This is a genomic window from Streptomyces sp. CY-1 (assembly GCF_047218265.1).
Classification (GTDB): Bacteria; Actinomycetota; Actinomycetes; order Streptomycetales; family Streptomycetaceae; genus Streptomyces; species Streptomyces niphimycinicus.
In genome coordinates this window covers 4,108,737-4,224,079 of sequence record NZ_CP178393.1, presented here as the reverse complement: position 1 = coordinate 4,224,079, position 115,343 = coordinate 4,108,737, and the positions used below count along the sequence as shown (strand labels likewise).

Here is a 115,343-nt window from a genome sequence, read left to right as displayed (position 1 = left end):
GAGACGACGAGCCGTGGCTGCGCCACGCCACGGGCCTGCTCGCGCAGAGCGCACCGACGGCCCCGTTCGACCTGAGCGCCTGGCCGCCCGCGGGCACGGAGCGCATCGAGACCGACGGCCTGTACGAGGGCCTGGCCGAGGCGGGCTTCGCCTACGGTCCCGCCTTCCAGGGCCTGCGAGCCGCCTGGCGCGGCGACGGCGAGGTGTACGCGGAAGTCGCCCTCCCCGAGGCCACGGAACCGGGCGCCGCCTTCTTCGGCGTACACCCGGCTCTCCTGGACGCCGTCCTGCACACCATCGGCCTCAGCGACCTGACGGAAACCCCGGGCCAGGGCGGATTGCCCTTCTCCTGGACCGGCGTCCGCGTCCACTCGGTGGGCGCGGACAGCGTACGGGTCAGGCTGTCCCCGGCCGGAAACGGCACGGTGTCCCTGCAACTCGCCGACGTGACCGGCGCCCCGGTGGCAGAGGTGGAACGCCTCGCACTGCGCACGGTCTCCCCGGACCAACTGAGCACCGACCGCCCCGGCGGCGCGTCCGACGCCTTGTTCAGGGTGGACTGGACCCCGGTCCCGGCCCAGTCCGAGCCGGAGTCCAGGGCCGGTTGGGCCGCCGTAGGCCCCAACGCCCTGAGCCTCCCCGCCGCATACCCGGACCTGGCGGCGCTGGCGACCGCCATAGACGCGGGCGCGGAGGCCCCGGAGTACATCGTGGTGTCCCTGGCCGCGAACCAAGCCCGTCCGGCGATTGAGAACACGCCCGAAGGGCGTGCCGGGGCACCGGCGGTGCCCCAAGCCGGGGACAGCACCACCCACCCAGCCCGTCCGGGCGCGGCAACCGAAGCCCGTCCGGCGATTGAGGACCGGGGTCCAGGGGCGGAGCCCATGGTTGCGGGAAGGGGCGGGATCGGGGAAAACCCCACCGAAGCCGCACACCAGGCCACCACCCAAGCCCTCACCCTGCTCCAGACCTACCTGACCGACGACCACTTCGCGGACACCCGCCTGGTCATCCTCACCTCCGGCACCGAACTCGCCCACGCCGCAGCCCGCGGCCTGATCCGCTCCGCCCAGTCGGAGAACCCGGGCCGAGTCACCCTCGTGGACCAGGACGGCCACCCGGACTCCCTCGCCGCCCTCCCCGCCGCCCTCGCAGCCGGTGAACAGGAACTCGCGGTGCGCGAGGGCACGGTGAAGGCCCCCCGCCTGGCCCGCGCCACCGTGGCGGCGGAGAACCAAGCCCCCGCGTGGAACCCGGACGGCACGGTGCTGATCACCGGTGCCAGCGGCACACTGGGCATGCTCTTCGCCCGCCACGCGGTGACCGAGCGCGGCGCACGCCACCTCCTCCTGCTCAGCCGCCGAGGCGAGCAGGCCCCCGGCGCGACCGAACTCGCCTCAGAACTCGCGGCGTTGGGCGCGGAAGCCCACTGGGCCGCCTGCGACGCGGCCGACCGCACGGCCCTCGCGGAGGTCATCGAGTCCATTCCTGCCGCCCACCCCCTCACCGCCGTCATCCACACGGCAGGCGTCCTGGACGACGGCGTGATCGGCTCGCTCACCCCCGAGCGCATGGCCACTGTGGCGCGCCCGAAGGTCGACGCCGCGTGGAACCTCCACGAGCTGACCCAGGACGCGGATCTGTCCGCATTCGTCCTGTTCAGCTCAGCCGCAGGCGTCTTCGGCGGTGCGGGCCAGGGCAACTACGCGGCGGCCAACGCCTTCCTGGACGCCCTCGCCCAGCACCGCACCGCACAGGGCCTGCCCGCCACCTCCCTCGCGTGGGGCCTGTGGGCCGAGTCCGGCGGTATGGCCGGGGATCTGGACGAGGCGGAGCTGGACCGGCTGCGGCGCGGTGGCGTCGCCGCCATCACCGCCGACCAGGGCCGGGAGCTGTTCGACCTCGCGGACACCGCCGACGAGGCGCTGCTCGTGCCGATGCCTCTCGACCTGGCCGCCCTCCGGGCGCAGGCGAGCGCCGGAATGCTGCCGCCGCTCTTCCGCGGTCTGGTCCGCGTCCCGCCCCGCCGCGCGGCCCAGGCCGCCGCCGCGGCGCGGTCCGGCGCGCTCGCCCAGCAGCTCGCCGGGGCGTCCGACGCCGAGGCCGAGGCGATCGTCCTCGGCGTGGTCCGTACGCAGGTGGCGGCCGTACTCGGCTACGCCGGGCCCGAAGCGGTCGAGCCGCAGCGCGCGTTCAGCGAGGTCGGCTTCGACTCGCTCACCGCCGTCGAACTGCGCAACCGCCTGACCGCCGTCAGCGGCGTCCGGCTCCCCGCCACGCTGATCTTCGACTACCCGACCCCCGCCGCCCTCGCCGCGTATCTGCGGGCCGAGGCCCAGGGCAGCCAGGAGGACACCGCCGCACCCGTCGCCACCGCCACGGCAGGCGACGACGAGCCGATCGCCATCGTGGCGATGAGCTGCCGTTTCCCCGGCGGGGTGACCTCGCCCGAGGACCTGTGGCGGCTCGTGGTGGATGGCGCGGACGCCATCACCGACATGCCCACCGACCGCGGCTGGGACATCGAGTCGCTCTACGACGACGACCCCGACCAGCAGGGCACCAGCTACGCCCGCAACGGCGGATTCCTGCACGACGCCCACCACTTCGACCCCGTCTTCTTCGGCATCTCGCCACGTGAGGCGCTCGCCATGGACCCGCAGCAGCGGCTGCTGCTGGAGACCACCTGGGAGGCGTTCGAGCGGGCCGGGATCGACCCGGCGGCGGTGCGCGGCAGCCGGACCGGTGTCTACACCGGCGTCATGTACAACGACTACGGCACCCTGCTGCACCGCGCCCCCGACGGCCTCGAGGGCTATATGGGCACGGCCAGCTCCGGCAGTGTCGCCTCGGGCCGGGTGTCGTACACCTTCGGTCTGGAGGGCCCGGCGGTCACCGTCGACACGGCGTGCTCGTCGTCGCTGGTCACCCTGCATATGGCGGTCCAGGCGCTGCGCAGCGGCGAATGCTCGCTCGCGCTCGCGGGCGGTGTGACCGTGATGGCCACCCCCGGCACCTTCGTGGCCTTCAGCAAGCAGCGCGGCCTCGCGACCGACGGCCGCTGCAAGCCCTTCGCCGCCGCCGCGGACGGCACCGGCTGGGGCGAGGGTGTGGGCATGCTGCTGGTCGAGCGGCTGTCGGACGCGCGCAAGAACGGCCACCCGGTGCTGGCGATCGTGCGCGGAAGCGCCATCAACCAGGACGGCGCGTCCAACGGCCTCACGGCGCCCAACGGCCCGTCCCAGCAGCGCGTCATCCGGCAGGCCCTCGCCAACGCCCGGCTGTCCGCCGCCGAGGTGGACGTCGTCGAGGCACACGGCACCGGTACGACGCTGGGCGACCCGATCGAGGCGCAGGCGCTGCTGGCCACCTACGGCCAGGAGCGGACCGAGGACGAGCCGCTCTGGCTCGGCTCGGTGAAGTCCAACTTCGGCCACACCCAGGCCGCGGCCGGTGTCGCGGGCATCATCAAGATGGTCAAGGCCATCGAGCACGGTGTGCTGCCCAGGACCCTGCATGTGGACGAGCCGTCGCCACATGTGGACTGGACGGCGGGCGCGGTGTCGCTGCTCACCGAGCAGCTCGAATGGCCCGAGACCGGCCGTCCGCGCCGGGCCGCCGTGTCCTCGTTCGGCATCAGCGGCACCAATGCGCACACCATCATCGAGCAGGCCCCGGCGGAGCGGCCCACGGCCGCCGACGCCGCGCCCGAGCCCGGTGTGCTGCCGTGGATCCTGTCGGGCAGGAGCGAGGCGGCGCTGGGCGCCCAGGCCGAGCGGCTGCTGGCACACCTCGACACCGACCCGGGCCTGCGCCCGGCCGACATCGGCTACTCCCTGGCCACCACCCGCGCCGTTCACGACCAGCGCGCGGTGCTGGTCGGCACGGACCGCGACGACTTCATCCGCGCCCTGACAGCCCTCGCCCGGGGCGAGGCGGTGGCCGAGCTGGTCCAGGGCACCGGAACGGCGGGCAAGACGGCGTTCGTGTTCCCGGGGCAGGGGTCGCAGTGGGCCGGTATGGCGGTGGGGCTGATGGACGCCTCGCCGGTGTTCGCCGCGCGGATCGAGGAGTGTGCCGCGGCGCTGGCGGAGTTCACCGACTGGTCGTTGGTGGAGGTGCTGCGTGGCGCCGAGGGCGCGCCGTCGCTGGAGCGGGTGGACGTTGTTCAGCCGGTGTTGTTCGCGGTGATGGTGTCCCTGGCCGAGCTGTGGCGTTCGCTGGGCGTCGTCCCGGCGGCCGTGGTCGGGCATTCGCAGGGTGAGATCGCGGCGGCCTGTGTGGCGGGGATTCTGTCGCTTCAGGACGCGGCGCGTGTGGTGGCGCTGCGGAGCCAGGCGATCGGCCGGGTGCTGGCGGGCAAGGGCGGCATGGTGTCGGTGGCGCTGCCGGTGGCGGAGGTCCGGGAGCGGATCGCGGCGTGGGGTGAGGAGCGCATCTCGGTCGCCGCCGTGAACGGGCCCTCCTCGGCGGTGGTTTCGGGTGAGCCCGAGGCGCTGGACGAGCTGTTGGCGTCGTGTGAGGCCGATGAGGTGCGGGCGCGCCGGGTGCCGGTGGACTACGCCTCGCACTCCGCGCAGGTCGAGCTGCTCCGTGACGAGTTGCTGGAGCTGCTGGCGCCCGTACAGCCGAAGAGCGCCGAGGTGCCGTTCCTGTCGACGGTGACGGGGGAGTGGGTCGAGGGTCCGGAGCTGGACGCGGAGTACTGGTTCACCAACCTCCGTCGCACCGTTGAGCTGGAGGGCGCGGTCCGGCGGCTGCTGGACGAGGGCTTCGGTGCCTTCATCGAGTCCAGCGCCCATCCCGTGCTGACGATGGGTGTGCAGGAGACCGCCGAGGACGCGGGCCGTGAGGCTGCCGCGATCGGTTCGCTGCGCCGTGACGAGGGCGGCCTGGACCGCTTCTGGATCTCCGTCGGCGAGGCGTGGACACGTGGCGTCACCGTCGACTGGGAGGCGGTGTACGAGGGGACCGGCGCGGAGCGCGTCGAGCTGCCCACGTACGCCTTCCAGCACGAGCGCTACTGGATCGAGGTCCCGCTCTCGGTGGGCGATGTCGCCTCCGCCGGGCTTGGCGCCGCCGGGCATCCGCTGCTGGGCGCCGCCGTCGAACTGCCCGACTCCGACGGCTTCCTGCTCACCGGGCGGCTCTCCCTCCAGACCCACCCCTGGCTCGCCGACCACGCCGTGTCCGGCACCGCGCTGCTGCCGGGAACGGCCTTCGTGGAACTGGCGATCCGCGCCGGTGACCAGGTCGGCTGCGAGCTGCTGGAGGAGCTGACCCTCGAGGCACCGCTGATCCTGCCCGGCCGGGGCGGGATCCAGCTCCGGCTGACCGTCGGCGCGGCCGACGCGAGCGGCCGCCGGACGCTGGAGGTCTACTCCCGCCCGGAGCCGGACGCGGACCGGGGCGACGCCTCGGACCAGCCCTGGATCCGTCACGCCAGCGGTGTCCTGGCCACGGGTGACGCCACGGACGGCGGCGCGGACCTGTCCGTATGGCCGCCCGCCGAGGCCGTCGCCCTCGATGTGGACGACCTCTACGAGCGGTTCGCGGCGGGCGGCTTCGGCTACGGCCCGGCGTTCCAGGGGCTGAGCGCCGCCTGGCGGCGCGGCGCGGAGGTCTTCGCCGAGCTGCGCCTGGAGCAGCGGCAGCACGCCGACGCCGCGCTGTTCGGACTGCATCCGGCGCTGCTGGACGCCGCGCTGCACGGAGTCGCGCTCGGCGACTTCCTGGGCGGCGAGGCCGACGGGATCCGGCTGCCGTTCTCCTGGACCGGGGTCACCCTCCACGCGGCGGGCGCCACGGCGCTGCGCGTACGGATCGCCCCGGCCGGGCCGGACACGGTGGCCCTCACCGTCGCGGACGAGAACGGCGGCGCGGTCGCGTCGGTGGACTCGTTGGTGCTGCGGCGTATCGCCCCGGAGCAGTTGCGCGCGGCCCAGGTGACCTACCACGACTCGCTGTTCCGGCTGGAGTGGGCCCCGGTGCCGGCGCCCTCGGCGGCCCCCGGAACCCTCCGCTGGGCCCTGATCGGCCAGGACGCGGCGAACAGCACCGGCCAGGACGCGGCGAACAGCACCGGCCAGGACGCCAGGCACGGCACGGACGCCTTCGGGCTCGTCGCCGCGCTGGAGTCGGCAGGTGCCGACTGCGCCGTCTTCGCCGACCTGGCCGAACTCGCGGCCGTGGTGGCCTCGGGCAGCCCCCGGCCGGATGTCGTCCTCCTCCCGCACACCGGCCCCGCCGGGGGCGGCGATGTGGCGGAGGGCGCCCGGCTGGCCACCCACGCCGCGCTGGACAGCGCGCTGTCGTGGCTCACGGAGGAGGGCCTCGCCGGGGCGCGGCTGGCGTTCGTCACCCGGCGCGCGGTCGCCACGTCCCCGGACGCCGAGGTGCACGACCTGGCGCGGTCGGCCGTATGGGGCCTGATCCGCACCGCCCAGACCGAGAACCCGGACCGTTTCCTGCTGCTCGACCTGGACGGTGACGAGACCTCGGCCGAGCTGCTCACGGCGGCCGTGACCGGCGGGGAGCCGCAGCTCGCCGTCCGCGCGGGCGCGCTCCACGCGCCCCGGCTGGCCCGGGTCGCCACCCAGGAGCAGCACGAGAACCAGGTACCGGAAGGGCTCGGGCTCCCGGAGTTCGGCCCGGACGGCACGGTCCTGATCACCGGCGCCACCGGTGTCCTCGGCGGACAGCTCGCCCGCCACCTCGTGGCCGAGCGCGGGGTACGGCATCTGCTGCTGGGCAGCCGCCGCGGACAGCGCGCCCCCGGAATGCCCGAGCTGGTCGAGGAACTGACCGCGCTGGGCGCCCGGGTGAGCGTCGCGGCCTGCGATGTGGCCGACCGCGAGGCGCTGTCGATGCTGCTGGCCGAGGTGGATCCGGAGCATCCGCTCACCGCCGTCGTGCACACCGCGGGTGTGCTGGACGACGGGCTGCTGCCCACACTCACCCCGGACCGGATCGACACGGTCTTCCGGCCGAAGGTGGCCGCGGCGCACAATCTGCACGAGCTGACCCGCGATCTGGACCTCTCCGCGTTCGTGCTGTTCTCGTCCGCCGCCGGTACCTTCGGCGCGCCGGGCCAGGCCAACTACGCGGCGGCCAACACCTTCCTGGACGCGCTGGCCGCGCACCGCCGCTCCGCCGGGCTGCCCGCGCTCTCGCTGGCCTGGGGCCTGTGGGAGCAGCGCAGCGCGATGACCGGCGGCATGGCGGACGCGGATGTGGCCCGTATGGAGCGCTCCGGGATGGCACCGCTGTCCTCGCGGGACGGTCTGGAGCTGTTCGACACGGCGTGCGCGGTCGGCGGTGAGGCGGTGCTCGTACCGCTGCACCTGGACACCGCGCCGCTGCGCGAGCAGGCCGCCGAGGGCGGGCTGCCCGCCGTGTTCCGCGGGCTGGTCCGGGCCGCGGCCCGGCGGCGTACCGTCGCCGCCGGAGCGGCCGACACGGGCGGCCCCTCGCTGGCCCGGCGGCTGGCCGGGCTGGCCGAGGCGGAGCGCGAGAAGGCCGTGCTGGACCTGGTCCGCGGCCAGGCCGCCGCGGTCCTCGGCTTCCCGGACGCGGAGGCGGTGGGGGCCACGCGTGGCTTCCTGGAGCAGGGCTTCGACTCGCTGACCGCCGTGGAGCTGCGCAACCGGCTGAACGCCGCGAGCGGGCTGCGGCTGGCCCCGACGCTGCTGTTCGACCACCCGACGCCCGAGCTGGTCGCCCGGCAGTTGCTGGCGCAGTTGGCCGGTCCGGTGGCCGCCGAGGGCGGTGCGGTCTCGGACGCGGCGCGCACGGAGGCGGCGGGCGCGGAGCCGTCGGCCGTGTTCGGCGCGATGATGCGGGAGGCCGGACAGCTCGGCAAGCAGGAGGAGTTCACCCGGCTGCTGATGGATGTCTCGCGGTTCCGGCCCTCGTTCGCCGGCGCCGCCGAGCTGGACAAGGCGCCCGTGCTGGTGCGGCTGTCGCGCGGGGAGACCGGGCCCGCGCTGGTGTGCTTCTCCTCGATCCTGTCGATCGGCGGTCCGCACCAGTACGCGCGGTTCGCCGCCGGATTCCGCGGCCACCGGGACGTGTGGGCGCTGGGCAACCCCGGCTTCGTCGCCGGGGAGCGGCTCCCGGCCAACCCGGAAGCGGTGATCGAGGCGCAGGCCGAGGCGGTGCTGCGGGAGACCGACGGGGCGCCGTTCGTGCTGCTGGGCCACTCCTCGGGCGGGCTGCTCGCCCATGAGGTGGCCGCGCGGCTGGAGAGCACCGGGGTCTTCCCGGACGCGGTCGTCCTGCTCGACATCTATTCGCACGACCGGGACGCGGCCGTGGCCCTCCAGCCCGGACTGAGCGCAGGGATGGACGAGCGCAGCGCCGGCCAGGTGCCGGTGGACGACACCCGGCTGCTGGCCATGGGCGCCTACTTCCGGCTGTTCGGCCAGTGGCGGCCCAAGGAGGTCAAGACGCCGACGCTGCTGGTCCGGGCCGGGGAGCGGCTCTTCGACTGGTCGCGCGACGGCGACTGGCGGTCGTACTGGCAACTGCCGCACACCGCGCTCGATGTGCCGGGGAACCACTTCACGATGATGGAGGAGCACGCCGGGACGACGGCGCGGGCGGTGGCCGACTGGCTGTCCTGACCTCGATCCACCGGTCGGTTTCGCAGCCGGATGTGGGCAGGGCGTATCCGCATCGAGAAGTGGGGCTCCGGCGCGGCGGCAGGCGGCGACCACGCCGGCGGTGGCCAGGGCCTCGGTGACGAACCGTTCGGCTCGGCGGGAGTCGGTCGGCTTGCCCTGCCGCAACCGGACGGCCGCGATGACCGGCCGGGTGGTCGGGGTGCAGAGTATGGATGCCCTTGAACCGGCCGGCCTGGGCGCCCTGTTCGGCGGTGGGCTCTACGGGCGTGGGTGCCGCTGTCAGACCCCGTCCGTCCGGTGACGCCGACGCCGGCCCGGCGGGCCACCGTGCTCACGGGTGCGTCGATGCCCTGGGCCGCGAAGTCCTCGCGTGCGGCTTTCAGGACGCGTTCGCGGTTGCGGCGGGCGTCGGGGCGCAGGTCCGCGGGAAGCCTGTCGATGGCCGTTCCCAGGAGCGCTGCGGAGGCGGGATCGTCTGTGTTGTGAGAGATCTCGCCAGGCATGTTTCTCACTTGCCGGTCAGGTGGACGGTGCCGTCCATTTACGTGGTTGCGTGAGTTAACCATGTCTATCGGCCTCCAGCCCGAGGAGAATCATGCAAGACCTGTCCCGTCTGTCCGGTACCACGGCGCTGATCACGGGGGCGTCGGGCGGCATAGGAGCCGAGTTCGCCGCCAGGCTCGCCCAGCGCGGTGCGGACCTCGTCCTCGTGGCCCGATCAGGCGACAAACTGCAGGCGCTCGCCTCGTCTCTGCGCTCCGCACACGGAGTGCGCGTGCTGACGGAGAAGCTGGACCTGTCCGGGCCCGGGGCGCCGCGGGCAATGTTCGAGTGGACCGTCGAGCACGGGATAGAGGTCGGTTTCCTCGTCAACAACGCGGGCGGCGGGGTCGGCGGGGCAGCGGCGAAAGCCGATCCGGCGGGCGTCGCAGCGATGGTGAACCTGAACGGGCAAGCCCTGGTGGAAAGCACGATCCGCTTCCTGCCGGGCATGGTCTCACGTGGCCGTGGAACGATCGTGAACGTCACGAGTGCTTCCGCGTTCCTGCCCACGCCGTACCTGGCCGCCTACGCGGGGAGCAAGGCGATGGCGCAGTCATTCACACTGGCGGTCGGTGCCGAGGTCGCCGACGCGGGCGTCCGGGTGCTGGCGGTCTCCCCAGGAGTGACCGTCACAGGGCAGAAGTCCGAGGACATTCTGCCCACAGTGGCGAAAATTGGCGGACTGCGGAAGCCGGAGCAAGTCGTCACCACCGCTTTCCGCGCCCTGGGCTCGCGCAAGGCGTCGGTGGTCGACGGCCGCCGCAACGCGCTGTTCGCCCGCCTGGTCCAGCGCCTGCCGGATCGGGCGGCCCGCGAGCTGGGACGCCGGATGACGACGAGGCTCACCGGCTTTTGAGCGACGCCGGCAGCGGGTGGTCATGTCCGGCTGCTGGACCCACTGCCGACCGGTGGATCGAGGCTTGACCGACGGACGGTGTTCACAACGTGGTCCGGCCCCTTTCGCCATGGTTGGTCTATGGCGAACGGGGCCGGGGCGGCCTGTGGAGCTGTGGCCCCGGTCATCTGCCACAGAACGCGCGGAACGTCCGGAGCCGGGACCGTTCATCCCCGGACCGCGCACGAGATCGGGGGCACGGGGCGGACGGCAGTCTCAGGGCCGCTTGAATCGGTCGGGGTTGTTGTGGTCGCGATGGCGGGGGCACTGGCATGGCGGCCACGCTTGCCCCAGCGAGTAGGCGTCGCCCTTCTGCCCGTCGAGGACGGCCACGATCGCGCGTCGGGTGGTGACGATCCCGTTGTGCGCCATGGTGTAGACGCGCATCGTCATCTTCGGCAGTTCGTCCCGGTCAAGGCCGGTTGCCGGCCATCAGCGGTCCTCCTCTCCCGCTACGGGGGCCAGAAGTTGGCGCAGGCTGCGCAGGCTCCGTTTCACCATGCCGAGGTGGTAGGTCAGTTCTTCGGGTATGGCGCCGGCCAGGTCGAGGGTTTCGGCTCCCGTGAGGGTCTGACTCGAACGAGACGGCAAGTTCGTCCTGCCCGTGTTGACGGCCTACCTCGTCGCCTCGCGCGGCGTGGTCCCCGTCCGTGACAGCAAGGACCCGCACGGCCCGGCGCTCATGTTCGAGCCGACCGCCTGGTCATCGTTCGTCTCTGCCGTCAGGCGCGGGGAGTTCCCCACCACCTGACCCATCCGGCAACCAGCCACCGAAGCGATCGGCCCCCGGACCGGGGGCCGTCGTCATTTCGCTGCGACCTGGTCACGTGACGGGAGCGTCGGTCGGGCGGCAACGCCCGGCTTCTCAGGGAACTCCGGTCCCTCTATGGTGTTTACCGTCGGTGAGCAACCGATGTGCCAACGGGGGTGCAAGATGGATCCGATATCGATGGCGCCGGCCGGCGGCGCCGGTGGCGAGTTCGGGCGGCAGACGTGGGCGAGGCTGAGCGCACTGGTCACGAGCCCGCACCCAGCGCCGGACACGCCCGGCACAGGTGCACCGCCGCCACAGGGCTGAGCGGCATGGCCGAGGCAGATGCCATCGAGCGGGACGGCGCCAGCGGAGCGGCGTCGAACACAATCAATGGTGGTGTGTTCTTCCACGCCGTGATCCAGGGCCGGGACATCACCGTACAGTTGCCGCCGCAGATCACCCCGGCGCTGTCCGCACTCCCTCCAGCGTCAGGCACTTTCACCGGTCGTGAGGAGCAGGTGGAGCGGTTACTCGAGGGCCTCGCTCCCGGCAGGGAGCAGCGGAAAGCACCGCTGATAGCGGCGGTGGCGGGGATGGCCGGAGTTGGCAAGACCGAACTGGTTGTACAGACAGCCACCCGGGCGTTGAAGGAGCCGGGCTGGTTTCCCGGCGGCGTGCTGTTCGTCGACATGTTCGGCTACGACAGCGAACGCCGCCTGCCTCCAGATCACGCCCTGGACGGTCTGTTACGGGCTCTGGGAATGCCCGGCGAGCACATCCCCGACGGTCTACAGGACCGTACACGGCTGTATCGCAGTGTGCTGGCCGCCTTCGCGGAACAGGGACGGCGGATACTGGTCGTCATCGACAACGCCTCCGACGAGGAGCAAGCTCGCCCTCTGCTGCCCACCGATGGCACCAACGCTGCTCTGCTCACCTCCCGTCACACTCTGGACGTCGACGCTCGTCTGCACGACCTCGACGTCCTTGACGTGGGATCCTCCATCGAGTTGCTCAACCAAGCCCTGCACAACGCCCTTGGCCCTGGCGACACCCGTGTGCAGGACGAGCCAGAGCACGCGAAAGCCATCGCCCGGCTCTGTGCCGGCCTGCCGCTGGCCCTGCGTATCGCAACCGCCCTACTGGCTGATGCTCCTAAGCGGCCTCTGGCCTCCCTGGCTCTGGCCCTTGAAGCAGAGCACCGCCGACTGGACCGGCTCCGCCGCGAGGAGCGCGCGGTACGCGCTGCCTTCGATCTCTCTCACCAGCACCTTGGTGGCCAACAGGCCCGCCTGTTCCGGTTGCTGTCGCTCAATCCTGGCGACGACCTTTCTACCGAGACCGCTGCCAACCTTGCCGGCGACGACCTGTACGAGGTGGAGGGACTCCTTCAAGACCTGGCCCGCGCCCACCTGCTCGAACCCGCACACGTCTGGGGCCGCTGGCGGTTTCACGACCTCGTGCGCCTGTATGCCGACGAGAAGGGCCGCCTCCACGCCGACAGCGATGAACGTAACGTGGCCCGGTCCCGTCTCTTTGCCTACTACCAGACCACCGCGGAGGCCGCCAGCTCCCATCTGGATACGGGACGCGGCACCCCCTCGGCCTGTTTTCCGGACCGCGATGGCGCGCTGGCCTGGCTGGATGCCGAACGCCCCAACCTTGTTGCCACCGTCACCGCGGCTCCGCGATTCGGCCTCCAGAAAACCAGCTTCGACCTTGCGGACGCTCTTACCCGGTACCTCCACGACTGCTATGCCTTTGATGACTGGGTGACCGTCACGACGACGGCCCTGGCCATTTGCCGTGAGTTTGGTGATCGCTCCGGTGAAGCAGTGGCGCTGAACCAGCTCGGTCTTGCCTTTGCCGGGCTGCGGCGGTTCGGCGAGGCCATCGACGCCCATGACAAGGCCGCAATCGTCTATCGCGGCCTTGGGGACCGCGACGGTGAAGCGGGGGCGCTGACCAATCTCGGCAGCGCGCTGACCGAGCTGCGGCGGTTCGACGATGCCATCACCGCGCATACCCAGGCGGTCGCCATTTTCCGTGAAACCGGCGACGGTCAGAGGGAAGGGCATGCGCTCAGCAACCTCGGCATCACTCTAAATGAGCTGCGGCGGTTCGACGATGCTCTGAACGCCTACACCCGGGCGGCCACCATTTTCAATAAGACTGGCAACCGCCAGGATGCTGCCCATGCGCTGAACAACGCCGGCGGCGTCTTGACCGAGCTGCGGCAGTTCGAAAGGGCCATCGAATTCCATGCGGCGGCTGCCACCATCCTTCGGACCCACGGTGACCGCCACGGTGAAGCACTGGCGTTCAACAACCTTGGCCGGGCTCTGGTGGGGCTGCGGCGGTTCGACCAGGCCATCAATGCTCACGCCAAGGCCGCCGCGATCTACCGTGAGGTCGGCGATCGCCACCGTGAAGCCATTGCGCTGAACAACCATGGCCTGGCTCTGGTCGAGGTAGGGCGGTTCGGCGAAGCCATCGATGCTCACACCCAGGCCGCCGCTATTTTCCGTGAGACCAGTGACCGCCATGGTGAAAGCCAGGCGCTGAACAATCTCGGTCGGCCTCTGGGTGAGACGGGGCGGTTGAGTGAGGCTATCGACGCTCACACTCAGGCTGCGGCCATCTACCGCGATCTCGGCGACCGCCACCGTGAAGGATTGGCGTTGCACAACCTCGGCGCCACTCTGTCGAAGGCGGGGCGATTCAAGAAAGCCATCGTCGTCCAAACGAAGGCGCTCACCATCTTCCGGAAAACCGGCGATCGCCACCGAGAGGGCCTAGCCTTGCACAACCTCAGCAACGCTCTGTTGGCGAGGGGGCGATTCAAGAAGGCCATCGACGCCCGAACGAAGGCGCTCACCATCTTCCGGGAAACCGGCAACCACCCCTGAGGTGCGGGGGCGACCGCGCGGGCTAATTCACCTCACGTGGCAGATTGATCCTCGCTGCGCCAACGCCCCGTCAACTCGGGGAAGACGGGGCGTTGAGCGGAGTACCGCTGCGCGGCGTGTTACGCCGTCATCAGCGCTTACGGGCGGGGCGCGAGCGCTTGCCCGGACCCACCGTCACCACCTCGAAGTTGGACTTCGTGCGGTCCAGCCGGTGGAAGAGGTTGTCCGGGCCGGTGATGTACATCTTCGACACCCCGGCGCCCTTGAGCGTGTCCACCACCTTCGGCCAGTGGATCGGCAGGTCGAAGGTGTCCAGAAGCATCGTGCGCAGCGCGTCGGCCGTGGTCACGATGGTGCCGTCCTGGTCGGTGACCACGGGCAGCTTGGGGTCGAGGATGTCGTACTTCGGCAGGATCTCCTCGGCGGCCCGGCGCCGCAGCTCCGCGAACGCGGGCGCGTGCACCGCCGGGACCATGGTGTACATGGAGTAGCCGCCGGCCTGGCTGATCGCCTTCTTGAACCCCTCCAGCTCCTTCTCGCGAAGGGAGACCATGAAGAAGCCGTCGTCGAGATAGCCGGAGTAGTCGTACCACTCACCGCGCTCGCCGAGCTCGGTGAGGATCTCCGTCAGCTTCTCCTGCGGAGTGCGGACGAAGGTGTGGGTGACCGCGTCCTGGTGCTCCTCGGCGAAGTACGCGTGCTCACAGCGGGCCAGCTCCGCGGTGAGCCGCACCACCTCGGGGAACGGCAGCGAACTGACGTACGCCGCTGCCGCCTTCTGCCCGAAGCTGGGGCCCACGCACAGGTCGGGGACCAGTCCGTGCTCCTGCTCCGCGCGGTCCGCCGAGGCCATCGAGTTCACCAGGAAGGCGATCTGGGTGGCCTCGGAGTAGTCGTCCTCGGAGTCGCGGAGCCGGTCGAAGACCGAGTACCCCAGCGCCTCGTCGGCCTCGGCGAGCCGCTTGCGGGCGAACGGGTCGAGCGTCAGGAACCTGCCCACCTCGGAGAAGCCGGAGGGCCCCATACCGGGGAACACGATGGCCGTCTTCGTCTGCTCGGATGCCGTCATGATGTGGTGCCTTACTCTCGATCCTGCCGTCGCTCAGTCCTGCGCCCGGCGGTTGAAGCCCCGGATGCCGATGGTCCCGAAGATCAGGATCGCCGCTCCGATCGCGGAGAAGCAGATCCACAGCGGGATCGACTCCGGCACCTTGGGCCCGGGTTCCAGCAGCAGTCCGCGCATCGCCTCGGTGACATAGGTCAGCGGGTTGAAGCTGCACAGGATCTGGAACCAGCGGACGCTCTCCAGGCTCCGCCACGGGAACTGGGTGGCCCCGGTGAACATGATCGGGGTGAGCGTCATGGCGAAGACGATGGAGATATGACGCGCGGGCGCCAGGGTGCCCAGGGTCAGGCCGACGCAGCCGCCGACCAGTCCGCCCAGGCTCAGGATGCCCAGCGTCACCGGCATCTTCTCCAGCGGCCAGGAGACGTCGTCCAGCAGCGCCAGACCGATCGGGATCATGACCAGGGAGCCGATCAGACCGCGCATCGCGCCGAAGACCGCCTTCTCCACCGCCACCAGGGAGACCGGGATGGGGGCGAGCAATCGGTCCTCGATCTCCTTGGTCCAGGAGAAGTCGATGGCCAGCGGCAGCGCGGTGTTCTGGAGGGCGACCAGGAAGCTGTTGAGCGCCACCACACCGGGCAGCAGCACCTGCTGGAAGCCCGGCTGGGTGAAGCCGATCTCGCCGAGCACCTTGCCGAAGACGAACAGCATGAAGAACGGTTCCACGATGACCTGGCCCAGGAACGGGCCCATCTCGCGGCCGGTGACGAAGATGTCGCGCCACAGGATGAAGAAGAACGTCCGCCACCGGTTGGCGCGGCGCCGGTGGCGCCCGGCGCGGCGCTTGGCGTCGGGCAGTTCGAGTTCGAGTTCGGGCTGCGGCTGGGGCTCGGGCTCCACGAGCGGCGAACGGGCGTCCGCCGCCGCGATGATGGCGTTCAGCGCGGCCTTGGCGTCCTGTGCGGCCTGCGTCGCCGACGGGGCCGGTATCGGCTTTATGACGAGCGTCAGGGTGTCCCCGATGTCGCCGCCGCCGTGCGAGGCGCCCATGCCCCTGGCCTCGTGGTGCCGGTGCTCCTGCGGCCGGCCCTGCTGCTGCCGCGGGTCGGGCTGCCGGACCTCCGGCGCCTTGCCCTCGTGCTTGACCGGCGTGTTCGGGCCGGCCTTCTGCACCTCGGCGCCCGGACGCGGGGCCGCCGGCTTGGACCGCACGAGCACGGTCCTGGTGTCCTCGAAGCCGTCGTCCTCGGGGGACTTGGACTCCGCGGTCCGCGGGTCGGTGGTGCCGTTCCCGTCCGGCCTGGCAGCGGGGGTCCTGGGGTCGGCGGGCCGGTACTCACCGCCCCTGATGGCGCCGCCCTGGTGCGCGGGCCCCCCGGCGCCGGCCGCGGGCTTCTCCTCCGCGGCCTTGCCACCCGTGGTCCCGTCCGTCGATGACGTGGGTCGAGAGGAGGAGCTCATCGCATCTCCTTCCCCGTCAGGTCGACAAAGACGTCTTCCAGGCTCGCCTTGCTCACATTCAGGTCCTTGATTTCGCAGCCGGTGTCGGTCAGGGCCTTGATGACCGTGGGCAGAAGTACGGAGGACGACGCGTTGCTGTAGACCTTCATCCGGAAGGTGCCGTCGTCGGCCCCGGCCCCGCCCATGGCTGCGGCCATCTCGTCCGCGGCGCTGAGCACCTCGACCCGCTCGGCGACCCCGAGGCCCTGCACCATGTGGACCACGCCGTTCATCCCGCTGTGCGGCGGGCGCACCGAGACGGTCAGCGCGGTGTTGCTCATCCGGCTGGTCAGTGCCTCGGGGGTGTCCAGGGCGAGCAGCTTGCCGTGGTCGACGATGCCGATCCGGTCACACAGCTTGGAGGCTTCCTCCATGTCGTGGGTGGTGATGACCACCGTGACGCCACGGGTCTTCAGTTCGGCGACCCGGTCGCGTACGAAGATCTGTGACTGCGGGTCGAGGCCGGTGGCCGGCTCGTCCAGGAACAGCACCCGGGGGCGGTGCATCAGCGCCCGCGCGATCATCACGCGCTGTGCCTGACCACCGGAGACCTGGTCCGCCCGGGCCTTGGCGTGGTCGCCGAGGCCGACCCACTCCAGGCTCTCGTCCGCCAGGCGGTTGCGCTCCGAGCGGGGGAGACCGTGGTAGCCGGCGTGGAAGGTCAGATTCTGACGGATCGTCAGTGACCGGTCCAGGTTGTTGCGCTGCGGCACGATGGCGAAGGACTGCCGCGCCACCGCCGGCCTGCGCACCACGTCGACGCCCTGCACGAAGGCACGCCCGCCGGTGGGGGCGACACGGGTGGTCAGGATGCCGATGGTGGTGGTCTTGCCCGCTCCGTTGGGTCCGAGGAAGCCGAAGACCTCACCGTGCCTGACGGTGAAGCTGAGATTGTCGACAGCCGGAACGGGCCGGCCGGGATACTTCTTGATCAAGCCGTCGACAACGACGGCGAAGTCAATGGGGCGTGTTGTGTTCATCGCTGTCGTCGCACCGATTTAATTGGCTTGAGGAGAACATTACTTTCCTCTTGTTTAACACGACGGCTTGACTCCCGACCCCTAACTGCCCGGAGATTAGGGGGTGGTGGCACGGGTGAGGGGGCCTTAGGGGGCGTCTGCTGTGTCCCGCTGTGTCCCGGGCCACGCCGGGATGGCGTGGTACCCGCATATAGCGCGTACCTCGAATAGCGGTTACTAGGGGTTGTGGGCCAGGAGAAGGGCTCATAGCCTCACGGAGTCAGCATCTCGGACGAGCGTGGTCGACGCGCCCCACCATCGCACTCGTACCCGGCCCCTCAGTGCAATCGCGGGGATGTACTCCTTGAGCCAGATCAAGCCCGATGATGTGGGCCTTATTCGGATATTGCAAACGGAAACCCCGAGTAGTTTCCGGCTGATCTGTTTCCCGGAATCCGCCCACTCCACCGCGTACTACCTCTCGCTGTCCGAGCTTCTGCTGCCCACCGTCGAGGTGTTGGCGATCCAGTACCCCCTGTACGTGGGCGTCGACGACGACGAGCGGCTGACCGATTCGGCCGGCCTCGCGGACCGGATCTTCGGTGCGCTGGGGGAGTGGATGGACCGCCCGCTCGCCTTCTTCGGCCACCGGGCCGGCGCCGACCTCGCCTACCGCGTCGCCGAGCGCCTGGAACGGGAGACCGGGACGGCGCTGCTGACCCTGTTCGTATCCGGCCGCACCGCGCACTGGGGCATGTCCCTGGGGCCCCCGGAGCTCGGCTGCCGGATCGTCGCCCTCGCCGGTGAGGGCGACCCCAAGACCCCGCTGCGCGGCGTACGGGCCTGGCGGCGGCGTACGAGCGGACGATTCGACCTCGAGGTGTTTCCCGGCGCCCGCTACTACCTCGACTCGAGCCGGAGAGAGGTCGTCAACCTGGTGCACGACCAGTTGCTCTCGCATGTCCCCGTCGATGCCGAGTGGGAGACCGGCTTCGAAGACCAGGGAGCCTAGGGGGACCCGCCCAGGGCTGCCCGTATCTCCTGAGCGAACTCCTGAGCGAAAAGGAAAAGAGTACGTTCGATGACCGCGAAGATCTACGCGCTCGACTCGGTGCAGACCCTGGCCGACTTCGAGCTGGACGCGCTGCGCGTCGCCGATGTGATCCGCGAGCACGGGGTGACCCACGGCGACCGCGTCATCTTCAAGGCGGGCAACTCCGCCGCCTATGTGAGTGTGCTGTTCGCGCTCATGCACGTGGGAGCCTCCATCGTGCTGATCGACCAGCAGGAGCACCCGGACGAGACCCGGCGGATCGCCCGGCGCACCGGCGCCGCGATCGCCTTCGTGGACGACGACGCCCCGATCCACGCCGATATCCGTACGGTGAACCTCTACGAACTGATCGCCCCGGCCGCCGGGCGCCCGCTCACCACCCGGGAGCTGTCCTTCGACGCCTGGGCAGACCGCCGCGACGGCCTGATCATGTGGACCTCAGGCTCCACCGGCGAGCCCAAGGGCGCCGTCAAGTCCGGCCGTAAATTCCTCACCAACCTGGAGCGCAACGCCGCCCAGGTCGGGCACCGGCCGGACGACGTACTGCTGCCGCTGCTGCCCTTCGCCCACCAGTACGGGCTGTCCATGGTCCTCATCGCCTGGCTCACCCGCTGCTCGCTGGTGATCGCCCCGTACAAGCGCCTGGACCGGGCCGTGCAGATGGCCGGACGGACCGGCGCCACGGTGATCGACGCCACCCCGTCCAGTTACCGCACCATGCTCAACCTGGTCGGTCGCAAGCCGTCGCTGCGGGCGCAGTTGGAAGGCGTCCGGATGTTCTGCTCGGGCGCCGCGCCGCTCGACGGCGCGCTCTCCGAGCGCTATGTGGCCGAGTTCGGCCTGCCGTTGCTGGACAGCTACGGCAGCACCGAGCTGGGCAACATAGCCTTCGCCACCCTGGAGAACCCGGTCTCCTGCGGCCGGGCCATGCAGGGCATCAAGCTGCGCGTCATCGACGAGGACGGCCACCCGGCCGCGCCCGGCCAGGCCGGTGAGATCGAGGTCGACACCCCGGACGCGCTCGAGGGCCATCTCGCCGAGGACGGCACCATCGACGCCGTGCCCACCGGCTGGCAGCCCACCGGCGACCTCGGCTACCTCGACGCCGACGACAACCTCTTCGTCCTCGGGCGGAAGTTCGCGGTGCACCGCTCCGGCTACACGCTCCACCCCGAGCTGATCGAGCGGAAGGCCGCCCTCTCCGAGATCTCCACCCGGATCGTGCCGCTCCCCGACGAGCGCCGGGCCGGCGACACCCAGTTGGTCTTCTTCGTGGAGGACGACGAGCTGCGGGACGCCAAGCACTGGCGGGAGCGGCTGTGCGAGGTGCTGCCGCTCTATGAACAGCCCAACCGGGTCGAGGTGCTGGAGAGCTTCCCGCTCAACCGCAACGGCAAGCCGGACAAGCGCCGGCTCGAGCAGATCGCCCAGGGCTGAGACATGACAGGGGGAGCCGACGGCGCGCGTCGGCTCCCCCTGAGTGCTGGATGTGTACGGCGGTGGCGGTCAGTCGTACGGAAGCTCCAGCGGCGCGAAGTCGTCGAAGAGATCACCGGGGCCCGGGTTGTCCGGATGCGTGGTGCCGCCGAGGTGGTGGAGGACTCCCCACACCGCGTTCAGCGCCGTGGTCACCGCTCCCTCGGCGAACCCCGCAGTCCAGGAGACATCGTCCCCGCACAGGAAGAAGCCCTGCTGCGCCGGATCCATCCCGTCCTGCATGAACTGGGTGAACAGCCGCCGCTGATAGCGGTAGTGGCCGGGCAGATTGTTCTTGAAGGCCCCCATGAAACGGGGCTCGGTCTCCCAGGTGACGGTGAGCGGCCCCGCGATGATGTGTGACCGGATGTCCACATCCGGATAGATCGCGGCCAGCTTGGTCAGCAGCGTCTCCAGCCGCTCCTCGGCCGAGAGTGTGGCGACCTTCAGCGAGTCGTCGTTCCAGGTGTACGACAGGCACATCACCCCGGGCCGGTCGGGCCCGTCGTCGAACAGATAGACCCCGCGCGGCATCCGGTCGGTGAGCGTCATGCTCATCACGTCATGGCCGGTCGCCGGGTCGGCGTCGCGCCAGAACGGCCGGTCGACCAGGACGAACAGCTTGGACGCGCCCATGTAGTGGGTGCGCTCGACCGCCGTCCACAGCGGAGTGGACAGCAGCGACGGATCGCAGTCGACCCGGTTCAGCAGCGTCCACACATGCGGGCTGTAGACCACCGCGGGGAACTCGCGCTCCTCACCGCTCTCGTCCGTCACCCGCACGCCGTCGGCGGTCCGCCGCAGCCGGGTGACCGCGGGGCGGGGCCGGCCGCCGTGCAGCGAGGCCAGCGAAGTGCCCTGCGGCCAGTGGGCGGGGTTTTCCGGCTGGTGCTCCCACAGCCCGTTCGGCACCTGCGAGGAGCCGCCGACTATGCCCACCTGGTTGTCGTCGGCCTCGGTGACCACGACGCGCAGGATCTCCAGCACCGAGTTGGGGAAGTCGGTGTCCCAGCCGCCGGTGCCGAAGCCCACCTGGCCGAAGATCTCCCGGTGGCGGAACGACTGGAAGGTGGACGAGGTGGCGAGGAAGCCATAGAAGGACTGGTCGTCGAACTCCTTGACCAGCGCGTTCCATACGGTCTTCAGCGTGGTGACGTCCCGCCGCTGGATGGCGTCCCGCAGCGTGCCCAGGTCGGCACGCTCCTGGAGCGCCTTGTCCCACGCGTCGGCGACCTCCTGGTAGACCCCCGGAAGCTCGCCGGCGGTGCGCGCCCGGTCCTGACCGCCGTTCAGATCGATCAGCGTGCTCGCGGTGGCCGGCGCCAAAGGATTAGGGAAAGGACGAGTGGACACGCCCAGCAGATCGATGTAATGGAACAGCGATCGGGCGGAGACGGGAAAGCGCATCGCGCCCATCTCCGCCTTGTATTCCGGATTCCCGGGGAAGGGTATGGACCGCATCCGGCCGCCCAGTTGCTCCGCTTCATAAAGAACTGGGGAAAGCCCTAGTCGTAGAAGCTCATAGGCCGCGGTCAGTCCGGACATGCCGCCGCCGATGACGGCGACTTCGGTCCCGTGCATCGCAGCAGGCAGGGAGCCCAAACCGGCCGGATGGGACAGCCACCTGTCATAGGAATAGGGGAAATCCGGCACGAGCATGGTCGTGGCGGACGCGGTAGCGCACGTCATGGCATCAACCTCTTGGGGCCGAGTGGCATCGCGGGGATATCAGGCGGTGTAAGCGACATCGAAATCCAGGCTCGCGGGCAGTTCTCGGCGCTGGCTGATGTTGATCTTCCGGTAGACACGGGTCAAGTGTTGTTCCACCGTGGAGATCGTGATGTAGAGCTTAGCGGCGATCTCCCGGTTGGTGTAGCCGGAAGCTGCTAGTGCTGCGACCCGGCTCTCGGCGTCGGAGAGTTCGGAAAAGGCGGCCGTATCCTCGCCGGTACGGGTCGCTTCCGACAGGGCCGAACGGGCCGGAGTGCGCTGAAGCGAACGGGACAGCTCCTCCGCGCCGCAACTGTCCGCGAGCCGCAGGGCCCGACGGGTCATCAGCCGGCTGGTGTCCAGATCGCCGAGCTGCTTGTGCGCCTCCGCCAGATCCGCCAGCGCCCGCGCCATCTCGTACCAGCCGCCGCTCGCCTGGAGCACCCCCACCGCCTGCTGGAGCAGCGCGATCCGCTCGTTCAGCGGCCGGGTGGCGGCCAGCACCCGCAGTGCGGCGCCCCGGGTGCGGGACGAGGACTCCCCGGCCAGCTCGAGCTGCTCCTCCGCCAGCCGCGCCGCCCGCTCCTGGCCGCCCAGGGTCAGCCAGGTCTCGGCGGCGCCGAGCCGCCAGGTCAGGGTGGCGGGCGAGTCCAGGCCCCAGGCGGCCATCTTCTCGCCGCAGGCGCGGAAGTCGGTGAGGGCCGCGTGCTGCCGGCCGGTGGCCAGTTGGTGCCGGGCCCGGGCGTAGAGGTAGTGCAGTCCGAAGCGGTTCCGGTACATCTCCTCCGGCACCGGGCGGGCGAGCAGTTCGGCCGCCGCTTCGTGATTGCCCATCGCTGTGTGCGCGTTGATCAACATCCCGAGCGGCATGCCGACGGTGACCCCCCAGCCGCGCGCCGGAAGCTCCTCCAGCGCCCGCTCCGCGTACCGGACCGTGTCCCGCAGCCGTCCGACGCGCAGCGCGATCTGGGCCCGCAGCACACAGAAGTAGGCCAGCAGCGCCTTGGCGCCGCGCTCCGAGGTCTCCTCGATCAGCCGGTCGCACCAACTGGTGGCGGTGGCGTGGCGGTCCGCGTACACCAGCGTCTGGAGCGCGGCGTGCACCGTGAGCATCGTCCGGTCGGAGAGCCGGACGGTCTCCAGCACCCGCTCAGCCGCCCGCACGGCGCGCTCGTCGACACCGCGGCTCAGTACGGTCCGCAGCGCCCGGTACGCGGTCAACTGGGGCGACTCCGGGGACTGGCCCGGCGACAGCGGGCCGACGTCCCACGGGCCGTCGCACTCCTCCAGGTCCAGGAAGGGCCGCAGTTCGGGGTGGTCGGGGTAGGTGGCGGACAGCGCGAGCCGGATGGCGCGCAGCGCGGTGTCCAGATCGGTGCCCGGGTGCTCGGCGGCGGCCCGGCTGACCTGCTCCAGCGCGGCGGCCGCCTCGCCCATCCGGCCCAGCCCCAGCAGCCCGATGACGACCGGGATGGTCTGCGGCGCGGGCAGCAGCCCGCTGCCGGCCGGACCGGCCAGCGCCTGGAGCCGCCGCATCTGGGACAGCGGGTTGAACGGCCACATGGCCTGCACCATCGTGGCCTGGAGCTGAAGCGCCTCACGTTCGTCGGTGCTGTACCGGTCGGCCATCTGAAGGCAGCTCATGGCGAGTTCCCTGCGGTCCGCGGCGATGGCGTGCACCGCCGCGTCGCACAGCGCCTGCGAGATCCACTCCTCGACCGGCCCGGACGCCTCGTGGCTGAGCAGATGGCGGGCCACGTCGATGGGGTCGGCGCCCTCCTCGTACAGCAGCCGGGCGGCGCGCAGATGCAGCGGGCCCAGCTCGTGCGGCTCCAGATCGTCCAGCAGCACGGTGCGCACCGCGTCGCTGCGGAACCGTCCGCCGTGCAGGATGCCCACCTCGGTGAGCAGCCCGACGGACTGCCGGACCAGCCGCTCCTCGACCTCGATCAGCCTGCTCAGCAGCGGAACGGACGTGGCGTCACCCAGCAGCGCGACCCCGTGGGCCACCCGGCGGTGGGCCGGGCCGCCGCGGTACACGCAGGACAGCGCCGCCTGCCGGAACAGCTCCCCGGCCACCGGGGCGTCCGTTCCGGGCGCGGGGTCGAGGGGGCCGCGGGTCAGACGGGAGAACCGGTCGTCCAGGAGGCCGCGCAGCAGCAGCAGATTGCCGCCGGTCATCTCGTGGTACGCGGCGGCGTGGCGCCCGGCCTCCGCGGTGCCCAACTCCTGGTTCAGCAGCGTGGATACGCCCGCGACGGTGAGCGGGGCGAGCCGGACATGGCACACCTTCGGCTCGTGCAGCAGCTCGTCCAGGGCGGTGGCGGCGGGGCCGGTCAGCGACCCGCGGCTGACCACGACGGACAGCGCCTCGGAGCGGCAGCGGCGGATGCCGTACGCCAGGCAGCGCAGCGACGGAAGGTCGGCGAACTGGACGTCGTCGATGGCGATCAGCAGCGGGGCGTCCCCGGTCAGCTCGTCGAGCGTGCGGTGGAAGTCCTGGAGCAGCGGGAGTTCGGCCTCGACGGGGCCGTGCGGGTTCCGGAGCGCCTCGAGGCCGGGCCGCGACCGGGAGGGCTGAAGATGGGTCGGCATGCCCTGGTAGAGCTGCTCGAGCACGGCATAGGGGAACTTCTGCTCCGAGGCGGAGGCGACCGCGGGCAGCACCCGGACGCCGCGCCCACCCGCCGTGTCCGCCATGGTGTGCAGCAGTGCGGTCTTTCCCGACGTAACGGCGCCGCTGATCACGGCGAGCCGGCTTCCCTCGCGGGCGCCCTCGAAGAGGAGCCGATTGAGCCGGGCTATCTCCTGATCGCGCTCCACCAACACGTACGAAACACCTTCCCCGATTTAACGTATGCGCGGGGGTCATGAAAGCGAATCACCGTGCATGGCGCACCTGGTAATGCATCGTCCCCCGAGTCGAAAATACCGCGCCGCTGTTGTGCCCCAGATCCCTTCCGTTGCTGACACCCTGTGCGGCGGTATGGCTGCTCTGTGTCATGTCGCGTCTACTTCCGCCCCTCCCGGCCGGGTTGGGCATGCCAGCCCAGGATCAGGGGTATGGGGCGGATGCGCACTCTAGCAGTGCTGTTGGTAGGAAAAGATGACCGTCTCGTCACGGGAGAAACTGTTCGATTATGGTTTCGCCCCCGTAACCGAGTTGTGAAGCCGCATGTTGACTCTCAGATCGCGCTTCGCTGCTGGTGGTTGGTGGGTTGCCGGGGGTAACGCCCCTGTCGGATGTGAAAGTTGCGCAAAAGTGTCGGAAACTAGCGAACCTCGAGTTCGTCCCCACGCATCCCGTTGTGTGTGTTTCCCCTGTTCCATGGTCGTGGCCATCGTCGCCCGGGGCATCCATTAGCATCGCCGCGGCCGCCGAATGGGCCGCGGTGTGTCATGGGCCACTATGGGAACGGCTACTAGGGAAACAACTAGTCGCCCGAGAAAACGGGAGGAAGTGCGCGTGGTCAACCAGAAGTTGACATTTGTCGTCGGCACCGGTCGGTGTGGTTCGACGGCTCTGTCTCAGGTCATCAATATTCATCCGGATGTCCTCAGCATCAATGAATTGTTCGCCAGCATTCCCGATGCGGAGATGCTGGACGAGACTCCGTTGAGCGGCGCGGAGTTCTGGGGATATCTGTCCCGGCCCAATGCGATCACCAACAGCATGATCAAAAATGGCGCCACCCCGCCCGAGTTCCTCTACCACAAGCTGCCCAAGCGGCGGTTCGACGCGGAGACCACCGGAATTCCGGCCATCAGCGTCATGGTGCTGCCCCATCTGACCGACGACCCCGACGCGCTCTTCGACGAGTTGGAGTCCGAGGTCACCTCCTGGCCCACCCGCCGTCCGGCAGACCACTGGACGGCCCTCTTCGCCTTCCTCGGCGGACGGTTCGGCAACCCCAGTGCCGTCGTCGAGCGGACCGGCCTGTCCATCGGCCGCGTGCCGGAGATGCACCGCGCCTTCCCCGAGGCGCGCTTTGTGCACCTCTACCGCGAGGGCCCCGACTGCGCCGTCTCCATGAGCCGCCACTTCAGCTTCCGGATGATCCCGCTGCTGTGGGAGATGGCCATGCACCTCGGCCTGGAGACCCCGCAGCATCTGACGCCGCAGCACGCGGCCCAGCTCCCGCCCGACCTGGCGCCGCTGCTGAGCGACCGGTACGACCCGACGCTGGTGATGGAGCGTCCCATCCCGCTCAGCGCGTTCGGCACCCTGTGGTCCGAGACGATCCTCGACGGTCTGCGGAAGCTGGACGACGTCCCGGCGGAGCAGCGCACCGCGCTGTCCTACGAGGCCCTGCTGGAAGAGCCGGAGAAGGAACTGATCCGGCTCGCCGAGTTCATCGGGGTGGAACCGCACCGCACCTGGCTGGACGCGTCCATCGCCCACCTCGACGGCGGCCGGCCCGGCGCGGCGCGGAAGCTGCCCGAGGCGGAGCTCACCCCGCTGCTCGAGTCCTGTAGCCCGGGCACCCGGGCGCTGGCCGCCCACCAGTAGGGCGTGCGTCGTCACCCGGCGACGGCCGCTCACCCCGAGGCCGGTCGCCGGGTGGCGCCCTGCTGCCTTGTCCTGGGCCCTATGTCATGGCCTGTATGTCGTGAGCTACATGTCATGGGCACGCCATGGTCGGGCGTCCATGGCCCGTCCATAGCCGGTGCCTATCATCGTGGTGTGCAGTTGCATCAGCTCCGTTATTTCGCCACCGTCGCGGAGACCCGGCACTTCACCCGCGCCGCGGAGCTTCTGCATGTCGCCCAGCCCTCGCTGTCCCAGCAGATCCGCGCCCTGGAGCGGGAGCTGGGAGCCGATCTCTTCCACCGGGCGCGCGGCAATATCGCCCTCACCGACGCGGGAGAGGCACTGCTCCCGCTGGCCCGCCAGATCCTCGCCGACGCCGAGACCGCGCACCGCGAGGTCCAGGAGGTCGCCCAGCTTCGGCGCGGCCGGGTGCGGCTGGGGGCCACGCCGAGCCTGTGCGCCAGCTTCGTCCCCGATGTGCTGCGCCGCTTCCATGACGAGTTTCCCGGCATCGAGCTGATCGTGGACGAGGGCGGCTCCCAGGACCTGGTCCGTACGCTCTCGGCAGGCGAGCTGGACCTCGCGCTGATCATCACCCCGCTGCCCGGCCAGGCTCCCGCGCTCGCCGCCACCGAGCTGCTGCGGGAGGAGCTGGTGGTGGCCTCCTCGCCCGCCTCCCCACCCCCCACCCGGCGCCGGCGGATCCTGGTCGAGGATCTGCGGGACCGGCCGATGGTGATGTTCCGGCGCGGCTACGACCTGCGCGAATTCACCACGGCGGTCTGCCGGGCGGCCGGGTTCGAGCCGTCCTTCACGGTCGAGGGCGGCGAGATGGACGCGGTGCTGGGCTTCGTACGGGCCGGGCTCGGCATCGCCGTACTGCCGGGGATGGTGGCGGCCCGGTCCGGGCTGCGGATCACCCCGTTCGCGGGCCACGATATGCAGCGCACCATCGCCGTCGCCCACCGTAAGGACGTCGCGCCGCCCCGGGCCGCGCGGGAGCTGCGCCGGGTGCTGCTCGAGCATCTGCGGACGGCGGCCGCGGGGGCGTTCGGCCTGCCGCCGAACACGACGCGACTGCTGCCGTAGCGGTGCGGGGGCGGGCCGGTGCGAACCGTAAGGCCGCCGCGAGGTGTGCGCTTGGGGCCGGTGCGAACCGTAAGGCCGCCGCGAGGTGGGTGCCACGGGGCGGGACGACCGTAAGGCCGCCGCGAGGGTCGTCGTGCCGTCAGCCCCAGATCGCGTGGGCCAGCGCCACACCCGCGAAGGCGGCGCCCACCCCGGCCACCAGACTCAGCACCACATTCGCCACGGCGAAGAGCCGGGCGCCCTCCTCGGTCAGCCGCAGGGTCTCGTACGAGAACGTCGAGTACGTCGTCAGCGCCCCGCACAGCCCCGTGCCCAGCAGCAGTTGCACCCGCTCGGACGCCGCCCCCTCCGCCGCCGCGCCGGTCAGCAGGCCCAGCACCAGACAGCCCACCACATTGACCAGGAACGTGCCCCAGGGGAACACCGAGTCATGCCGTGCCTGGACCGCGCGGTCGGTCAGATAGCGCAGCGGGGCACCGACCATCCCGCCCGCGATCACCAGCAGCCAGTTCACCGGGCCCGGCCCCGGGGATACACGATCTCGACCGGGTCGACCACCACGAGGCCGTCACCCATGATCTCCTCCAGCTCGGGCAGGAAGGACCGCACCCGTTCCTCCGTATCGATCATCACGATGGCCATGGGCAAGTCCTCGCCGAGCGACAGCAGCCGCGAGGTGTGGATCAGGGACGAGGAGCCGTACCCCTCGACGCCGCGGAACACGCTCGCACCCGCGAGCCCCGCACGATGGGCGCGGTGCACGATCTCGGCGGACAGCGGTCTGCGATGCCAGGTGTCGTTCTCGCCGATGAAGACGGTCAGCCGCAGCGCGGGCTCGCCGGTCACCGGGCCGCCCTCCCGCCGGGCCCGCCGCCGTACACGCCCAGAACGCGCCGGGCCGCCGCCACGGCCGCCCATACGGCCACCATCGCCACCACGAGCGTCCCGGCCAGATACGCGAAGGCGATCGCGAAACGGCCGTCCTGGGCCAGCCGGGTGAAGTCCACGGCATAGGTCGAGAAGGTGGTGAAGCCGCCGAGCACACCGGTGCCGAAGAAGGGCCGTAGCAGCCGGTGGGCCGTCCACATCTCGGTGATCAGCACCAGGAAGACGCCGATGACCGCGCAGCCGACGGCGTTGACCAGCAGCGTCGTCCAGGGGAAGGCGCTGGACGGGGTGGGCCACAGCAGCGACGCCCCGTAGCGTGCCGTCGCCCCGAGCGCGCCGCCCACCGCCACCACGCTCACCACGGGGCCCTGCCCCCGCCAGGGGTGATGCCGGGCGGGCGGGGCCGGGCCGGTATCGGGGTCGATGGGCTCGTTCACCACATCCGACCGTGAGTTGCCCATAGGGATCAGGCTACGTCGTGACGGCGACACCGGCCGACCTGGGAGGGCGGCGAGGGCGTACGGGAGCCCACGGGAGCCGGTCAGTGATTCCGGCGCCACAGGAGCCGGTCAGTGATCCCGGCGCGCCACGAAGTCGCACAGCGCGTGCAGAACCCGCGTCGCCGGGCCGTCCGGCAGTCCGTTCACCGCGGTCCTGGCGCGCAGCAGCCGGGCGTGCATCACGGTCCGCGCCTCTGCCAGCGCCCCGCAGCGGTGCAGCAGCGCGACCGCCCTCGGCAGCCCGGCGCCCTCCGGGCCCGCGGTGGCGGCGGTCAGCAGGGTGCGCAACTCACCTGCCTCCGGCCGCTCGTCGGCCAGCGCCAGCAGCACCGGCAGGCTGGCGACACCGATCGCGAGATCCTTGCCCTGTTCCTTTCCGGAGACCTCGGAGGTGGAGGTGATGTCGAGGATGTCGTCGGATATCTGGAAGGCGATTCCCAGATGTTCTCCGTACTCGGCGAGCGCCTGGACGGCGGGCTCCGGGGCGCCCGTCCGGACCGCCCCCAGTTGCAGCGCCATGGCGATGAGCGAGGCCGACTTCCCCGCCACCACCGTGAAGTAGTGGGAGAGCGGATCGTCGTCGTCCGAGGGGCCGACGAGTTCCCGTATCTGGCCCATGATCAGCCGATTGGTGACCTTGGACTGCAATCGGATGGCTTCCGGGCCGAGTTCCGCGGCGAGCTGGGCGGCCTTCGACAGCAGCCAATTGCCCGCGAGTACGGCGGTGGTGTTGCCCCAGCGGGCGTTGGCGCTGGGCACCCCGCGCCGGGTGCGGGCCTGGTCCATGACGTCGTCGTGGTAGAGCGAGGCGACATGTACCAGCTCGGCCAGGGTGGCGGCTTTCACGGCGGCGGATGGATCGCGCTCGCCGAACTCCGCGCCGACCAGGGCCAGAAGCGGGCGCAGCCGCTTTCCGCCGGGGCCGAAGAGATGTCCGGCGATCTCCGCGACCCAAGGGTCCCGGGCCTCGGTGGCGAGAGCGCGGAGCTGCTCCTCCGAGGCGTCCATCCCGCGTTCCAGCCGGGCCGTGAGCGCGGGGTCGCCGGTGGTGAGCTCCATGGCCATGGAGCCCCTGGACTCGGTTGTGGCGGACGCGACCATGCCGCGGACCGTAGGCGAGGGACATACCGGAACGCTGAATTCCGTCAGGAAGGTGCCATTTCCGTATCCCAGGCTTTTTCCCAGGGCCCTCGGGGAACCCCTCGGCGGGTGCCCACTCCGGCCGGTACCGTCAAACTTGTCGACGCCGAACGCGAGCGAGGAGAACAGCGATGAGCAACCCCTTCGAGAACCCCGACGGCCGCTATCTCGTGCTCGTCAACGAGGAGGGGCAGCACTCCCTGTGGCCGGCCTTCGCCGAGGTCCCCGCCGGTTGGACGGTCGCCCATGGCGAGGACGACCGCCAGGCGTGCCTGGACTACGTCAACGAGCACTGGACCGATATGCGGCCCAAGAGCCTGATCACCGCGATGGACGGCACCTCGGCCTGACCGGACCCGCACTCGGTTGGCAGTTTCCGGCCGTATCTCTTCCCTTTTGACGCCGCATGGCCTGAACGCGTGCCTTACGGTCGCGATGGGCCCCACGGCGTTACGTTGACGGTGTGACGACCGACGCGAACGCCGACCTTCCGGCGACCATGCGGGCCTGGGTGGTCCCCGCCCCGGGCCGGATCGAGCAGGTGGAGCTGCCGGTGCCACGACCGGCGGAGGACGAACTGCTGATCCGGGTCCGGGCCTGCGGGGTGTGCCGCACCGATCTGCATGTCCGCGACGGCGATCTGCCCCCGCACCGCAGCCCCGTCGTCCCCGGCCACGAGGCCGTCGGCGAGGTCGTCGCGGCGGGCTCGCGGGCGCACGGCCCCGGCCCCGGAGTCCGGCTCGGCGTTCCCTGGCTGCGGCGCACCTGCGGCCACTGCCGCTACTGCCTCCGGGGCCAGGAGAACCTGTGCCCGTCCTCGGAGTACACCGGCTGGGACGCGGACGGCGGCTACGCCGAGTACGTCACCGTACCGGCGGCCTACGCCTATGAGCTGCCCTCCGGATACACCGACGAGGAACTCGCCCCGCTGCTGTGCGCCGGCATCATCGGCTACCGCGCCCTGCGCCGCGCCGACCTGCCGCCGCGCGGCCGGCTCGGCATCTACGGCTTCGGCGGCTCCGCCCACCTCACCGCCCAGGTCGCCATCGCCCAGGGCGCCGTCGTCCACGTCCTGACCCGCTCACCCGCCGCCCAGGCCCTCGCCCTGGAACTCGGCGCCGCCTCCGCGAACGACTCCTACGACCGCCCGCCCGAGCCCCTGGACGCCGCCATCCTCTTCGCGCCGGTGGGCCAACTGGTCCCGGTCGCCCTGGAGGCCCTGGACGCCGGCGGCACGCTGAGCATCGCCGGGATCTACCTCTCGGACATCCCGTCCCTCGACTACGACCGCCATCTCTTCCGCGAACGCACCATGCGCAGCGTCACCGCCAACACCCGTGAGGACGGGCGCGAATTCCTCGCCGCTGCCGCCGAGGACCGCATCAGCGCCACGGTCACCCCCTACCCCTTCGACCGGGCGGACGCGGCCCTCGACGACCTCGCCGCCGACCGCGTCAACGGGGTGGCGGTCCTGACGATGCCGCACTAGCGCGAGGGGCCGGGCGCCACACCCCGGGGACCGCTACGACCATGGACCGGTCGTCGCCTGGGACCGCTGCGGCCACGAACAGGTCGTCGCCTGGGACCGCTGCGGCCATGGACCGGCCGTCGCTCACTCCGGCGGCCCTGGTCGGCGGCCGAGCGGGGAGACGCGGCGGTATCCCGCCCGGGCGTTGACGATACGGGCGAGCGCGGTGCCCGCGACGGCCGCCGCCAGGAGGCAGGCGAGCCAGCCGGCGTCGCGGTCGCCCGCCCAGGAGAGCCGTCCCGCGGGCGGAATGGCGAAGCCGTTGAGGAACAGCCAGCACAGCGCCGCCGTACCGGGCGCCGCGACAAAGCGCGCGCACAGCCCCAGCAGGGCGGCCAGCAGCGAGAGCCCGATCAGGGCGAACACCGGGCGGCCGTGGCCGCCGAGGAAGTTCAGGGTCGCCACCAGCACCAGCGCACCGAGGAAGGCCCCGCCCCAGATGACGGGAGTGGCGACCGGATCGGGAACCGGCCTGATGCCTGTACTGAGCCGCCTCCACTCAATCATGGGCCCCATCCTCCTCCGGGCACCATCCTCCTCGCCTGTCGATGGCCACCCCGTCCTTATGCGGTCGGCATCGTCCCATCGCGCCCTCATCCACCGGCCCTCATTACCAATTCTTTGCCATTCGTTAGGGTGTCATGAGACTCGAGCGACGAGAGGGATGATTGTGGGCGCTCCGCGGATGAGCAGTACGCCATTGCCCGGCATCGGGGTTCGCTACGACCTGACGACACGAGAAAACGGGTTGCTGTCGGTTATCGCGCACCGCGACGGAGACCGGACGCTGAGTGCGTACCGGAAGGAGGATCCCGATGAGTGTGCCCTGTCCACCAGGCTGACAGCGGGGGAAGCGGAAGCACTGGTCGGGGTCCTGATGCCAAGCCATCACAGCCCGAATCTGCTGTCCACGACCGAGCTGGGGCTGGTGGCCGAGCGGATCGAGCTGTCGTCCACGTCGTACTGGAACGGGCGGGTGCTGGGCGAGACGCGGATGCGGACCGAGACCGGCGTCTCGATCGTGGCCGTGCTGCGCAGAGCGGAGGCGATCCCCTCTCCGACCCCCGACTTCCGGCTGGCCGGTGGGGACGAACTGATCGTGATCGGTACCCGCGAGGGCGTGCAGTCGGCCGCGGCGATACTCGGGCGGGTGTAAGCCCATGCATTCGTCTGCCGTCTTTCTGATCGAGTTCGGCGCGGTCATCCTGGGCCTCGGGCTGCTGGGGCGGCTGGCCGGACGGTTCCAGTTCTCCCCGATCCCGCTGTATCTGCTGGCCGGACTGGCGTTCGGCGAGGGCGGGCTGCTGCCGATGGGGACGAGCGAGGAGTTCGTCGCGACCGGCGCCGAGATCGGCGTCATCCTGCTGCTGCTGATGCTCGGCCTGGAGTACACCGCCAGCGATCTGGTCAGCAATCTGAAGACCCAGTACCGGGCCGGGCTCGTCGACGCGGTGCTCAACGCGCTGCCCGGCGCCGTCATGGCCCTGCTGCTGGGATGGGGGCCGGTGGCCGCCGTGGTGCTCGCCGGTGTGACCTGGATCTCCTCCTCCGGTGTCATCGCCAAGGTGCTCGGCGATCTGGGCCGGCTCGGCAACCGCGAGACCCCGGTGATTCTGAGCATCCTGGTCCTCGAAGACCTGGCGATGGCCGTCTATCTGCCGATCGTCACCGCCCTGCTGGCCGGTGCGGGCCTGGCGGCGGGCAGCGTCACCCTGGCCATCGCCCTCGGCGTGGCCGGTCTGGTGCTGTTCCTGGCCGTCCGCTACGGCCGGCACATCTCCCGCTTCGTCTCCAGCGACGACCCCGAGAAGCTGCTGCTGGTGGTGCTCGGGCTGACGCTGCTGGTGGCGGGGATCGCCCAGCAGCTCCAGGTGTCGGCGGCCGTCGGCGCGTTCCTGGTGGGCATCGCCCTGTCCGGGGAGGTCGCCGAGGGCACCCATCATCTGCTCAGCCCGCTGCGGGATCTGTTCGCCGCCGTCTTCTTCGTCTTCTTCGGACTGCATACGGATCCGGCCAGCATCCCCCCGGTGCTGCTGCCCGCCATGACGCTGGCCGTCCTCACCGCCAGTACGAAGATCGCCACCGGCTACTGGGCGGCGCGGCGGGCCGGGATCTCCGAACGGGGCCGCTGGCGGGCGGGGGGCACGCTGGTGGCCCGGGGCGAGTTCTCGATCGTCATCGCGGGACTCGCCGTCACGGCCGGTATCGAACCCTCGCTGGGCCCGCTGGCCACGGCGTACGTCCTGATCCTGGTCGTCCTCGGCCCGCTCACCGCCCGCTGGACGGAGCCCGTCGCCCGACGGGTCACGGCCCGGCTGGCGGCGCGCCGCGAGGCCGCTGCGGCGAAGGCGGCCGAGGCCGGAGGCGAGAACGGGGGCGATGGCCTGGCGGAGGAGCCGCGGGAGACGGTGGACGACCCCGATGCCGTGGGGCGCCGTTCATAGGCGCCGTGGATAGCCGTTCGCCGGTGCGTACAGAAAGGGCCGCGGGGAGATCCGTGGCCCTTCCGCGTGTCTCAGCCCTGGTCCGCGCCCTCGTGCCCTGGGTCCCGCAAGTCTCTCAAGCCCCTTGAGCCTTCTAAACCCTCTAAGTCTCCTAACCTCCCTAAGTTCCCTAACGCGTCGCCGAGCCCGGCCGCGACCATGCCGCCGCCCGCGGCCCCGGCCGCCGTACCGGCCGAGATGCCCGAGGCGATCCCCTCGGCGCGGGGCGTGTGCGCGGCGCGGGCCTCGATGAGCGCCCGGATCCAGGAGTCGACCTCAGCGGTCCAGTCGCGACGATCGAGGTGCTCATGGCGCACGGTGTGGCGGCCCGGGGCCGCAGGCCCACCGGGGAGGCGCTTGCCGGGGGAGGACGCGCCGGAGAAGGGCCTGCCGCGCTTGTCGGCCTCCAGGACGACCTCCATGCCGTCGGAGCCGGTGAGAAGAGCTACGGCGATCTCGTTCATGTCGTGGATGTACCGCGGGGCGGGGGTGAGCTCGATCTCCTGGTGGAAGGGGAGCGTCTGCCCGCTGCCGGCGATATGGCCGAGCCGCAGATCGGCGGCGACGAGGCCGAAGCCGAGCCGCCCCAGCGCCCCCAGCACGGCTTCCTGGACCGGCAGCGGGCGCACGATCAGCTCTTCCGGATCGCCGTGGTCCTTCGCGCCCGCCGACGCGAGCTCGACCCGGATGCCCAGGACGACGCCCAGTGGCTGTCCGGACAGCTCGGTGAGCGGGGTTTCCCACGGTATGTGAAAGGTGAACGGAATGTCTCTGTGCTCTCTTGTGTCGAGCCGGAACCCCCCGCTGAGCCGGAGGCGGTCGAAGGCCACGCCGCCCGCGCCCTCCTCGCCGCCGTGCCCCGCGTCGACCCTGGCGATCAGCTCCAGTGCGAGGTGCTCGATATCGCGGGCCCGGCCTCCGCCCCGCAGCCGCACCCGCCCCTGCACCACCCCACCGGGGCGCACCGGCCCCCGGTCCAGGACCGTGTCCACGACGGGTCCGCCGACCCCGAGCGAGCCGAGCACTCGTTTGAACACCATCGCGGCGTCCACTCCTTCACTGTCACTGGATTCGTTCTCTGTTGCGTGGGGGGCATGCGTGGAACGAATGGGATGGTAAAGGGATTCCCATGTACACCTTCTGGGATGGCAAAATCGACCGAGGATGGTGCGGCCCCGGCCGTCGGCGTCCGTGACGTCCCAGCTCAGGCGCCCTTCCGTGGGTCCCTCGCCCGGTCGAACATTTTTCGGGATTCGTTCGGCCGTACCCGACGCCATCCTTCCGGGTGACCCGGATCGGGCGGGGAAAACGGTCCGTTTCCACCAAAGGCCCCTCACGGAGCGCCATCTGATTGGGGCTTCCGGGCGCGGGTAACCGGGGGCGGACCCTGGGCCCACGACGGGCGGGCGCCGTGCGGAGAGCGGAGTATGTCCGCATGGGCGTGTGCCCGAATGCGGGGCGCCTGCTCATCCTCACCCCGGAGGACGGGAGGAACCGATGTCACGTGTGCGACGGGTGAGATCGGCGCTGCTCAGCGCCGCGGCGATCGTCGTGAGCGCGGGGATCAGGCGTTGGCGGCACAGGCCGTCGCGGATGGCCCGGCCGGCCGACGCCCAGAACGGCGGCCGATGGCAGACGGTCACCGTCAACCGGCCGCCCACGGACGTATGGGCCGAGGCGCTGCCGGAGCCGCTGGAGCGCTACGGAGACCGGCTGGAGATCCGGATCCGCCCGGCGCCCGGGAACTGCGGGACCGAGCTGGCCGCCCGGACGAAGGATCAGCCCTCGCGGCTCGCCATCGCCCTGCCGGGCAGGCTGGCCGGTCAGGACCCCCGCCCGGAGGTACGCCGCGCCCTGCGCGAGGCGAAGTCCCAGCTCGAGGCGGGAAGGACGGCACAGCCAAAGCCACAGCCGTAGGCGCATATGGACGGCACGGATAAAACGAACGGCTGCTCAGAGCACGCTGATCGTAGAAGGGCCTCTACGGCGAGTCGGGTCCGAATCGCCGTCCCGCTTCGGGTAATGGTGGGCGAATCAATTCAACGTATTCGTCGGCCGGTGCCGCCGGCCGCCCACATATGCATCCTGCCGAGGAGCGGACACGGACATGGCGACGACAACCAAGCCCGAATTTCAAGCTCCCGCCGAACCCACCAAACTCGGCAGTATCGTGGTCGACTGGCTCACCACCACGGACCATAAGAAAATCGGACACCTGTACTTGGTGACCGCGTTCGGATTCTTTCTCATCGGTGGCCTGCTGGCCATGGTCATGCGGGCCGAACTCGCCCGGCCCGGACTGCAATTGGTCAGTCCCGAGCAGTACAACCAGGCTTTCACCCTGCACGGCACGCTGATGCTGCTGTTCTTCGCCACGCCGGTGTTCGCCGGATTCGCCAACGAGATCATGCCGCTCCAGATCGGCGCCCCGGATGTCGCCTTCCCCCGGCTGAATATGTTCTCGTACTGGCTCTTCGCCTTCGGCGGGCTGATCGTGATCGGCAGTCTGCTCACCCCCGGCGGCGCGGCCGACTTCGGCTGGACGGCCTATACGCCGCTCAGCAGCAAGGCGCGCACACCGGGCGTGGGCGGCGACATGTGGGTGATGGGCCTCGCCCTCTCCGGCTTCGGGACGATCCTGGGCGCCGTCAACTTCGTCACGACCATCGTGTGCATGCGCGCCCCGGGAATGACGATGTTCCGTCTGCCCATCTTCACCTGGAACATCCTCTTCACCTCGATCCTGGTGCTGCTCGCCTTCCCCATCCTGGCGGCCGCCCTGCTGGTGCTGGAGGCGGACCGTAAATTCGGCGCGGTCGTCTTCGAGGGGGCCAACGGCGGGCCGGTGCTCTGGCAGCACCTCTTCTGGTTCTTCGGCCATCCCGAGGTCTACATCATCGCCCTGCCGTTCTTCGGCATCATCACCGAAATCATTCCGGTGTTCTCCCGCAAGGTCGTCTTCGGCTACATCGGCCTGGTGGGCGCCACCATCGCCATCACCGGCCTCTCCGCGACCGTATGGGCCCACCATATGTTCGCCACCGGAGCGGTGCTCCTGCCGTTCTTCTCCTTCATGACGTTCCTCATCGCGGTGCCGACCGGGGTGAAGTTCTTCAACTGGATCGGAACCATGTGGCGTGGCTCCCTCTCCTTCGAGACACCGATGCTGTGGTCCATCGGCTTCCTCGTCACCTTCCTCTTCGGCGGGCTGACCGGGGTGATCCTCGCCTCCCCGCCGATGGATTTCGAGGTCCACGACAGCTATTTCGTCGTCGCCCACTTCCACTACGTGGTCTTCGGCACGGTGGTCTTCGCGATGTTCGCCGGATTCTATTTCTGGTGGCCCAAGTTCACCGGCAGGATGCTCGATGAGCGCCTCGGCAAGATCCACTTCTGGACCCTGTTCGTCGGCTTCCACACGACCTTTCTGGTGCACCACTGGCTGGGCGTCATCGGCATGCCGCGCCGCTATGCCGACTATCTGGCCGCCGACGGCTTCACCACGCTGAACACGATCTCCACCATCGGCTCCTTCCTCCTGGGCCTGTCCACTCTGCCGTTCCTCTACAACGTGTGGAAAACCGCGAAGTACGGAAAGCGGGTCGATCTCGACGACCCCTGGGGATGGGGCCGCTCCCTGGAATGGGCCACCTCATGCCCTCCGCCCCGGCACAACTTCCTCACCCTGCCGAAGATCCGCTCCGAATCCCCCGCCTTCGACCTCCACCACCCCGAGGTCATCCCCCAGGAGGTGATCACGTCGAGCAGGCCGCCCCTCCCCGGGGCGGGCGAAACGGGCGACGACACCGGGGACCGCAAGGACTGACCCCTCTCGGGGTCCGGGCTCGGGAAAGTCACGCACTATCGCATCCATTCGCAAACGCGTACTATCGCGTCTGGCCGCCGATGGTTGCCCAACTTCCCCCGCATTCACCCGAGTTCCCCGAGGAGCACCCCCATGCCCACGCTGCTGGACCCGGTCCTGGACCTGCTGATGCTCCGCGGCACCGTCACCGAGGCCGAACCGATAGCCGCCCGTATGCGCCGGCTGCGCATCGAGGGCGACACCCTCGCCGGCCTCGACGTCCGCCCCGGCCGGCAGGTGCGCGTCCTGGTCGGCTCCGGGCTGACCCGCCGTACGTATTCCGTGTGGCGCTACGACCCGTCCGGCGCCGTCGAGTTGTGCGTACTGGACCACGCCGAAGCGGGGCCGGGGGCGCGCTGGGGCAGGAGCGTCCAGGTCGGCGAGCGGGTGCGTCTGGGCAAACCCGAGGGGTCGTTCACGCTCCGACCCGATGCCGCCCACCACGTCTTCGTCGGGGAGGAGACGGCGAGCGTCCCCTTCGGCGCGATGCTGGCCGCACTGCCGCCCGGGGCCCGGGTCTCCGGCTGCCTGGAGACGGACACGGCGGCGGACCGCCTGCCGCTGCCCCACTCGGACCGCCTCAACTGGCTGACCAGGGGAGACGTTTCACTCCCGGACGCGGTACGACACCTCGCCCCCGAACCGGGCGGTATCGCCTACGTCGCCGGGGAGGCCCGTACCGTGCAGCGGGTGCGCCAGGTGCTCGTCCGGGAGGCGGGCTGGGACCGCCGCGCGGTACTCACCAAGCCGTTCTGGACACCGGGCAAGCGGGGCATGGAGTAGGACGGACGGCTCCCGCGCCGCCCCCTGACCGCCGGGGCGCGCCCGGTGCGGTATGCGAGCCCGGCGGAGCGCTCCGAACAGCGAGAAGACCCTCTTCGCTACGTGCGTAGAGAAGAGGGTCCAGTGCGCCCCCGGCAGGACTCGAACCTGCGGCCAAGCGCTTAGAAGGCGCCTGCTCTATCCACTGAGCTACGGGGGCCGGTGGTGGTCGCGGAACTGCTGAGCCCCCGGTGCCTGCGGGGCCGACGGGGCGGCCGTGGTGCGGGTGGCCGGGCTCGACGGACCGTGACCTTGCCGGGACAAGGATAGGGCTCCTTGCGCCTCGCCCCGGTTGCTTCACCTCCGTGGCACGTTGTGGAGGTTCGGTGAAGCGGTCTGATAATCGCAGGCAGGTCTGAAACTTGCATCGTTTTTCACGCCTCAGGGAACGGGTGTTGTCTACTCGTTATGCCCGCGCCCCTGTCGTCACGTCCGCCTCATGCCCCTTTTAGGGTGATCCGGGTGGGTCTCTTTGACGCGCACGAGTGACCATACGCTTCAAAAAGGCATCAAAAGCGTGCATTCTTCACCACGTGGCGATCTTGGATGTACGGCCCCGGCTGCTCGACGCGCTGACCTCACTGCGTGACCGTGTCGACGCCGCTCGGTTTCCGCTCCCCCTTCCCGGCGCCGACCGCGCTCGCCGCAGCCGAGCCGAGCTGCTCGCTCAACTGGACGACTACCTCGTGCCCCGGTTGCGCGCCCCCGAAGCGCCCCTGCTGGCGGTAATCGGGGGATCGACGGGGGCGGGCAAGTCCACCCTCGTCAATTCGCTGGTCGGCCGACGGGTCACCGAGGCCGGTGTGTTGCGGCCCACGACGCGTACGCCGGTGCTGGTGTGCCATCCCGACGATCACCCCTGGTTCGCGGGACAGCGGGTGCTGCCGCGGCTCACCCGGGTGTGGGTGCCGGCACAGGGGGAGCGGGCGGAGAGCGCGTACGACGAGGAGGGGCGGGCGCAAGAGGGGCCCGCGGCGCTGCGGGTGGAGACCGACCCGGGGCTGGCGCGGGGGCTCGCACTGCTCGACGCGCCCGACATCGACTCGCTGGTCGCGCGGAATCGCGATCTGGCCGCCGAATTGATCTGCGCCGCGGACATCTGGGTGCTCGTCACCACGGCCACCCGCTACGGCGACGCCGTCCCCTGGCATCTGCTGCGGACCGCGAAGGAGTTCGACGTCACCCTCGTCACCGTCCTGGACCGGGTGCCGCACCAGGTGGCCGCCGAGGTCTCCCGGCAGTACGCCGCGCTCCTTACGGCGGCCGGGCTCGGCGATGTCCCGCGCTTCACCATCCCCGAGCTCCCCGAATCCGCGGGCGGCGGCAGCGGGCTGCTGCCGGCCACCGCCGTCGCCGCCCTGCGGTCCTGGCTCATCCAGCACGCACAGGATCCGTACGCCCGTACCGTCGCCGCCGCCCGTACGGCCGCCGGGACGCTCGCCTCGCTGAGCTCCCGGATGCCCGCGCTGGCCGGGGCCGCGGCGGCCCAGCACGCGGCCGCGGTGCGGCTGGTCCAGCGGGTCGAGGGCGCGTACGGGGAGGCGGTGGAGCGGGTGCGGCGCGAGATCGCGCAAGGCGCGGCGCTCGCGGGCGGTGCGCTCACCCACTGGCACGGCCTGCCGCATGACAGCACCCCCGATGAGCTCCTTACCGCTCTCACCGACTCCCTGGCCACCCTGCTGCGCGGCGCGGCCGCCACCGCCGACGAGCGGGTCGCGGAGGCCGGAAGGCAGGACCCGGTCGCGCGGGCCGGGCTCGCTCCATGCGACGCGCCCGGCGCCGCCGAGCGGATCGGCGTGGCCGTACGGCACTGGCGGCGCTGCGCCGAGGAGCTGGCCGAGGAGGAGGCCCGGGCCCGGATCGCCGAATACGGGGGCAACTGTGCGCCCGAGGAGATCGCCGCCCTGCTCGCCGCGTCCCTGTTGGGCGGACGCCGCGCCCGTAAGGCGGGCGAGAAGCTCGCCGAGACCCTGGGCGCGCATGCGGCGCTGCGTCTGGGCGACCGCGGCGGACGGCTGCTCGACAACTGTGTCACGCGCGCCATGCGGGCGGAGCGCGACGGCAGGCTGGCCCCGCTGGACGCCCTGGACATGTCCCCGGAGCACCAGGTCGAGCTGATCGCCGCGCTGTCCGTACTTCAGAAGGAGAGGTGACCGAAGGTGACGGCCACGGAGGGCAACGGCGGCAACGAGGGCGGCGGGGGAGACCGGGCGGCGACGGGCCGCCACACATGGGACGACGGCCTGATCGCCCGGCGCGCGCACCGCTGGACCGGAGGACGGGCCGGGGCCCGTCCGGTCCGCGCGGTGGACGAGGGGAGGCCACAGGAGGCCGCGACGGGCGTTCCCCACGCCACGGTCGGCTACTTCCCGGAGGAGGAGACCGCCCGGCGGTCCTTCGGCGGTCCTCCCTACGCCGTGTACCAGGCGGGCGTGCGCAGCTTCGCGACAGGCACCCTGCGGCCCCGTCTCGAGGCCCTGCGCCAGTTGGTCGGGCTGTCCCGGTCCCGGCTCGAGGGACGCACGCTCGCCGGGGCCGCGCGGGTGCTCGACGAGGCGGACGCGCGGGGACGGCATCCTTACGGGCACACCGTGGTCGCCGTCGCCGGGGCCACCGGAAGCGGTAAGTCGACACTTTTCAACGCTCTCGCCGGAGCCCCCCTCTCCGAGGCCGGGATCCGCCGTCCGACCACCGCCACGCCCCTCGCCTGTGCGTGGACCGACCACGCCGACGGCCTGCTGGACCGGCTCGGCATCCCGGCGGTGGACCGGCGCAACCCGGGCTATCCCTACGACCCCGCGCTGCGCGGTCTCGTCCTCCTCGACCTGCCCGACCACGACTCGGCCGCCCCGGGCCACCGGGAGCGGGTGGACCGGCTGCTGGGTCTCGTCGACGCGGTGGTGTGGGTGGTGGACCCCGAGAAGTACGCGGACGCGGTCCTTCATGAGCGCTATCTGCGGCCGCTCGCAGGTTATGCCGAGGTGACCTTCGTCGTGCTCAACCAGGTGGACCGGCTTCCGGGCGAGGCCGCGGACCAGGTGCTGGACGATCTGCGGCGGCTGCTGGACGAGGACGGGCTCGCCCTCGGGGAGCACGGGGAGCCGGGGGCGGCCGTGCTGGCGCTGTCCGCGCTGACCGGTGAGGGCGTCGGAGAGCTTAGGGAGACGCTCGGGCGGCTCACGGCCGAATGCGGGGCGGCCGAGCGCCGGCTGTCGGCGGACGTGGACGGCACCATGACGCGGCTGCGGCCGCAGTATGTGGCGGACAACGGGCCGGTCGGGCTCACCGAGCGGGCGCGGGCGGAGTTCGAGGACCGGCTGGCCGAGGCGGCGGGGGCGGTCGCGGCCGGACAGGCGGCGGAGCGCGCCTGGCTGAGGGAAGCGGAATGGCGGTGCGGAACGCCGTGGGGGCGGGTGCGGGGGAGGAGGGCCCGCGCCTCGGGGGCCTCCCGGGCCTCGCGAACCCCCGGAGCCGCGGAGCGGATGGAGATTCCGGGCGCGCGGGCGCGCACGGTGGCGGTGGAGGCGGTCACGGCGCGCCCCGCGGTGGAGGAGGCCGTACGGACGCTCGGGGACCAGGCGACGGCCGGGCTGCCCGGCCCCTGGGCGCAGGCCGTGCGGGAGGCGGCGGGGTGGGGCGGCAGAGGGCTGGCGGAGGCGGTCGACGAGGCGGTGGCGGCCGAGGCGGTGGACCGGCAGCCGATCCGGCCGGTGTGGTGGTCGATGGTGGCGGCGGCTCAGGTGACCTTGCTGGTGGTGCAGATGGTGGGGGTGCTGTGGCTGCTGGGAGCCGCCGCAGGGGTGTTCGGGGGGCCGCAGTGGTGGATGCCGGCGCTGCTGGTGGGCGGTGCGGCGGTCGGTCCGGCGCTGGCGTGGGGCTCCCGGGTGGCGGCGCGGGGGCCCGCCCGGCGTCATGGCCGGTCGGTGGAGGGCCGGTTGCGGGAGGCGGCGGCCGAGTGCGGGGCCCGGCGGGTGCTGGAGCCGGTGGAGGCGGAGCTGGCCCGGTACGGGGAGGTACGGGCGCAGTACGTCATCGCGGCGGGCGGCGCGTGACGGTCGGTCACCCGGGCGGGTGACCGAGTTGTCCACAACCGCGGGGTCGTGCACAGGGTCCGGCGGGGTCTGGCGATCCCGGGCAGCATGGTCCACGAACAGCACGGCAGGGCCGGGAATTGATGGGGGAGGCGTGGCCGGTGAATGAGAGCTGGGTGACCGTGGTGGGCAATGCCGCGACGCGGCCGGATTTCTGGGAGACGGCGGCGGGAGTCGCGGTGGCCCGGTTCCGGCTGGCGGTGACGGTGCGCCGGTGGGACCGGGGGCGGGACGCGTGGGCGGACGCGTATACGAGTTTCTATACGGTCTGGACGTGGCGCACGCTCGCCGCGAATGTCGCCGGGTCGGTATCGCTCGGTGAACCGCTCGTTGTCCATGGGACGTTGCGGGTGCGGGAGCGCGAATGGGACCGGGAGCGGGAAAGGGACCGGCCGCTTCAGGGAGAAGGGGGAGTCGCGGCCGTGGGCCCGGGCCCGGCCGTGGATTCCGGTGGCGGGCCGAATCCGCCCAGTCGCTGGGTTACCGCCGAGATCGACGCGGTGGCGGTGGGACATGATCTTACGCGCGGTACATCCGCTTTTCGCCGGGTTTCACAGGCTAAACCGCTTCTAAACACACCGACCAGGACAACTTCCCCGTGAGCGGCCGTGAGTACGGGAGACTTGTCGATAATCCCAGCTCATATGCGATCTGAAGATTGATAACGATTCCGATTCGGATCGGTTGGGTCTAGGTATTGGTGGGGAACGTGCGCCTCTTTTCTCCCTAGGATCCGTGCGTGCCCAACGGGGGTTCCTGAGTTTTGAGTTCGCTGGCGAGGCGCACCAACCGACTGGCGCTCGCCCGGAGGGGAAACCATGATTTCTGTAAAGAGGCGGGGCATTGCCCGCCTTGCGGCCGCCGTTCTGGCGTCCGGTCTGGTCGCGGCGGGCGCGCTGGTCACCGCAGGCACCGCCGCCGCCGATGACGCGCCCCCGAGTCAGGGCGGCGCCACCGCCACGCTGGGCGGTCTCAAGACGTTCGACAAGGCCGTGATCCACGAGAACGGCAAGGACCAGCAGGTCGGCGCCGGTCTCTTCGAGATGTCGGTCGACAACGGCGGCTCCATCCAGACGTACTGCATTGATCTGCATAACCCGACGCAGAGCAAGGCGAAGTACGAGGAGAAGTCCTGGGCCGAGACGTCCCTGGCGAACAACCCCGACGCGGGCAAGATCAACTGGGTTCTTCAGAACTCCTACCCGCAGGTGAACGACCTCGGCGCGCTGGCGAAGACGGCCGGCACCGGTGCCCTCACCGAGAAGACCGCCGCCGCGGGTACGCAGGTCGCCATCTGGCGTTTCTCGGACAACGCGAAGGTCGACGCGATCGACCCGCAGGCCGAGAAGCTGGCCGACTACCTCGAGAAGAGCGCGCAGAACCTCGCGGAGCCCAAGGCGTCGCTGAGCCTGGACCCGCCGGCCGTCTCCGGCAAGGCCGGTGAGCGCCTCGGCCCGGTCAAGGTCCACACCAACGCCGACAGTGTCACCCTGACCCCGGGCACCGAGGCCGGGGGCGGCGGCGTCAAGCTCGTCGACAAGAGCGGCAAGACCATCACCAGCGCCGCCGACGGCGGCGAGGTGTACTTCGACGTCCCGGAGGGCGCGGCGGACGGCTCCGCCACGCTGACCGCCCAGGCCGCCACCAAGGTTCCGGTGGGCCGCGCGTTCGCCAGCGCCACCAAGAGCCAGACGCAGATCCTGGCCGGGTCCAGCGAGAGCACCGTCTCCGCCACCGCCACCGCGAACTGGGCGAAGAAGGGCGCGGTTCCGGCGGTCTCCGCCGAGAAGGACTGCGCCAAGGGCGGCGTGGACATCACGGCCACCAACAAGGGCGACGAGGCGTTCACCTTCGAGCTGCTGGGCCAGAAGTACACCGTCGAGGCGGGTCAGTCGAAGACCGTCACCGCCCCGGTGAAGGAGGACCAGAGCTACAAGTTCAGCATCACCGGTCCGAACGGCTTCGAGAAGACCTTCTCCGGCGTTCTCGACTGCAAGACCGCCAGCAGCGGTGGCGGCAGCGACACCCCCTCCTCGCAGCCGAGCCCCGCGTCGGCCGGTGGCAGCACCGGCGGTGACACCTCCGGTGGCGACCTCGCCGAGACCGGTAGCAGCAGCAACACCCCGATGATCGCGGGCATCGCCGTGGCGCTGGTCGTCGTCGGTGGCGGCGCGGTCTTCTTCGTCCGCAAGAAGAAGGCGCCCGCGGGTGAGTGAAACGCCTGGGCGGCGACGCCAGGGCAGCAGTGATCGCTGAGTGAAACGAAGGTCACCGAGTGTGGTGATCATCGAAAACGCGGTGATGGAGGGCCGGAGCCTCGCGGAGGTTCCGGCCCTTCGCGTCATGGGGGCGGCGGATGCCAGGGTGGTGGGGGCCGCGGATGCCGGACTCACGCCGCACGCCGGACCAAACGGGTTTCCGCCTCGGGCTTGGCGTACGGCAAGATGGCTGTATCTACCCTCATGCGGTGGAGCCGCCACGGATACGGACCCCGCGGCGGAGCCGCACCTCGATACCTACCAGATTGCCGGACGGTTTCTCTTGGCTGAGTTCATCTACACCATGCGCAAGGCGCGCAAAGCGCACGGCGACAAGGTGATCCTCGACGACGTCACGCTGAGCTTTTACCCTGGCGCGAAGATCGGTGTCGTGGGCCCCAACGGCGCCGGTAAGTCGACGGTGCTGAAGATCATGGCGGGCCTGGAGCAGCCGTCCAATGGTGACGCATTCCTCTCTCCCGGCTACAGCGTCGGCATCCTGCTCCAGGAGCCCCCGCTCGACGAGTCCAAGACCGTGCTGGAGAACGTCCAGGACGGCGTGGCGGTGACCAAGGGCAAGCTGGACCGCTTCAACGAGATCGCCGAGCAGATGGCGACCGACTACAGCGACGAGCTGCTCGAGGAGATGGGCAAGCTCCAGGAGGACCTGGACCACGCCAACGCCTGGGACCTGGACGCCCAGCTCGAGCAGGCCATGGACGCCCTCGGCTGCCCGCCCGGCGACTGGCCGGTCACCACCCTCTCCGGTGGTGAGAAGCGCCGGGTCGCGCTCTGCAAGCTGCTGCTGGAGGCTCCCGACCTGCTGCTGCTGGACGAGCCCACCAACCATCTGGACGCCGAGTCCGTCAACTGGCTGGAGCAGCACCTCGCCAAGTACGCGGGCACCGTCGTGGCCATCACCCACGACCGGTACTTCCTGGACAACGTGGCCGAGTGGATCCTGGAGCTCGACCGCGGCCGCGCCATCGGCTACGAGGGCAACTACTCCACCTACCTGGAGAAGAAGCAGGCCCGCCTGAAGGTCGAGGGCCAGAAGGACGCCAAGCGCGCCAAGCGCCTCAAGGAGGAGCTGGACTGGGTCCGCTCCAACGCCAAGGGCCGCCAGGCCAAGTCCCGCGCCCGGCTGACCCGTTACGAGGAGATGGCCGCCGAGGCCGAGAAGACCCGGAAGCTGGACTTCGAGGAGATCCAGATCCCGCCGGGCCCGCGCCTGGGCAGCGTCGTGGTCGAGGTGGAGAACCTCTCCAAGGCGTTCGGCGAGAAGGTCCTCATCGACGACCTCTCCTTCACCCTCCCGCGCAACGGCATCGTCGGTGTCATCGGCCCCAACGGCGCCGGTAAGACCACGCTCTTCAAGATGATCCAGGGCCTGGAGACCGCCGACGCGGGCCGCATCAAGGTCGGCGAGACCGTCAAGATCTCCTACGTCGACCAGAGCCGCGCCAACATCGACCCCAAGAAGACGCTGTGGGCGGTCGTCTCCGACGAGCTCGACTACATCAACGTCGGCCAGGTCGAGATGCCGTCCCGCGCCTATGTCTCCGCGTTCGGCTTCAAGGGCCCGGACCAGCAGAAGCCGGCCGGCATCCTCTCGGGCGGTGAGCGCAACCGCCTCAACCTCGCGCTCACCCTCAAGCAGGGCGGCAATCTGCTGCTCCTCGACGAGCCCACCAACGACCTCGACGTCGAGACCCTCTCCTCGCTGGAGAACGCGCTGCTCGACTTCCCCGGCTGCGCCGTGGTCGTCTCCCACGACCGCTGGTTCCTCGACCGCGTCGCCACGCACATCCTGGCGTACGAGGGCGAGTCCAAGTGGTTCTGGTTCGAGGGCAACTTCGAGTCGTACGAGAAGAACAAGGTCGAGCGGCTCGGCCCGGACGCGGCCCGTCCGCACCGCGCCACCTACAAGAAGCTCACCCGGGGCTGAGTGGATGGCACGCCATATCTACCCCTGTCCCCTGCGCTGGTCCGACATGGACGCGTTCGGCCACGTCAACAACGTGACCTTCCTCCGCTATCTGGAGGAGGCCCGGGTCGACTTCATGTGGCGGCTGGCGCCGGGGAACGGGAGTGACGCGTTCACCGGCGGCGTGGTCGTGGCCCGGCATGAGATCGACTATCTGAAGCCCCTCGTCCACCGGCACAGCCCGGTGACGATCGAGACCTGGGTGACGGAGATCAGGGCCGCGTATCTCACCCTGCGTTACGAGATCAAGGACGAGGACGCGCTGTATGTGCGTGCCGCCACCCGCATCGTGCCCTACGACCTCGACCAGGGCCGTCCGCGGCGGGTCTCCCCGGAAGAGGAGAGGTTCCTGACCGAGTACCTGGAGCCGGACCCGGTGAAGAAGGGCGCAGGTAAGGCGGCCGCGAAGTCCGGTGGATCCGCCGGTGGCGCCGGTGGCGCCGGGCGGCCGGAGGGGGCCGTCGCCGTATGACGGCCGCCGGCCAGGAGCTCCACTTCGCCGACGCCGGGGAGGCGGCCGATCTCGCCGCCTTCCTGGCCCGGCTGATCCACTACGACCGGGCGGCGGCGGTGCGGCTGCAAGCGGGCGGCGGCGTGCTCGCCGTCTTCGGCCGGCCGCCGTCCTTCGAGGTCCTCGCGATCCGTACGGCGCGGCTCGAAGCGATCATCGGCACCGATGCCACGCCGGCAGGGGCCGCTGGCGCGGCGAGCGGGCCCGGCGCGCTGGATACGACGGTCTCGGCGGGCGAGCTGGAGGACGCGCTGGTCACGGCGCGGGCCGGGCGGACCGCCGACGGCCCCGAGGTCCGTGACCGGGGGCTGGTGGTCACCGTGCCGCAGGCCGTCACCGGTCCGCCGTGGGCCGGGGTGCTGCCGCCGCGCGGCGGCTGGCGCCGGGTGAGCGGGCTGCCGGGCGTGGACGAGGTGCGCGGGGCGGTCGCCGCCGCCGTCGCCGAGTTCCGGGCCCGCGACGCGGCGCTCCCCGAGGAGCGCCGTACGCGCGCCGAGCGCGACCGTATCGGCCATGAGATCTGGTCCCGCACGCTCGGCGACACCGGGCTCCCGCTGCGCGCCGTGCATGCCGCCCAGTCGCTGGGCTTCCTGCGCCCGGTCCGGGCGGCGGCTCCGGCCGCCTCGGCCCCCGGTGCCGGTGTGGCCACGGCCGTGCCCGGGCCCACGGCCGAGCCTGTGGCGTTGCTCGCCGCGGGCGGCTGGCTGCGGCTGCGCACTCCGTACGGCTCGATCGCGGTGCGTACGTCGGGCCTCTCCGGCTTGTCGGTCACACCCGCCTGAGCCCGCCGGGTCAGGCGGGTGAGCCCTCTGAGCCCGCCGGGCCGGTCGGTCAGCCCTCCGTGTTGATCATGGAGGCGGCGGCGTATGTGAGGTACTGCCACAACTGGCCCTCGAGCTCCGGGGCCAGCGCCAGCTCGTCGACCGCGTCGCGCATATGGCGCAGCCAGGCGTCATGGGCGGCGCGGTTCACGGTGAAGGGGGCGTGCCGCATGCGCAGCCGCGGGTGGCCGCGGTTGTCGCTGTAGGTGCGGGGGCCGCCCCAGTACTGCATCAGGAAGAGTACAAGCCGTTCCTCGGCCGGTCCCAGGTCGTCCTCGGGGTACATCGGCCGGAGCAGCGGGTCCTCGGCGACCCCCTGGTAGAAGCGGTGGACCAGACGCCGGAAGGTCTGCTCGCCGCCGACCTGCTCGTAGAAGGTCTGCTCCTGAAGTGTGCCTCGCGGAATCTCTTTCACGCCTCCATGGTCTCAGACACCCCCGGCTGGAAAAGGGGGCGTGGGTCGCGGCCGGAGGGCGGGCGCAGGAGAGTGGAGTCATGGGCAGCACGGGCGGTGGTACCCGCAGTGCGCCGGACGCGGTGGAGCGTGTGGCGCGGGGGAAGCGTATGGGCCGGGAGGCCGATGGATGCGCAGAGGAGGCCGCGGCGGTACGGGCCGGGCTGGTCCGGGAGATCGTGGCGGGCGGCGGACTCACGGACCCCGCCTGGCGGGCGGCCTTCGAGGAGGTGCCGCGCCACCTTTTCGTGCCGTACTACTACGAGGCGGGGGAGGCGGGCACGGCGTCGGCGCGTACGGCGGCGGGTGCGCCTGGTACGGCGGGTGTGGGGGGTGCGGCAGACGCGGCGGCACGTGCGGCGGGCACGGCGGCGGGTGCGGCAGGTGCGGCGCCTGGTACGGCAGGTGCGGCGGGCACGGCGGGCACGGCAGGTGTCGCGGATGCGGCGGGCATGGCGGCGGGGGCGCCTGGTGCGACGGGTGTGGTGGATGCGGCAGGTGCGGCTGGTGTGGCAGGCGCGGACGTGGCAGGTGCGCCGGGTCGCGAGACAGCAGATGCGGCAGGCGCAGGCACGGCAAGTGTGCCGGGTCGCGAGACGGCAAGGGCGGCAAGTGCGCCGGGCCGGGAGACGGCAGGGGCCGTTGCGGTGCATGGGACGGTTGGCTACACGCGGCTGTGGCGTGACGACCCCCATCCGCTGCGGCGGGCCCGCTGGCTGGCCGGTGCGTATGCGGACGCCCCGCTCGCCACGCGGGTGCGCGACGGCGAGCTGATCACCTCCAGCAGTCAGCCGTCGCTGATGGCGCGGATGCTCCAGGCGCTCCAGGTGCGGGACGGGGACCGGGTGCTGGAGATCGGCGCGGGCACCGGCTACAACGCCGCGCTGCTGGCCCATCGGCTCGGCGACACCCACGTCACCACCCTCGACCTCGACCCGGAGATCACCGAGGCCGCCCGTAACCATCTGGCCGCCGCCGGGTTCCGCCCCGCGGTCGTCACGGGCGATGGGGCGCGTGGCTGCCCGCTGCACGCTCCCTACGACCGGATCATCGCCACCTGCGCCGTGGCGTCCATCCCGCCCGCATGGCTCGGCCAGTGCCGTCCGGGCGCGCTGATCCTGACGCCGCTCGCGACCGGGCTGATCGCCCTGACAGTCGCCGACGCCCGCCATGCGGAGGGGCATTTTCTGGCCATGCCCGTGTACTTCGTTCCGCTGCGCGGCAGCGGCCCGCCGCCTCAGGTGTCCACGCACGGTCTGCCGTCCCGGCCGCTGCTGGACGACTCCTTCCGCTTCCTGCTGAACGTGGCCGCGGGCCATATGGAGCCGGTCGAGGCCCTCGCGCTGTGGGAGCACGAGGGCAGGCCGGGGCGGGAGCGCTATGGGGTGACGGTGCGGGGCGAGCGTCAATGGGCCTGGCTGGACGACCCGGAGGGCGCCTACGCCTGGCCGCTGGGCCCTCCCGGCGGCCTTCAGCCCCGGCCTGAGCCCTCCTAAGGCTTCAGTCCTTCTAGGGCTTCAGTCCTTCTGGCCTCCGGCCCTGCCTCGCCCCGCCCCGCCCGTCCCGGCCTCAGCCCCGGCGCACCGTGATCGTCGTCCAGGCGCCGACGTGGACGCGGTCGCCGTCCCGGAGCGGGACCGGCACGAACGGCTGGATCGGCTCCTCGCCGCCGTTGATCGTCGTCCCGTTCGTGGAGTCCTGGTCGACGACCGCCCAGACGCCGTCGGGCTGCTGGACGAGAAGCGCGTGCTGATGCGAGACGCCCGGGTCCTCGGGCGGGCGCCCGAGGTCGATGTCGGGGGCCTCACCGGTGCTGTGGCGGCGCCGGCCGATGGTGATCTGGCCGCCGTTGAGCGGCAGTTGCTGCTCGGGGGAGTAGGCCGGGAGATTCAGCCCGGCGGCCTCCGGGCCGCTGCGGTTCATCATCGCCATGAAGTACTCACGGTCCGGGGCGACCACGGCTATCCAGTTCCCGGGCGCCGACGCCGGAGCCCCGCCCTGGCCGAACTGGGCGCCGCCGGGCGGCGTCGAGTGCTGCGGCGCGCCGGGGTGCTGCTGCTGCGGCGGCTGGTGGCCCGGTCCCTGCTGCTGGGGCGGGGCGTACCCTTCGTTCCCGTACGGCTGGGCGGGGGGCGCGGGGGCCTGCGGGTAGCCGTAGCCGTACTGCGGCACGGCCGGGGGCGCGCCCTGGCCGTGGCCCGGGGCGCCCTGCTGCGGTGCGCCATGCGGGGGCGTGCCCCCCTGCTGCGGCGGCGGAAGCGTCCAGTCGCTGTCGCCGCCGAACCCCGGAGGGGAGGCGTGGCCGGCGCCGCCCTGTCCCGGGTGCGGGACATGCGGCACCCCGGCCCCCGGCTGCTGCGGTGGCGCGTAACCGCCCTGCGGCGGACCGTACGGAGAAGGCGTATGCGTCTGGAAGTTGAACCGGCACTCCTCGCAGAACGGAGCCTGCGCCTCACGCGGCGTACGGCACTGCGGGCACAGCTCCTGCTGCTGCGCCGGATAGCCGTAGCCCCCCGCGCCGCCGGGCGGCGGTGGGCCGCCCGGCCCCGGACTCCCGTAGCCGCCCGGTGGTACGGGCACGCCGTGGCCACCCGGCGCGGGCTGTGGCGGAGGTGGCGAGGCGGCACCGGAGGGCATGGGTGTCCCCGACATCCGGTGGCCACACACCTCGCACCAGTCGTCGGCCGCCGAGTGGTGGCCGTTGGGACAGGTCGGCATGTCGGATCCCCCTCTTGTGGCTTTCTCGGTGTTTCTGCCGAGAAGTGCTACGTGAGTGCTGGTTATGTGCTACTTCTTGACGCGAACTGTCTTGGTGGAGCGCGTTTCGAGTGTCATCTCGTCCGCCTCCGCGACCTTCGCCTTCAGTCGCACAGTACCTGCCGCCACATCGAGCACGTCCACCACCTTCGCAAGCAGTTTCGCCGTGTCCTCGTTCCCCGATGCGGTCGCCAGTTGTACGGCGCGCCCCAGCTTCGCGGTCGCCTGTTCGGCATCGCCGGACTTGCGGGCATTCATGCCCTGTTGGATGACCTGGGCCAGTTCGGCTTGGCCCGTATAGTGCGCCACCTGCGGATTCATCGCGGTGGAGACGGCCAGGTCAGTCGTCCACACCGCGCGGACCAGCCCCTGCGCCAGCGGGCTCGGCGGGCTGCCGACGCCGTCGGGCGGCGGCTGGACCAGGGAAATCCTGGCCGCGAGCATCTCCTGGCCGACCTCCGCCGCCGGAACTCTCACACACAGGTGGTAGTCGCGGGACTCATCGCCCCAGGACCCGGTGGGATAGTCGCCCGCGCGCGGACCGGCTTCGACGCGGCGGGCGGTCAGATCCTCGACCGTCGGTGCGACCTGTTTCACATACGCCACTTCGGCGCCCTTGGGAGTCCACAGCCGGAGACTGACATCGGCGATCTCCTTGCCCATCGCCGCCTCCATCATCCGCGTGAAGTCCGCGGAGAGTCCGGCGGGATCGGCGACGATATCGGCCGTTCCGAGCAGGGCGGAGGCGATCGCGGTGACCTCCTCGACCTCCCAGTCCGTCCCCACCCCGCGGGCGTCGCAGGTGAAGCGGCCCGCGCAGGCGTCGAGCACCGTCCGCAGCCGCTGCGGCTCCTCATGCTCGTTCCGGCCGTCGGTGAGCAGAATGCCGTGCCGGATCGTGGCATCGGCGGAGCCGAGCAGCAGATCGGCCAGCAGCAGCCAGGTGCCGATCGCGGTGCCGCCGCCCGGGCTCAGGCTCCGCAGCGCCTCCTTGGCCTGGGCGCGGGTGAGCGGATCGGCGATGGCCAGCCGCCCGTTGCCCGGGAAGACCTCGACCGCCTTATGGGTGCCCGCCACCACGGAGAAGGCGACGCCGTCGCGCACCGTGTCGATCGCGGCGGCGGTGGCCTCCCGCGCGTGACGCATCTTCGTCGGCGGATAGTCCATCGAGCCGGAGCAGTCCACCATGATCACCACGGCCGCGCGGGCGGAGGCACCGCCCGGGACTCCCCCGCCGTCGTACGCGCCGGGAGCGGCGTCGTACGCCTCGGGGACGGCGGCGTAGGGGGCGGCGGCGGGAGCGGGGATCGGCGGGCCTCCCGCGGCTCCGCCGCCGGACGAGGTGACGGTGATGATCGCGTTCACCTCGCGGCCTCCCTCGGGGAGGTACTCGTTCTGATAGACCTCGACCGAGAACCGCGGCGCGTCGGGCGTCGAGAAATGGGCCATATCATCCGCTCCTTGGCGACCGTCAGGCGGATCCTGCCCGGCCCGGGGCCGCGGGGAACGGCACGACCGCCACTGTTACGTTGTCGTGGCCACCTCCGTCGAGGGCGTGACCGACCAGGATCTGGGCGCTGTTCAGCGGCCGGGAGCGGGCGTCCGGCGGCACCGCGCGGGCCATCTGCTCCGCCGATTCGGCGTAGTTCCACAGCCCGTCGGTGCACACCACCACGACGCCCGGCCGGTCCGGTTTGTAGGAGGCGGTGTGGGGCTCCAGCTCATAGGCGTCCGCCCCGAGCCAGCCGGTGATGGCGTGGGCGCGCTCGTCCGCGTACGCCTCCGCCTCCGACATCAGCCCCGCGGCCACCATCTGGGCCGCCCAGGAGTCGTCCTCGGTGAGCCGGGCGGGCGGGGCCGTACGGTCGTCGGGGACCCAGTAGGCGCGGCTGTCGCCGACCCAGCCGATGGTGAGGATGTCGCTGGTGACGACGGCGCTGACGATGGTGCAGGCCGGTGCGTTCTGATGGCGCTGGCCCTCGGGGTGCGCGGCGGCCGCGCCGGTCTCCATGGCCAGCGAGTTGACCGCCTCGGCGGCGGCGACGATCGCCTCGTTCATGGCCTGCTGGGGGTGGGCGCCGCGTGGCAGCGAGACCCGCAGCGCCTCACCGGCCGCATGGGCCGCGGCGGCCGAGGCGTCGTCGGGGCGGGTGGCCGAGGAGACCCCGTCGCACACCACGGCGACCACGACCGGTGAGCCGTCGGGCAGCTCGGCGGCGGACACCGCGAACGCGTCCTCATTGCGGTGATGGCGCAGCCCTCGGTCGGTGGCCGCCGCGATGCCCTCCAGCTCGCTCTCCATATGGTCGCGTGTCCGTGCCTGGGCGTGCCCGCAGCGCTCGCAGTATCCGTCCTGGTCGATGGTGCCCTCCTGGCACGCGGCGCACCGGGCGCGGTGCTCGCCGCCGGGCAGCCGGGGGTCCGCCCCGGTGCCGGTGCCCGCCATGCTGCCCGTGCTGGTCGCCGCGCTGATGTGCGTACTCGCGTTGGCCCCCGGGTCGATCTCCGCGGGGGTGCCGGTCTCGGTGGGTGGCGCCGCCTCGGGCGCGCCGAGCGCCTCCGCGACCCGCGGGTCGGCCGGCTGCCCGTATCCGCCGGGGGCCGGGGCGGCCAGCTCGTAGTCGTCCGGCTCCGGCTCCGGGTAAGGGGACCGCGCCGCGCCGTTCAACTGCGGCGGCACCGGCAAGTCGCCGGGCGTCCGAGCCGCCAGATCGGCCGCCGCGGTCAGATCGGCACCGCACTGATCGCAGTATCTGTCCCCCGCCTGCGGCGGCTCATCACAGGTCGGGCAGGCTGACAGCCGGGCCGGCTGCGGCATCTGCGACATCGATCACACCCACGTCCTGGGGCGGAAACGGTTGGCCCGCTCCACCAGTTCGATCCTCTCCTCGCCTCGCTGCGCGAGTCTGGCGAGTACCCGGTACGAGCGCTCCAATCCGAAGCGCAGCCCGCGCTCGTCGAGGCTGCTGCCGAGCAGAGGCGGCCGGTTGTGTCCCGGGGGCGCCCCGCTGCTGCCGGACAGTACCCAATCCAGGGCACTGCCCAGGACCTCCGTACGCAGCCGCTCGCGCCGCACCGCGTCAAGACCGAACTCGCCCAGCCGCTCGACCTGGGCGGCCGAGGCCGCCAGATCGCCCAGCAGGGCGTCGTACGGGGCGCGCTGGCGCAGCCGGGCCCGTACGGCGGCCACCCGCGCCGCCGTGTAGTGGATCGAGGACTCCGGGACCGACTCCAGGGCCCGCACCGCGCCCGTCCGGTCCCCGGAGCACAGCAGGACCCGGGCGAGGCCGAAGGCGGCGCTCACAAAGCTCGGGTCGGTGGCCCACACCAGCCGGTAGTACTCCGCCGCGTTGTCCAACTGGCCCAGGACCTCGGCGCAGACGCCGAGCGCCAGCTTGGGCGCGGGCTCACCGGGGAACGCGTCGTAGACGGCGTCGAAGGAGAGGGCGGCCGTCTCGCGGTCGCCGGTGGCCAGCGCGTGCAGCCCCCGGTACCAGACGATCCGCCAGTCGTCGCTGTACGCGGCCTCCAGACCGGTGAGCGCGACGCCCGCGTCCTGCTCCTGGCCCAGCTCCAACTGGGCGCGGACCCGGCGCAGCCGCAGCTCGACCGAGTCGACGGGCGCGGTCCGCAGCGCGGCACTCATCTCGGCGGACTCGGCGGCCAGCAGTCCGGCCAGGAACCCGGCGTTGGGGTCGTCCGGGTCCACCAGCGGGACCGGGAGCGCCAGCGCGGTGGCTCCGCCTTCCAGCGTGGCGATGGCGGGCAGCGGCAGGGCCAGCGGGCCCGGCGGCCGCTGCGCGGGGACGGGCGCGGTGGCGCCCCGGCCGATGGGGCGGGCGCCCAGCAGGGACGGATCCTGGCCGTCGTCGGCGAACAACTCGGTGTCCACGACGCGTGGTTCCGGTCCGAAGAGGGTGGACAGGGCCGGCCGGGGCCGCCCGGTCTGAAGCGCCACGACCTCCCGCAGCACCCCGGTCAACTGGTCGGCCATCTCCCGTGCGGAGGCGAAGCGGCGCCCCGGGTCCGGGTCGGTGGCCCGCACCAGCAGCCGGTAGAAGGATTCATAGCGCCGGAAGACCTCGATGTGCTCGGGGTCCGGCAGGCTGTCCACGAAGACGTTCGTATAGCCCTGGAAGTCGAAGGTGAGCACGGCCAGGGTGCGCGCCACCGTGTAGAGATCGGAGGCGACCGACGGGCCGGTCTCGGCGATCTCGGGGGCCTGGTAGCCGACCGTTCCGTAGATGGGGCTGTCGTGGTCGTCCATCCGCCGGACCGCGCCCATGTCGATCAGTTTGAGCTGGTCCTGCTGCTGAATGGCGTTGTCGACCTTGAAGTCGCAGTAGAGCAGATTGCGGCTGTGCAGATGGCCGAGCGCCTCCAGGGCCTCGATGCCGTAGGCGCACGCCTGCTCCACGGGGAGCGGATTGCGCCGGCCGTCGGCGGTGCGCAGGGCGTTGGCGATGTCCTTGAGGGACTTGCCGCCCACGTACTCCATGACGATGTAGCCGTCGAGGCTGCCGGTGCGCTGGTCGAGATGCTCGACGAAGTTGTAGATCCGGACGATGTTGGAGTGCTCGATCTCGGCGAGGAAGCGGCGCTCGGAGACGGCGGCCGCCAGGGCCTCCTCGTCGCCCGTGTCCAGCAGGCCCTTGAGGACCACCCAGCGGTCCGACACCGCGCGGTCGATGGCCAGATAGATCCAGCCGAGCCCGCCGTGCGCCAGACAGCCCGCGACCTCGTACTGGCCGCGGACGATGTCACCGGGGTTCAACTTCGGTACGAATGAATAGGGATGGCCGCATTTGGTGCAGAACCCCTCGGTGCGGCCCGGCCGCTCGCCGCGGGCGCGGCCCACCGGGGCGCCGCAGTCCCCGCGGCTACAGAACCGCTTCCGCTCGGGGACCTCGGGGTCCGCGAGCACCGCCGTCCGTGGATCGGGGCGCGGCACATCCGGGACGCTGACCAGACCGGCGCCCAGTGCGTTCCGCCCCGAGGAGGCCGAGGTGGCGGAGCGGGAGCTGCGCACCGAGACCGAACGCGACGAGGTCCGCCCGGACAGGGAGCGGGACAGCCGCCCGGACACCGAGCGCCGGGACGAGGAGGAGCGTGCCGAACGCGACCGGCTCGAGGCACCGGACGAGGAGTCCTGGCCGGAGCCATGGCCGGACAGCGGGGAGGAGCCTTGGCCGGACGACAGGGCGGAGCCCCTGACCGACGACGAGGATCCGCCGCCCGACGACGATGAGCTCCCGGCGGGCGACGAGGAGCCCCCGACCGGTCCGCCCTGCCCGGTGATCCCGGTGATCCCGGTGGGCGGTGAGGCCACCAGCCCCTGCGGTGAGACGACCGGGGCCATACCGCAGACATCGCAGTACAGCTCACCTCCGCCCACGTCCTCGTAGGACCCGCCGCAGTCACGCCGCTGGCAGGCGGCGACCGCCGCAGTCATTTCGTGCCTCCCTCGATACCTTCGTCGGCCGGGCCCGTCTGGCGTGGCACCAGGGCCTCGGCCGCCGCCTGCTGATAGCGCAGCACGGCCTGCTCGGCCACCCGCAGATCACACGGGGCGCTCCACAGCATCCGGCGGGCCACGTCATACCGCTCCACCAGCATCGGGTCCTCCGCCATGCCATGGCGGGCGACCTTCGCCTTGTACGCGTCGAGACGGCCGCGCAGCTCCGCGCGGACCGCCAGCGGCGCGGTGACCGCGGTCAACGACTCGCGGGCCCGCAGCAATTCGTCGTCGGCGCGCTGCTCCAGGCTCTCCAGCAGCGGCGAGAGCCGGTGCCACTGGGAGCGCCTGCGGTAGTCGGCGGCGGCGACCAACTGCTCGTGCAGCGCGGTCGGCGGGCCGCTGACGGCCGGCACCTCCGACGCCGCGATCTTCGCGAGCACCTCACCGCGTGCCTGGCGCGCCTCCGCCAGGGTGCGATCGGCGCGGGAGAGCACATCCCGCAGCCGCATCAGCCGCCGCTCGGCGTCCTGCCGCACATCCAGGACCGCCTCGATCTCCCGTCGCACATCCTCCAGGGCGCGGGCGGAGCGGTCATAGCGCTGGGTGTCGGGGCTGCCGCCGCCGGGCGCGGAGCTGCCGCCGGCCGGTTTCCAGAAGGCCAGCGGGTCGGAGACCACTTCGGCGCGGAGCGCGGTCAGCTCGGCGGTGATCTGCTCCAGATCGTCCCCCGAGGGGTGCTCACCGGGACGCACCCCGACGGAGTGGGCGAGCGAACGGGTGCGGTGCAGCTCGGCGGAGAGCATGTCGATCCGGGCGGGCAGCGCGGACCATACGGCGTCGGCGCTGACGATGACGCCAAGGGCCTCCGCGTACCAGCGGTTCATCCGGTCGACCAGCCGGTCCAGGCTCAACTCCTCGCTGAGCAGGGGCGAACCGCCGAGGGTGGCGCTGCTGGGCAGGGTGATCGCGGTGCCGCACAGCAGCTCGGTGAGCTCGGTCAGCTCTTCCTGTGTCGGCCAGCGGTGACGGGAGCGCAGCTCACGGGCGCGGGTGAGGGCCTCGGAGTACGCGTCGAAGTAGCTCCAGAGGAGGGAGATGGCCTGCTCGGTGGTGGACCACCGGTCCTTGGTGACGCCCGTGAGCTCGGCGCCCTCGAGGAGCCTTCTGCCCGCGTGGTCCTGGAGGGCGAACAGTGAGGACTCGATCGCCTCGTGCTCGGCGGCGAGCTTCGCCAGCGCGCGGTCCACCTCCTCACGGCCCATGACCGGGCCGTCGGGTGCCCCCGCGAAGCTGGGGAAGGGTCCCGGGACCCCCATCGATCACCTCTCCATGTCCGTAACCATTGTGTGATCCGTTTGTAGCGTCATCCCTACGCGTGTGAGGCGGGTGCTAATCCTTGCCGGTCCGTGATCCTTGCACGTGCCCGATGTGTCCGGGTCCGGCGCTAGTCCTTGTATACGGGTGCGGGTGGTGCCGGATTCTCCTGTGCCGTGCTGAAGTCCTTGGCGAGCCACTTCTGGTAAGCCCGCATCCAGGGGCTGCCGGCACCGCCCTGGCGGTAGTTCTCCAGAACCTTGTTGACCCGGCGTACCAGGTCGTCGTCGTCCTTGTTCATCGCCACGCCGTAGAGCTCATCGGTGAATCGTGAGCCGACCAGCTTGACGGAGGGGTCCTGGGCCGCCTGGCCGGCCGCCAGCGCATTGTCGGTGATCACCGCGTCCACCTCGCCGAGTTGCAGCCTGACCAGGCAATCCAACTGGTTGGGAACGGGCTTGACCTTGATCGCGCCCAGATGCTCGGCCCCGGTGTCCGGCTTGTCCAGCTCGGCCTCGGCGGTGGAACCCTGTGCGGTGCAGACCTTCTTGCCGCGCAGGGTCTTGTTGTAGCCGGTGATGGACGAGTCGTCGGCGACCAGCACCTGCTGCCCGGCCTGGAAGTACGCGGTGGAGAACGCGACGTCCTTGATCCGGTCGCAGTTGATGGTCATGGTGCGCACCACGACGTCCACCTTGCCCTGTTGCAGGGCCTTGATGCGCTGACTGGTGGGGATGGTGCGGAAGATGACCGCGTCCGGATCGCCGAATATGTCCTCGGCTATGGCGTGCACCAGGTCGATGTCGAACCCGGTGAGGTCGCCGGTGGCCGGATCGCGGTATCCCCAGCGGTAGCTGTTCTGGTCGACGCCGGCGATCAGCTTGTTGAGCTTATGGCCGTTGACCTCACGGTTCTTGATGCGTTTGATGGCCGGGCCGCTGGCGCTTGACGGGCGCAGGCTCGCCTCGGGGTCGCGGCAACTGTCCGTCGCGGCCTCGGCCTCGGCGCCGGCCCGCATCGTCTGCGGGCGCTGCGCGCCGCCCTTGCTGGCGCCGTCGCCGCCGTCGTCCATCATCGCCGGCACCGCGATGGCCGTGGCCACGCCCAGGGCGCATACCGTCACCGCGGCGGCCGATCGCAGCGATCGCATGCTTCCGCCCCCCATCGTCCTCATCGGTACTCCGACAGTCTGCGGCCTATGCCCAGCACCGCGCCCGCGGCGCCCAGCACGGCCAGCACCCCGGCGCCCAGCGCCATCGCGGTGAACGCGCCGCGTCCGTCGTCGGCGGCCTGCTGGAACTCCCGCTGCTCATGGTCGAGGGCCTTGGCCAACTGGCTGTCCACCGCGTCGAAGGACTCGCCGGTGCTGTCCTTGGCGCCGATGACCTTGGTCAGCGCCGTCTTGTAGTCGCCCCCGTCATCGGCGGCGCGGGCGGCCTTGTGCCGCACCTGCCACTCCTTGACCCGGTCGGCGGCCTTCTCCAGCGGCTCGCGGCCCGCGTCGTCGTCCGCGAGGGCGCGCGCCTTGTCCAGCAGGCTGCCGTCCGCGGGACCGCCGCCGGACGACTTCCCCACGAGCGCGGACATCTGCGAGCCGTAGCTGACCTCGTAGGCGTCCTTGCCCTTGTTGGCACCGTCCTCGTCGACGACGACCGCGCCGCGCGCCACCAGGGTCAGATTCTCATCGGCGCGGGCCCGCAGGGAGTCGATCCGCGCCTCGTTGAGCACCTGGAGGGACTTCGCCCCGTGGTCATTGGAGTCGCTCAGCTCGGTGCTGGCGACCGCATGGCCGACCACCAGCCACAGCATCACCACCGTGGAGGCGGCCGTGGCGGCGAGCATGCCGTGGTTGAGCACCCGGTTCGTCCGCTGGTAGTGGCGGCGCTGGGCCCATCCCAGCGCGCCCAGGGTGACCAGGCCGGTGCCGATCGCCACCCACGGCCATGCCTCGGCGTCCTCGTAGTCATCCCCGAGACGGGCGGTCTCGGCCTGGTAGAGCCTGCCCGCGGCGGGCAGCAGCCGGGTGCGCATGGTGTCGTTGGCATAGCGCAGATAGGCGCCGCCCAGCGGCAGCCCCTGGCGGTTGTTGGCGCGCGCGGAGTCGACCAGGCCGGTGTAGACCGGCAGGAGCTGGTTGATCTTCCGTATCTCGTCGCGGGCGGAGGCCGAGCCCCCGGTATTGGCGGCGGCGCTCACCAGCAGCTTGGAGGCGGTGTCGATGTCCCGCACATACCGCCGGCGGACCTGGGCGGGCTCCTGGCCGCCCGCCAGGAAGCCACGGGTCGCCGTGGTGTCCGCGTCGGCCAGGGAGCGGTAGATCTGCGCCGCGTCGGCGCTCAGCGGCTGGCTGCGCTCGGCCACGGCGTCCGCCGCGGTCTGCCGGTCGGAGACCTGCCAGGCCGTGACCGCGCCGAACGCGACCACCAGCGCGGCCAGTACCGCTCCGATGACGCGCAGCCGGCCGGGCTCGGTCGTCGCCGCCGCCCGCGCCCGGTCGAGGCCCTCACGCCACGCGGTCCGCGGCGGGGCCGCGGGCGCCGGCGGCGGCGCGGCTCTGCCGGTGGTCGGCGGGTATGACACAAGACCTCCCCCTTGGCCCGGATTCCGTAGTTGGTGTCGCGGTCGGTGTCGCAGCAGTATGGACCGCGGCGCCAGGAGAGGTCACCGGTCGAGCCTGGATCTTGTTCGGATCGCGATCTTCCCTCCCCTTTTCATTACGCTTCGGACGGACTTTCGGTTCCACTTTCCGTGTCATCGGCCGGGGCGTAGTGCGCGCGCAACCGGGCGTACGCCGCTTCCGGCGCGCCGGTGCGGTCCAGGCCCAGCAGCGCGGCACCCAGCACCGGCGGTGCGGTGACCACCCGCGGCTCGGCCTTCGGGGCGCGCTCCGCCAGCAGTTCGCGGACCCGGTCGTCCAGCAGCGGATGGCGGGCCGCGAGCACCCCGCCGCCCAGCACCACCGGTGTCTCCTCGCCCAGCAGATCGAGGCGGCCGAGGGCCACCGTGGCCATGGTCACCACCTCCTCCGCCTGGCGGTCGACGATCGCCCGGGCGATCTCGTCGCCGGCGTCGGCCACCGCAAAGAGCACCGGCGTCAGCTCATGCCGCCGGGCCGGGTCCAGCCGGCCCAGATGCAGCGCCTCGATCAACTCGTACATGGTGGTCAGGCCGAACCGCGCGGGCAGGGCGCGGGCCAGCTCGGTCGGCTCGCCGCGGCCGTCCTCCGCACGTGCCGCCCACCACAGCGCCTCCTCCGACAGATAGCCGCCACCGCCCCAGTCGCCGGAGATCCGGCCGATGGCGGGGAAGCGGGCCACCCGGCCGCCGTGACCGATCCCGGCGCAGTTGATGCCCGCGCCGCAGACCACGGAGACGCCGGTCGGCTCGCCGTCGTCGCCGACCCCGGCCCGCAGCAGGGCGAAGGTGTCGTTGGCGACCGTGACGGTGGCGCCCCAGCCGCGATCGGCCAGTACGCCCGTCAACTCCTCCTCCTCGCTGGGCAGGTCGGCGTTGGCCAGGCATGCCGAGATATGCCCCGCGTGCGGTGGACCGGACCCGCCCGCCTGCCGCGCGGCCTCCTCCACCAGGGGCGCGAGCGAGCCGACCGCGGCCTCGGCGCCCACGACGGGCGGCCGGAAGCCGCCGCCGCGGGCAGCGCCGAGGACGGAGCCGTCCGGGCCGACGAGCGCGACATCGGTCTTGCTGTTGCCCGCGTCGATCGCCAGCACCGACCGCTCCGGCGCGGACGCGGAGGAGGCGGAGGAAGGAGACGAAGGGGAAGGAGAGGGGGTCGATACGGACTGGGTCAGGCCCACGCCAGATGCTCCCGGTTGTGCGCGATGAGGTCGTCGGTCAGCTTCTCGGCGTATTCGATCTGGCCGATGAGGGGGTGGGACAGCAGCGCCTGGAAGACCCGCTCCCGGCCGCCCTTCAACGCCGCTTCCAGCGCCAGGTGTTCGTACGCCGTGACATTGGCGACCAGACCGGCGAACAGGGGCTCGAGGGGGCGTACGGGCAGGGGCTTCGCGCCCTGCGCGTTGACGGTCGCCGGGACCTCGATCACCGCGTCGTCGGGCAGGAAGGGCAGCGTGCCGTCGTTGAGCGTATTGACGATCCGCACCTCACCGGTGTCGCCCAGCAGGGACGAGGTGAGATCGACCGCCGCCTCCGAGTAGAACGCCCCGCCGCGCTTGCCGAGCAGCTCGGGCTTCTCGTCCAGCGTCGGATCGCCGTACATCTCCAGCAGTTGCCGCTCGATCGCCGCGACCTCCGCCGCCCGGGACGGCTTGCTGCGCAGCTCCCTGACCACCGCGTCGTGCTGGTAGAAGTAGCGCAGATAGTAGGAGGGGACGACGCCGAGCCGGTCCACCAGCGTGCGCGGCATCCGCAGATCCTCGGCGATCGCCTCGCCGTGCTCCGCGAGCAGCTTGGGCAGCACATCCTCGCCGTCGGGGCCGCCGATGCGCACCGCGCGCTCCCAGGTGAGGTGGTTCAGGCCCACATGCTCCAGCGTCACCTCGCCGGGGGTCACGCCCAGCAGCTTCGCGAACTTCCGCTGGAAGCCGATGGCGACATTGCACAGGCCGACCGCCCGGTGCCCGGAGGTGAGCAGCGCCCGGGTCACGATCCCGACCGGGTTGGTGAAGTCCACGATCCAGGCGTCGGGGTTGCGGCGGCGCACCCGCTCGGCGATGTCCAGCACCACCGGGACGGTGCGCAGCGCCTTGGCCAGCCCGCCCGCGCCGGTGGTCTCCTGTCCGACACAGCCGCACTCCAGCGGCCAGGTCTCGTCCTGGTTCCGGGCGGCCTGACCGCCGACCCGCAGTTGCAGCAGGACCGCGTCCGCGCCGTCCACGCCCGCGTCCAGGTCGTCGGTCCACGAAATGGTGCCCGGGTGGCCCTGCTTGGCGAAGATCCTGCGCGCCAGCCCGCCGACCAGCTCCAGCCGGTCGGCGGCCGGGTCGACCAGGACGAGTTCCTCCAGCGGGAGCGCGTCCCGCAACCGGGCGAATCCGTCGATGAGTTCGGGGGTGTAGGTGGATCCGCCCCCCACGACTGCGAGCTTCAACCCTTGACTCCTGTCAGTGTGACGCCTTCGACGAAGGCTTTCTGAGCGAAGAAGAAGACGATGATGACGGGGGCCATGACGAGCAGAGTCGCGGCCATCGTCAGATTCCAGTTGACGCTGTGCGCGCTCTTGAAGCTCTCCAGGCCGTAACTGAGCGTCCAGGCGCCCGGATTCTGCGCGGCGTAGATCTGCGGGCCGAAGTAGTCGTTCCAGCAGTAGAAGAACTGGAAGAGCGCGACGGCGGCGATCCCCGGCTTGGCCATCGGGACCACGATGCGCAGCAGCGTGCCGAGTTCACCGCTGCCGTCGACCTTCGCCGATTCCAGGTACTCCCGGGGAATCGTCAGCAGGAACTGGCGCAGCAGAAAGATGGAGTACGCGTCGCCGAACGCCATCGGAATGATCAGCGGCCACAGCGAACCCGACAGATGAAGCTGCTGGGCCCAGACCAGATACATCGGGATCACGATCACCTGCGGCGGCAGCATCATCGTGGAGATGACCATGATCATGGCGGTGCGGCGGCCGCGGAAGCGGAATTTGGCGAGGGCGTAGGCCACCGGAACGGAGGAACAGACCGTGAACAGGGTGCCGAGCCCGGCGTACATCAGCGAATTGCGCCACCAGTCCAGAAAGCCCGGAGTGTTGAAGACATCGGCGTAATTCGACCAGTTCCATTCGGTGGGCCACAGATCGCCGCTCAGCGCCTGGTCATCGCTCATCACCGAGGTCAGGAAGACGAAGACGAAGGGCAGGATGAAGAAGAGCGCGGCGGCGATGGCGACCGTGTGCACGGCGATCCAGTGCAGCGCCGCGCGGCGGCGGGCGGCGGGGGCGGGGGAGCGGCCGGCGGTGGGCCGCGCGGGCGCGGACGGCGCGGAGAGGGCGGTGGTGACGGTCATGGCGGATCGGTCCTCTCAGTCCTCGGCCGACAGCAGTCCGGCACGCTTGCGCATCAGCAGCGTCGTCACGGCCATCGCGATCGCGAACAGCACGAGCGAGAGCACACAGGCGGCTCCGGTGTTGAAGTTCTGGAAGCCGAGCGAGTAGACGAGCTGCGGCACGGTGAGCGTGGAGTGGTCGGGATAGCCGGGCTGGATGACCGATCCGGGCCCGACGCTGACCCCGGAGGCGAGCTTTCCGGCGACCAGCGCCTGGGTGTAGTACTGCATGGTCTGAACGACGCCCGTCACGACCGCGAACATCACGATCGGGGTGATCGACGGCCAGGTCACATAGCGGAACTTGTGGAGCGCCCCGGCCCCGTCGAGCTCGGCCGCCTCGTACTGCTCCTTGGGCACATCCAGCAGGGCCGCCATGAAGATGACCATGAGATCCCCGATGCCCCACAGGGAGAGCAGGACGAGGGACGGCTTGGCCCAGGCCGGGTCGTTGAACCAGTTCGGCGCGTGGATCCCGATATTCCCGAGGATGTCGTTCACCGGGCCGGTACCGGGATTGAGCAGAAAGACGAAGGCGACGGTGGCCGCCACCGGAGGGGCGAGATACGGCAGATAGAAGGCGGTGCGGAAGAATCCCACCCCGGACTTGATTTTGGTGACCAGCAGCCCGATGCCCAGGCCGAAGACGACCCGCAGCGCGACCATGACCACGACCAGCCAGAGCGTATTCCACAACGCCGGTCCGAACAGCGGCATCTGCTCCAGCACATAACGCCAGTTGCGCAGCCCCACGAAGGTCGGGGCCTCGATCTGGTTGTAGTGCATGAACGAGAAGTAGACGGTGGCGAGCAGCGGATAGCCGAAGAAGACGGTGAAGCCGACCAGCCAGGGGGAGAGAAAACCGAGGGTGCGCAGCCGCTCTCGCCGTGCTTTGCGGCGCAGCGCGGGGGCGTTCGTCAAGGTGGCCATATCGCACTCCGTCAGTTCTGTGCCTGGAGATTGTCGGCGTCTATCTCGTCATCGAGTTTCCGTAGCCCCGCGTCCAGATCGTGCACCTTGCCCGCCTCGACGCCGTAGGAGAAGTCCTGTAGCGAGGTGACGTACTGACCGCCGTTGATCGAGGGCGGCAGGGCGGTGCTGTAGCGGTTCTGCGCGATATCGAGGAAGGCCCGGAAGGTGGGATCCGAGTCCAGTTTCGGGGAGGTGAGCGCCGCCTTGGTGGACGGCACATTGTGAATGGCGTTGGCGAAGGCGACCACCTGATCGGTGTCGGCGGTCAGGAACTTCACCAGCTCCCAGGCGGCGTTCTGGTGGGTGCTGGAGTGCGCGATGCCGACCACGGTGCCGGTGAGATAGCCCCGGCCATAGGTTTCGGGCCGGTCGTCGGGCACGGGCAGCGGAGCGGTGCCCCATTTGAACTTCGCGCCCTTCATGAAGAGCCCGCGCCATTCGCCGTCCATATGCATGGCGAGCTTTCCGGTGAGAAAGGCGTTCTGGGACGACATCTCATCGCCGAAGGAGGTGCGGAACGTCTCCAGTGGGCCATAGCCGCCCTGGCTCCGGGTCAGCTCCCGGGTGGTGGCGTAGAACTCCTTGGCCGCCTTCTCCTTCGCCAGCCGCGCCTTGCCGTCCTTGCCGAAATAGGACGGGCCCCACTGGGCGAAGAGCCGGTCCGGGCTGTTCTGGTAGAGCCGGAAATTGGGCATGAACCCGACCCGCTCATAGCCGCCGCTCTTGGTGCGCTTGGTCAGCTTGACGGCGTCGCGCCGCAGCTCCGACATGGTGCGCGGCGGCCGCTTGATGCCCGCTTCCGCGAAGGCGTCCTTGTTGTAGTACATGCCGTACGCGTCGGCGAGCAGCGGGAGGGCGCACTGGTCACCCTCGTAGCTCGTGTAGTCCAGCAGCGTTTTCGGGAAGACCTTGGCCTTGTCCAGCCCGGTCTTCCTCATGAACGGATTGAGGTCCACCCACATCCCGGACGAGCAGTATTGCCCCACATTGTTGGTGGTGAAGGACGAGACCACATCGGGGGCATCGCTTCCGCCGGCCCGCAGCGCCTGGTTCACGGTGGCGTCGGTGACATTCCCGGTCGCCTTCACCTTGATATTGGGGTGGAGCTTCTCGAACCGGGCAATGCCGGCATCGATTGCCTTGACCTCGTTCTTCTCCGACCAGCCGTGCCAGAACTTCAGCGTGACGGGTTTGGTCGGATCGTCCTCGGCGCTGCCGGTGCTGGGATTGGCACAGCCCGTCAGAAGGAGGGCGCCGGCGCTCAGCACCGACGCGAGAGCGGCCAGTTTTCGTGGCATGGGGGACTTCCTTTACTGCGGTACGGGGGGACGGCAGGGGGAAGCGGCGGTGCGGGCGCCGATGATGAACGAGGGCGTGCGGGGAGAGTGGGGCGGTGAATCAGGCGTCGAATCGGGCGGTGTCGAAAACGGTCTGACGGGCATCGGCGACCGCCGTCCGCAGCGCGCCGATGAGAATCGGATCCCCCTCGATCTCGCTGATCCGCAACTGCGGGCGGGGCAGTGCGAGACCGGTCATCTCGGCCTCGACAAGCTGACGCAGGCGCTCCCCGCCGGCCTGGGCGACCTCACCCGAAAGGACGACCAGCTCCGGGTCGACCACGGCGACGACGGAGGCCAGCCCGCTGGCCAGCCGGCGGGCCAGCTCGGTCAGCACCTCGTCGCCCGCGCCGGGGGTGCGCAGCGCGGCGGCGAGCGCCTTGGTGGCCGTGGGCGCGTCGATCCCGTGATCGCGGGCCAGCTCCACGACGGCGGGCGAGCCGACCAGCATCTGGAACCCCCCGCCCCCGTCCGGCCGGGCGGCGGCGTCCGGTCCACCCCGGGCCAGTGGGGCGCCCGGCAGCGGCATATAGCCGATCTCCCCGGCCCCGCCGGTGGCGCCGCGCAGCAGGGTGCCGCCGAGCACGATGGCCGCGCCGACCCCCTCATCGGCCCAGACCAGCGCGAAGTCGTCGAAGTCCTGGGCGGTGCCATGGTGCTGTTCGGCGATGGCGGCGAGGTTGACGTCGTTCTCGATGACGATCGGGGTGTGCAGCACCTCGGCCAGCTCGTCCCGCAGGGTGCGGGACTGCCAGCCGGGCAGATGCGGGGCGTAGCGCAGCTTCCCGGTGCGCGGGTCGAGCGCGCCGGGGGTGCCGATCACGGTGGAATGGAGATCGTCGCGGCCGAGCCCGGCGGCGGCCAGCGCGCCGTCCACCGTCTCGGCGACCAGCTCTCCGGTCCGGTTGGTGAGGGTCTCGTCGGTCGCCGGGGCGGTCACCCGGTGCTCACCGGCCACCTGGCCGGTGATGTCGGCGACGGCGGCGGTGATGCCCTCCTGGTCGACCGCGAGCGCGGCCACATGGGCGGCTGCCGGATCGATCTCGTAGAGCTGCGCGTTGGGCCCCGGCCGTCCGGTGACATTCCCGGTCGTGCGGACCAGACCGACGGACTCCAGGCGGGTCAGCAACTGGGAGGCGGTGGGCTTGGACAGCCCGGTCAGCTCCCCGAGCCGGGTCCGGGTGAGCGGCCCGTGCGCGGCCAGCAGCTCCAGTGCGGCGCGGTCGTTCATGGCGCGGAGGACGCGGGGGGTTCCGGGCGTGCCGCCCTGCGTGCTGCTGCCGGTTGGTGCGGCCATGTGCTGCCCCCGTCCTCACTCTGTTAAGAAAGTTTCCTATTGATGAACAGCAAGCTAGGGGGCGGACCGGGGTGGCGTCAATGGGTGATGGGTGGGCTTTCCTTGGCGGGTTCTTGGCGAAGAGATGGATCTCGCATGTACCTGGCATGGACAAGTCACCGTAAGAGTGGCCTCCGGTGGGGTGGCTGTGATCGTCGGCCCCCACCGGAATGCGACTACTCGTATCGCAGGGGGTTTGGTGAGATCTTCTTCTTCCCGGAAGCGCGCGGCCCGTTCCAGACAGCGCACGGCCTGGGGGCTGGCGGCGGCGCTGCCGTTGGTGGCCGGTGCGCTGGCACTGGGCATACCCACGGCCCAGGCCGACTCCGCACCACACGGCCGTGACACCCTGAGCGGCACCAAGCCCACCTGGGCGACGGTGCGTTCGGACCGCGGCGCCACCGATGACGGCAATAAGGTCACCGCCCGCGTCTACCTCGCCGGACGGGACGCCAAGGGGCTGGCCGACTACGCGAAGGCCGTCTCCGACCCCTCCTCGCCGCACTACGGCAGGCATCTCTCGGCCCGGCAGACCCAGGCACGTTTCGGAGCGACACGGCAACAGAAGGACGCCGTGACCGCCTGGTTGAGGGGCGCCGGGCTCGACGTCACCGGCGGCAACCAGCACTATCTGTCCGTCACCGGCGAAGTCGCCGCCGCCGAGCGGGCGTTCGGCACCCAGCTCCACAACTACACCAAGGACGGCACGGTCTACCGGGCGCCGTCGAGCGCGGCCACCGTGCCCGCCTCGCTCCATGGCGCCGTGCTGACCGTCGTCGGCCTGGACAACGCGCCCAAGCGGGCCAAGCACGACGAGACTCTCCCGCCCCCCCGGACCGGTCTTCAAGAACGCCGGGCCGTTCTCCACCTCCTACGGCTCCCGGACCAACCGGAGCCTGCCGTCGGCGTACGGCGCCAAGCAGCCGTACGCGATCAAGGGGTACACCGGCAGGCAACTGCGCGCCGCCTACGGTGCCAAGAGCCGTAACACCGGTAAGGGCGTCACCGTCGCCATCACCGACGCCTTCGCCTCGCCGACGATCGCCGCGGACGCCGCCAAGTACGCCCAGCGCAACGGCGATCCGGCCTACCGCAAGGGCCAGCTCACGCAGGTGCTGCCGGCCGACTACCGGAACACCGAGGAGTGCGACGCGGGCGGCTGGTACGGCGAGGAGACCCTCGACGTCGAGGCGGTGCACGCGGTGGCGCCCGCGGCCGACATCGTCTACGTCGGCGGAGCCTCCTGCACTGACGACGATCTGCTCGACTCGCTCGCCAAGGTCGTCGACAACCGGCTGGCCGACATCGTCTCCAACTCCTGGGGCGATGTGGAGGCCAACGAGACGCCGGACGTGGCCGCCGCCTACGACCAGATCTTCCAGCAGGGCGCGGTCGAGGGCATCGGCTTCTACTTCTCCTCCGGTGACAACGGCGACAACGTGGCCTCCACCGGCACCAAGCAGGTCGACACCCCGGCCAACTCGGCGTGGGTGACGGCGGTCGGCGGTACCTCCCTGGCCGTCGGCAAGGGCGACACGTACCAGTGGGAGACCGGCTGGGGCACCACCAAGGCCAACCTCTCGGCCGACGGCACCAACTGGGACGCGCTGCCCGGTGGGTACACCTCCGGCGCCGGCGGTGGCACCAGCAAGACCGTCGCCCAGCCCTTCTACCAGCGCGGAGTGGTGCCGGACTCGCTCGCCTTGGCCAACGGCGGCACCGCCAGGCAGCGGGTGACCCCGGACGTCGCGGCCGTGGCCGACCCCAACACCGGCTTCCTGGTGGGCCAGACGCAGAGCTTCCCGGACGGATCGCTCCAGTACGGCGAGTACCGCATCGGTGGCACCTCGCTGGCCGCGCCCGTGATCGCCGGTGTCCAGGCGCTCGCCCAGCAGGCGCGTGGCGGCCAGCCGATCGGCTTCGCCAACCCGTCGCTGTACGACCGGTACGGCACCGCCTCGTACCACGATGTGACCGACCACCCGCTGGGCGCCGGTGTCTCGCTGGGCGTGGTCCGGGTCGACTACGTCAACAGCCACGACGACTCCGACGGGCTGGTGACCTCGCTGCGCAGCCTCGGCCGGGACAGCTCGCTGCACGCGGTCGTGGGCTACGACGATGTGACCGGCGTGGGCACCCCCGCGGCCGGCTACCTCGGCTCGTTCGGCGGACACCACCGCGGCTGAGCCGGGCCTGAGCGCCTTACGGTTCCCATCGGGCTCCCGTCCCTCCGAGGGGCGGGAGCCCTGGCGTGTCCGCCGCGCCTGCTTCCGGGTGTGCGGCGCGCCTACTTCTGCGCGGGCGGCGGCACCGTCGCGGAGGGAGTGGCGGGGGAGGAGAGCGGGCTGGCCGCCGTGGACTGCGGCGAGTCCGGGTTGGACAGCGCCGACGGCGCCGCCGTGGTGGCCGAAGGATCGACGCCCTCGGTCTGAAGCTCCGGGTCCAGGGGCCGGCCGACGAGCTGAATGCCCGCCTCGTTCAGCGCCTTCTTGATCCGCCAGCGCAGCTCCCGCTCGACCCCGAGCGACTTGCCGGGCATGGTCCGCGCCGACACCCGGACGATCATCGAGTCCAGATAGACCGCGTCGAGCCCCAGGACCTCGATCGGCTCCCACAGCCGCTCGTTCCACGGCTCGTCCTTGGCCATGTCCACACCGACCTGCGTGATCACGGAGCGGACGTGGTCCAGATCCTCCTCGGCCCGGACCTGGACGTCGAGCGCGGCCGTCGCCCAGCCCTGGCTGAGGTTGCCGATCCGCTTGACCTCGCCGTTGCGCACGTACCAGATCTCGCCGTTGTCCCCGCGCAGCTTGGTGACGCGCAGCCCGACCTCGATCACCTCGCCCGAGGCCACCCCGGCGTCGACCGTGTCGCCGACCCCGTACTGATCCTCGAGGATCATGAAGACACCGGAGAGGAAGTCGGTGACCAGATTGCGGGCGCCGAAACCGATCGCCACACCCGCGACCCCGGCACTGGCCAGCAGCGGCGCCAGATTGATCTGCAACGCGGAGAGGATCATCAGCGCCGCGGTGCCCATGATCATGAACGAGGCGACGGAGCGCAGCACCGAGCCGATCGCCGCGGACCGCTGTCGCCGCCGCTCCACATTGACCAGCAACCCGCCGAGCGCGGTGCCGTCGACGGCCTGGGCCGTGCGGTTCATGCGCTCTATCAGCTTGGTGATCGCCCGCCGGACGACGGACCGGAGCACGAAGGCGATGATCAGGATCAGAGCTATGCGCAGGCCGATGCCGAGCCAGGTGGACCAGTTCTCCTCCACCCAGCCCGCGGCGTTCGTGGCGCTCTTCTGCGCATCGTCGAGAGTCGTGGGACGAGGCGTCGAGTCTGCGGCCAGAGCAGCGGACCAGAACACAGCAGAAACCCTTCGTATGCGACATGCCCGCACGGATCACCCGCGCGCGCAACCCCTGACACAGTAGCCGGGCGCGAGACGCGCCGTTCCTGTGTTCGAGAGCGCGCGAGCGTGCTCAGGGGGCGCGTATGAGCGGGGTCGGAGGCCGCAATTCCACCTTCTGCCCCGGTCGGGGCCGGGCGGCGGCACCGCTCGGACGGTCCCGTGATTCTTGCCACTCCGTCGGGTGCCCCTGGCTCGCCCACCCCGCGGGCGAGGGCGCCGTAAGGCCGTCGGGACGGTGGTCAAGGGGCCGCCGCCCCTACCGCGCGCGGGCGGTATACGCGCGGTACGCGGAAATGCCTCTCAACCGTTAACCCGGTGATAGTGGCGTTCCGGCCAGGGTTCAGGGGAAACTGGGGGAGATCGTCCCGGCGCGAGCCACGCGCCGCCGGCGTACAAGGAGGCCCCCGTGCCGCATGTCCTGGTCCTCAACGCGTCGTACGAGCCCCTCGGCGTCGTACCGCTCCGCCGCGCGCTCGTACTCGTCCTCAATGACAAGGCCGTCAGCCTCGAGGACTCAGGCGCCCTGATGCACAGCGCTACCCGCGCGATCCCCGCACCCAGCGTCGTCCGGCTGAAGCGCTTTGTGAGGGTGCCCTTTCGCGGCCCCGTCCCGCTCACCCGCCGCGCGCTGTTCGCCCGCGACGGCGGTCGATGCGCGTACTGCGGTGGCGTCGCAACCAGCGTCGATCACGTCATCCCGCGCAGCCGTGGCGGGCAGCACACCTGGGAAAACGTGGTCGCCGCGTGCCGTCGCTGCAACCATGTCAAAGCGGACCGCCATGTCGCCGAGATCGGCTGGCGGCTGCGCCATCAACCCGCGCCGCCTTCGGGGCTCGCGTGGCGGATCATCGGCACGGGGCATAGGGACCCGCGCTGGCTGCCATACCTTCAGGCATACGGCGCGGAAGACGCCATGGCCCGGATCGACGGCAAATCTGCCTGAGACCCGGGTCCTGTTTTTTTTGAGGCTCGGTTCGCCTCCGGGGCGCATAAGTCGCTGTCGACGGTCGACCGTGCTCGGCCCCTTCGCTCCTCAGGGGCCTGCGCGCCCTCCCTTTCGACAGCGACGCGCCCCTTCGGCTCGCCCCCAGCTACCGCTGGGAGGTGCCCCCGGCCGGAAGAACCAAGGGCCGGAAGCTCCCGGTGCCCGGCCGGGCACCGGGGAGCCGAAGCGGAGCGGGCCCTAGTCCTTCTGGACCGCGTAGGCGGCGACCGACCAGAGGGAGTAGCCGAAGCGGGTGGCGCGCTCGACGCCCTGGACGCGGATGAAGCGCGTGCCCGGCGCGTCCATGCCGATCGACTCCCGCCCGCCCTTCCCATGGGCGACCGTCGCCGCGTCGCGCCAGGTGCGGCCGTCCCCGGAGACCTGGACGCGGTAGCGGGCGGCGTAGGCGTCCTGCCAGTTCAGCTCGAGGCGGCCGATCCGGGCCGGGTGGGCCAGCTCCAGTTGGAGCCAGGCGCCGTCCTCGGGCGGGGAGGACCAGCGGGTGTCCGCCTTGCCGTCGATCGCGGCGGACGCCGGGAGATCGGCGGTCTCGTCGCCGGACGAGGTCGCCTTGGTGCCCTCCGCACGCGCCAGGTCCGGGCCGTCGGCGCGCGGGAACGCCCTTACGGTCAGCATGCGCTCCTCCGTTCCGAAGCGGACCGGAACGGAGTAGCTGCCCGCCTTGGTGCCCTGGGCCACCGATATCTCCAAACGGGCGGTCACCGCGCCGCCGCGCGGGGCCGTCACCCCGCCGGGGGCGCGGACGGTGATGCCGTGCGGCGCCTTCACCGTAAGGTCGCCGTTCACATCGCCCGGGCGGTGGGAGACCAGTTGGGCCTCGACGACGGCCGCGCCGCCGCCTATCTCCGCGTCCGCCGTCCTGTGGGACAGCGTGAGCTCGGCGTCCGGGGTGTCGCCGAACCAGGGGGTGATCTCGTGCACGGCGGGCGGGGTGGTGCCGGTCGGCCAGCTCAGCCGGATCGCGTCCGCCAGCAGGTCCTTGTCCCCGTCCGCCGCCCTGACCTGGGTGAAGCCGCTGCCCGAGAGCGCGCCGAGGCTGCGCCAGCCCTTACCGGGGACATGCGCCTCGACGGTGCCCGGTGAGCCGTCCTGGACCCGGGCGGTGAGTGCGGAGACGGCGGAGAGCGGACGGCCGCGGCCGAAGCGCACGGTGACCGGGCGACCGGGCGAGGCGACCTCCGTGGCCGCCTTACCGTCGGCCGCCGCGTGGTCGTCCTTGCCGGTCCGCAGCCCCTGCTTCGGGGTCCGGTCCACGCCCGACCAGGCGTCCGCCCGCGTCAGGGCCTTGGCGAGGAAGGGGTCGAGGACGCCCTTGCCGACCGTGACCCGGCTGTCCCCGATCTTCTCGCGCAGCGCCTCCACCGCGAGCCGGGCCTTCCAGGCGGCCGCTCCGTCGCCGCGTGCCTGGGCGGTGAGCATGTCCACGGCCCGCACGCCCGCGTCGCCGTACCGGCCAAGCTGGTCCAGCCAGGGCCGCACATCGTCGCCCAGCATGCGGGACAGCCGCTCGGGGGCGTCACGCATGGTCCGGAAGGCGTCGCGCAGCCGGTCCCCGGACCGCTCCAGCCGCCCCACGTCCGTACCGGCCAGGGCCGTCCAGAACGCGTCGAAGAGCGGGCGCAGATACGCGGACTCGTCGCCGCCGAGCATCGAGGAGGCGTCGTTCCCGGCGAGGGCGCGCAGGGCGGCGCGGGTCTTGCCGTCGGGGCCCGCGAGGTCGTCGATGGCCGCCTGCCAGGACTCCTGGGGGCGGTAGCCGCGCGGGTTCCAGGCGAAGTCGGCGGCGGTGAACAGCGGGATCCGGGAGGCGGTCGGCTGCTCCATGGCGTTGGCCAGCAGCGCCGCGGACTGGGTGGCCACCGCCGGGTCGCGGCCGGTGTACGGGCCGAGGAAGATCCGGTCCTGCGCCCAGTCGTTGACCGGGTAGTTGTCCATGGTGACCAGGCGGTGGCCGAACGCCGACCGGGCACCGGCCAGCTCACCGCCGGTGATGGTCCTGGGTACCACCCCCACCCCGGTCCAGGCGACGTCCACGCCGTCGTCGAGCGCACCGGACAGCGCGCGCCGGAACTCGGTGTCGCCGTCCTGGAAGTACTCGGTCGGCAGCAGGGACAGCGGGGCCGAGCCGGGGTAGCGGCCGGCCAGATGGCGGGCGAGGGCGCCTGCCACCTTGGCCTGTGCGGTGGCGGCGGCCTCCGGGCCGGAGCCGAAGGTGTCGGCGTCGGCGCCGCAGTGCCACTCGCTGTAGCTGACGTCCTGGAACTGCAACTGGAAGGAGCGCACCCCGAGCGCCCACATGGCGTCGACCTTGCGCAGCAGCGCCTTGAGGTCCTTCGAGGACGAGAAGCACATCTCCTGGCCGGGGGAGACTGCCCAGCCGAGGGTGACGTGGTTGGCCCGGGCGCGGGTGGCCAGCTCGCGGAACTCCTCGCGCCGCTCGGCGGGGTAGGGGTCGCGCCAGCGGGCCTGCCGGTAAGGGTCGTCGCCGGGCGCGTAGAGATAGCGGTTCTGCTTGGTGCGGCCCATGAAGTCGAGCTGGGCCAGCCGGTCGCGGTGCGACCACGGGGAGCCGTAGAAGCCCTCGGTCGTGCCCCTTACGGCCGTCCCGGGCCAGTCGCGGACGGTCACCCCGGCGACGGCGGAGCCCTTGCCCTCCCGCTTCACCAGGAGCTGGCGCAGGGTCTGGACGGCGTGGAAGAGACCGTCGGGGCCGACGCCGGACAGCGCGACCGTGGGCCGCCCCTCCACCGGGCCGGTGGCCAGGAGATAGCCGCCGGACGGGAGGTCGCCGCGCTCGGGCGCGCGCAGGGCGCGCAGCGCGCTGTTCGCGCCCCGGCCGCCCACCTGCACCACCAGTCCGCGCGTCGGAGCCTTGCCGCCGGGTGTGGCCTCGTTGACGGTGCGCACCCCCGCGTCGTGCAGCAGGCCGCGCAGCGCGTCCAGGGCGTACGGATCGGCGTCGCCGTCGGCTATGAGGGTGGCCTCGTCCCCCAGGGCCAGCTCCGGCCCGTGTGCCCGCAGCGACTGAGGGCGCGGCCATACGGGCGGTATGCCGTCGCTGCTCTCGCGCTCCGGTGTGGAGGCGCCCGGGGAGCCGTGCTCCACCGGTGCGGCGGCGGCCGTGGTGGCGCCGCCGAGCAGCCCGCCGATGACCGCGGCGGCCATGGCCGTCGCCCCCGCGGCCCTGGGCCTCTTCCCCCCGAACTGCACGGGCCTCTCCTCGATCCAGATAGCCGGTCCCCGTAGAAATGGCGCCGATAGGCGTGAGCCCACCACCAGGCCGGTGAGGGTGTCAACGCGGGCGACCGAACTGTCGGCATTGCCGTGTGCGCGAGGCATCGGGCGGACCGGGGCCGGGCGCGGCACGCCCGGCGCAAGTCTGACGGACGAAGGGCGGTCCTGTTCGTAAACTCTGTGCTCCCGATCCCTTACAACCGTGAAATCGCCGCCCAGAGGGCATGTGACCTACAGCACGTACGGGGGGCGTCTACGTCTGCATCCGTCCGGAGCGGGTAGGGCTCGAGATGACCCACTGCCGACAACCCCACGGAGGTCCGTGTGGCCGCGTCAGCTCAGCTTCTGCTTTCCGCCCTGTCCAAACCCGGACCCGAGGCGTCCAGTGAACCGGATCCCTTCGACGGGGTCTCCGACCCCGACTGTGGACTGTGCGGCCTGGACGGCTTCGGGTCCGGAAGCGCCACGGAGGCGCCCCTCACCAGCGAGCCCCCGCTCGCCGACAACGTTCCCCTGACCAGCGAGCCCCCGCTCGCCGCCGAACGTCCCCTGACAAGTGAGCCGACCGCCGCCCTCACCGGCGTGGGCGCGGGCTGCGAGCCGATGGAGTACTGATGGGCAGAGCGCGGCTCGCCGAGCTGCACGGAGTCGCCACCTCCTACGAGCCCGCCCCGGGCCGCACCGTCCAGGTGCCCGAGGACACAGTGGTCGCCGTACTGGCCGCGCTCGGCGTGGACGCCTCGACCCCCGAATCGGTACACGAAGCGCTGGACCGGCATGAGCGCCGGCGGCGCGACCGACTGCTGCCCCCCTGCGTGGTGGTGCGCCCCGGCAAGGCGCCACGCCTGAGCCTGCCCGAGGGCACGGCGCTGCGGGTGCGCCCCGAGGACGGCGCGCCGCACACGTGGGGGCGGGCGGCCGCGGGGACCCGTGGGGCGGATGGCCCCCTTACGGAGGCCCGCACAGACAGCGCTCATAGGGACGGCGCTCATACGGGTGGAGTTCTTACGGGCGGCGTTCATCAGGGTGGCGCTCATACGGGTGGCGTTCTTACGGAGGGCACCGCCGCCGACGGCCTCCTTACCGCGCTCACCGCGCTGCCGCCCGGCGCCCACACCCTGCTCGCCGAGGCCCCCGACGGCCGCCGCGCCACCGCCCCCCTCATCGTGGCCCCCGACCGGATGCCGTTATCCCCGGTCCGCAGCCACGGCTTTCTGGTGCAGCTCTACTCGCTGCTCTCCGCGCGCTCCTGGGGCATGGGCGACCTCGGCGACCTGGCCGATCTGGCCGCCTGGTCGGGACGGGCCCTCGGCGCCGGTTTCATCCAGATCAACCCGCTGCACGCCGCAGTCCCCGGCACCCCGGGCGCGCCCACCGACCCCTCGCCCTACCGCCCCTCCTCGCGCCGCTTCCCCGACCCGGTCCATCTGCGGATCGAGGACGTGCCCGAATACGTCCAGTTGCGCGGCCGCGCCCGGGAGCGGGCCGATCAGCTCCTGGAGGCCGCCGCGGCCCTCCGTACGTCCGTCCTGCGCGAGGGCGCCCTCATCGACCGGGACGCCGTCTGGGCCCTCAAGCGCGAGGCGCTGGAGCTGGTGCGCACGGTCCAGCTCAGCCCCGGCCGCCGCGCCGCCTACTGTGACTTCCTCGCCGAGCGCGGCCAGGCCCTGGAGGACCACGCCCTGTGGTGCGCGCTCGCCGAGACCCACGGCCCCGAATGGCGCACCTGGCCCGGCGGCCTGGCCGATCCGCGCTCCGCCGGCACCGCCCGGGCGCGGGCCGAGCATCTGGACCGCACCGACTTCCACTGCTGGCTGGCCTGGCTCACCGACACCCAGCTCGCGGCCGCCCAGCGCGCCGCACGCGACGCGGGCATGGGCATCGGCCTCGTGCACGATCTGGCGGTCGGGGTCCATCCCTCGGGCGCCGACGCCTGGGCGCTCCAGGACGTCTTCGCCTCCGGCATGTCGATCGGCGCGCCCCCGGACGCCTTCAACTCCCGGGGCCAGGACTGGGGCCTGCCCCCGTGGCGCCCGGACGCGCTCGCCGCCACCGGCTACGCCCCCTACCGCGATCTGCTGCGCGGCCTCTTGCGGCACGCGGGCGCGCTCCGTATCGACCATGTGATGGGCCTCTTCCGGCTGTGGTGGGTCCCCGAGGGACGTGAGCCGACCGAGGGCTGTTACGTCCGCTACGACGCGGAGGCGATGCTCGGCGTGCTCGCCCTGGAGGCGCACCGGGCCGGAACGGTCGTCATAGGGGAGGACCTGGGGACGGTCGAACCCGGTGTGCGGGAGGAGCTGGAGCGGCGCGGGGTGCTGGGGACGTCGGTGATGTGGTTCGAGCGGAACTACAACGGAGCGGGCGCGACGGGCGCGGCCCGGCCGCTGTCCCCCGGGGAGTGGCGCGCCGACTGCCTGGCCACCGTGACGACCCACGATCTGCCGAGCACGGCCGCCCGGCTCACCGGCGACCATGTCGAACTCCGGCACCGGCTGGGCCTGCTGACCCGCCCCCTCGCCGAGGAGCGCGCGGCGGACGCGGTGGAGGTCGCCGAGTGGCTGGCGCTGCTGGGGCGGCTCGGGCTGCTGCCGGAGGGGCCGGGCGACGAGGAGGGGGCGGTCAAGGCGGTCCACCGCTTTCTGCTGCGCACTCCGGCGAGGATGGTGGGCGTATGGCTGCCGGACGCCGTGGGGGACCGCAGACCGCAGAATCTGCCGGGCACCTGGGATCAGTACCCCAACTGGCGGCTGCCGATCGCCGACGCCGAGGGGCGCCCGATGTCCCTGGAGGAGTTGGTCGCCTCGCCCCGGCTGCGCGAGCTGATGGCCGAGGTGGCCCGGCTCGCCCCTCGTGGCGCCGCACGGTAGCTGCCTCGCCCCATGGCTGCCTCGATCCGCCCATAGGTTGGATCTCTGCTTTGCGCAGTCTCCCCCGAGCGCCTCACCTCTGGCAGTCTGTCATGGACACCGCCATAGAGATCCGATCAATGACGACCGGAGAGCTGGAGGGGACCATGGCCCGATCCCTGGGCGGAACGCCCGGCACCCACCGACCACGCGGACGACGGCGCGCGCTGCTCGCGCTCCGCGCCCTCGCCCTGGCCGCCCTCGCGGCCGCCGCCGTCCCTCCCGCCTCCGCGCAGGCCGCCCCCGCGCAGGCCGCCCCCGCGCAGGTCCCGGAGCAGGCCGCGCGGGCCGGATGCCAGGGGCCCGTCACCCCCGCCCCGCAGCAGACCGTCGAGGACTGCGACACCCCCGCCCGCATCATCGACAAGGCCGTCCACACCGTCCCCACCCCCGGACAGCGGGCCTGGCAGAAGCGCGAGATCACCGCCTTCACCCACTTCGGCATGAACACCATGACCGGCCGCCAGTGGGGCTCCGGGGCCGAGGACGAGAAGCTCTTCGACCCGCCCGGGCTCGACATGGACCAGTGGATGCGGGCGTACAAGGCCGCCGGTGCCCAGCAGGTCATGCTCACCGCCAAGCACCACGACGGCTTCGTGCTCTACCCGAGCCGCTATACGGACCACGACGTCGAGGCCAGCCCCTGGTGGACGAACGGCCCCGGCGGCAGGAATCCCGACGGCGATGTGCTGGGCGCCTACGTCGAGGCCGCTCGTAAGGCGGGACTCAAGGTCGGCGTCTATCTCTCGCCCGCCGACGGGGCCGAGCTGCCGCACGCCTGGCACGCCCGGTGGGTCGAGAAGATCCGCGAGAAGCAGCAGAACGGCGAGGAGCTGTCGCTGCCCGAGCGCATGGCCCTGGCGGACGGCGACCGCGCGCCCGCCGGCCAGGGCCGCTACGGCAACGGCAGCAAGCCCGGCGAGCGCACCATCCCCACCCTCGTCCCCGGCGACGACCGGGCGGACAAGGTCGCCTCGGGCGCGCTGCCCACCTTCCGCTTCGCCGCCGACGACTACGACGCGTACTACCTCAACCAGATCTACGAGATCCTGACGCAGTACGGCCCCATCGACGAGTTCTGGCTGGATGGGGCCAACCCCTGGGGCGGTGCGGGCGTCACCCAGAACTACAACGTCAGGAACTGGTTCGAGCTGATCCGCGCGCTCTCCCCGGACGCCGTGGTCTTCCAGGGCGCGCAGGGCGTGCGCTGGGTGGGCAACGAGGACGGCATCGCCCGGGAGACCGAATGGTCGGTGACCCCGTCCGCGGTCGACCCGTGGACGGTCGTCGGCGGCGGGCTGCCCAATGACTCCACCGACGCCGACATCGGCTCGCGCGCGAAGCTGACCGCGCCGGGCGTGCGCCATCTTCAGTGGTACCCGGCCGAGGCCGATGTCTCGATCCGCCCCGGCTGGTTCCACGACCCCGCGGAGCGGCCCAAGACCCCCGGCGAGCTCATGTCGCTGTACGAGCGCAGCGTGGGCCGCAATGCCTCGCTGCTGCTCAACGTCCCGCCCGCGAAGAACGGCCGGATCGACGACACCGACATCGCCTCCCTTACGGCCTTCGGCACAGCCGTAAGGACGACATACGGCACCGGAGCGCGGCCGTCCACCGGCCATCCGGTGACCTTCGACCGGGTACGGCTCGGCGAGGACATCCGCCGGGGACAGCGGGTGGAGGAGTTCACCGTGCAGGCCCGGGTGGCGGGGACATGGCGGGACATCGCCTCCGGTACGACCATCGGGGCCCGGCGCATCCTTCCGCTGGCCGTGCCCGTCACCGCCGACGGGCTGCGGGTACGGGTCCTCGCCTCCCGCGCCGCGCCACGGCTGCTGCCGCCCACCGTCCACCTCGGCGCGGCGGGCCGCCGCTGAGCCGACCTCCGAGGCCGCGGTCATGGCCATCTCAACACGGTGGTAAAGGCCACCCCGGGCACGCGGCGCCGGGGGGCATCGGATAACTTGAGTCCGTGAGCAACAAGGTCAAAAAGAACGCCGTGCGCGCCGGTGCAGTCATCGCCGCGACAACGGCGATGCTGCTGATGTCGTCCCCCGCGTTCGCGCTCACCCGCGACGACGGTGACGACCCGGGTCCGGGCCTGAGCGTCGCCGAGACGCTGGGCCTCTATGTCGCCGCTCCGATCATTCTCTTCCTGGTGATCGCGGGTCTGGTGATGGCGGGAGACAGGAAGTCCCGTAAGCAGACCGACTGAGGCGATTGATCGACGAAGCGCGCGCACGCCGCTGCGGAGCGCCCCGGCCATCCGGCCGGGGCGCTTTTGTCGTGTATGGGGTGGACGGTTTCGCTCCGGCCGCCGGTCCGTGCCGGCTAGGCCATCCGCGCCGCGCCGCGTTCCGCCGCCCCGGATCCCCAAGTGCGACCGCGTCACGTCGAGTTCACCATGTGCCATCCACAGGCCCCGGGCCGTTTATTTTCGCTTTAACCTACGGTGTCGTAACCTACGGGTCCGTAGGTAATGCCCGTCGCCCCCGTCCCCTGGAGCGCCACCGTGACACTCGCCCCTACCCACCGCCCCGGTCAGGCCGTATGGAGCGATACCCAGCTCCTGTACGCGCTTGAAGAGGTGGTCGAGACCGAGCTCAACCGGCATCTGGCGGTCGCCAAGGAGTGGATGCCGCACGAGTACGTCCCGTGGAGCGACGGCCGGAACTTCGACGGTGTCATGGGCGGTGAGGCATGGGCGCCCGACCAGTCCAAGGTCAGCGACGTCGGCCGGATCGCACTCGTGGTGAACCTCCTCACCGAGGACAATCTCCCCAGCTACCACCACGAGATCGCGACCCTCTTCGGCCGGGACGGCGCCTGGGGCACCTGGGTGCACCGCTGGACGGCGGAGGAGGGGCGCCACGGCATCGTGATGCGTGACTACCTGCTGACCAGCCGCGCCGTCGACCCGGTGGAGCTGGAGCGGTTCCGCATGGCGCATATGTCCGAGGGCTTCGAGTCGGACAACCAGCACAGCATGCTGCACACCGTGGCGTATGTCGCCTTCCAGGAGCTGGCCACCCGCATTTCGCACCGCAACACCGGCCATCACTCCGGCGACCCGGTCTGCGACCGGATGCTGGCGCGCATCGCCACCGACGAGAACCTGCACATGATCTTCTACCGGAACCTGCTCGGGAAGGCGTTCGAGCTGGCCCCCGACCAGACCATGGGCGCCGTCCGCGATGTGGTGGTCAACTTCCGGATGCCGGGTCATGGGATGCCCGGCTTCGAGCGCGCCGCCGCTCAGATCGCCATTGGCGGCATATACAACCTCCGCATCCACCATGACGACGTGCTCCAGCCCGTGCTGCGCTTCCTGAAGGTCCTGGAGATCGGCGGGCTCGGTCCGGAGGGGCTCAAGGCGCAGGAGGAACTGGGTCTCTACATGGGTGGATTGGACGATCAGGCCACCAAGTTCGACGAGCGGCGCGAGGCGCTGCTGGCCCGTCGCAGGGCCCGTGCCGAACGTTCGTGATCACTCTGGCACCATCGGGTGATGGTCGAACATTCATCGCAAGGGACGTCCGGCGCGGCTCACGGTGAAATGCCCGCCATGGCGGACCGGATGGCGGCGGATCAGGAGCCTGTCGACGAGCCGGAGCAGGAGCCGGAGCCGGATCCGGCGGCCGAGGCGGCCCGGCTGAGGGCCGCCGCGGCCGCGGGGAAGCCGGATGCGTACCGGGCCTACGCCGAACTCCTCACCGGCGAGGGCCGTTTGGACGAGGCCCTGCCATGGTGGGCCAGGGCCGCCGACGCCGGGGACGCGGACGCCTCGCGCACGCTGGCGATCTGTCACAAGGACCGCGGCGAGTTCGCCGAGGCCGAGCGGTGGTACCGCACGGCCGCCGATCGCGACGGCGGCTGTGCGTTCGGTCTGGCCCGGCTGCTGCACGAGGCCGGCGATACGGCCGGTGCCGAGACGTGGTACGAGCACGGGGCCGCGCTCGGCAGCGTCGAGTGCACGACCAACGGCGCCGTGCTGCTGGCCGCCCGCGGCGAATGGGACACCGCACTGGAGCGGCTGGCCGAGGCGTCCGCCCGGGGCGACGACATCGCCACCCGCACCCGCCGGGCCATCCAGAACATGCTGAGCGACCTGGACGGCTGGCGCGAGGCCCTCGCCCGGGCCGAGGCCGAGGGCGACCCCGAGGAGGCGTACGAGGCGCTGCGCGACCTGCTCGACCCGGACCGCAGGGCGATGTTCGCGCGCTACCCCCGGATGGTCGCGGAGGCCGAGGCGCTGTACGCCCGGGCGGCCGCGGTCGGCAGCGCCAAGGCGCTGGTGGACCAGGCCCTCTTCATCGCCCGCGACGACAGCCGCTGGGACGAGGCCCGCGCCCTCGTCGAACGCGCCCATGAGCGGGGCTACGACGGTGCGGCGTACGTCCTCGGCGTCTGGGCGGAGGAGAACGGCGAACTGCGCACCGCCGAGGAGTGGTACCGCACGGCCGACGAGGCGGACGGCGGCCACATATGGGCCTGCTTCAACCTCGGCGTGCTGTGCGTACGGCAGCGGCGGCTGGATGAGGCGGAACGGTGGCTGCGGGCCACGGGGCTCGACGGTCGCGGGGGCGCCGAGGGGGTGGATGCGGAGGGCCGGGGGCCGTTTGACGAGGGCGACGAGCGGGTCGTCCGGGCGCTGGAGGACATCGCCGCGATCCGCGCCGACCCCGAGCGGATGCCGCCCGCCGAGTGGGGGGAACGCCTGCCCGGGCTGCGGGCCCGCGCCGAGGAGGGCGGCCCGGACGCCTGGTGCGCGTACGCCGACGCGCTCGACCGGCTGTACCGGCTCCCCGAGGCCGCCGAGTGGTATCGCAGGGCGGGCACCCCGCGCGCCCTGCTCGCCCTCGGCCGGATGCTGTACGAGGTGGGCGGTGCCACGGGACTGCGGATTGTGCCGTACTTCGAGCCCGCGGCGGCGGAGGGCGATGCCGGGGCCGCGTACGACATCGGCCGTATTCACGACGAGGCCGGGGACCGGCGCACCGCCCAGATCTGGTTCCGCCGGGCCGCCGACCTCGGGCACGGGCGGGCCGCGTGGTGGCTCGGCTGGACGTCGGAGGAGCGGGGCGGCGATCCGCAGCACGCCGAGCGCTGGTATGTGCGCGCCGCCCGCAGCGGTCTGGTGCCGCCCGCGTTTCTCGCGGGGCGCAGCATGGTTCGGCGCGGTGCCTATGGTGAGGCCGAGCCGCTGCTCAGGGTGGCGTGCGAGGGGGAGCACGAGGAGGCGCCGTACTGGCTCGCGCAAGCGTTGCGGGGGTTGGGGCGGGTGGAGGAGGCGGAGCGGTGGCTTCGGGTGGCTGCCGAGGCGTACCCGGACGTTCTCCGCCAATACGGCCCGATGGCACGTCTGGCCATGCCTGACCCTGGCTGACCCATTTGTGGGCAATCGTCCCGTGGGGCGGGACGATTGCCCACAACCAGATGGGTGGCGCAGTGCGGGGCCATACGCCCCGCACTGCGCCACCAATGCCGTCAGCTCGCCGCGGCGTCCGCGGCTTGGGCGCGGAGGGCGCGTTCGATGCCTGCTCGGGACTCCGTCATCAGACGCCTCAGCGCCGCCGTGGGCTCGGCCGACGCGAGCCACGCGTCCGTCGCGTCCAGGGTCTCCTGGGAGACCTGGAGCGCCGGGTAGAGCCCCACCACGATCTGCTGCGCCATCTCATGGCTGCGGCTGTTCCAGGTGTCCTTCACCGCCGCGAAGTACTTCTCCGTGTACGGCGCCAGCAGCTCCCGCTGGTCGGTCTGGACGAAGCCGCCGATCACCGCCTCCTGCACCGCGTTCGGCAGGGTGTCGCTCTCCACGACCGACGCCCACGCCTCCGCCTTGGCCTCCCGCGTCGGCCGCGCGGCCCGAGCCATCGCGGCGTAGCGCTCGCCCGCGGAGGTCTTGTCGCGCTCCAGCTCCGCCGCGATGGCCCCCTCGTCCGCCCGCCCGGTGGCGGTGAGCCGCTGGAGCAGTGCCCAGCGCAGCTCGGTGTCGATGGCCAGGCCCTCGATCGTCTCGGTGCCGTCGAGCAGCCCGGCGACCAGGTCGAGCTGCGCGTCCGTACGGGCGGTCGCGGTGAAGGCCCGCGCCCAGGCGAGCTGGTGGTCGCTGCCCGGGGCCGCCGCCCGCAGATGGTCGAGCGTGGCCTCGGTCCACTTGGCCAGGCCCGTCTCGCGCCAGGCCGGGGCCGCGTACAGGTCCAGGGCCAGCTTCACCTGGCGGTGCAGCGACTGGACGACGCCGATGTCGGACTCCTTGGCGATGCCCGAGAGCACCAGCGCCAGATAGTCGCGGGTGGCCAGTTCGCCGTCGCGGACCATGTCCCAGGCCGAGGCCCAGCACAGCGCGCGCGGCAGGGACTCCGCGAAGTCGCCCAGGTGCTCGGTGACGACGGCCAGCGAGTCCGGGTCCAGCCGCACCTTCGCGTAGGTGAGGTCGTCGTCGTTGAGCAGGATCACCGCGGAGCGCTTCGCGCCGATGAGCTGCTCCACCTGGGTCAGCTCACCGTCCACGTCCAGCTCGATGCGCTCGGAGCGGATCAGCTTGCCGGTCGCGTTCAGGTTGTAGAGCCCGATGGCGATGCGGTGCGGCCGCAGCGTCGGCTCGCCCTTGGCGCCCGGCGGCAGCGCGGGGGCCTCCTGCCGCACCGCGAAGGAGGTCACGGTGCCGTTGGCGTCCGTCTCGATCTCCGGCCGCAGCACATTGATGCCCGCCGTCTCCAGCCACTTCTTCGACCAGGTCTTCAGATCGCGCCCGCTGGTCTCCTCCAGCGCGCCGAGCAGATCCGACAGCCGGGTGTTCTTGTAGGCGTGGCGCTTGAAGTACGCCTGGACGCCGCTGAAGAACTCGTCCATCCCGACGTACGAGACCAGTTGCTTGAGCACCGAGGCGCCCTTGGCGTACGTGATCCCGTCGAAGTTGACCAGGACGTCGTCCAGGTCGTTGATCTCGGCCATGATCGGGTGGGTGGACGGCAGTTGGTCCTGCCGGTAGGCCCACGTCTTCATGGAGTTGGCGAAGGAGGTCCAGGACCGCGGCCACCTGCTGCCCGGCGCATGGGCCTGGCAGGCGATCGAGGTGTAGGTGGCGAACGACTCGTTCAGCCACAGGTCGTTCCACCACTCCATGGTGACGAGATCGCCGAACCACATATGGGCCAGCTCGTGGAGGATGGTCTCGGCCCGCGTCTCGTACGCCGCGTCGGTGACCTTGGAGCGGAAGACGTACTGGTCGCGGATGGTCACCGCGCCCGCGTTCTCCATCGCGCCCGCGTTGAACTCCGGCACGAAGAGCTGGTCGTACTTGGCGAACGGGTACGCGTAGTCGAACTTCTCCTCGAACCACTCGAAGCCCTGCCGCGTCACCTCGAAGATCGCGTCCGAGTCGAGGTACTCCGCGAGCGAGGGACGGCAGTAGATGCCCAGCGGCACCGAGCGGCCGTCCTTCTCGTACGAGCTGTGCACGCTGTGGTACGGGCCCGCGATCAGCGCGGTGACATACGTCGACAGGCGCGGGGTCGGCTCGAACCGCCAGACGTTGTCCTTCGGCTCCGGCGCGGGCGAGTTCGAGATCACCGTCCAGCCCTCGGGTGCCGTCACGGTGAACTGGAACGTGGCCTTCAGGTCGGGCTGCTCGAAGTTGGCGTACACCCGGCGGGCGTCGGGCACCTCGAACTGGGTGTAGAGGTACGCCTGCTGGTCGACCGGGTCGACAAAGCGATGCAGCCCCTCACCGGTGTTGGTGTACGCGCAGTCCGCGACCACTCGCAGCTCATTGCGCCCGGCCAGCAGCCCCGGCAGCGCGATCCGCGAGTCCTTGAAGACCTCGTTCGGGTCGAGCGCCTCGCCGTTGAGCACCGCCTCGTGCACCGTGGGCGCCACCAGGTCGATGAACGACTCCGCGCCCGACTCGGCGGCGTCGAAGCGCACCGTGGTCACGGAGCGGTAGGTACCGCCCTCCTGGGCGCCGCTCAGGTCCAGTTCGATCTCGTACGCGTCCACCGTGAGGAGGCGCGCCCGCTGCTGCGCTTCCTCCCTTGTGAGGTTGGTGCCAGGCACGTCGGCTAACTCCCGTTCGTCATGTGCGGTACGCCATGCGTCAGGCGGATGGCCATCCTCGCACGTCGGCCGGTCGGCGTCGGTAGGACAAAGGGCGGCTGAACGGGAGGAACACCGAGGGGGAGCGGCCGGCCGGCCGCTCCCCCTCGGACGAGGCGTGGGCGTCAGCTCAGGTCGGCCGCCACCAGCTCGGCGATCTGCACCGCGTTCAGCGCGGCGCCCTTGCGCAGGTTGTCGTTGGAGAGGAACAGCGCGAGACCGTGCTCGACCGTCTCGTCCACCCGGATCCGGCCCACATAGCTGGGGTCCTGGCCGGCGGCCTGGAGCGGGGTCGGGATCTCCGAGAGCGCCACGCCGGGGGCCGCGGCCAGCAGCTCGGAGGCGCGCTCCACGCTGATCGGACGCTCGAAGCGGGCGTTCACCTGGAGCGAGTGGCCGGTGAAGACCGGCACCCGGACACAGGTGCCGGACACCTTCAGCTCCGGGATCTCCAGGATCTTGCGGCTCTCGTTGCGGAGCTTGTGCTCCTCGTCGGTCTCGAACCGGCCGTCGTCGACGATCTTCCCGGCCAGCGGGAGCACATTGAACGCGATCGGGCGGGCGTACACCTCGGGCTCGGGGAAGTCCGCCGCCGCGCCGTCGTGGGTGAGCTCGGCCGCGCGGTCGGCGGTCTTGCGGATCTGGCTGTCCAGCTCGGCGACGCCGGACAGCCCGGAGCCGGAGACGGCCTGGTAGGTGGTGGCCACCAGGGCGGTGAGCCCGGCCTCGGCGTGCAGCGGGCGCAGCACGGGCATGGCGGCCATGGTGGTGCAGTTCGGGTTGGCGATGATGCCCTTGGGGCGGTCCACCGCGGCATGCGGATTGACCTCGGCGACGACCAGGGGCACCTGGGGGTCCATCCGCCAGGCCGAGGAGTTGTCGATCACGACGGGGCCCTGTGCGGCGACCTTCTCGGCCAGCGCCCTGGAGGTGGCACCGCCCGCGGAGAACAGGACGATGTCCAGACCGGAGTAGTCGGCCGTGGCGGCGTCCTCGACGGTGATCTCGGTACCGCGCCACGGGAGCGTGCGGCCCGCCGAGCGGGCGGAGGCGAACAGGCGCAGCCGCTCGGCCGGGAAGTCACGTTCGGCGAGCACCCTGCGCATCACTCCGCCGACCTGGCCGGTCGCTCCGACGATTCCGATCCTCATATCAGCCCTTTTCCTTGGTTGTGCCTGTTCGAGGCGCCTACCCTCCTGGCAAGTGTCTCAGGCGGGTCCGTTACCGTCCCGTGATTTATCCCACGGCGGGGGCGGTTCCCAGGGTGGATGAACGCCGAGTGAGCGCGAGAATGCCTGTTCACGAGGGCGCGATGACCGTTTGCTACCGCCAAGATCCACGTGTGGAGATCGGCGACCCGCGTTGCCGCCTCGTTCACCGCCAGGCCATTCCCGATGCCAACGATCCGAGGTGAGGACAGCGTCGCTGTCCGCCCGTTTCCGCGTGTCCACTCGGGGAGATCGCGCATGTCCCGCATACGGTCCGCCGCAGCAGCCGTCGCCCACCTCGATCGGCGCACCTTCCTCGCCGCAACCGCCGCCACCGGTGCCACGGCCGGTCTGGGGCTCGCCTTCGGGCCCGGCAGCGGTTCGGCCGACGCCACGCAGCCCGCCACCGCGCGCGCCGTGGGCCGCCGGGTGGTGCAGGCCCCGGCGGCGCCCTCGACGGCCGGTACGACGCTGGAGACGTTCTCCGCCGCACAGGGCGCCACCGGCTACCGGCGGCTCGCCGCCGGCCCCGCCTGGACCCGCGAGGTCCGCAGCGAGATCACCGGCGCCAAGGGCGGCCGCGAGGACCGGCGCACCGCGCTCGCCTCGTTCGTCCAGCTCACGGATCTGCACCTGACCGACGTCCAGCACCCGATGCGCTACGAATTCCTGCGCAGCGGGCGCGCCGGGGCGTGGCGGCCGCACGAGGCGCTGACCATCGCCGGGGTCGCCTCGCTCATCGAGCGGATCAACGGGCTGCGCGGCGGACCCGCCACCGGGGCGCCGCTGTCGTTCGTCATGACCACCGGCGACAACACCGACAACAACGCCAAGATCGAGCTGGAGTGGTTCCTGGCCGCGATGAACGGCGGCCGGATCACTCCCAACACCGGCGATCCGCGCCGCTACGAGGGCGTCCAGAACAGCGGGCTCAAGGAGTTCTGGCACCCCGAGGAGGCGCTGCGCGACGCCGACAAGAAGCTCGGCTTCCCGCGCATCGACGGCTTCCTCAAGGCCGCGCTGCGCACCGTCAACAGCCCCGGGCTGCGGCTGCCGTGGTACTCCACCATCGGCAACCACGACGACCTGGCGGGCGGTGTCTACTCCCTCGGCCACAACTACTACGCGGACTTCGCCACCGGGAAGCGCAAGCTGGAGATCATCCCGGCCGATGACGCCGAGCGGCTCTTCAAGGGCACACGCGTCGGGGGCGACCCCAAGGGCGTCCAGATGAAGGCGCTGCTGGACGCGCACGCCAAGGACATGCGCACGGTCACCCCCGACGAGCGCCGCGCGCCCTTCACCCAGGCCGAGTACCTGGCCGCGCACCTGGACCCGGCCGCCACCGGCCCCGGTCCGGTCGGCCACGGCTACACCAAGGCCAACCTCGAGCAGAACACCCTCTACTACTCGTTCCGGGTCTCCGAGAACGTGATCGGCATCAGCCTGGACACCACCGACCCGGGCGGCCACTACACCGGGTCGCTCGGCACCGCCCAACTGCGCTGGCTGGAGCGGACCCTGAAGGCCCACAAGGACGACTACGTGATCGTCTTCAGCCACCACTACAGCCGCAGCCTGGACAACATGAACCACGACCCGGCCCGGCCGGGCGAGGCCCGCCACGGCGGGGACGAGGTCGTCGCCCTGCTCCAGCGCCACCCCAAGGTGCTGGCCTGGATCAACGGCCACAGCCACAAGAACGAGATCACCCCGCGCGGCACCTTCTGGGAGATCACCACCGCCTCGCATGTGGACTTCCCCCAGTTGGCCCGGGTGTTCGAGGTCGTGGACAACCACGACGGCACGATCTCCCTGTTCACCACGCTCATCGAGTCGGCCGCGCCGCACCGTACGGACTTCTCGGACCTGTCCCAGACCGGGCTCGCGGCGCTCTACCGCGAGCTGTCCTTCAACGCGCCCGGCGCCAGCCGGAAGCTGGCCGGTGACGCGACGGACCGCAACACCGAGCTGCTGCTGCGCAAGCCCTGAGCCCTGCCCTGGGTCTGAGTCTGGGTCTGGGTCTGGGCCGCGCGTTCCGGGTGACCCGATGCCCCGCCTCCGCGCCGGGGCATCGGGGCGTCAGCGCGGCAGGACGACCACATAGGAGGCCGGTTCGCGGTCGGCCGCCGCGATCAGGGCGGTACGGACCACCGCGGCCTGTTCCTCCGGGGTCTCCCGGAGCTGCTTCGGGGTGACGCGTACGACCGTGATCCCGAGCCGCTCCAGGTGTTCGCGCTTACGGCCGAAACCGCCGCGCCAGACCTCCTCGTCCTGGCGCGGCGCCCGGGTGTCGATCTCCACCGCCACCGCCTGCTCACGCCAGTAGGCGTCCACCCCGCCGAGGGCGGGCCCGCCGGGCAGCCGCAGCTCCACGTTCCACACGGGCTCGGGCAGGTGGTGGCCGCGGATCATGTCGTACAGCCGCCCCTCGGCGATCGCCCGGCCCTCGGCGAGCAGCGCGTCCACCGCGTCCACGACATGCGGCCGGGACAGCAGCCGGGCCGAGTGCAGCTCCGCGACGACGGCCGTGGCCTCGCAGTGGCCGTGGCGCACGGACTCGGTGAGCAGTCTGCGGACCAGGACGGCGTCGGTGAGCCGGGCGACGGCGTCGGCGAGGGCGCGGGCCACCGGGGTGGTGGGCACTCCCGCGACGTACTGGGGGCCGGGCAGTGTGCCCGCCCGGACGAAGCGGACGAAGCCGGTGGCGCGCAGCCGCCGGGTGCGCGGCACCAGGACGTCGATCCGGTCGAGGGAGGCCAGCGGGGGAGCGGAGGAGAAGTGGTGCAGGGCGAGCGCGGCAAGCCCGGTGATCATCGCCTCGCGTGCGGTTCGCCGTCGCCCCCCGGCGAGGCGCCGTCGGCACCCTGGCCGCGGCTCGCGGTGTACAGCAGCGCGGCCAGCAGCCGCTCCTCGCTGGTCGCCGGGCCGGGGTGGAGCAGATGGACGCCCGGCAGGATCTGCTGCCAGGGCCCGCCGGCCCGGCTGCGCTCCGCGGCGACGGACGCGGTCACACCGTGCTCGCGGAGCTGACGTGTCGTCAACACCCGGCGCTGGACGTCCGAGAGGTGATGGAGGGGGCGGGGGGACAGCGGCGTGTTGTGGCTCATGCCCCCGCCATTCCCGCGCCCGCCGCACCGGCTAACCCCTGTTACAGAGTCGTCGACAAAAGCGGACAACCCCGCACTAAAGTACGACAGTTCGAATGCCGAAAAGGCTCCCCGCCCCGGCGCCCGGTCGCGCGGCCCGGCCGCAGGTCCGGGCCGCGAGGTCCGGCTCAGGGGTCCGACGTGCGAGGCCCTGCTGCGGGGCCCGGCCGCGCGGTGCGGCTACGGTGCCCCGTAGCGGTGCCCGGCTTGCTGGGTCCGGCCGCCGGGGCCCGGTCGCGCGGCCCGGCCGCAAGGTCCCGCCCCGGCGCCCGCCGCGGTGGCCGCGCGATGCCCGCGCGGCGCTTGCCCGGCGGTAGCCGGGGCGCCGTGCGGGCACCCGAGGGGCGGCGTACGCCTCAGACTGCCGCCCTCTTGTCGCAGTCCTGTCCGCGCAGGGCACGGGCGAGGTCGTCGCGTGCCTCCAGGACCAGTCGGCGCAGCGCGGGCGCCGCGTCCGGGTGGCCGTCCAGCCAGGTGTCGGCCGCCTCCAGGGCGTGGGCGTCGCCCTGGGCGGCCGGGAAGAGCCCGCGCACGATCGCCATCCCGATCTCGATCGACCGCTCCTGCCAGATCCGCTCGATCACCTCGAAGTAGCGCGGTGCGTACGGCGCAAGCAGCTCCCGCTGGCCCGGCTGGTCGAAACCGGAGATGGTGGCCTCCACCAGGGCGTTGGAGAGCCGGTCGGACTCCACCACCGCCTCCCATGCCTCGGCCTTGACCGCGGCGGAGGGCCGGGCGGCCAGGCACCGCACCTGGTGGCGCTTGCCGGAGGCGGTGTCGTCGCGCGCCAGCTCGGCGCCGATCAGCGCCTCGTCGGCCTGGCCGCTCGCGGCCAGCGCGGCCAGGAACGTCCAGCGCAGCTCCTGGTCCACATCCAGCCCGTCGATCCGGGCCGTGCCGTCCAGCAGCCCGCTCAGCATCCGCAGCTCGGACTCGGCGACGGCGACCTGTGCGAAGAACCGCGCCCAGGCGAGCTGATGCCCGCTGCCCGGCTCGGCCTGCCGCAGCTCGCTGAGCGCGACCTCGGCGAGCTGGGCACCGGCCGCCTCGCGCGCCTCCGGCGCCGAGTAGTGGTGCAGGGCGGACAGCGCCCACGCCTGGACCATCTGGAGCACGCCGATGTCGCTCTCGGCCCCGGCGAACCGCCGCACCAGCTCCAGATAGTCGCGGGCGGGCAGCAGCGCGTCACGGGTGAGGTTCCACAGCGCGGACCAGCTCAGCGCGCGGGCGAGGGGGTCGGTCAGCTCGCCCAGGTGCTGACGCAGGGTGTCCAGCGACCCCTCGTCGAAGCGGATCTTGCAGTAGGTGAGGTCGTCGTCGTTGACCAGGATCAGATCGGGCCGGGCGGCGCCGGTCAGCTCGGGGACGACCGTACGGGGACCGTCGACGTCCACCTCGGCGCGGGCGTAGCGCACCAGCGCCCCGGGGCGCTCACCGGCCGGGGCCTCCTTGCGGTACAGCCCCACCGCCACTCGGTGCGGACGAAGTGTCGGGTGACTCTCGGCGGCCTCCTGCTCCACCGCCAGCTCGGTGATATGCCCCTCGGCGTCATAGGTGGCGTGCGGGGTGAGCGCGTTGACCCCCGCGGTCTCCAGCCAGGCGCGCGACCAGGTGGCCATGTCCCGGCCCGAGGTCTCGCCGAGCACCGCCAGCAGATCCGACAGCCGGGTGTTTCCGTACGCGTGCCGCTTGAAGTAGCGCCGCGCGCCCTCCAGGAAGGCGTCCTGCCCGACGTAGGCCACGAGCTGCTTGAGCACGGAGGCGCCCTTGGCGTATGTGATCCCGTCGAAGTTGAGCTTGGCGTCCTCCAGGTCACGGATGTCGGCCGTGACCGGGTGGGTGGACGGCAGTTGGTCGGCGCGGTAGGCCCAAGCCTTGCGGCGGTTGGCGAAGGTGATCCAGCCGTCGGTGAAGCGGGTCGCCCCGACCAGCGCGAAGGCCCCCATGAAGTCGGCGAACGACTCCTTGAGCCACAGGTCGTCCCACCACTCCATGGTCACCAGGTCGCCGAACCACATATGCGCCATCTCGTGCAGGATGACGTTGGCCCGGCCCTCGTACGACGCCTGGGTGACCTTGCCGCGGAAGACGAACTCCTCCCGGAAGGTCACACAGCCCGGGTTCTCCATCGCGCCGAGGTTGTACTCCGGCACGAACGCCTGGTCGTACTTGCCGAACGGGTACGGATAGTCGAAGTGGTCGTGGAAGAAGTCCAGCCCCTGCTTGGTGACGGTGAAGATGTCGCCCGCGTCGAAGTGCTTGGCCAGCCCCTTGCGGCACAGCGCGCCCAGCGGGATCTCCAGCTCGGAGCCGTCCGGCAGCGTGCGGCGGTAGAGGTCGCTCTCGTGGTGGTACGGACCGGCGAGCACGGCCGTGATGTACGTCGAGATGGGCCGGGTCGGGACGAAGTGGCTGGTCGCGGCGGAATCGCCGGCGCCGGACGGCTCCACCCGGTCCACCGTCCCGTTGCTCAGCACCGTCCAGCCCTCCGGGGCGGTCACCGAGAAGGTGAACGGGGCCTTGAGATCCGGCTGTTCGAAGTTGGCGAAGACCCGGCGGGCGTCGGCCGGCTCGTACTGGGTGTAGAGGTAGACCTCGCCGTCCTCCGGGTCCACGAAGCGGTGCAGGCCCTCGCCGGTGCGGCTGTAGGCGCACTGCGCGTCCACCACCAGCTCGTTCTCCGCGGCGAGCCCGTCCAGCGCGATCCGGGAGCCGTCGAAGACCGCCGCCGCGTCCAGCTCCCGCCCGTTGAGCCGCACCGAGGTCACCGAGGGCGCCAGCAGATCGGCGAAGGTCGCCGCGCCCGGCTCGGCGCAGCGGAAGCGGATCGTGGTCGTGGAGCGGAAGGTGCGCGGCCCGGACCCGGTGTGCTCACCGACCGCGGACCGCAGATCGAGCGCAACCTCGTAACCCTCGACGGTCAGCAGCTTCGCCCGCGCACGGGCCTCGTCACGGGTCAGGTTCTCACCGGGCACGACGCGGCTCCCTCGGCAATGTCTCGCATCTCGGATATCGGACAGCGGAAATCATGTCACGGTGCACCGACAGCCGGTATCGGGGAATGGGCTCCCCTCCCGCCCGCGTTGAGTCGGGTAGCTAGCTCTCTGTTCATTTGCGATGACCACGCGCCCGCTCGAGGAGAAACCGTGACCGAGACTGCCAAGACTCCTGCTGATTTCTGGTTCGATCCGCTGTGTCCCTGGGCCTGGATGACCTCGCGCTGGATGCTCGAGGTGGAGAAGGTGCGCCCGGTCGAGGTGCGTTGGCACGTCATGAGCCTCGCCGTGCTCAACGAGCCCAAGCTGGATGAGCTGCCCGAGGAGTACCGCGAGCTGCTGAAGACCGCCTGGGGTCCGGTCCGGGTCTGCATCGCCGCCGAGCAGAAACACGGCAGCGAGGTCCTCGGCCGGCTCTACACCGCCCTCGGCACCCGCTTCCACAACCAGGGCCTGGAGAAGAACCGCGAGACGATCGTGGCCGCTCTCGAGGAGGCCGGTCTCCCCGCCGACCTCGCCGACTACGCCGACTCCGACGCGTATGACACCGAGCTGCGCGCCTCCCACAAGGAGGGCATCGAGCTGGTCGGCCAGGACGTGGGCACCCCCGTCATCGCCGTCCCGGGCTCGGACGGCGAGCAGGTCGCCTTCTTCGGCCCCGTGGTCACCCCCGCCCCCAAGGGCGAGGACGCCGCCAAGCTCTGGGACGGCACCCTGATGGTCGCCTCGATCCCCGGCTTCTACGAGATCAAGCGGACCCGTACGGTCGGCCCGCTCTTCGACTGACGCCCTCCTCCGCCGCCACGGCAAGGACGCCGCCACGGCAGGGCCCCCGCGCGAGTCGACCGCGCGGGGGCCCTTTTCGCTTCCCGGCCGCCCATGCATGGGCTCACGCATGGGCGGCCGGGTGGCCATGCGTGAGCCCATGCCCGGACGTACGGGTGGCTCAGCCCCGGCGGCCCACCAGCTTCCAGGCGGCCGGCAGCGCGCCCATCGCCAGCGCGGCCTTCAGCGCGTCCCCGATCAGGAACGGGGTGAGCCCGGCCGCGACCGCCTCGCCGAGGGAGATGTGGGTGGCCAGCGCCAGATACGGGACGCCCACGGCGTAGGTGACCGCCGAGCCGACCGCCATGGTGCCCGCGGTGCGCAGCACCCCGCGGTCGCCGCCGCGCCGGGCCAGCGCGCCCACCACGGTCGCCGCCAGCAGCATGCCCAGCACATAGCCGAAGGACGGCATGGCCGCGCCGGAGCTGCCCTCGGCGAACCACGGCACACCGGCCATGCCGACCAGGGTGTACAGCGCCAGCGACAGGAAGCCGCGCCGGGCGCCCAGCGAGGTGCCCACCAGCAGGGCGGCGAACGTCTGGCCGGTCACCGGCACCGGCGAGCCGGGGACGGGCACCGAGAGCTGCGCGGCGAGACCGGTGAGCACGGCGCCCCCGATGACCAGCGCGGTGTCCCGGGCCAGGACGCGCCGGGCGGGAAAGACCGCGTCCGCGAGGACCGTACCGGGTGTGGCGGCGGCAGAAACCGTGCTCATCAGCGATGCTCCCAGGTCAGAGGGTGGATACCGGGACGCTAACCCAATGCGCGGGCCTAGGACACCGTCGGATGACCACAAAGCCGGACGCATCGGCTTGGCGGCTTCTGGCAGATACACCCGGTACGGAGCGTGACGCAGGTGTCCGATATCCAGAAAAGATTGGTCGTGATGTTGTCCTGATAGGACGCGGCCTTCACACTAGGGACGTTTTGCAGCCGCCCGCCCGCCGCGTAAGGGACAGAGAAGAAGAATGAACCGGACATCCGCGTCCTCCGGGCCATCCGGCACCGCCGAGGCGACCGGCGCGGGCGCGACCGCCACGCCACCGCTCTCCCACGGCCTCAAGCAGCGCCATCTGTCGATGATCGCCCTCGGGGGTGTGATCGGCGCGGGGCTGTTCGTCGGCTCCGGCGCCGGAATCGCCGCCGCCGGTCCGTCGATCGTGGTGGCCTATGCGCTGTCCGGGCTCCTGGTGATGCTCGTGATGCGGATGCTCGGCGAGATGTCGGCGGCCAACCCGGCCTCCGGCTCGTTCTCCGTGCACGCCGAGCGGGCGATCGGGCCCTGGGCGGGGTTCACGGTCGGCTGGATGTTCTGGATCCTGCTGTGCGTGGGCATCGCCGCCGAGGCGATCGGCGCGGCCGGGATCATGGTCCAGTGGTTCCCGGGCACCGACTCCTGGATGTGGGTCGCCCTCTTCATGGCGATGTTCTGCGGCACGAACCTCGCCGCGGTCAGCAACTTCGGCGAATTCGAATTCTGGTTCGCCGCGCTGAAGATCGCCGCGATCACGATCTTCCTGGTCCTCGGCGTACTCGCGATCCTCGGCGTCCTGCCGGGCACCGACGCCCCCGGCGGCTCCCATCTCACCGGTGACGGCGGCTTCCTCCCCAACGGGGTGAACGGCCTGGTCGTCGGCCTGCTGGCCTCCGTCTTCGCCTACGGCGGACTGGAGACGGTGACGATCGCGGCGGCCGAGTCCGAGAACCCGGTCAAGAGCGTCGCGGGCGCGGTGCGCACCGCGATGTGGCGCATCGCCCTCTTCTACGTCGGCTCGATGGTGGTCGTGGTCACGCTGATCCCGTGGAACGACAAGGCGCTGGTCGCCGAGGGGCCGTACGTGGCCGTCCTCAACCACCTCGACATCCCCGCGGCCGGCGACATCATGAACGTGATCGTGCTGATCGCGCTGCTCTCCGCGATGAACGCCAACATCTACGGCGCCTCCCGCATGTCCTACTCCCTGGTCACCCGCGGCGAGGGCCCCGCCTTCCTCGGCCGCGTCACCGGCGGCGTCCCCCGCCTCACCGTGCTCGCCTCCTCCTTCTTCGGCTTCGTCGCGGTGCTGCTCAGCTACTGGTGGCCGGACACCATCTTCAAATGGCTGCTCAACATGGTCGGCGCCGCGGTTCTGGTCGTCTGGGGCTTCATCGCCGCCGCCCAACTGCGCATGCGCAGCCGCCTCCAGCGCGAGTCCCCGGAGAAGCTCGTGGTGAAGATGTGGCTCTTCCCGTACCTGACCTGGGTCGCCCTGGCCGCCACGGTCGGCGTGCTGGTGCTGATGCTGCGCGAGAGCGACACCCGCAGCCAGCTCTACGCCACGGCCGTGATGGCGATCGCCCTCGCGATCATCGGCTACGTACGCCAGCGGATGTCGGTGGCCCGACAGGAGGGCTGATCAGGGCTGGGCTCCGGCCTCGGCTTGCCATGCGGTGAGCCACTCGCGGCCCTCCACGACGAACGGGTGCTCGGGTCCGAGCACCCGTTCGCGGCGTTCGATGAGCTCATGGAGTGCCGCGACAGCCTCGTCCAGCTTGCCGAGACCGTGCGCGACTCGGGCGGTGAGCGAAAGCGCCGCTAGGGTCAGCGGGTGTTCCCGCCCTTGACGACTGGTCCGGTCCGCCAGCACTCGACGGGCCACAGGCTCCGCTTCCGCGTAGCGGCCGAGAATGCGTAATCCTTCGCCGTAGCAGTGATAAGTCAAGACGGTGGTGAGGTGGTCGGGCTGGAGGAAGTGATCACAGTCCTCGGTGACCTGTGCCGCTTCGTCGAACTCTGTTGATCTGCCGAGCTCCGGCAGGATTTCGAGGATGAGTGCTCGGCTGAAAAGCGTCTCCAAGGCACCTGCGCCCAACACCCGCCGCTGGCCGTCGATTGCTCTGCGAACCGACTGCACAGCTTCCTCGTGACGGCCCAGCAGGTTCAGGGACAGTCCCAGACCCAGATGGCTCCGCAGAGTCTCTGGATGATCCGGACCGAGCACCCTCTTGCGCGCAGCCAGTGTTTGTCGATGCACTGCTTCGGCGTCCGAGAAGCGTGCCAGGTAGTGGAGCGCCCAGCCCTCAGCGTCACGCGCGGAGAGATAGACAGAGTTCTCCTTCCCCAGGCATAGCTCGGCGCTACCCGCAGCGTACCGAGCCTGTTTGAGGGCACCAGGGAAGTTCCCCGCGTGATGCATCAGCCGCGCGGCGCGCACTGCCAACCGGGCAGGCAATTCCCCTGGGGCCGCCTGTAGCAGGCGGGAGACGTGCGGAGCAAACAGTTCCCACCCCGTGGGAGTGTCGGCAGGTACGGCTTCGTCCGGCGGCAGCGCCGCTTCCAGCAATCGGCCCGCCGCCTCGGCCAGCGCCGCGCGCTGCTCCTCCGGAACGCCGACCGCGACGCTGTCCAGCAGCACCCCGTGAACCTGTACGCACCGACGGCCGTCCGTCTCGACCATGCCGATCAGCGAGTGGTCGAGCAGCCCGCGCAGCGCGGGCTCGACCCGGTCCGCGGCGAGCGGCGGGTCGAGATGGCCGAGGTCCACTTCCTCCCGCGCCACCGGCATCAGCAGGGACAGCGGCACCGGGTCCGCCGCCCAGCAGGACAGCAGCCGTAGCAGCGTGGTGGCCTCCGGCAGTCCCTGCCCGGCGAGGGCGTCCAGGGACAACTGCCAGGTGCGGCCGACGAGATGGCGGGACTGGCCGCTGCCGACCGCGCCCTGGTCGACCAGGGCCGTGGAGTCCTCGCTCAGCTTCCGGTCGTACTCGTCCATCGACCACGACTCCAGGAGTTGATGCGACAGATGCGAACCCGCCAGGGTCAGGGCCAGCGGCAGACAGCCCAGCCGTCGCGCCACCTTCTGCGCCGATTCGACGGTACCGGCGTCCGGCGCCAGATCGCAGAGGACCTGTGCCGCGTCGGCCTCCGGCAGCACCCCGACGGGGTGCCGTGCCGACCCGGTGCCCCGCCACAGCGGCGACGTCGCGTGCCGCGTGGTCACCAGGACCGTGCCGAGCGGGCTGGTGCGCAGCCAGCCGCCCTCCTCCAGGACCGTCGGGTCGTCGGCGTTGTCCAGGACCAGCAGCCAGCGCTGGGCGGAGTGGTCCAGGTAGTGCCAGACCAGGTCGGCGGCGGCACGCTGGCCGCCGGCCGCGGCGGCCAGTTCGCCCGTGGTCGCACCCCGGTCGCCCGCCACGGCGAGCATGCCCGCGCGCAGGGAGATCCGCTCCGAGGCGTTCACCCAGAGCCCGATGCGTCCGTGGTCCCTTACGGCCTCCGTGAAGAGGGCGTGCGCCACCGCCGTCTTGCCGCAGCCGCCCAGGCCGTGCAGGACGTGAACGTCGCCACCGGGGCCGGTGACGGCGGCTCGGAGCCGCTCCATAAGGTCGGCGCGGTCCCGCAGGATGCCCGGTGTCCGCCCGACGAGCGGCACGCGTACGGAGTCGGGGACCGTCGCGCCCTGGGGCGGCCGGGGGCCGACCGGCTGCGGTGCGAGGAGGGACCCGGTTCCGGCTCCGTAGTGGTGGTGGTGCTCCTGGATGTACTGGTCGCCGCCGGTCTGGAAGACGCGGCCCTGGCCGGACGCGCGGCCGTCGATGGGGCCCGGCCCGCTCATCGCTCGGTGATGTGCTGGTCGCGGCCGGCCTGGTAGACCCGGCCGCTGCCGGACGCCTCGGCCGTCATATGGATCTCGCCGACGGCGGGTCGCCGATCGGGGAGGTGGGGGTGCAACTCGTCCAGGATGCGGCGCAGTTCAGCCGCCACCTCCGGCTGGGCCGCCAGCAGCCGGCGCACCCGTCCCTGCCATTCGGCGGCCAGCTCCGCCTCGGAGTCCTCGTCGCCCGTCTCGCGCGCGAGCAGCAGATCGGCGCGGCTCGCCTCGTACTCCTCGCCGATGCCGCCGGCTCTGGCGGGCTGGAACCTCTGCCAGAGCGAGACGAGGCCGTCTCTGGCCGACTCCCAGGCCGTGGTGGCCATCAACGTGACCATGGTGGTGCCCGCCGTCCTGGCGAGATCGGCGATCTGCGGATCCATGCCCTCCCCCTTCGAGCGACCTTTGATCATAGGTCCGCGGTTCGCCCCGCGCATGGATCAGATCAGGCCACTCCCCGTGCACGGCGTCCGACGCCCGGCCGGTCCGCATGCGGTGGCGGAAAACGCTCTTGCTGCTAGCGTGTACTTGCAAGTTAATTGCAATAACGCGGTCCGAAGGGCTTCGCATGGCCATCTACACACTTCCTGAACTTCCGTACGACTACTCGGCGCTGGCCCCGGTCATCAGCCCCGAGATCATCGAGCTGCACCACGACAAGCACCACGCCGCGTACGTCAAGGGCGCGAACGACACGATGGAGCAACTCGCGGAGGCGCGGGACAAGGATCAGTGGGGCTCGATCAACGGGCTCGAGAAGAACTTGGCCTTCCATCTGTCCGGCCACATCCTGCACAGCATCTACTGGCACAACATGACCGGTGACGGCGGCGGCGAGCCGCTGGAGAAGGACGGGGTCGGCGAGCTGGCCGACGCCATCGCCGAGCACTTCGGCTCCTACGCGGGCTTCAAGGCCCAACTGACCAAGGCCGCCGCCACCACCCAGGGCTCGGGCTGGGGCGTGCTGGCGTACGAGCCGGTCAGCGGGCGGCTGGTGGTCGAGCAGGTCTACGACCACCAGGGGAACGTGGGGCAGGGCTCGGTGCCGATCCTGGTCTTCGACGCCTGGGAGCACGCCTTCTACCTTCAGTACAAGAACCAGAAGGTGGACTTCATCGAGGCCATGTGGCAGGTCGTCAACTGGCAGGATGTGGCGCGCCGTTACACGGCCGCCAAGGAGCGCGCCCACAACCTGCTGCTGGCCCCGTAACCCGGAGCGCTCACCAGGCCACCTGCTTGCGTGATCGTCTTCTCACCGAACACCGGGCAGGCGGAAAAGGGGCCCCCGCGCGGTCGACTCGCGCGGGGGCCCTGCCGTTGGTGGTCAGCCCGCCGTCTCCGGCTCGCGTCCCCGCGTCCGGCGGATCGCGCGTGCGGCCATCGGGCCGACCAGGGCGATCAGCGACAGGCACAGGATCGCCGCGGAGAGCGGGCGGGTGAAGAAGATCGTCCAGTCGCCCTCGCTGAAGGCCAGCGCACGCCGGAACTGGGTCTCCGCCATCGGACCCAGTACGGCGCCCAGGATCAGCGGGGCGACCGGATAGCCGGTGCGGCGCATGCCGAAGCCCAGGACGCCGAAGAGCACCGCGATGCCGAGGTCGACCGCGTTCTGCGACAGCGCGTACACCCCCAGGGCCGCGAAGACCACGATGCCCGCGGTGAGCAGCGGGCGCGGCAGCCGGAGGAGCTTCACCCACAGCGGGATCAGCGGCAGGTTGAGCACGAGCAGCATCACATTGCCGATGTAGAGGCTGGCGATCAGCGTCCAGACCAGCGCCGACTGGGTCTCGAAGAGTTGCGGGCCGGGCTGCACGTTGTACATCTGGAACGCGATCAGCAGCACCCCGGCCGTCGCGGAGGTGGGGATCCCCAGCGTCAGCAGGGGCATCAGCACCCCCGAGAACGCGGCGTTGTTGGCGGCCTCGGGGCCCGCCACCCCCTCGATGGCGCCCTTGCCGAACTGCTTCTTGTACCGGGACAGCCGCTTCTCCACGTTGTAGCTCAGGAACGTGGGTATCTCCGCGCCGCCCGCGGGCAGGGCGCCGATCGGCAGGCCGATCGCCGTACCCCGCAGCCACGGCTTCCAGGACCGCCGCCAGTCCTCGGGGCTCATCCCGATCCTGCCGCCCACCGGGAGGACCCGCTCCTCGGGCGCCCGCCGCAGCCGGGCCGCGGTGTAGAGCGCCTCCCCGATCGCGAAGAGCCCGACGGCGACGGCCACGATCTGGATCCCGTCGTACAGTTCCGGCACCCCGAAGGTGTAGCGCGCCTGGCCGGTGAGGCTGTCGATGCCGACGAGCCCGATGGCCAGGCCCAGGAAGAGGCTGCACAGCCCGCGCGCCGGGGCGTCGGCCACGACGGCGGTGACCGTGGCGAAGGCGAGGATCATCACGGCGAAGTACTCGGCGGGCTGGATCTTCTCGGCGATCTGCGCCATGGCCGGGCCCGCGAAGGTGATCCCGACGGTGGAGATCGTGCCCGCCACGAACGAGCCGATCGCGGCCGTGGCGAGCGCGGCCCCGGCCCGCCCGGAGCGGGCCATCGGATGGCCCTCCAGGGTCGTGGGGACCGACGCCGTCTCCCCGGGCACGTTCAGCAGGATGGCCGTGGTGGAACCGCCGTACATCCCGCCGTAGTAGATGCCCGCGAAGAGCACCAGCGCTCCGGTGGGGTCGAAGACGAAGGTGAGCGGGAGCAGCAGCGCCACCGTGGTGGCGGGGCCCAGGCCGGGCAGCACGCCGACCAGCGAGCCCAGCGTGCAGCCCGCGAACGCCAGCAGCAGATGCATGGGGCTGAACGCGCTGCCGAAACCGCCCATGAGGTCGTTGAGGACATCCATGGTCAGAACGCCAATCGGACGATGCCGGGCGGCAGATGGATGCCCAGCAGACGGTCGAAGAGGAAGTACACGGCCAGCGCCAGCACCAGGCCGATCAGGGCGTCACGGAGGATCCGGCGGCTGCCGAGCACCCGCGCGACCAGTGCGAAGAGCACGGCCGTCGACTGCCAGTAGCCGCAGGGGGCCAGCGCGAACAGATAGCCGACCAGCAGCGCGAGCAGGGCCGCCACCGGGCGCCACTCGGTGAGCCGGGCCTCCTCGCGCGCCTGCTCGGCCAGCACCGGATCGCTGCCGCGGAACGCCTGGACGACGGAGACCGACGCCGCGACGCACAGCCCCACGCCGACCAGCAGGGGAAACGCCCGGGGGCCCACGTCCTGGTCGATGGCCCCCTCCGGAATGGCGAACGCCCAGCCCAGCACGGCCACGCCCGCGGCGAGGAAGAGCAGCGCGGCCACCCGCGGCCCCCAGAGCGGCCCCTCCGGCGGGGCGGCGCCGCCGGGCGCGGCCGCCTCCGCTTCCGGGCGCACCGCCTCGTCCCGCGCGCTCATGAGCCGAGCCCCACGGACGTGAGCGCCTGGCCGACCTGGCGCTGCTGCTTGTCGATCAGGGCGCCATACGTCTTCCCCGGCACCCACACGCTCTTCCAGTCGTTCTGCCGCAACGCCCGTTTCCAGCACGAAGTCCGGCGCATCCGGTCCACCACCTTCACGATCGCCCGCTGTTCGTCGTCGCTCAGCCCGGGCGGGGCCATGACCCCGCCGACGCTCACCACGCTCTCGTCGCCGTAGCCCAGTGCGGAGAGGGTGGGGGCGTCGATGCCCTCGGGGGCCTTGTCGCCGCTGACCGCGAGGACCCGCAGCTTTCCGGCCTCGATCTGCGGACGGACCTCCGTCAGCGTCGACAGGCCGACCTTCGAGGCCCCGCTCAGCAGCAGGTTGAGCACCTCCCCGCCGCCACCGGTGGGCACATAGGTGACCTTGCGTGCCGGGACGCCCGCGGCCTTGGCGAGGGCGGCCACCGTGATGTGGTCCGGGCCGCCCAGCGAACCGCCCACCCAGGACGTCTTCTTGGGGTCCTTCCGCATGGCCGCCAGCACCGAGCGCAGGTCGCGGAAGGAGGAGCGGGCCGGCACCACGATCGCGGTCGTGCTCACCGTGAGCCCGGCCACCGGAGTGAGCTCGGACAGTTTCACGGGGGAGTGGTTCTGGATGGCGCCGCCGATCATGGTCACCGTGTCCATGGTCATCAGTTGGTACGGATCGCCTCCCCGCCCCGCCATCCGGGCGAGCCCGATGGTGCCGCCCGCGCCCGGGGCGTTGGTGACCGTGACGTCCTCGTCGATGGTCTCGCAGGTGGTGAGCGCCGAACCGATGCCGCGCGCCCGTGCGTCCCAGCCGCCGCCGACGCTCCCGGGAGCGAGGATCGACAGCCCGCGGGAGGGGTAGTCGGCGACGGCTCCCGAGTCGCCCAGCGACCCGATGGTGCACGCACTGCTCACCGTGGCCACGAGGGCGACCACCGCTGCCAGCCGCGGGCCGTTCCTGAGGAGAGGAGGCATGGGGACGCTCCAGGCGAGGGAGGGGAAGGCGAAGTGGGCTGGAGCTTGCGCCTCCGCCGACGGCCCCCACAAGACGATTGACTCGAAGGCATCAATGGCCGACGCTGCCCGGATGCCCGTCGTGATCGAGCTGGGGCCCGCCCCGGAGCACCGCATCAGCACCCGTCTGTCCCCGCTCGCCGAGCTGTGCGCCTGTCTGCACGCGCTGGACGGGCCACGCCACCATCCGGCCAGCCGGCGCTGGGTGGGGGCGGTCCTGCACGGCGCGGACGAACGGCTGCTGGAGCGGGCCGGGCTGTGGGCGCCGCTGTGGGGCGCCTTCCGCGCCCGCTATCTGCTGCCCCTCACCCCGGGCCCGGAGCGCGACCTGGAGGAGGAGCTGGCGGAGGTGGCGAAGCTGGACGAGGAGACGTTCACGACCATGACCGAGCAGGCGCTCGTCGGCAAGAACGGCCATGGCCCGGGCTCCGGATCCCGGCGCGGCGGCCGCTCGCCGGAGCGCTTCCTGGCCCGGCTGCGGCAGCTCTCCGAGCGCCGGTTCGACCTGGGGCTGCGGCTGCTGGCCGATCCGGCCGGTTTCCGGGACGGCCTGCTCGCCTTTCTGTCCGCCGTGGCCGAGGAGGTCTTCGAGGCGGAGTGGACGCGACTGCGCGCCACCCTGGAGGCCGACGCCCGGATCCGCGGCCATGAACAGTCCCGCTACGGGGCGGCCGTGCTGGCCGGGTTCCCCACCGCCCGCATGGAGCAGGACCCGCCCCGGGTGGTCTTCGACAAGCTCTACAACGCACGGGCCAGCCTCGCCGACAGTCCCTGTCTGCTGGTGCCGTCGCTGCACATCAACCCGCATCTCGCGATCAAGCACTACCCCGGATACCCGGTCGTGGTGCAGTACCCGGTGCGCGACGCGGCGGGCGCGGAGCCGACCGCCCTGGACGTGGTGATGCGCGGGCTGCGGGCGCTGGACGAGCCGCTGCGCATCCGGATGTGCCGGGCGCTGCTGCGGCAGTCGATGACGACGACGGAGCTGGCCACCCAGTTCGAGATGACGCCGCCGCAGATGTCGCGGCATCTGCGCAAGCTGCGGGAGGCCGGAATGGTGCACACCCACCGGGAGGGCGCGCGGGTGCACTACCAGTTGGACGAGGCGGCGGTGCGCAACCTGGGCGTCGATCTGCTCTCCGCGCTGCACCGCTGAGAACCGGTGCCGCTCACCCCGAAGGTATTGACGCTCAGGAGGCAATCATCTTGAGCGGTGTGCGGACCGCCCCGGATCGTGGCGGCACCCGCCACGGCAGAAGGAAGCGATACGTGACCACCCCCCGCGTCAAGACCACCAAGGCGTTCTACCGCACCGGCTCCACCACCTGGTTCGCCTCCCGGCACGACCAGCGGTTCTCGTTCGGCCTGCATATTCCGTCGGTGCACGAGACCACCGACACCCCGCTGCCGCTGATGGTGATCCAGCACGGCACCGGGCGTACCGCGTCCCAGTACCGCGACGCGATGGCCGAGTTCTCCGAGCGCCACGGCTGTGTCGTGCTCACCCCCTTGTTCCCGGCGGGCATCGGGGACCCGGAGGATCTGCACAACTTCAAGTTCATCGAGTACCGCGGCATCCGTTACGACCAGGAACTGCTGGCGATGGTGGCCGAGGCGGGGGAGCGGTTCCACATCGACACCGAGCGCTTTCTGCTCCAGGGCTTCTCGGGCGGCGGGCAGTTCGCGCACCGCTTCCTGTATCTGCATCCCGAGCGGCTCAGCGGAGTGTCCATCGGCGCGCCCGGCCGGGTCACGCTGATCGATCCCGACCGCGAGTGGTGGCTGGGCACGGCGGGGTTCGAGGAGCGCTTCGGGGCGCCGCTGCGGCTGGAGGAGATCCGTAAGGTGCCCGTGCATATGGCGGTCGGGGCGGAGGACACCGAGACCTGGGAGATCAACAACCCCGGTGACTCCAACTGGATGGACGGCGCCGACGCCGTCGGCCGCACCCGCGTGGAGCGCATCACCGCGCTGCGGGACAACTACACCGCGCTGGGCATCGACGTCACCCTCGACATCGTGCCCGGCGTCGGGCACCGGGGCATGGGGGTGCTGGACGCGGTCCGGGCCTTCGCGGAGCGGGTCCTTCCGCGCGTCGTCTGAGCCCGGCACAACTCCCGTACGCAGCCCCCGAGACAGCCCCCCTACGCAGCCCACCGGACCCGGCCCCGGACACGGCTGTGCCCCCGGGCGGCGGTCGGTACACCGTCGCCCAGGGGCACAGGGAATTCAGCAGAGCGCCGCTACGGGGCCGCCGTCTCCTTGGCCGAGGCGTCGGAGGAGACGGCCGGGTCGGGGCCGCGACCGGCGGCCAGGCGGTCCCGGACCAGGGCGAAGGCCACCACGAGCGCGGCCACCAGCGCGGAGAGGATCACCTGCTCGCGCCCGTCCTTGTCGGTGAGCATATAGACCAGGACGAACGAGATCATCGCGATCGTGGCCCAGGTCAGATACGGGAACAGCCACATCCGGACGATCAGCTTCTCGGGGTTCTCGCGCAGGATGATCCCGCGCATCCGCAGTTGGCTGAAGCAGATCACCAGCCAGACGAAGAGCGCGACCGCACCCGAGGAGTTCAGCAGGAAGGTGAAGACCGTGTCCGGCCACTGGTAGTTGAACCAGACCGCGACGAAGCCGAAGACGACCGAGCCGAGGATCGCGGCCGCCGGCACGCCACGGCCGTTGGTGCGGGCGAAGGCGGCCGGGGCGTCGCCGCGCTGGCCGAGCGAGAAGGCCATGCGGGAGGCGGTGTAGAGGCCGGAGTTCAGACACGAGAGCACGGCGGTCAGCACGATCACGTTCATGATGTCGCCGGCGTGCGGGATGCCGATCGAGTTCAGCGCCGCGACATAGCTGCCGTCGTCGGCGATCGCCTTGGAGTCCCAGGGCAGCAGCGTGACCACGACGAAGATCGAGCCCAGGTAGAAGACCGCGATACGCCAGATCACGCTGTTGGTGGCCTTGGTGACCGCCCGCTGCGGGTCCTCGGACTCACCGGCCGCGAGGGTGACGATCTCGCTGCCCATGAAGGAGAAGACCACCAGCAGCACACCGGTGAGGATGGCGCCCGGCCCGTTCGGCAGGAAGCCGCCGTGATCGGTGAGATGGGCCAGGCCCGCGCCCTCGTTGTCCGAATGCGGCAGCACCCCGAAGACCGCGAGCCCGCCGACCACGATGAACGCGGCGATCGCCACGACCTTGATCCCGGCGAACCAGAACTCGAACTCACCGTAGGAGCCGACCGAGACCAGGTTGGTCGCGGTGAGCACCACCATGACGATCAGCGCCCAGCCCCACTGCGGGACCGCCGGCCACCAGCCCTCCAGGATCTTGGCGCCGGCGGTGGCCTCGACCGCCAGCACCACGACCCAGAAGAACCAGTACAGCCAGCCGATGGAGAAACCGGCCCAGCGGCCGAGCGCCCGGTCGGCGTAGGCGGAGAAGGAGCCGGAGGTGGGATTGGCGGCGGACATCTCGCCGAGCATCCGCATGACGAAGACGACCATGAGGCCGACCAGCGCATACGAGACGAGGATGCCGGGACCGGCCTTCGCGATACCCGCGCTGGAGCCGACGAACAGACCGGCGCCGATCACTCCGCCGATCGCGATCATCGACAGATGGCGGTTCTTGAGCCCCGCCTTGAGGCCGTCGGGCGAGCCCGGATCGCCGGGAGCCCGCTGCTGCTCCGGCGTGGTCGCAGGTTGTGCGCTCATGTGCTGGATTCCTTTGCTCTCGCGTTAGGAGCGACGCCAGTGAATCTCAGGAGGTCCGCCAGTAGAACCTTTGATTCCAGATTGTTACTTGAGGTTTTCATGAGGTTCCTTGGTGCTACAGGGTTTTATGCGACGCCTACCCGGGGCAGCGGGGGCCACACGGCCATGACACACTCGGAATATGCGCGTGTACCTCGGCTCGGATCATGCCGGTTTCGAATTCAAGAACCACCTCGTGGAGTGGCTCAACGCGGCCGGCCACGAGCCCGTCGACTGCGGCCCGCACGTCTACGACTCGCAGGACGACTACCCGCCGTTCTGCCTGCGCGCCGCGGAGCGGACCGCCGCCGATCCCGAGAGCCTCGGCATCGTCATCGGCGGCTCCGGTAATGGTGAGCAGATCGCGGCGAACAAGGTCAAGGGGGTGCGTGCGGCACTCGCCTGGAGCGAGCAGACCGCGGCCCTCGGCCGTGAGCACAACAACGCCAATGTGATCAGCGTCGGCGCCCGGATGCACACGCAGGAGGAGGCGACCAAGTTCGTCGAGATCTTCCTGAACACCCCGTACTCGGGCGAGGAGCGGCACACCCGCCGTATCGAGATGCTCAGCGCCTACGAGACCACCGGCGAGCTGCCGCCCATCCCGGCCCACCACCCGCAAGGCGACTGATGCCCGAAGGGCACACGATCCACCGGCTGGCCGCCGACCACCTCGAGACCTTCGGCGGCCGGCCCGTCCGGGCCACCAGCCCACAGGGGAAGTTCGCCGACGGCGCCGGGCTGATCGACGGCCAGCCGCTGCACCATGCCGAGGCCCACGGCAAGCACCTCTTCCTGGACTTCGCGGCCACCGGCTGGGTCCATGTCCACCTCGGGCTCTTCGGCACGTACGCCTTCGGCCCGGCCCCCGCGCCGCCCGCCACCGACACCGTCCGGCTGCGGCTGGCGAACCCCGGGGACTACGCGGATCTGCGCGGCCCGACCGCCTGCGCGCTGATCACCGACGGGGAGAAGCAGGCGATCCACGACCGGCTGGGCCCCGATCCGCTGCGCCCGGCGGACGACGGCGAGCGGGCCTGGACCCGGATCTCCCGCAGCCGGGTCAGCGTGGCCGCACTGCTCATGGACCAGAAGGTGATCTCCGGCGTGGGGAACGTCTACCGCGCCGAGGTGCTCTTCCGGCACGGCATCGACCCCTACCGGCCCGGCCGGGCGCTGACCCGCGCCGAATGGGACGCGATCTGGGCCGATCTGGTGGCGCTGATGCGCGAGGGGGTGCGGAACAACCGGATCGACACGGTCCGCCCCGAGCACACCCCCGAGGCGATGGGCCGCCCGCCGCGCGTGGACGACCACGGCGGTGAGGTCTATGTCTACCGGCGCGCCGGACAGCCCTGCCATGTCTGCGGTGGCGAGATCCGCACCGCCGATCTCGCCGCCCGCAACCTCTTCTGGTGCCCTGACTGCCAGCGGCCGTAAGGGCCGCATCCGCCGCCCTGGAGCCGCCCTGGAGTCACCCCGAAGCCGCCCCCCAAGCCGTCAGAAGCCGTGGGGCAGCCATGGGGCGACCGGAGAGGCGAAGGCCGTCGCGGCCTCCGTAAGGGCGCCGTGACGGACCTCCTGGACGCGTCCCGCACCCGCCAGCGCGGTCAGCGAGACCCCGCCGAGATACGCCGCCCCCAGCTCCCGTACGCCCAGCCGGAGATCCGGAGCGTCCTGCGTGCGCTCGCAGGAGGCGCCCTTGGTGTCGCCGCTCAGCCGCCAGCGCCCCTCGTTCCACGGGCAGAAGGGGTCCGTGACCTCCAGGACGGTGTCCACCGGGGTGGTGTACGTCCGCCTCTCGAGCGCGGCCCCCACATCCACCAGGCGGACGTACAGCGAGTCGCGCAGCCTTAGGGCGCACCGCCGGATGTCCGAGACCAGGTGCTGCCACGGATCGTCGACCGGGCGGGAACCGGTCCGGATCACCGAGGTCAGGTCGAGTTCGAAGAGCAGCCGCCACAGGGCCGCGTAGGAGGCCGGGTCCAGGGCCTCCAGGTCGTGCAGGATGACCGTGCCCTTCGGCCCGGCCAGCTCCCAGTCGGGCTTGACCGAGAAGCGTACGTAGCCGCTGACCTCGCCGCCCGACTCGGCCAGCACGCAGCGCAGCGGGGACGCGCCCTCGCGCTCGCCCGGCGGGTCCAGCAGCGGCAGCCGCTCCCAGCCGGGGCGCCGCTCCAGCATGCCCGGCCGGGCGGACACCCGCCGGGCGTAGACCGCCTCGCACGCCTCGACGGCCGACTCCAGGGGCACCGCGCGCAGCCGCACATCGTCGGTGCCCTCGGGGACGGTCAGCCGCACCTGGGTGGTGTCGATCTCGGCGTAGGCGTTCTGAGTGGCGGCGCCGTACCCGAAGCGTCCGTAGATGTCCGGTTCCGATGCGGTCAGGACGGCCAGCGGCTCATCCCCCGCCGCACGTATGTCGTCCAACTGCCGCCGCATCATGCTCCGCAGCACTCCGCGCCGCCGGTGCGTGGCCTGCACGCTCACCATCGTGACGCCTGCCGCGGGGACGATCGCCCCGCCGGGAACCGACAGCCGGAAGCTGAACAGCCCCGCCGTGCCGACGATGTCGGCGCCGTCCCACACGCCGATCGAGCGCTCGCATTCGGTCAACTCCCTCCACAGCGCGGATTCCTCCGGCGCTTCGGGAACTCCTCCGAATGCGAGTACCAGTTTTCCGTACCAATCATCCCAAAGCGATGGGTCGAGCACACGTAGCTCAGTCCTCATATTCCCATCCCTAGCAGCCGTTTCCCGTACACGCGAACGAATTTCGCTTACTATTGCCCCCCTGGCTGGGTGGTTCAACGCGCCACGAATCGACGCGCGTCCGAACGGGTGGGTAGGGTCCCGATGCAATGACTGGCCGCGTGGACACTCCGTGGGCCCGGATGCGCAGAGCTCTGCACCGGGCTCGCACAGGCGTGCGCAAAGCCGGAGTCGACTATTTTCGCGGCGAGGGCTCCGACCGGCTCGCCCTCACCGCGCTGCTCCTCGGCATCCCCGCCATCGCCGGCGGCACCATCGCCCAGCCCGACTGGTGCTCCCCGTCCGCGCTCGTCCTGCCCATCGTCGCGGGCGGGCTGCTGCTGCGCCCCGCCAGCCTGCTCGCCCTCTACGCGGCGGCCGCCACGGCCCTGATCGTGGAGTCCGCCGTGCTCGGCCCGTACACCGAGGAGGACGCCTCCTCCCGGGTCACCCCCGGCACCATCCTGGTCGTCGCCGCCGTGGGCTTCTTCGGCCTGCTGATCGCCCAGTTCCGCAGCCGCGTCGGGGTGCCCTGGCGGCGCGGCGGCACCATGCTCTTCGACCTGCGCGAGCGCATCCGCGTCCAGAGCAAGCTGCCCGGTCTGCCGCGCGGCTGGCACCGCGAGATGGCGCTGCGCCCGGCCGGTGGACAGTCCTTCTCCGGTGACTTCGTCGTCGCCGCCCGCACCGGCGGCGGCCGCACCCTCGAGGTCGTCCTCACCGACGTCTCCGGCAAGGGCATGGACGCCGCCTCGCGCGCCCTGCTGCTCTCCGGCGCCTTCGGCGGCCTGCTCGGCTCCCTGCCCCCGCACGGCTTCCTCCCGGCCGCCAACGGCTATCTCCTGCGCCAGGACTGGGACGAGGGCTTCGCCACCTCCATCCATCTCGTCCTCGACCTCGACAGCGGCGACTTCGAGCTGTTCTCCGCCGGACATCTGCCCGCGCTCCAGTTGAGCGCGGGCACCGGCAAGTGGGAGGAGAAGTCCGCCGACGGCCCGCTGCTGGGCGTCTACGACGGCGCCCAGTTCGACCCCACCAAGGGCACCCTCCGCCCCGGCGACGTCCTGATGCTCTTCACCGACGGCCTCGTCGAGACCGCCGACCGGGACATCAGCGAAGGCATCGACCGCCTTACCGGCGAGGCCGATCGCTACGTGGGCTCCGGCTTCCACGGCGCGGCCTGGCATCTGATCGAGACGGTCGCGAAGGACGTCAACGACGACCGCGCCCTGCTGCTGATCTGCCGCCAGTAGCCGCACCTTTCCCGCGCGACCGCCCGCCCGCGAGGCCCCGGCGGGGGTTAACCCCACCCCGGATACGCCGGTCGCCGTCATGGCTGCCAAGGGGCCCCGATCCGTACGTTCGAGGGGAATCGGGCGAACTCCTCGGAAGGGTCACCACCATGCGGCTGCGCAAGCGGCGAGAGACGGCGGCACCGGCGCCGCACCACGACGCCCATGCCATCGAACTCCACGGCATCCAGCGCCGCTACGGCCGTGGCCGTACCGCCGTCCACGCCCTGCGCGGCATCGACCTCGCCCTTCCGCGCGGCAGCTTCACCGCCGTCATGGGCCCCTCGGGCTGCGGCAAGTCGACGTTCCTCCAGTGCGCCGCCGGGCTCGACCGGCCGACCGCGGGGTCCGTGCGGCTCGGTGGCACCGAAATCACCGGAATGAGTGAGAACAAGCTCACCGCGCTGCGCCGCGCCCGCCTCGGGTTCGTCTTCCAGTCCTTCAACCTCCTCCCCTCCCTGACGGTCGAGCAGAACGTGCTGCTCCCGATGCGGCTCGCGGGCACCCGCCCCGACCGCCACCGGGCCCGTGAGGTGCTCGCCCAGGTCGGGCTGGGGGAGCAGACCAGGCGGCGGCCCGGTGAGCTCTCCGGTGGCCAGCAGCAGCGGGTGGCCATCGCCCGCGCCCTGGTCACCCGCCCCGATGTCGTCTTCGCCGACGAGCCGACCGGCGCCCTGGACACCAACACCGCCGCCGAGGTGCTCACCCTCCTGCGGCAGGCCGTGGACGCGCTGGGCGCGACCGTCGTGATGGTCACGCACGACCCGGTCGCCGCGAGCTACGCCGACCGCGTGCTCTTCCTCGCCGACGGCGCGATCGCCGACCGGCTCCTCCGCGCCCCGGCGCATGAGATCGCCGAGCGGATGACCCGCCTCACCGCCCGCACTCCGGCCCCTGCCACGGCCCCCGCCACGGCCTGGACCGCGGAGGGGGTCCGGTGAGGCCGCTCACCAACGGACTGGCCCGCGCCGCCGTCCGCTTCAAGCCGTCCGCCTTCGCGGGCACCTTCATCGCCCTGGCCGTGGCCGCGGCGATCGTCTCCGCGTGCGGCATCCTGCTGGAGACCGGGATCCGGGCCTCCGTACCGCCGCAGCGCTATGCGAACGCCCCCGTCGTGGTCGCCGCCGACCAGCGGGTGCACTACGTCATCGGCCACGGCGACGGCCGCTCGGACGAATCCGAGCAGGTCCCCGACCGCGCCCGGCTCGACGCCTCCCTGGTGGCCACCGCCGCCCGCACCCCCGGGGCCGCGGCCGCGGCCCCGGATACGACCTTCCCCCTGCGCACCGCCCATGGGGCGCTCACCGGCCATGGCTGGGGTGCGGCGCCCTTCACGGGGGTGGCGCTCGCCTCGGGCACGGCGCCCCGAGCCGGCGAGGCCGTCCTCAGCCCCGGGGCCGCCCGTGCGGCGGGCACCGGCGTCGGTGGCCGGATCACCGTGACGGCGCCGGACGGCCGCCATACGTTCCGGGTCTCCGGTGTCACCCGTAAGGCGGGCGGCGCCGACGGTGACGGCCTTACGGCGTGGTTCACCGACCGCCGGGCCCAGGCGCTGAGCGGCCATCCCACCACCGTGGACGCCGTCCTCGTCCGCCCCCGCCCCGGCACCACCCCGGACCGGCTGGCCGCCCGTCTGGAGCGGACCGTGAAGGGCGCGGCGCACTCCCCGCGCGTGCACACCGGCGGCGGCCGGGGCGCCATCGAGGAGCCCGCGCTCGCGAACGCCAGGGAGACGCTCATCGCCCTCGGGGGCTCCTTCGGCGGCATCGCGACCGCCGTCGCCGTCTTCACCACCGCGGGCACCGTCGCCCTCTCCGTCGGCCAGCGCGGCCGCGAGGTGGCCCTGCTGCGGGCGATCGGCGCCACCCCGCGCCAGATCCGCCGGTCCGTCGCGGCCGAGGCGCTGCTGGTCGCCCCGCTCGCGGGCGCGGCCGGACTGCTGCCCGGATACGCGCTCGCCCACTGGTGGTTCGGACAGCTCAAGGAGAAGGGCGCCATCCCCGGGCCCGTGGAACTCTCCGTCTCCTGGATCCCGCTCGTCACCGCCGTCGGCGCCGGCCTTCTCACCTCGCTCCTGGCGGGCCTGATGGCCGCCCGCCGCCCGGCGCGGATCCCGCCGGGGCGGGCGCTCGGCGAGGCGGCCGTCGAGCGGCTGCGGCCCGGTGTGATCCGTACCGTCCTCGGCGTCGCGGCCCTCGTCGGCGGCATCGTCATGACCGGCGTCGCCGCCTCCGCCTCCGGCGACGACGCGGCCAACGCCGCGCTCGGGGTCGTGATGCTGTTCATGCTCGCCGTGGCCCTGCTCGGCCCGGTCATCGCCCGGCTGTGCGCCTGGCTGATCGGTCTGCCGCTGCGCGCGGGGCCCGCGTCGGCCCATCTGGCCGAGGCCAACAGCCGGGCCAACGCCCGCCGCCTGGCCTCGGCGATCACCCCGATCGTGCTGGCCATGGCCTTCGCCTCGACGCTGGTGTTCATGCACACCAGCGAGGACCACGCGGGCGACCGCCAACGGCGGGCGGGCATCGTCGCCGACCAGGTGATCTCCGCCCCGGACGGACTCCCCTCCGATACCGCGGCCCGCGCCGGCTCCGTACGGGGCGTGGCCGCGTCGGTGGGGCTGCTGCGCACGGGGGTGCTGGTCCCGGTGGGCTCGGGCGACGGCCGTTGGCTGCGGACCGCCTCGGCTCAGGGCGTCTCGGGGAGCGGCCGCGATGTGGCGGCCGTACAGGACCTGGACGTCCGTAAGGGGCGCCTGGCCGCCCTGGGGCCGGGCCGGGTGGCCGTCGACGCGCTCCTGGCGAAGGCGGCCCACGCCCGGGTCGGCCACCGGCTCGCCCTCCACCTCCCGGACGGTACGAGGATCTCGCCCACCGTGGTCGCGATCTACGGGCGCGGGCTGGGCATCGCCGAGCTCACCGTCCCCCGTACGGCGCTGGCCGGCCATGTGACATCGGCGTTCGACAGCGATGTGCTGGTGCGGGACGCCGAAGATGCCGACCGTAAGGCCGTCGCGGCGGCGCTCGGCCGACTCGGCGAGCAGGTCACCGACCGGGACGGCTACGCGGCGGCCCAGAACGAGGACCGGAAGCTGAACGCCTGGGCCAACACCGTCATGGCGGCCGTCCTCGGCGGCTTCGCCGCCGTCGCCGCCGTCAACACCCTGGTGATGACGGTGCTGGACCGCCGCCGCGAACTGGGCACCCTGCGCCTGATCGGCACCACCCGGCGGCAGGTGCTCGGGATGGTGCGCTGGGAGGCGCTGCTGGTGGCCACGGCGGGCATCGCCCTGGGCACGGCGATCGCCCTGGCCACGCTGGTGCCGATGATGCGCGGCCTGACCGGCGAGGACCCGTATGTGCCGCCGCTCACCTACGCGGGCTTCGCGGGCGCCGCCGTAGTGCTGGGCCTCGCGGCGACGGCGCTCCCGGCCCGTGCGGCGCTGCGCCGTACGACGCCGAAGCCGTGAAAGGGCTGGTCCGCGGGGGTCCGCGGGCCAGCCCTTCGCGTCGTGCGTGTCGTGCTCGTCGGCGCGCTAGGCCGCCGTCGTCGTACGGCTGCGGGCCTGTTCGGCGGGGTCCTTACGGAAGGCCCAGGCCATCTTCGGCTCCATGGCGAAGCGGAAGATCCGCTGCACGGGAGGCGTGCACAGCACGGTGACCACGGAGGCGGCGATGACCGTGACCGCGATCTCCCCCAGCGGCTTGTGCAGCCACTCGTTGTTGTCGAACCAGCCCCAGAAGCGGGAGCCCTTGGCGAGGAAGCCGTGCAGCAGATAGCCGTACAGCGTCCCGGCGCCCAGCACCGTGAACCACATGTGCCGCCGCGGCACCCAGGCGAAGAAGCAGCTCACCAGCACGACCGAGCAGCCGAAGAGGGCGAGCGTCATCACCGGGCCGGTCCACGGCGGCGCGCCCAGCTCCTGGACGCTGTCGCGGTGGTAGAACCACACCGAGGTCATCCGCGGCGCCGCCCAGTAGGCGAAGACG

At 71.4% G+C, this 115,343-nt stretch carries 80 protein-coding genes, 1 tRNA gene and 4 pseudogenes (2 of these 85 cut by a window edge); 42 read left to right on the top strand and 43 right to left on the bottom strand.

The window, feature by feature from the left end; all coding sequences use genetic code 11:
• Window positions 1-8,624, top strand: partial view of a type I polyketide synthase gene (locus ACK1X7_RS18310; RefSeq protein ID WP_413115356.1) — the 3' portion only. 3,130 nt of this gene lie to the left of the window's left edge; only the last 8,624 of its 11,754 coding nucleotides appear in the window; its start codon lies beyond the left edge, outside the window; it ends in the stop codon at window positions 8,622-8,624.
• Window positions 8,625-8,923: 299 nt separating this feature from the next.
• Here the strand turns inward: ACK1X7_RS18310 and ACK1X7_RS18305 are convergent.
• A pseudogene (locus ACK1X7_RS18305) lies at window positions 8,924-9,127 on the bottom strand (TetR family transcriptional regulator); the annotation flags it as partial.
• Window positions 9,128-9,219: 92 nt separating this feature from the next.
• On the opposite strand from ACK1X7_RS18305, the gene ACK1X7_RS18300 reads away from it, so the two are divergent.
• Window positions 9,220-10,023, top strand: coding sequence for an SDR family NAD(P)-dependent oxidoreductase (locus ACK1X7_RS18300; protein ID WP_413115355.1), 804 nt, complete (start codon window positions 9,220-9,222; stop codon window positions 10,021-10,023).
• 255 nt (window positions 10,024-10,278) lie between these two features.
• Here the strand turns inward: ACK1X7_RS18300 and ACK1X7_RS18295 are convergent, their stop codons facing one another.
• Window positions 10,279-10,455, bottom strand: a complete 177-nt coding sequence (locus ACK1X7_RS18295) for a hypothetical protein (RefSeq protein ID WP_390793169.1) — start codon at window positions 10,453-10,455, stop codon at window positions 10,279-10,281.
• Window positions 10,456-10,687: 232 nt separating this feature from the next.
• Here ACK1X7_RS18295 and ACK1X7_RS18290 point away from each other — a divergent pair.
• Both ACK1X7_RS18290 and ACK1X7_RS18285 read left to right on the top strand, forming a co-directional pair.
• A pseudogene (locus tag ACK1X7_RS18290) lies at window positions 10,688-10,813 on the top strand (DUF397 domain-containing protein); the annotation flags it as partial.
• Between the two features lie 332 nt (window positions 10,814-11,145).
• Window positions 11,146-13,725, top strand: coding sequence for a tetratricopeptide repeat protein (locus ACK1X7_RS18285; protein ID WP_413115354.1), 2,580 nt, complete (start codon window positions 11,146-11,148; stop codon window positions 13,723-13,725).
• Between the two features lie 130 nt (window positions 13,726-13,855).
• Here ACK1X7_RS18285 and ACK1X7_RS18280 read toward each other — a convergent pair whose 3' ends face one another.
• Genes ACK1X7_RS18280 through ACK1X7_RS18270 form a run of 3 tightly spaced genes read right to left on the bottom strand, consistent with a single transcriptional unit; the run spans window position 13,856 to window position 17,274 of the window.
• Entirely contained in the window at window positions 13,856-14,794 is a 939-nt protein-coding gene (locus ACK1X7_RS18280) for an ACP S-malonyltransferase (RefSeq protein ID WP_382957086.1), read from the bottom strand.
• A gap of 33 nt (window positions 14,795-14,827) precedes the next feature.
• The gene (locus tag ACK1X7_RS18275) at window positions 14,828-16,255 is read right to left on the bottom strand and encodes an ABC transporter permease (RefSeq protein WP_413115353.1); all 1,428 of its coding nucleotides are present in this window, start codon (window positions 16,253-16,255) and stop codon (window positions 14,828-14,830) included.
• Entirely contained in the window at window positions 16,252-17,274 is a 1,023-nt protein-coding gene (locus tag ACK1X7_RS18270; RefSeq protein ID WP_216342487.1) for an ABC transporter ATP-binding protein, read from the bottom strand. The genes ACK1X7_RS18275 and ACK1X7_RS18270 overlap by 4 nt, the downstream gene beginning before the upstream one ends.
• Before the next feature lie 334 nt (window positions 17,275-17,608).
• Between ACK1X7_RS18270 and ACK1X7_RS18265 the strand changes: the two genes are divergently transcribed.
• Window positions 17,609-18,265 (top strand): thioesterase II family protein, encoded by a 657-nt coding sequence (locus ACK1X7_RS18265; protein WP_078641487.1) that lies wholly within the window; start codon window positions 17,609-17,611, stop codon window positions 18,263-18,265.
• Window positions 18,266-18,334: 69 nt separating this feature from the next.
• Complete coding sequence (locus tag ACK1X7_RS18260; protein ID WP_385143797.1) at window positions 18,335-19,744, top strand: class I adenylate-forming enzyme family protein; 1,410 nt, start codon at window positions 18,335-18,337, stop codon at window positions 19,742-19,744.
• Window positions 19,745-19,813: 69 nt separating this feature from the next.
• Here the strand turns inward: ACK1X7_RS18260 and ACK1X7_RS18255 are convergent, their stop codons facing one another.
• Together ACK1X7_RS18255 and ACK1X7_RS18250 are read right to left on the bottom strand one after the other, a co-directional pair.
• A complete protein-coding gene (locus ACK1X7_RS18255; RefSeq protein ID WP_385143799.1) occupies window positions 19,814-21,472 on the bottom strand; it encodes a flavin monoamine oxidase family protein in 1,659 nt (552 codons plus the stop codon).
• Window positions 21,473-21,511: 39 nt separating this feature from the next.
• Window positions 21,512-24,322, bottom strand: a complete 2,811-nt coding sequence (locus tag ACK1X7_RS18250; protein WP_413115352.1) for a helix-turn-helix transcriptional regulator — start codon at window positions 24,320-24,322, stop codon at window positions 21,512-21,514.
• Between the two features lie 580 nt (window positions 24,323-24,902).
• Here ACK1X7_RS18250 and ACK1X7_RS18245 point away from each other — a divergent pair.
• Together ACK1X7_RS18245 and ACK1X7_RS18240 are read left to right on the top strand one after the other, a co-directional pair.
• Entirely contained in the window at window positions 24,903-26,003 is a 1,101-nt protein-coding gene (locus ACK1X7_RS18245) for a sulfotransferase (RefSeq protein WP_385143803.1), read from the top strand.
• A gap of 174 nt (window positions 26,004-26,177) precedes the next feature.
• On the top strand, window positions 26,178-27,113 hold the full coding sequence (locus tag ACK1X7_RS18240; protein WP_390793173.1) for a LysR family transcriptional regulator: 936 nt from the start codon (window positions 26,178-26,180) through the stop codon (window positions 27,111-27,113).
• Window positions 27,114-27,252: 139 nt separating this feature from the next.
• Here ACK1X7_RS18240 and crcB (ACK1X7_RS18235) read toward each other — a convergent pair whose 3' ends face one another.
• The 4 genes from crcB (ACK1X7_RS18235) to ACK1X7_RS18220 all read right to left on the bottom strand — a co-directional run bounded on the left by crcB (ACK1X7_RS18235) (window position 27,253) and on the right by ACK1X7_RS18220 (window position 29,602).
• Window positions 27,253-27,627, bottom strand: coding sequence for a fluoride efflux transporter CrcB (gene crcB, locus ACK1X7_RS18235; RefSeq protein ID WP_385143805.1), 375 nt, complete (start codon window positions 27,625-27,627; stop codon window positions 27,253-27,255).
• Window positions 27,624-27,959, bottom strand: a complete 336-nt coding sequence (locus ACK1X7_RS18230; protein WP_382957103.1) for a DUF190 domain-containing protein — start codon at window positions 27,957-27,959, stop codon at window positions 27,624-27,626. Before ACK1X7_RS18230 ends, crcB (ACK1X7_RS18235) begins: the two co-directional genes overlap by 4 nt.
• Window positions 27,956-28,462 carry a fluoride efflux transporter CrcB gene (gene crcB, locus ACK1X7_RS18225; RefSeq protein ID WP_385143807.1) on the bottom strand — a complete coding sequence of 169 codons (507 nt, stop codon included), beginning with the start codon at window positions 28,460-28,462 and terminating at the stop codon, window positions 27,956-27,958. Before crcB (ACK1X7_RS18225) ends, ACK1X7_RS18230 begins: the two co-directional genes overlap by 4 nt.
• Before the next feature lie 108 nt (window positions 28,463-28,570).
• Window positions 28,571-29,602, bottom strand: a complete 1,032-nt coding sequence (locus ACK1X7_RS18220) for a polyprenyl synthetase family protein (protein ID WP_385143809.1) — start codon at window positions 29,600-29,602, stop codon at window positions 28,571-28,573.
• A gap of 170 nt (window positions 29,603-29,772) precedes the next feature.
• Between ACK1X7_RS18220 and ACK1X7_RS18215 the strand changes: the two genes are divergently transcribed.
• Entirely contained in the window at window positions 29,773-29,991 is a 219-nt protein-coding gene (locus ACK1X7_RS18215) for an MbtH family protein (RefSeq protein WP_014060764.1), read from the top strand.
• 149 nt (window positions 29,992-30,140) lie between these two features.
• Entirely contained in the window at window positions 30,141-31,130 is a 990-nt protein-coding gene (locus ACK1X7_RS18210) for a zinc-dependent alcohol dehydrogenase family protein (RefSeq protein ID WP_385143831.1), read from the top strand.
• Between the two features lie 123 nt (window positions 31,131-31,253).
• Here the strand turns inward: ACK1X7_RS18210 and ACK1X7_RS18205 are convergent, their stop codons facing one another.
• On the bottom strand, window positions 31,254-31,676 hold the full coding sequence (locus tag ACK1X7_RS18205) for a hypothetical protein (RefSeq protein WP_385143811.1): 423 nt from the start codon (window positions 31,674-31,676) through the stop codon (window positions 31,254-31,256).
• 178 nt (window positions 31,677-31,854) lie between these two features.
• Between ACK1X7_RS18205 and ACK1X7_RS18200 the strand changes: the two genes are divergently transcribed.
• Both ACK1X7_RS18200 and ACK1X7_RS18195 read left to right on the top strand, forming a co-directional pair.
• Complete coding sequence (locus ACK1X7_RS18200) at window positions 31,855-32,325, top strand: TrkA C-terminal domain-containing protein (RefSeq protein WP_216342501.1); 471 nt, start codon at window positions 31,855-31,857, stop codon at window positions 32,323-32,325.
• A 4-nt stretch (window positions 32,326-32,329) separates the two neighbouring features.
• The gene (locus ACK1X7_RS18195) at window positions 32,330-33,613 is read left to right on the top strand and encodes a cation:proton antiporter (protein WP_385143813.1); all 1,284 of its coding nucleotides are present in this window, start codon (window positions 32,330-32,332) and stop codon (window positions 33,611-33,613) included.
• 71 nt (window positions 33,614-33,684) lie between these two features.
• Here the strand turns inward: ACK1X7_RS18195 and ACK1X7_RS18190 are convergent, their stop codons facing one another.
• The gene (locus tag ACK1X7_RS18190; protein ID WP_413115351.1) at window positions 33,685-34,692 is read right to left on the bottom strand and encodes a sporulation protein; all 1,008 of its coding nucleotides are present in this window, start codon (window positions 34,690-34,692) and stop codon (window positions 33,685-33,687) included.
• A gap of 457 nt (window positions 34,693-35,149) precedes the next feature.
• On the opposite strand from ACK1X7_RS18190, the gene ACK1X7_RS18185 reads away from it, so the two are divergent.
• The 3 genes from ACK1X7_RS18185 (at window position 35,150) to ACK1X7_RS18175 (ending at window position 38,300) form a co-directional block, all read left to right on the top strand.
• Window positions 35,150-35,569, top strand: coding sequence for a hypothetical protein (locus ACK1X7_RS18185; protein WP_385143817.1), 420 nt, complete (start codon window positions 35,150-35,152; stop codon window positions 35,567-35,569).
• Between the two features lie 190 nt (window positions 35,570-35,759).
• A complete protein-coding gene (gene ctaD / locus ACK1X7_RS18180; protein WP_385143819.1) occupies window positions 35,760-37,478 on the top strand; it encodes a cytochrome c oxidase subunit I in 1,719 nt (572 codons plus the stop codon).
• 132 nt (window positions 37,479-37,610) lie between these two features.
• Window positions 37,611-38,300, top strand: a complete 690-nt coding sequence (locus tag ACK1X7_RS18175; protein ID WP_385143821.1) for a siderophore-interacting protein — start codon at window positions 37,611-37,613, stop codon at window positions 38,298-38,300.
• Between the two features lie 126 nt (window positions 38,301-38,426).
• Here the strand turns inward: ACK1X7_RS18175 and ACK1X7_RS18170 are convergent.
• Window positions 38,427-38,499 (bottom strand) — tRNA-Arg (locus ACK1X7_RS18170).
• Between the two features lie 382 nt (window positions 38,500-38,881).
• On the opposite strand from ACK1X7_RS18170, the gene ACK1X7_RS18165 reads away from it, so the two are divergent.
• From ACK1X7_RS18165 to ACK1X7_RS18135, 7 genes are all read left to right on the top strand, one after another.
• Complete coding sequence (locus ACK1X7_RS18165) at window positions 38,882-40,492, top strand: dynamin family protein (RefSeq protein WP_385143833.1); 1,611 nt, start codon at window positions 38,882-38,884, stop codon at window positions 40,490-40,492.
• Between the two features lie 6 nt (window positions 40,493-40,498).
• Complete coding sequence (locus ACK1X7_RS18160; protein ID WP_398159990.1) at window positions 40,499-42,391, top strand: GTPase; 1,893 nt, start codon at window positions 40,499-40,501, stop codon at window positions 42,389-42,391.
• A gap of 122 nt (window positions 42,392-42,513) precedes the next feature.
• Entirely contained in the window at window positions 42,514-43,032 is a 519-nt protein-coding gene (locus ACK1X7_RS18155) for a single-stranded DNA-binding protein (RefSeq protein WP_385143825.1), read from the top strand.
• A 216-nt stretch (window positions 43,033-43,248) separates the two neighbouring features.
• Entirely contained in the window at window positions 43,249-44,646 is a 1,398-nt protein-coding gene (locus tag ACK1X7_RS18150; protein ID WP_385143827.1) for an LAETG motif-containing sortase-dependent surface protein, read from the top strand.
• Window positions 44,647-44,971: 325 nt separating this feature from the next.
• On the top strand, window positions 44,972-46,636 hold the full coding sequence (gene ettA, locus ACK1X7_RS18145) for an energy-dependent translational throttle protein EttA (protein ID WP_385143829.1): 1,665 nt from the start codon (window positions 44,972-44,974) through the stop codon (window positions 46,634-46,636).
• 4 nt (window positions 46,637-46,640) lie between these two features.
• Window positions 46,641-47,147: an acyl-CoA thioesterase gene (locus ACK1X7_RS18140; protein WP_413115350.1), complete on the top strand. Its 507-nt coding sequence runs from the start codon at window positions 46,641-46,643 to the stop codon at window positions 47,145-47,147.
• Window positions 47,144-47,968, top strand: a complete 825-nt coding sequence (locus ACK1X7_RS18135; RefSeq protein ID WP_398159992.1) for a hypothetical protein — start codon at window positions 47,144-47,146, stop codon at window positions 47,966-47,968. The genes ACK1X7_RS18140 and ACK1X7_RS18135 overlap by 4 nt, the downstream gene beginning before the upstream one ends.
• 49 nt (window positions 47,969-48,017) lie before the next feature.
• Here the strand turns inward: ACK1X7_RS18135 and ACK1X7_RS18130 are convergent, their stop codons facing one another.
• Window positions 48,018-48,422, bottom strand: a complete 405-nt coding sequence (locus tag ACK1X7_RS18130; protein ID WP_385145418.1) for a globin — start codon at window positions 48,420-48,422, stop codon at window positions 48,018-48,020.
• A gap of 491 nt (window positions 48,423-48,913) precedes the next feature.
• On the opposite strand from ACK1X7_RS18130, the gene ACK1X7_RS18125 reads away from it, so the two are divergent.
• A complete protein-coding gene (locus ACK1X7_RS18125) occupies window positions 48,914-49,957 on the top strand; it encodes a methyltransferase domain-containing protein (protein ID WP_385145454.1) in 1,044 nt (347 codons plus the stop codon).
• A 73-nt stretch (window positions 49,958-50,030) separates the two neighbouring features.
• On the opposite strand, the gene ACK1X7_RS18120 is transcribed toward ACK1X7_RS18125, so the two are convergent.
• The 13 genes from ACK1X7_RS18120 to ACK1X7_RS18060 all read right to left on the bottom strand — a co-directional run bounded on the left by ACK1X7_RS18120 (window position 50,031) and on the right by ACK1X7_RS18060 (window position 67,605).
• Window positions 50,031-51,179, bottom strand: coding sequence for an FHA domain-containing protein (locus ACK1X7_RS18120; protein ID WP_385145420.1), 1,149 nt, complete (start codon window positions 51,177-51,179; stop codon window positions 50,031-50,033).
• A gap of 69 nt (window positions 51,180-51,248) precedes the next feature.
• The gene (locus ACK1X7_RS18115; RefSeq protein ID WP_413115349.1) at window positions 51,249-52,667 is read right to left on the bottom strand and encodes a vWA domain-containing protein; all 1,419 of its coding nucleotides are present in this window, start codon (window positions 52,665-52,667) and stop codon (window positions 51,249-51,251) included.
• A 22-nt stretch (window positions 52,668-52,689) separates the two neighbouring features.
• On the bottom strand, window positions 52,690-54,045 hold the full coding sequence (locus tag ACK1X7_RS18110) for a PP2C family protein-serine/threonine phosphatase (RefSeq protein ID WP_385145424.1): 1,356 nt from the start codon (window positions 54,043-54,045) through the stop codon (window positions 52,690-52,692).
• Window positions 54,046-54,048: 3 nt separating this feature from the next.
• Window positions 54,049-56,670 carry a serine/threonine-protein kinase gene (locus ACK1X7_RS18105; RefSeq protein ID WP_413115348.1) on the bottom strand — a complete coding sequence of 874 codons (2,622 nt, stop codon included), beginning with the start codon at window positions 56,668-56,670 and terminating at the stop codon, window positions 54,049-54,051.
• Window positions 56,667-57,992: a hypothetical protein gene (locus ACK1X7_RS18100; protein ID WP_385145428.1), complete on the bottom strand. Its 1,326-nt coding sequence runs from the start codon at window positions 57,990-57,992 to the stop codon at window positions 56,667-56,669. The genes ACK1X7_RS18105 and ACK1X7_RS18100 overlap by 4 nt, the downstream gene beginning before the upstream one ends.
• A gap of 128 nt (window positions 57,993-58,120) precedes the next feature.
• Window positions 58,121-59,140: a glutamate ABC transporter substrate-binding protein gene (locus ACK1X7_RS18095; RefSeq protein ID WP_385145430.1), complete on the bottom strand. Its 1,020-nt coding sequence runs from the start codon at window positions 59,138-59,140 to the stop codon at window positions 58,121-58,123.
• A gap of 20 nt (window positions 59,141-59,160) precedes the next feature.
• Complete coding sequence (locus ACK1X7_RS18090) at window positions 59,161-60,570, bottom strand: hypothetical protein (protein ID WP_385145432.1); 1,410 nt, start codon at window positions 60,568-60,570, stop codon at window positions 59,161-59,163.
• A 134-nt stretch (window positions 60,571-60,704) separates the two neighbouring features.
• Window positions 60,705-61,718: an N-acetylglucosamine kinase gene (locus ACK1X7_RS18085; RefSeq protein ID WP_385145434.1), complete on the bottom strand. Its 1,014-nt coding sequence runs from the start codon at window positions 61,716-61,718 to the stop codon at window positions 60,705-60,707.
• A gap of 77 nt (window positions 61,719-61,795) precedes the next feature.
• Window positions 61,796-63,058: a 6-phospho-beta-glucosidase gene (locus ACK1X7_RS18080; protein WP_385145436.1), complete on the bottom strand. Its 1,263-nt coding sequence runs from the start codon at window positions 63,056-63,058 to the stop codon at window positions 61,796-61,798.
• On the bottom strand, window positions 63,055-63,960 hold the full coding sequence (locus ACK1X7_RS18075; RefSeq protein WP_385145438.1) for a carbohydrate ABC transporter permease: 906 nt from the start codon (window positions 63,958-63,960) through the stop codon (window positions 63,055-63,057). The genes ACK1X7_RS18080 and ACK1X7_RS18075 overlap by 4 nt, the downstream gene beginning before the upstream one ends.
• Window positions 63,961-63,975: 15 nt before the next feature.
• Complete coding sequence (locus ACK1X7_RS18070) at window positions 63,976-64,929, bottom strand: carbohydrate ABC transporter permease (protein WP_216344950.1); 954 nt, start codon at window positions 64,927-64,929, stop codon at window positions 63,976-63,978.
• An 11-nt stretch (window positions 64,930-64,940) separates the two neighbouring features.
• Window positions 64,941-66,269, bottom strand: a complete 1,329-nt coding sequence (locus ACK1X7_RS18065; protein ID WP_385145440.1) for an extracellular solute-binding protein — start codon at window positions 66,267-66,269, stop codon at window positions 64,941-64,943.
• 100 nt (window positions 66,270-66,369) lie between these two features.
• Window positions 66,370-67,605 carry an ROK family transcriptional regulator gene (locus ACK1X7_RS18060; protein ID WP_413115347.1) on the bottom strand — a complete coding sequence of 412 codons (1,236 nt, stop codon included), beginning with the start codon at window positions 67,603-67,605 and terminating at the stop codon, window positions 66,370-66,372.
• A 298-nt stretch (window positions 67,606-67,903) separates the two neighbouring features.
• Here ACK1X7_RS18060 and ACK1X7_RS18055 point away from each other — a divergent pair.
• A pseudogene (locus ACK1X7_RS18055) lies at window positions 67,904-69,830 on the top strand (S53 family peptidase).
• 101 nt (window positions 69,831-69,931) lie between these two features.
• On the opposite strand, the gene ACK1X7_RS18050 reads toward ACK1X7_RS18055, so the two are convergent.
• Entirely contained in the window at window positions 69,932-71,020 is a 1,089-nt protein-coding gene (locus tag ACK1X7_RS18050; protein ID WP_390793186.1) for a mechanosensitive ion channel family protein, read from the bottom strand.
• A gap of 451 nt (window positions 71,021-71,471) precedes the next feature.
• On the opposite strand from ACK1X7_RS18050, the gene ACK1X7_RS18045 reads away from it, so the two are divergent.
• A complete protein-coding gene (locus ACK1X7_RS18045) occupies window positions 71,472-72,008 on the top strand; it encodes an HNH endonuclease (RefSeq protein WP_256650851.1) in 537 nt (178 codons plus the stop codon).
• Window positions 72,009-72,248: 240 nt separating this feature from the next.
• Here ACK1X7_RS18045 and ACK1X7_RS18040 read toward each other — a convergent pair whose 3' ends face one another.
• Window positions 72,249-75,236 (bottom strand): beta-N-acetylglucosaminidase domain-containing protein, encoded by a 2,988-nt coding sequence (locus ACK1X7_RS18040; protein ID WP_390793380.1) that lies wholly within the window; start codon window positions 75,234-75,236, stop codon window positions 72,249-72,251.
• Between the two features lie 393 nt (window positions 75,237-75,629).
• Between ACK1X7_RS18040 and ACK1X7_RS18035 the strand changes: the two genes are divergently transcribed.
• The 6 genes from ACK1X7_RS18035 (at window position 75,630) to ACK1X7_RS18010 (ending at window position 83,600) form a co-directional block, all read left to right on the top strand.
• On the top strand, window positions 75,630-75,920 hold the full coding sequence (locus tag ACK1X7_RS18035; protein ID WP_059145677.1) for a hypothetical protein: 291 nt from the start codon (window positions 75,630-75,632) through the stop codon (window positions 75,918-75,920).
• Window positions 75,920-78,175 carry a 4-alpha-glucanotransferase gene (gene malQ / locus ACK1X7_RS18030; protein ID WP_385145450.1) on the top strand — a complete coding sequence of 752 codons (2,256 nt, stop codon included), beginning with the start codon at window positions 75,920-75,922 and terminating at the stop codon, window positions 78,173-78,175. Before ACK1X7_RS18035 ends, malQ begins: the two co-directional genes overlap by 1 nt.
• Before the next feature lie 146 nt (window positions 78,176-78,321).
• A complete protein-coding gene (locus ACK1X7_RS18025; protein ID WP_390793187.1) occupies window positions 78,322-80,091 on the top strand; it encodes an alpha-L-fucosidase in 1,770 nt (589 codons plus the stop codon).
• 95 nt (window positions 80,092-80,186) lie between these two features.
• Complete coding sequence (locus ACK1X7_RS18020) at window positions 80,187-80,429, top strand: hypothetical protein (protein WP_014060726.1); 243 nt, start codon at window positions 80,187-80,189, stop codon at window positions 80,427-80,429.
• A 297-nt stretch (window positions 80,430-80,726) separates the two neighbouring features.
• Window positions 80,727-81,701, top strand: coding sequence for an acyl-ACP desaturase (locus tag ACK1X7_RS18015; RefSeq protein ID WP_216344942.1), 975 nt, complete (start codon window positions 80,727-80,729; stop codon window positions 81,699-81,701).
• A 78-nt stretch (window positions 81,702-81,779) separates the two neighbouring features.
• Window positions 81,780-83,600, top strand: coding sequence for a tetratricopeptide repeat protein (locus ACK1X7_RS18010; protein ID WP_413115346.1), 1,821 nt, complete (start codon window positions 81,780-81,782; stop codon window positions 83,598-83,600).
• Window positions 83,601-83,701: 101 nt separating this feature from the next.
• Here the strand turns inward: ACK1X7_RS18010 and pepN (ACK1X7_RS18005) are convergent, their stop codons facing one another.
• Window positions 83,702-86,272, bottom strand: coding sequence for an aminopeptidase N (pepN, locus tag ACK1X7_RS18005; protein ID WP_385158408.1), 2,571 nt, complete (start codon window positions 86,270-86,272; stop codon window positions 83,702-83,704).
• Window positions 86,273-86,436: 164 nt separating this feature from the next.
• Window positions 86,437-87,462 (bottom strand): aspartate-semialdehyde dehydrogenase, encoded by a 1,026-nt coding sequence (locus tag ACK1X7_RS18000; protein ID WP_385156300.1) that lies wholly within the window; start codon window positions 87,460-87,462, stop codon window positions 86,437-86,439.
• Between the two features lie 315 nt (window positions 87,463-87,777).
• Between ACK1X7_RS18000 and ACK1X7_RS17995 the strand changes: the two genes are divergently transcribed.
• A complete protein-coding gene (locus ACK1X7_RS17995) occupies window positions 87,778-89,511 on the top strand; it encodes a TIGR03767 family metallophosphoesterase (RefSeq protein WP_413115345.1) in 1,734 nt (577 codons plus the stop codon).
• A 90-nt stretch (window positions 89,512-89,601) separates the two neighbouring features.
• On the opposite strand, the pseudogene ACK1X7_RS17990 reads toward ACK1X7_RS17995, so the two are convergent.
• A pseudogene (locus ACK1X7_RS17990) lies at window positions 89,602-90,629 on the bottom strand (hypothetical protein).
• A gap of 395 nt (window positions 90,630-91,024) precedes the next feature.
• Window positions 91,025-93,643 (bottom strand): aminopeptidase N, encoded by a 2,619-nt coding sequence (gene pepN, locus ACK1X7_RS17985; protein ID WP_385156309.1) that lies wholly within the window; start codon window positions 93,641-93,643, stop codon window positions 91,025-91,027.
• A gap of 171 nt (window positions 93,644-93,814) precedes the next feature.
• On the opposite strand from pepN (ACK1X7_RS17985), the gene ACK1X7_RS17980 reads away from it, so the two are divergent.
• Window positions 93,815-94,450 (top strand): DsbA family protein, encoded by a 636-nt coding sequence (locus ACK1X7_RS17980; protein WP_385156313.1) that lies wholly within the window; start codon window positions 93,815-93,817, stop codon window positions 94,448-94,450.
• A gap of 160 nt (window positions 94,451-94,610) precedes the next feature.
• Here ACK1X7_RS17980 and ACK1X7_RS17975 read toward each other — a convergent pair whose 3' ends face one another.
• On the bottom strand, window positions 94,611-95,204 hold the full coding sequence (locus tag ACK1X7_RS17975; RefSeq protein ID WP_198267510.1) for a biotin transporter BioY: 594 nt from the start codon (window positions 95,202-95,204) through the stop codon (window positions 94,611-94,613).
• 253 nt (window positions 95,205-95,457) lie between these two features.
• Here ACK1X7_RS17975 and ACK1X7_RS17970 point away from each other — a divergent pair, with 253 nt between their 5' ends.
• Entirely contained in the window at window positions 95,458-96,885 is a 1,428-nt protein-coding gene (locus ACK1X7_RS17970; RefSeq protein ID WP_385142080.1) for an amino acid permease, read from the top strand.
• Here ACK1X7_RS17970 and ACK1X7_RS17965 read toward each other — a convergent pair whose 3' ends face one another.
• Together ACK1X7_RS17965 and ACK1X7_RS17960 are read right to left on the bottom strand one after the other, a co-directional pair.
• Complete coding sequence (locus ACK1X7_RS17965; RefSeq protein WP_385142083.1) at window positions 96,886-99,084, bottom strand: tetratricopeptide repeat protein; 2,199 nt, start codon at window positions 99,082-99,084, stop codon at window positions 96,886-96,888.
• Window positions 99,081-99,503 (bottom strand): hypothetical protein, encoded by a 423-nt coding sequence (locus tag ACK1X7_RS17960; RefSeq protein WP_385142086.1) that lies wholly within the window; start codon window positions 99,501-99,503, stop codon window positions 99,081-99,083. The genes ACK1X7_RS17965 and ACK1X7_RS17960 overlap by 4 nt, the downstream gene beginning before the upstream one ends.
• A gap of 185 nt (window positions 99,504-99,688) precedes the next feature.
• On the opposite strand from ACK1X7_RS17960, the gene ACK1X7_RS17955 reads away from it, so the two are divergent.
• Entirely contained in the window at window positions 99,689-100,330 is a 642-nt protein-coding gene (locus tag ACK1X7_RS17955) for a superoxide dismutase (RefSeq protein ID WP_382953258.1), read from the top strand.
• A 114-nt stretch (window positions 100,331-100,444) separates the two neighbouring features.
• Here ACK1X7_RS17955 and ACK1X7_RS17950 read toward each other — a convergent pair whose 3' ends face one another.
• Genes ACK1X7_RS17950 through ACK1X7_RS17940 form a run of 3 tightly spaced genes read right to left on the bottom strand, consistent with a single transcriptional unit; the run spans window position 100,445 to window position 103,520 of the window.
• Window positions 100,445-101,959: a tripartite tricarboxylate transporter permease gene (locus ACK1X7_RS17950; protein WP_385142089.1), complete on the bottom strand. Its 1,515-nt coding sequence runs from the start codon at window positions 101,957-101,959 to the stop codon at window positions 100,445-100,447.
• Window positions 101,960-101,961: 2 nt separating this feature from the next.
• A complete protein-coding gene (locus tag ACK1X7_RS17945; protein WP_382953253.1) occupies window positions 101,962-102,510 on the bottom strand; it encodes a tripartite tricarboxylate transporter TctB family protein in 549 nt (182 codons plus the stop codon).
• On the bottom strand, window positions 102,507-103,520 hold the full coding sequence (locus ACK1X7_RS17940) for a Bug family tripartite tricarboxylate transporter substrate binding protein (RefSeq protein ID WP_385142094.1): 1,014 nt from the start codon (window positions 103,518-103,520) through the stop codon (window positions 102,507-102,509). The genes ACK1X7_RS17945 and ACK1X7_RS17940 overlap by 4 nt, the downstream gene beginning before the upstream one ends.
• A gap of 112 nt (window positions 103,521-103,632) precedes the next feature.
• On the opposite strand from ACK1X7_RS17940, the gene ACK1X7_RS17935 reads away from it, so the two are divergent.
• A complete protein-coding gene (locus ACK1X7_RS17935; RefSeq protein WP_382953244.1) occupies window positions 103,633-104,715 on the top strand; it encodes a DUF5937 family protein in 1,083 nt (360 codons plus the stop codon).
• A gap of 113 nt (window positions 104,716-104,828) precedes the next feature.
• Complete coding sequence (locus tag ACK1X7_RS17930) at window positions 104,829-105,662, top strand: alpha/beta hydrolase (RefSeq protein WP_382953242.1); 834 nt, start codon at window positions 104,829-104,831, stop codon at window positions 105,660-105,662.
• Window positions 105,663-105,802: 140 nt separating this feature from the next.
• Here ACK1X7_RS17930 and ACK1X7_RS17925 read toward each other — a convergent pair whose 3' ends face one another.
• A complete protein-coding gene (locus ACK1X7_RS17925) occupies window positions 105,803-107,275 on the bottom strand; it encodes an amino acid permease (RefSeq protein WP_385142100.1) in 1,473 nt (490 codons plus the stop codon).
• A gap of 181 nt (window positions 107,276-107,456) precedes the next feature.
• Between ACK1X7_RS17925 and ACK1X7_RS17920 the strand changes: the two genes are divergently transcribed.
• Entirely contained in the window at window positions 107,457-107,945 is a 489-nt protein-coding gene (locus tag ACK1X7_RS17920; RefSeq protein ID WP_364000567.1) for a ribose-5-phosphate isomerase, read from the top strand.
• Window positions 107,945-108,754, top strand: coding sequence for an Fpg/Nei family DNA glycosylase (locus ACK1X7_RS17915; RefSeq protein WP_413115344.1), 810 nt, complete (start codon window positions 107,945-107,947; stop codon window positions 108,752-108,754). The genes ACK1X7_RS17920 and ACK1X7_RS17915 overlap by 1 nt, the downstream gene beginning before the upstream one ends.
• Window positions 108,755-108,814: 60 nt before the next feature.
• Here the strand turns inward: ACK1X7_RS17915 and ACK1X7_RS17910 are convergent, their stop codons facing one another.
• The gene (locus ACK1X7_RS17910; RefSeq protein WP_385142108.1) at window positions 108,815-110,047 is read right to left on the bottom strand and encodes a GNAT family N-acetyltransferase; all 1,233 of its coding nucleotides are present in this window, start codon (window positions 110,045-110,047) and stop codon (window positions 108,815-108,817) included.
• A 128-nt stretch (window positions 110,048-110,175) separates the two neighbouring features.
• On the opposite strand from ACK1X7_RS17910, the gene ACK1X7_RS17905 reads away from it, so the two are divergent.
• The 3 genes from ACK1X7_RS17905 to ACK1X7_RS17895 all read left to right on the top strand — a co-directional run bounded on the left by ACK1X7_RS17905 (window position 110,176) and on the right by ACK1X7_RS17895 (window position 114,823).
• Window positions 110,176-111,318 carry a PP2C family protein-serine/threonine phosphatase gene (locus tag ACK1X7_RS17905; protein WP_385142111.1) on the top strand — a complete coding sequence of 381 codons (1,143 nt, stop codon included), beginning with the start codon at window positions 110,176-110,178 and terminating at the stop codon, window positions 111,316-111,318.
• A 149-nt stretch (window positions 111,319-111,467) separates the two neighbouring features.
• Complete coding sequence (locus tag ACK1X7_RS17900) at window positions 111,468-112,298, top strand: ABC transporter ATP-binding protein (protein ID WP_385142114.1); 831 nt, start codon at window positions 111,468-111,470, stop codon at window positions 112,296-112,298.
• The gene (locus ACK1X7_RS17895) at window positions 112,295-114,823 is read left to right on the top strand and encodes an ABC transporter permease (RefSeq protein WP_385142117.1); all 2,529 of its coding nucleotides are present in this window, start codon (window positions 112,295-112,297) and stop codon (window positions 114,821-114,823) included. The genes ACK1X7_RS17900 and ACK1X7_RS17895 overlap by 4 nt, the downstream gene beginning before the upstream one ends.
• 66 nt (window positions 114,824-114,889) lie before the next feature.
• Here ACK1X7_RS17895 and ACK1X7_RS17890 read toward each other — a convergent pair whose 3' ends face one another.
• Window positions 114,890-115,343, bottom strand: partial view of an acyltransferase family protein gene (locus tag ACK1X7_RS17890; RefSeq protein ID WP_390793196.1) — the final stretch only. It continues 731 nt past the right edge of the window; only the last 454 of its 1,185 coding nucleotides appear in the window; its start codon lies beyond the right edge, outside the window — the gene reads right to left on this strand; its stop codon occupies window positions 114,890-114,892.

Bases quoted from the DNA above. Each gene is read 5' to 3' on its own strand.
- ACK1X7_RS18300 (WP_413115355.1), top strand. From the start codon at position 9,220: ATGCAAGACCTGTCCCGTCTGTCCGGTACCACGGCGCTGATCACGGGG.
- ACK1X7_RS18295 (WP_390793169.1), bottom strand. From the start codon at position 10,455: ATGACGATGCGCGTCTACACCATGGCGCACAACGGGATCGTCACCACC.
- ACK1X7_RS18285 (WP_413115354.1), top strand. From the start codon at position 11,146: ATGGCCGAGGCAGATGCCATCGAGCGGGACGGCGCCAGCGGAGCGGCG.
- ACK1X7_RS18280 (WP_382957086.1), bottom strand. From the start codon at position 14,794: ATGACGGCATCCGAGCAGACGAAGACGGCCATCGTGTTCCCCGGTATG.
- ACK1X7_RS18275 (WP_413115353.1), bottom strand. From the start codon at position 16,255: ATGAGCTCCTCCTCTCGACCCACGTCATCGACGGACGGGACCACGGGT.
- ACK1X7_RS18270 (WP_216342487.1), bottom strand. From the start codon at position 17,274: ATGAACACAACACGCCCCATTGACTTCGCCGTCGTTGTCGACGGCTTG.
- ACK1X7_RS18265 (WP_078641487.1), top strand. From the start codon at position 17,609: ATGTACTCCTTGAGCCAGATCAAGCCCGATGATGTGGGCCTTATTCGG.
- ACK1X7_RS18260 (WP_385143797.1), top strand. From the start codon at position 18,335: ATGACCGCGAAGATCTACGCGCTCGACTCGGTGCAGACCCTGGCCGAC.
- ACK1X7_RS18255 (WP_385143799.1), bottom strand. From the start codon at position 21,472: ATGACGTGCGCTACCGCGTCCGCCACGACCATGCTCGTGCCGGATTTC.
- ACK1X7_RS18245 (WP_385143803.1), top strand. From the start codon at position 24,903: ATGGGAACGGCTACTAGGGAAACAACTAGTCGCCCGAGAAAACGGGAG.
- crcB (WP_385143807.1), bottom strand. From the start codon at position 28,462: ATGGGCAACTCACGGTCGGATGTGGTGAACGAGCCCATCGACCCCGAT.
- ACK1X7_RS18220 (WP_385143809.1), bottom strand. From the start codon at position 29,602: ATGGTCGCGTCCGCCACAACCGAGTCCAGGGGCTCCATGGCCATGGAG.
- ACK1X7_RS18215 (WP_014060764.1), top strand. From the start codon at position 29,773: ATGAGCAACCCCTTCGAGAACCCCGACGGCCGCTATCTCGTGCTCGTC.
- ACK1X7_RS18210 (WP_385143831.1), top strand. From the start codon at position 30,141: ATGCGGGCCTGGGTGGTCCCCGCCCCGGGCCGGATCGAGCAGGTGGAG.
- ACK1X7_RS18205 (WP_385143811.1), bottom strand. From the start codon at position 31,676: ATGATTGAGTGGAGGCGGCTCAGTACAGGCATCAGGCCGGTTCCCGAT.
- ACK1X7_RS18200 (WP_216342501.1), top strand. From the start codon at position 31,855: ATGAGCAGTACGCCATTGCCCGGCATCGGGGTTCGCTACGACCTGACG.
- ACK1X7_RS18195 (WP_385143813.1), top strand. From the start codon at position 32,330: ATGCATTCGTCTGCCGTCTTTCTGATCGAGTTCGGCGCGGTCATCCTG.
- ACK1X7_RS18190 (WP_413115351.1), bottom strand. From the start codon at position 34,692: ATGGTGTTCAAACGAGTGCTCGGCTCGCTCGGGGTCGGCGGACCCGTC.
- ACK1X7_RS18185 (WP_385143817.1), top strand. From the start codon at position 35,150: ATGTCACGTGTGCGACGGGTGAGATCGGCGCTGCTCAGCGCCGCGGCG.
- ctaD (WP_385143819.1), top strand. From the start codon at position 35,760: ATGGCGACGACAACCAAGCCCGAATTTCAAGCTCCCGCCGAACCCACC.
- ACK1X7_RS18175 (WP_385143821.1), top strand. From the start codon at position 37,611: ATGCCCACGCTGCTGGACCCGGTCCTGGACCTGCTGATGCTCCGCGGC.
- ACK1X7_RS18155 (WP_385143825.1), top strand. From the start codon at position 42,514: ATGGGGGAGGCGTGGCCGGTGAATGAGAGCTGGGTGACCGTGGTGGGC.
- ACK1X7_RS18150 (WP_385143827.1), top strand. From the start codon at position 43,249: ATGATTTCTGTAAAGAGGCGGGGCATTGCCCGCCTTGCGGCCGCCGTT.
- ACK1X7_RS18140 (WP_413115350.1), top strand. From the start codon at position 46,641: ATGGCACGCCATATCTACCCCTGTCCCCTGCGCTGGTCCGACATGGAC.
- ACK1X7_RS18135 (WP_398159992.1), top strand. From the start codon at position 47,144: ATGACGGCCGCCGGCCAGGAGCTCCACTTCGCCGACGCCGGGGAGGCG.
- ACK1X7_RS18125 (WP_385145454.1), top strand. From the start codon at position 48,914: ATGGCGGCGGGGGCGCCTGGTGCGACGGGTGTGGTGGATGCGGCAGGT.
- ACK1X7_RS18120 (WP_385145420.1), bottom strand. From the start codon at position 51,179: ATGCCGACCTGTCCCAACGGCCACCACTCGGCGGCCGACGACTGGTGC.
- ACK1X7_RS18115 (WP_413115349.1), bottom strand. From the start codon at position 52,667: ATGGCCCATTTCTCGACGCCCGACGCGCCGCGGTTCTCGGTCGAGGTC.
- ACK1X7_RS18110 (WP_385145424.1), bottom strand. From the start codon at position 54,045: ATGTCGCAGATGCCGCAGCCGGCCCGGCTGTCAGCCTGCCCGACCTGT.
- ACK1X7_RS18105 (WP_413115348.1), bottom strand. From the start codon at position 56,670: ATGACTGCGGCGGTCGCCGCCTGCCAGCGGCGTGACTGCGGCGGGTCC.
- ACK1X7_RS18100 (WP_385145428.1), bottom strand. From the start codon at position 57,992: ATGGGGGTCCCGGGACCCTTCCCCAGCTTCGCGGGGGCACCCGACGGC.
- ACK1X7_RS18095 (WP_385145430.1), bottom strand. From the start codon at position 59,140: ATGCGATCGCTGCGATCGGCCGCCGCGGTGACGGTATGCGCCCTGGGC.
- ACK1X7_RS18075 (WP_385145438.1), bottom strand. From the start codon at position 63,960: ATGACCGTCACCACCGCCCTCTCCGCGCCGTCCGCGCCCGCGCGGCCC.
- ACK1X7_RS18070 (WP_216344950.1), bottom strand. From the start codon at position 64,929: ATGGCCACCTTGACGAACGCCCCCGCGCTGCGCCGCAAAGCACGGCGA.
- ACK1X7_RS18065 (WP_385145440.1), bottom strand. From the start codon at position 66,269: ATGCCACGAAAACTGGCCGCTCTCGCGTCGGTGCTGAGCGCCGGCGCC.
- ACK1X7_RS18060 (WP_413115347.1), bottom strand. From the start codon at position 67,605: ATGGCCGCACCAACCGGCAGCAGCACGCAGGGCGGCACGCCCGGAACC.
- ACK1X7_RS18040 (WP_390793380.1), bottom strand. From the start codon at position 75,236: ATGGCCGCCGCGGTCATCGGCGGGCTGCTCGGCGGCGCCACCACGGCC.
- malQ (WP_385145450.1), top strand. From the start codon at position 75,920: ATGGGCAGAGCGCGGCTCGCCGAGCTGCACGGAGTCGCCACCTCCTAC.
- ACK1X7_RS18025 (WP_390793187.1), top strand. From the start codon at position 78,322: ATGGCCCGATCCCTGGGCGGAACGCCCGGCACCCACCGACCACGCGGA.
- ACK1X7_RS18010 (WP_413115346.1), top strand. From the start codon at position 81,780: ATGGCGGACCGGATGGCGGCGGATCAGGAGCCTGTCGACGAGCCGGAG.
- ACK1X7_RS18000 (WP_385156300.1), bottom strand. From the start codon at position 87,462: ATGAGGATCGGAATCGTCGGAGCGACCGGCCAGGTCGGCGGAGTGATG.
- ACK1X7_RS17995 (WP_413115345.1), top strand. From the start codon at position 87,778: ATGTCCCGCATACGGTCCGCCGCAGCAGCCGTCGCCCACCTCGATCGG.
- ACK1X7_RS17975 (WP_198267510.1), bottom strand. From the start codon at position 95,204: ATGAGCACGGTTTCTGCCGCCGCCACACCCGGTACGGTCCTCGCGGAC.
- ACK1X7_RS17970 (WP_385142080.1), top strand. From the start codon at position 95,458: ATGAACCGGACATCCGCGTCCTCCGGGCCATCCGGCACCGCCGAGGCG.
- ACK1X7_RS17965 (WP_385142083.1), bottom strand. From the start codon at position 99,084: ATGAGCGGGCCGGGCCCCATCGACGGCCGCGCGTCCGGCCAGGGCCGC.
- ACK1X7_RS17960 (WP_385142086.1), bottom strand. From the start codon at position 99,503: ATGGATCCGCAGATCGCCGATCTCGCCAGGACGGCGGGCACCACCATG.
- ACK1X7_RS17955 (WP_382953258.1), top strand. From the start codon at position 99,689: ATGGCCATCTACACACTTCCTGAACTTCCGTACGACTACTCGGCGCTG.
- ACK1X7_RS17950 (WP_385142089.1), bottom strand. From the start codon at position 101,959: ATGGATGTCCTCAACGACCTCATGGGCGGTTTCGGCAGCGCGTTCAGC.
- ACK1X7_RS17945 (WP_382953253.1), bottom strand. From the start codon at position 102,510: ATGAGCGCGCGGGACGAGGCGGTGCGCCCGGAAGCGGAGGCGGCCGCG.
- ACK1X7_RS17940 (WP_385142094.1), bottom strand. From the start codon at position 103,520: ATGCCTCCTCTCCTCAGGAACGGCCCGCGGCTGGCAGCGGTGGTCGCC.
- ACK1X7_RS17935 (WP_382953244.1), top strand. From the start codon at position 103,633: ATGCCCGTCGTGATCGAGCTGGGGCCCGCCCCGGAGCACCGCATCAGC.
- ACK1X7_RS17925 (WP_385142100.1), bottom strand. From the start codon at position 107,275: ATGAGCGCACAACCTGCGACCACGCCGGAGCAGCAGCGGGCTCCCGGC.
- ACK1X7_RS17920 (WP_364000567.1), top strand. From the start codon at position 107,457: ATGCGCGTGTACCTCGGCTCGGATCATGCCGGTTTCGAATTCAAGAAC.
- ACK1X7_RS17915 (WP_413115344.1), top strand. From the start codon at position 107,945: ATGCCCGAAGGGCACACGATCCACCGGCTGGCCGCCGACCACCTCGAG.
- ACK1X7_RS17910 (WP_385142108.1), bottom strand. From the start codon at position 110,047: ATGAGGACTGAGCTACGTGTGCTCGACCCATCGCTTTGGGATGATTGG.
- ACK1X7_RS17905 (WP_385142111.1), top strand. From the start codon at position 110,176: ATGACTGGCCGCGTGGACACTCCGTGGGCCCGGATGCGCAGAGCTCTG.
- ACK1X7_RS17900 (WP_385142114.1), top strand. From the start codon at position 111,468: ATGCGGCTGCGCAAGCGGCGAGAGACGGCGGCACCGGCGCCGCACCAC.